Origin of the sequence: Pseudomonas sp. SWRI77 (genome assembly GCF_014269105.1) — a bacterium.
Lineage (GTDB): Bacteria > Pseudomonadota > Gammaproteobacteria > Pseudomonadales > Pseudomonadaceae > Aquipseudomonas > Aquipseudomonas capeferrum.
Genome location: NZ_JABWRV010000002.1, coordinates 170383 through 283764, shown reverse-complemented (window position 1 = coordinate 283764; position 113382 = coordinate 170383). Strand labels below are relative to the sequence as shown.

The 113382-nt window shown below is 62.8% G+C and carries 107 protein-coding genes and 1 riboswitch (2 of these 108 cut by a window edge); of the genes, 53 read left to right on the top strand and 54 right to left on the bottom strand.

All coding sequences use genetic code 11. The features are described 5' to 3' along the window. On the top strand, positions 1 to 649 hold the 3' end of the coding sequence (locus tag HU766_RS03740; RefSeq protein ID WP_186653598.1) for a TerC family protein. It extends 923 nt beyond the left edge of the window; the window shows 649 of its 1572 coding nt (coding positions 924-1572); its start codon lies beyond the left edge, outside the window; the stop codon is at positions 647 to 649. Here the strand turns inward: HU766_RS03740 and rarD are convergent. Next, positions 612 to 1499 carry an EamA family transporter RarD gene (rarD, locus tag HU766_RS03735; protein ID WP_033698026.1) on the bottom strand — a complete coding sequence of 296 codons (888 nt, stop codon included), beginning with the start codon at positions 1497 to 1499 and terminating at the stop codon, positions 612 to 614. The genes HU766_RS03740 and rarD overlap by 38 nt on opposite strands. A gap of 33 nt (positions 1500 to 1532) precedes the next feature. Next, positions 1533 to 3119, bottom strand: coding sequence for a cyclic diguanylate phosphodiesterase (locus tag HU766_RS03730; RefSeq protein WP_186653594.1), 1587 nt, complete (start codon positions 3117 to 3119; stop codon positions 1533 to 1535). Between the two features lie 301 nt (positions 3120 to 3420). Between HU766_RS03730 and hppD the strand changes: the two genes are divergently transcribed. Further along, positions 3421 to 4497 carry a 4-hydroxyphenylpyruvate dioxygenase gene (gene hppD / locus HU766_RS03725; protein ID WP_033698024.1) on the top strand — a complete coding sequence of 359 codons (1077 nt, stop codon included), beginning with the start codon at positions 3421 to 3423 and terminating at the stop codon, positions 4495 to 4497. A gap of 18 nt (positions 4498 to 4515) precedes the next feature. Here hppD and HU766_RS03720 read toward each other — a convergent pair whose 3' ends face one another. Continuing rightward, positions 4516 to 5322, bottom strand: coding sequence for a CSS-motif domain-containing protein (locus tag HU766_RS03720; RefSeq protein ID WP_186653590.1), 807 nt, complete (start codon positions 5320 to 5322; stop codon positions 4516 to 4518). 132 nt (positions 5323 to 5454) lie between these two features. Continuing rightward, positions 5455 to 6141, bottom strand: coding sequence for a type 1 glutamine amidotransferase domain-containing protein (locus HU766_RS03715; protein WP_186653588.1), 687 nt, complete (start codon positions 6139 to 6141; stop codon positions 5455 to 5457). 159 nt (positions 6142 to 6300) lie between these two features. Between HU766_RS03715 and HU766_RS03710 the strand changes: the two genes are divergently transcribed. Beyond that, a complete protein-coding gene (locus HU766_RS03710; RefSeq protein WP_238338554.1) occupies positions 6301 to 8367 on the top strand; it encodes an ATP-binding protein in 2067 nt (688 codons plus the stop codon). 6 nt (positions 8368 to 8373) lie between these two features. Here the strand turns inward: HU766_RS03710 and HU766_RS03705 are convergent, their stop codons facing one another. From HU766_RS03705 to mexE, 5 genes are all read right to left on the bottom strand, one after another. Next, on the bottom strand, positions 8374 to 9978 hold the full coding sequence (locus tag HU766_RS03705) for a response regulator (protein ID WP_186653586.1): 1605 nt from the start codon (positions 9976 to 9978) through the stop codon (positions 8374 to 8376). Positions 9979 to 10090: 112 nt separating this feature from the next. Then, positions 10091 to 11146, bottom strand: a complete 1056-nt coding sequence (locus tag HU766_RS03700; RefSeq protein WP_186653584.1) for a tetratricopeptide repeat protein — start codon at positions 11144 to 11146, stop codon at positions 10091 to 10093. A 189-nt stretch (positions 11147 to 11335) separates the two neighbouring features. Beyond that, the gene (locus HU766_RS03695; protein WP_186653582.1) at positions 11336 to 12751 is read right to left on the bottom strand and encodes a TolC family protein; all 1416 of its coding nucleotides are present in this window, start codon (positions 12749 to 12751) and stop codon (positions 11336 to 11338) included. Then, a complete protein-coding gene (locus HU766_RS03690) occupies positions 12748 to 15927 on the bottom strand; it encodes an efflux RND transporter permease subunit (protein WP_186653579.1) in 3180 nt (1059 codons plus the stop codon). Before HU766_RS03690 ends, HU766_RS03695 begins: the two co-directional genes overlap by 4 nt. Positions 15928 to 15939: 12 nt before the next feature. Then, positions 15940 to 17181, bottom strand: a complete 1242-nt coding sequence (mexE, locus tag HU766_RS03685; protein ID WP_033698016.1) for a multidrug efflux RND transporter periplasmic adaptor subunit MexE — start codon at positions 17179 to 17181, stop codon at positions 15940 to 15942. A 239-nt stretch (positions 17182 to 17420) separates the two neighbouring features. On the opposite strand from mexE, the gene HU766_RS03680 reads away from it, so the two are divergent. Beyond that, a complete protein-coding gene (locus HU766_RS03680) occupies positions 17421 to 18104 on the top strand; it encodes a tetratricopeptide repeat protein (protein ID WP_186653577.1) in 684 nt (227 codons plus the stop codon). A 19-nt stretch (positions 18105 to 18123) separates the two neighbouring features. On the opposite strand, the gene HU766_RS03675 is transcribed toward HU766_RS03680, so the two are convergent. Together HU766_RS03675 and gspG are read right to left on the bottom strand one after the other, a co-directional pair. After that, the gene (locus tag HU766_RS03675; RefSeq protein ID WP_186653575.1) at positions 18124 to 19314 is read right to left on the bottom strand and encodes a type II secretion system F family protein; all 1191 of its coding nucleotides are present in this window, start codon (positions 19312 to 19314) and stop codon (positions 18124 to 18126) included. An 11-nt stretch (positions 19315 to 19325) separates the two neighbouring features. Next, on the bottom strand, positions 19326 to 19751 hold the full coding sequence (gene gspG / locus HU766_RS03670; protein ID WP_033700061.1) for a type II secretion system major pseudopilin GspG: 426 nt from the start codon (positions 19749 to 19751) through the stop codon (positions 19326 to 19328). Positions 19752 to 19936: 185 nt separating this feature from the next. On the opposite strand from gspG, the gene HU766_RS03665 reads away from it, so the two are divergent. From HU766_RS03665 to HU766_RS03650, 4 genes are all read left to right on the top strand, one after another. Next, entirely contained in the window at positions 19937 to 20530 is a 594-nt protein-coding gene (locus HU766_RS03665) for a transglycosylase SLT domain-containing protein (RefSeq protein ID WP_186653573.1), read from the top strand. A gap of 96 nt (positions 20531 to 20626) precedes the next feature. Continuing rightward, entirely contained in the window at positions 20627 to 22096 is a 1470-nt protein-coding gene (locus HU766_RS03660; protein WP_186653571.1) for a HAMP domain-containing sensor histidine kinase, read from the top strand. 284 nt (positions 22097 to 22380) lie between these two features. Next, positions 22381 to 23874, top strand: a complete 1494-nt coding sequence (locus tag HU766_RS03655) for a HAMP domain-containing sensor histidine kinase (RefSeq protein ID WP_186653568.1) — start codon at positions 22381 to 22383, stop codon at positions 23872 to 23874. Then, a complete protein-coding gene (locus tag HU766_RS03650) occupies positions 23843 to 25270 on the top strand; it encodes a sigma-54 dependent transcriptional regulator (protein ID WP_033698009.1) in 1428 nt (475 codons plus the stop codon). The genes HU766_RS03655 and HU766_RS03650 overlap by 32 nt, the downstream gene beginning before the upstream one ends. Positions 25271 to 25290: 20 nt before the next feature. On the opposite strand, the gene HU766_RS03645 is transcribed toward HU766_RS03650, so the two are convergent. From HU766_RS03645 to HU766_RS03635, 3 genes are all read right to left on the bottom strand, one after another. After that, positions 25291 to 25575: a hypothetical protein gene (locus HU766_RS03645; protein WP_186653565.1), complete on the bottom strand. Its 285-nt coding sequence runs from the start codon at positions 25573 to 25575 to the stop codon at positions 25291 to 25293. Positions 25576 to 25662: 87 nt separating this feature from the next. Beyond that, on the bottom strand, positions 25663 to 27015 hold the full coding sequence (locus HU766_RS03640; RefSeq protein ID WP_186653562.1) for a GntP family permease: 1353 nt from the start codon (positions 27013 to 27015) through the stop codon (positions 25663 to 25665). A 111-nt stretch (positions 27016 to 27126) separates the two neighbouring features. Further along, entirely contained in the window at positions 27127 to 27666 is a 540-nt protein-coding gene (locus tag HU766_RS03635) for a gluconokinase (protein ID WP_033698006.1), read from the bottom strand. A gap of 207 nt (positions 27667 to 27873) precedes the next feature. Between HU766_RS03635 and HU766_RS03630 the strand changes: the two genes are divergently transcribed. Next, positions 27874 to 28893, top strand: a complete 1020-nt coding sequence (locus tag HU766_RS03630) for a LacI family DNA-binding transcriptional regulator (RefSeq protein ID WP_186653559.1) — start codon at positions 27874 to 27876, stop codon at positions 28891 to 28893. A 136-nt stretch (positions 28894 to 29029) separates the two neighbouring features. Continuing rightward, the gene (locus tag HU766_RS26405; RefSeq protein WP_186653554.1) at positions 29030 to 30349 is read left to right on the top strand and encodes a PAS domain-containing methyl-accepting chemotaxis protein; all 1320 of its coding nucleotides are present in this window, start codon (positions 29030 to 29032) and stop codon (positions 30347 to 30349) included. On the opposite strand, the gene HU766_RS03620 is transcribed toward HU766_RS26405, so the two are convergent. The 8 genes from HU766_RS03620 to HU766_RS03585 form a co-directional block, all read right to left on the bottom strand. Continuing rightward, positions 30324 to 33596: a transporter substrate-binding domain-containing protein gene (locus HU766_RS03620; protein ID WP_186653551.1), complete on the bottom strand. Its 3273-nt coding sequence runs from the start codon at positions 33594 to 33596 to the stop codon at positions 30324 to 30326. The two genes, HU766_RS26405 and HU766_RS03620, sit on opposite strands and share 26 nt — an antisense overlap. A gap of 11 nt (positions 33597 to 33607) precedes the next feature. Next, positions 33608 to 34222: a response regulator transcription factor gene (locus tag HU766_RS03615; RefSeq protein WP_033698002.1), complete on the bottom strand. Its 615-nt coding sequence runs from the start codon at positions 34220 to 34222 to the stop codon at positions 33608 to 33610. 223 nt (positions 34223 to 34445) lie between these two features. Further along, the gene (locus HU766_RS03610) at positions 34446 to 34688 is read right to left on the bottom strand and encodes a DUF1272 domain-containing protein (protein WP_186653548.1); all 243 of its coding nucleotides are present in this window, start codon (positions 34686 to 34688) and stop codon (positions 34446 to 34448) included. A gap of 66 nt (positions 34689 to 34754) precedes the next feature. Beyond that, entirely contained in the window at positions 34755 to 35507 is a 753-nt protein-coding gene (gene cobM, locus HU766_RS03605; protein ID WP_186653545.1) for a precorrin-4 C(11)-methyltransferase, read from the bottom strand. 31 nt (positions 35508 to 35538) lie between these two features. Then, positions 35539 to 35931, bottom strand: a complete 393-nt coding sequence (locus tag HU766_RS03600) for a cobalamin biosynthesis protein (RefSeq protein WP_186653685.1) — start codon at positions 35929 to 35931, stop codon at positions 35539 to 35541. A gap of 17 nt (positions 35932 to 35948) precedes the next feature. After that, positions 35949 to 36641 (bottom strand): CbtA family protein, encoded by a 693-nt coding sequence (locus tag HU766_RS03595; RefSeq protein WP_033697999.1) that lies wholly within the window; start codon positions 36639 to 36641, stop codon positions 35949 to 35951. Positions 36642 to 36650: 9 nt separating this feature from the next. Further along, positions 36651 to 36836 carry a CbtB-domain containing protein gene (locus tag HU766_RS03590; RefSeq protein ID WP_027593390.1) on the bottom strand — a complete coding sequence of 62 codons (186 nt, stop codon included), beginning with the start codon at positions 36834 to 36836 and terminating at the stop codon, positions 36651 to 36653. Positions 36837 to 36931: 95 nt separating this feature from the next. Continuing rightward, positions 36932 to 37154: riboswitch (cobalamin riboswitch) on the bottom strand. Positions 37155 to 37515: 361 nt separating this feature from the next. Next, positions 37516 to 37995, bottom strand: a complete 480-nt coding sequence (locus tag HU766_RS03585; protein ID WP_033697993.1) for a GNAT family N-acetyltransferase — start codon at positions 37993 to 37995, stop codon at positions 37516 to 37518. A 125-nt stretch (positions 37996 to 38120) separates the two neighbouring features. Here HU766_RS03585 and HU766_RS03580 point away from each other — a divergent pair, with 125 nt between their 5' ends. The 4 genes from HU766_RS03580 to HU766_RS03565 all read left to right on the top strand — a co-directional run bounded on the left by HU766_RS03580 (position 38121) and on the right by HU766_RS03565 (position 41069). After that, entirely contained in the window at positions 38121 to 38750 is a 630-nt protein-coding gene (locus tag HU766_RS03580; RefSeq protein WP_077068416.1) for a LysE family translocator, read from the top strand. Between the two features lie 21 nt (positions 38751 to 38771). Continuing rightward, positions 38772 to 39641 carry an alpha/beta hydrolase gene (locus tag HU766_RS03575; protein ID WP_186653538.1) on the top strand — a complete coding sequence of 290 codons (870 nt, stop codon included), beginning with the start codon at positions 38772 to 38774 and terminating at the stop codon, positions 39639 to 39641. A gap of 99 nt (positions 39642 to 39740) precedes the next feature. Next, positions 39741 to 40622, top strand: coding sequence for a pirin family protein (locus HU766_RS03570; protein ID WP_033697991.1), 882 nt, complete (start codon positions 39741 to 39743; stop codon positions 40620 to 40622). 186 nt (positions 40623 to 40808) lie between these two features. Then, positions 40809 to 41069 (top strand): DUF1652 domain-containing protein, encoded by a 261-nt coding sequence (locus HU766_RS03565; RefSeq protein ID WP_033697990.1) that lies wholly within the window; start codon positions 40809 to 40811, stop codon positions 41067 to 41069. A gap of 19 nt (positions 41070 to 41088) precedes the next feature. On the opposite strand, the gene HU766_RS03560 is transcribed toward HU766_RS03565, so the two are convergent. From HU766_RS03560 to tssI, 13 genes are all read right to left on the bottom strand, one after another. Then, entirely contained in the window at positions 41089 to 41703 is a 615-nt protein-coding gene (locus HU766_RS03560; protein WP_186653531.1) for a Yip1 family protein, read from the bottom strand. 86 nt (positions 41704 to 41789) lie between these two features. Next, positions 41790 to 42077 carry a hypothetical protein gene (locus HU766_RS03555; RefSeq protein WP_033697988.1) on the bottom strand — a complete coding sequence of 96 codons (288 nt, stop codon included), beginning with the start codon at positions 42075 to 42077 and terminating at the stop codon, positions 41790 to 41792. Between the two features lie 111 nt (positions 42078 to 42188). After that, positions 42189 to 42833: a DNA oxidative demethylase AlkB gene (gene alkB, locus HU766_RS03550; protein WP_156310147.1), complete on the bottom strand. Its 645-nt coding sequence runs from the start codon at positions 42831 to 42833 to the stop codon at positions 42189 to 42191. A gap of 134 nt (positions 42834 to 42967) precedes the next feature. Further along, entirely contained in the window at positions 42968 to 44413 is a 1446-nt protein-coding gene (locus HU766_RS03545; RefSeq protein ID WP_033697987.1) for a curlin, read from the bottom strand. A 16-nt stretch (positions 44414 to 44429) separates the two neighbouring features. Further along, a complete protein-coding gene (locus tag HU766_RS03540) occupies positions 44430 to 44903 on the bottom strand; it encodes a curlin (protein ID WP_186653528.1) in 474 nt (157 codons plus the stop codon). Positions 44904 to 44919: 16 nt separating this feature from the next. Then, positions 44920 to 47151 carry an Ig-like domain-containing protein gene (locus HU766_RS03535; protein ID WP_186653524.1) on the bottom strand — a complete coding sequence of 744 codons (2232 nt, stop codon included), beginning with the start codon at positions 47149 to 47151 and terminating at the stop codon, positions 44920 to 44922. A 32-nt stretch (positions 47152 to 47183) separates the two neighbouring features. Then, positions 47184 to 48512, bottom strand: a complete 1329-nt coding sequence (locus HU766_RS03530) for a hypothetical protein (RefSeq protein WP_186653522.1) — start codon at positions 48510 to 48512, stop codon at positions 47184 to 47186. 235 nt (positions 48513 to 48747) lie between these two features. Next, the gene (locus tag HU766_RS03525) at positions 48748 to 49884 is read right to left on the bottom strand and encodes a hypothetical protein (protein ID WP_186653520.1); all 1137 of its coding nucleotides are present in this window, start codon (positions 49882 to 49884) and stop codon (positions 48748 to 48750) included. After that, positions 49884 to 50576, bottom strand: coding sequence for a hypothetical protein (locus HU766_RS03520; protein WP_238338553.1), 693 nt, complete (start codon positions 50574 to 50576; stop codon positions 49884 to 49886). Before HU766_RS03520 ends, HU766_RS03525 begins: the two co-directional genes overlap by 1 nt. Positions 50577 to 50782: 206 nt before the next feature. Beyond that, positions 50783 to 51919 (bottom strand): DUF6708 domain-containing protein, encoded by a 1137-nt coding sequence (locus HU766_RS03515; RefSeq protein ID WP_186653518.1) that lies wholly within the window; start codon positions 51917 to 51919, stop codon positions 50783 to 50785. Then, positions 51919 to 54585: a T6SS effector BTH_I2691 family protein gene (locus HU766_RS03510; protein WP_186653516.1), complete on the bottom strand. Its 2667-nt coding sequence runs from the start codon at positions 54583 to 54585 to the stop codon at positions 51919 to 51921. The genes HU766_RS03515 and HU766_RS03510 overlap by 1 nt, the downstream gene beginning before the upstream one ends. Before the next feature lie 11 nt (positions 54586 to 54596). After that, positions 54597 to 55475, bottom strand: a complete 879-nt coding sequence (locus HU766_RS03505; RefSeq protein ID WP_186653513.1) for a DUF4123 domain-containing protein — start codon at positions 55473 to 55475, stop codon at positions 54597 to 54599. Continuing rightward, on the bottom strand, positions 55475 to 57649 hold the full coding sequence (gene tssI, locus HU766_RS03500; protein WP_186653510.1) for a type VI secretion system tip protein TssI/VgrG: 2175 nt from the start codon (positions 57647 to 57649) through the stop codon (positions 55475 to 55477). The genes HU766_RS03505 and tssI overlap by 1 nt, the downstream gene beginning before the upstream one ends. A 418-nt stretch (positions 57650 to 58067) precedes the next feature. Between tssI and HU766_RS03495 the strand changes: the two genes are divergently transcribed. The 8 genes from HU766_RS03495 (at position 58068) to HU766_RS03460 (ending at position 67183) form a co-directional block, all read left to right on the top strand. Then, on the top strand, positions 58068 to 58808 hold the full coding sequence (locus tag HU766_RS03495; protein ID WP_186653494.1) for a gluconate 2-dehydrogenase subunit 3 family protein: 741 nt from the start codon (positions 58068 to 58070) through the stop codon (positions 58806 to 58808). Between the two features lie 3 nt (positions 58809 to 58811). Continuing rightward, a complete protein-coding gene (locus tag HU766_RS03490; RefSeq protein ID WP_186653491.1) occupies positions 58812 to 60596 on the top strand; it encodes a GMC family oxidoreductase in 1785 nt (594 codons plus the stop codon). Positions 60597 to 60608: 12 nt separating this feature from the next. Continuing rightward, the gene (locus HU766_RS03485; protein ID WP_186653488.1) at positions 60609 to 61901 is read left to right on the top strand and encodes a cytochrome c; all 1293 of its coding nucleotides are present in this window, start codon (positions 60609 to 60611) and stop codon (positions 61899 to 61901) included. A gap of 136 nt (positions 61902 to 62037) precedes the next feature. Further along, on the top strand, positions 62038 to 63060 hold the full coding sequence (locus tag HU766_RS03480; protein WP_186653485.1) for a LacI family DNA-binding transcriptional regulator: 1023 nt from the start codon (positions 62038 to 62040) through the stop codon (positions 63058 to 63060). A 64-nt stretch (positions 63061 to 63124) separates the two neighbouring features. Beyond that, positions 63125 to 63898 (top strand): AP endonuclease, encoded by a 774-nt coding sequence (locus HU766_RS03475; protein ID WP_186653482.1) that lies wholly within the window; start codon positions 63125 to 63127, stop codon positions 63896 to 63898. Further along, complete coding sequence (locus tag HU766_RS03470; protein WP_186653480.1) at positions 63891 to 64841, top strand: sugar kinase; 951 nt, start codon at positions 63891 to 63893, stop codon at positions 64839 to 64841. Before HU766_RS03475 ends, HU766_RS03470 begins: the two co-directional genes overlap by 8 nt. A gap of 63 nt (positions 64842 to 64904) precedes the next feature. After that, entirely contained in the window at positions 64905 to 66212 is a 1308-nt protein-coding gene (locus tag HU766_RS03465) for an MFS transporter (RefSeq protein WP_033697970.1), read from the top strand. Continuing rightward, a complete protein-coding gene (locus HU766_RS03460; protein ID WP_186653478.1) occupies positions 66209 to 67183 on the top strand; it encodes a D-glycerate dehydrogenase in 975 nt (324 codons plus the stop codon). The genes HU766_RS03465 and HU766_RS03460 overlap by 4 nt, the downstream gene beginning before the upstream one ends. An 18-nt stretch (positions 67184 to 67201) precedes the next feature. Here the strand turns inward: HU766_RS03460 and HU766_RS03455 are convergent, their stop codons facing one another. Continuing rightward, a complete protein-coding gene (locus tag HU766_RS03455) occupies positions 67202 to 68167 on the bottom strand; it encodes an endonuclease (RefSeq protein WP_033697968.1) in 966 nt (321 codons plus the stop codon). 320 nt (positions 68168 to 68487) lie between these two features. On the opposite strand from HU766_RS03455, the gene codB reads away from it, so the two are divergent. From codB to HU766_RS03430, 5 genes are all read left to right on the top strand, one after another. Next, positions 68488 to 69753, top strand: a complete 1266-nt coding sequence (gene codB / locus HU766_RS03450; protein WP_186653476.1) for a cytosine permease — start codon at positions 68488 to 68490, stop codon at positions 69751 to 69753. After that, positions 69750 to 70967, top strand: coding sequence for a PucR family transcriptional regulator (locus HU766_RS03445; RefSeq protein WP_186653467.1), 1218 nt, complete (start codon positions 69750 to 69752; stop codon positions 70965 to 70967). Before codB ends, HU766_RS03445 begins: the two co-directional genes overlap by 4 nt. A gap of 4 nt (positions 70968 to 70971) precedes the next feature. Continuing rightward, positions 70972 to 72213, top strand: a complete 1242-nt coding sequence (codA, locus tag HU766_RS03440) for a cytosine deaminase (RefSeq protein ID WP_186653465.1) — start codon at positions 70972 to 70974, stop codon at positions 72211 to 72213. 246 nt (positions 72214 to 72459) lie between these two features. After that, complete coding sequence (locus HU766_RS03435; RefSeq protein WP_186653452.1) at positions 72460 to 73452, top strand: DNA-binding protein; 993 nt, start codon at positions 72460 to 72462, stop codon at positions 73450 to 73452. 68 nt (positions 73453 to 73520) lie between these two features. Continuing rightward, positions 73521 to 73691: a DUF6021 family protein gene (locus HU766_RS03430; RefSeq protein ID WP_167334456.1), complete on the top strand. Its 171-nt coding sequence runs from the start codon at positions 73521 to 73523 to the stop codon at positions 73689 to 73691. A 37-nt stretch (positions 73692 to 73728) separates the two neighbouring features. Here the strand turns inward: HU766_RS03430 and HU766_RS03425 are convergent, their stop codons facing one another. Together HU766_RS03425 and HU766_RS03420 are read right to left on the bottom strand one after the other, a co-directional pair. Continuing rightward, entirely contained in the window at positions 73729 to 73980 is a 252-nt protein-coding gene (locus HU766_RS03425; RefSeq protein WP_186653441.1) for a hypothetical protein, read from the bottom strand. An 8-nt stretch (positions 73981 to 73988) separates the two neighbouring features. Further along, positions 73989 to 74489, bottom strand: coding sequence for a DUF4142 domain-containing protein (locus HU766_RS03420; protein WP_033697962.1), 501 nt, complete (start codon positions 74487 to 74489; stop codon positions 73989 to 73991). A gap of 169 nt (positions 74490 to 74658) precedes the next feature. Here HU766_RS03420 and HU766_RS03415 point away from each other — a divergent pair, with 169 nt between their 5' ends. Genes HU766_RS03415 through HU766_RS03405 form a run of 3 tightly spaced genes read left to right on the top strand, consistent with a single transcriptional unit; the run spans position 74659 to position 77304 of the window. Next, positions 74659 to 74901 carry a hypothetical protein gene (locus tag HU766_RS03415; RefSeq protein WP_033697960.1) on the top strand — a complete coding sequence of 81 codons (243 nt, stop codon included), beginning with the start codon at positions 74659 to 74661 and terminating at the stop codon, positions 74899 to 74901. After that, a complete protein-coding gene (gene xth, locus HU766_RS03410) occupies positions 74898 to 75692 on the top strand; it encodes an exodeoxyribonuclease III (protein ID WP_186653439.1) in 795 nt (264 codons plus the stop codon). Before HU766_RS03415 ends, xth begins: the two co-directional genes overlap by 4 nt. Positions 75693 to 75735: 43 nt before the next feature. Then, on the top strand, positions 75736 to 77304 hold the full coding sequence (locus tag HU766_RS03405) for a sensor domain-containing diguanylate cyclase (RefSeq protein ID WP_186653436.1): 1569 nt from the start codon (positions 75736 to 75738) through the stop codon (positions 77302 to 77304). 27 nt (positions 77305 to 77331) lie between these two features. On the opposite strand, the gene HU766_RS03400 is transcribed toward HU766_RS03405, so the two are convergent. Then, positions 77332 to 77838 carry a GNAT family N-acetyltransferase gene (locus HU766_RS03400; protein WP_186653433.1) on the bottom strand — a complete coding sequence of 169 codons (507 nt, stop codon included), beginning with the start codon at positions 77836 to 77838 and terminating at the stop codon, positions 77332 to 77334. Between the two features lie 34 nt (positions 77839 to 77872). Further along, positions 77873 to 78586, bottom strand: coding sequence for an MgtC/SapB family protein (locus tag HU766_RS03395; protein WP_186653431.1), 714 nt, complete (start codon positions 78584 to 78586; stop codon positions 77873 to 77875). A 414-nt stretch (positions 78587 to 79000) separates the two neighbouring features. Here HU766_RS03395 and HU766_RS03390 point away from each other — a divergent pair, with 414 nt between their 5' ends. After that, positions 79001 to 79468 (top strand): sterol desaturase family protein, encoded by a 468-nt coding sequence (locus HU766_RS03390; RefSeq protein ID WP_186653428.1) that lies wholly within the window; start codon positions 79001 to 79003, stop codon positions 79466 to 79468. 2 nt (positions 79469 to 79470) lie between these two features. Here the strand turns inward: HU766_RS03390 and HU766_RS03385 are convergent, their stop codons facing one another. Further along, positions 79471 to 80370, bottom strand: coding sequence for a bile acid:sodium symporter family protein (locus HU766_RS03385; protein ID WP_186653413.1), 900 nt, complete (start codon positions 80368 to 80370; stop codon positions 79471 to 79473). Positions 80371 to 80566: 196 nt separating this feature from the next. On the opposite strand from HU766_RS03385, the gene HU766_RS03380 reads away from it, so the two are divergent. The 10 genes from HU766_RS03380 to HU766_RS03335 all read left to right on the top strand — a co-directional run bounded on the left by HU766_RS03380 (position 80567) and on the right by HU766_RS03335 (position 89393). After that, entirely contained in the window at positions 80567 to 81448 is an 882-nt protein-coding gene (locus HU766_RS03380; RefSeq protein WP_186653410.1) for a Dyp-type peroxidase, read from the top strand. 89 nt (positions 81449 to 81537) lie between these two features. Continuing rightward, the gene (locus HU766_RS03375; protein ID WP_186653407.1) at positions 81538 to 82446 is read left to right on the top strand and encodes an aldo/keto reductase; all 909 of its coding nucleotides are present in this window, start codon (positions 81538 to 81540) and stop codon (positions 82444 to 82446) included. 4 nt (positions 82447 to 82450) lie between these two features. After that, on the top strand, positions 82451 to 83734 hold the full coding sequence (locus HU766_RS03370; protein ID WP_186653680.1) for an MFS transporter: 1284 nt from the start codon (positions 82451 to 82453) through the stop codon (positions 83732 to 83734). Between the two features lie 159 nt (positions 83735 to 83893). After that, complete coding sequence (locus HU766_RS03365) at positions 83894 to 84076, top strand: KGG domain-containing protein (protein ID WP_033697949.1); 183 nt, start codon at positions 83894 to 83896, stop codon at positions 84074 to 84076. A gap of 62 nt (positions 84077 to 84138) precedes the next feature. Then, entirely contained in the window at positions 84139 to 84336 is a 198-nt protein-coding gene (locus tag HU766_RS03360; protein WP_033697948.1) for a hypothetical protein, read from the top strand. A 17-nt stretch (positions 84337 to 84353) separates the two neighbouring features. Further along, positions 84354 to 85688 carry an iron-containing redox enzyme family protein gene (locus HU766_RS03355; RefSeq protein ID WP_186653403.1) on the top strand — a complete coding sequence of 445 codons (1335 nt, stop codon included), beginning with the start codon at positions 84354 to 84356 and terminating at the stop codon, positions 85686 to 85688. Further along, the gene (locus HU766_RS03350) at positions 85688 to 86641 is read left to right on the top strand and encodes a class I SAM-dependent methyltransferase (protein WP_186653400.1); all 954 of its coding nucleotides are present in this window, start codon (positions 85688 to 85690) and stop codon (positions 86639 to 86641) included. Before HU766_RS03355 ends, HU766_RS03350 begins: the two co-directional genes overlap by 1 nt. A gap of 3 nt (positions 86642 to 86644) precedes the next feature. After that, on the top strand, positions 86645 to 87766 hold the full coding sequence (locus HU766_RS03345) for a carboxylate-amine ligase (protein ID WP_186653397.1): 1122 nt from the start codon (positions 86645 to 86647) through the stop codon (positions 87764 to 87766). A gap of 72 nt (positions 87767 to 87838) precedes the next feature. Further along, entirely contained in the window at positions 87839 to 88420 is a 582-nt protein-coding gene (locus HU766_RS03340) for a nucleosidase (RefSeq protein WP_033697944.1), read from the top strand. 112 nt (positions 88421 to 88532) lie between these two features. Next, on the top strand, positions 88533 to 89393 hold the full coding sequence (locus HU766_RS03335; RefSeq protein WP_186653394.1) for a Ku protein: 861 nt from the start codon (positions 88533 to 88535) through the stop codon (positions 89391 to 89393). A gap of 98 nt (positions 89394 to 89491) precedes the next feature. Here HU766_RS03335 and HU766_RS03330 read toward each other — a convergent pair whose 3' ends face one another. From HU766_RS03330 to ligD, 5 genes are read right to left on the bottom strand one after another with little or no spacing between them, the layout of a single operon-like run. Then, the gene (locus HU766_RS03330) at positions 89492 to 90154 is read right to left on the bottom strand and encodes a glycosyltransferase (RefSeq protein WP_186653381.1); all 663 of its coding nucleotides are present in this window, start codon (positions 90152 to 90154) and stop codon (positions 89492 to 89494) included. Further along, positions 90151 to 90750, bottom strand: coding sequence for an SAM-dependent methyltransferase (locus tag HU766_RS03325; RefSeq protein ID WP_033697940.1), 600 nt, complete (start codon positions 90748 to 90750; stop codon positions 90151 to 90153). Before HU766_RS03325 ends, HU766_RS03330 begins: the two co-directional genes overlap by 4 nt. A gap of 10 nt (positions 90751 to 90760) precedes the next feature. After that, positions 90761 to 91510 (bottom strand): PIG-L family deacetylase, encoded by a 750-nt coding sequence (locus HU766_RS03320; RefSeq protein ID WP_047583198.1) that lies wholly within the window; start codon positions 91508 to 91510, stop codon positions 90761 to 90763. Beyond that, positions 91507 to 92550: an acyl-CoA dehydrogenase family protein gene (locus HU766_RS03315; RefSeq protein WP_186653376.1), complete on the bottom strand. Its 1044-nt coding sequence runs from the start codon at positions 92548 to 92550 to the stop codon at positions 91507 to 91509. The genes HU766_RS03320 and HU766_RS03315 overlap by 4 nt, the downstream gene beginning before the upstream one ends. Further along, positions 92550 to 95045, bottom strand: coding sequence for a DNA ligase D (gene ligD / locus HU766_RS03310; protein WP_186653373.1), 2496 nt, complete (start codon positions 95043 to 95045; stop codon positions 92550 to 92552). The genes HU766_RS03315 and ligD overlap by 1 nt, the downstream gene beginning before the upstream one ends. Positions 95046 to 95279: 234 nt before the next feature. Between ligD and HU766_RS03305 the strand changes: the two genes are divergently transcribed. Then, positions 95280 to 95438 (top strand): hypothetical protein, encoded by a 159-nt coding sequence (locus tag HU766_RS03305; RefSeq protein ID WP_238338552.1) that lies wholly within the window; start codon positions 95280 to 95282, stop codon positions 95436 to 95438. Between the two features lie 20 nt (positions 95439 to 95458). Here the strand turns inward: HU766_RS03305 and HU766_RS03300 are convergent, their stop codons facing one another. Beyond that, on the bottom strand, positions 95459 to 96289 hold the full coding sequence (locus HU766_RS03300; protein ID WP_186653370.1) for an NAD(P)-dependent oxidoreductase: 831 nt from the start codon (positions 96287 to 96289) through the stop codon (positions 95459 to 95461). A gap of 78 nt (positions 96290 to 96367) precedes the next feature. Continuing rightward, complete coding sequence (locus HU766_RS03295) at positions 96368 to 97093, bottom strand: oligogalacturonate-specific porin KdgM family protein (RefSeq protein WP_186653364.1); 726 nt, start codon at positions 97091 to 97093, stop codon at positions 96368 to 96370. 360 nt (positions 97094 to 97453) lie between these two features. Here HU766_RS03295 and HU766_RS03290 point away from each other — a divergent pair, with 360 nt between their 5' ends. The 8 genes from HU766_RS03290 (at position 97454) to HU766_RS03255 (ending at position 107513) form a co-directional block, all read left to right on the top strand. Then, positions 97454 to 98608 (top strand): mandelate racemase family protein, encoded by a 1155-nt coding sequence (locus HU766_RS03290; protein WP_186653358.1) that lies wholly within the window; start codon positions 97454 to 97456, stop codon positions 98606 to 98608. Between the two features lie 120 nt (positions 98609 to 98728). Then, positions 98729 to 100288, top strand: coding sequence for an ABC transporter substrate-binding protein (locus HU766_RS03285; RefSeq protein WP_227697305.1), 1560 nt, complete (start codon positions 98729 to 98731; stop codon positions 100286 to 100288). 66 nt (positions 100289 to 100354) lie between these two features. Beyond that, complete coding sequence (locus HU766_RS03280; protein WP_033697928.1) at positions 100355 to 101392, top strand: ABC transporter permease; 1038 nt, start codon at positions 100355 to 100357, stop codon at positions 101390 to 101392. 54 nt (positions 101393 to 101446) lie between these two features. Continuing rightward, the gene (locus HU766_RS03275) at positions 101447 to 103057 is read left to right on the top strand and encodes an ABC transporter substrate-binding protein (RefSeq protein ID WP_186653351.1); all 1611 of its coding nucleotides are present in this window, start codon (positions 101447 to 101449) and stop codon (positions 103055 to 103057) included. A 62-nt stretch (positions 103058 to 103119) separates the two neighbouring features. Beyond that, entirely contained in the window at positions 103120 to 104037 is a 918-nt protein-coding gene (locus HU766_RS03270) for an ABC transporter permease (protein ID WP_033700042.1), read from the top strand. 11 nt (positions 104038 to 104048) lie between these two features. Further along, on the top strand, positions 104049 to 104888 hold the full coding sequence (locus HU766_RS03265; protein ID WP_033697926.1) for an ABC transporter ATP-binding protein: 840 nt from the start codon (positions 104049 to 104051) through the stop codon (positions 104886 to 104888). Between the two features lie 10 nt (positions 104889 to 104898). Next, complete coding sequence (locus HU766_RS03260; protein ID WP_033697925.1) at positions 104899 to 105675, top strand: ABC transporter ATP-binding protein; 777 nt, start codon at positions 104899 to 104901, stop codon at positions 105673 to 105675. 41 nt (positions 105676 to 105716) lie between these two features. Next, entirely contained in the window at positions 105717 to 107513 is a 1797-nt protein-coding gene (locus HU766_RS03255) for a glycoside hydrolase family 28 protein (RefSeq protein ID WP_238338551.1), read from the top strand. On the opposite strand, the gene HU766_RS03250 is transcribed toward HU766_RS03255, so the two are convergent. Further along, positions 107501 to 108244, bottom strand: coding sequence for a FadR/GntR family transcriptional regulator (locus HU766_RS03250; protein ID WP_047583192.1), 744 nt, complete (start codon positions 108242 to 108244; stop codon positions 107501 to 107503). The genes HU766_RS03255 and HU766_RS03250 overlap by 13 nt on opposite strands. Before the next feature lie 95 nt (positions 108245 to 108339). Here HU766_RS03250 and HU766_RS03245 point away from each other — a divergent pair, with 95 nt between their 5' ends. The 3 genes from HU766_RS03245 to HU766_RS03235 all read left to right on the top strand — a co-directional run bounded on the left by HU766_RS03245 (position 108340) and on the right by HU766_RS03235 (position 109785). After that, positions 108340 to 109041, top strand: coding sequence for a GntR family transcriptional regulator (locus HU766_RS03245; RefSeq protein ID WP_186653346.1), 702 nt, complete (start codon positions 108340 to 108342; stop codon positions 109039 to 109041). 92 nt (positions 109042 to 109133) lie between these two features. Beyond that, positions 109134 to 109601 carry a phosphotransferase system, HPr-related protein gene (locus HU766_RS03240; protein WP_186653344.1) on the top strand — a complete coding sequence of 156 codons (468 nt, stop codon included), beginning with the start codon at positions 109134 to 109136 and terminating at the stop codon, positions 109599 to 109601. Continuing rightward, positions 109594 to 109785, top strand: coding sequence for a metallothionein (locus tag HU766_RS03235; RefSeq protein ID WP_077068409.1), 192 nt, complete (start codon positions 109594 to 109596; stop codon positions 109783 to 109785). Before HU766_RS03240 ends, HU766_RS03235 begins: the two co-directional genes overlap by 8 nt. 51 nt (positions 109786 to 109836) lie before the next feature. On the opposite strand, the gene HU766_RS03230 is transcribed toward HU766_RS03235, so the two are convergent. The 5 genes in view from HU766_RS03230 to HU766_RS03210 are tightly spaced (at most 34 nt apart) and all read right to left on the bottom strand, a layout consistent with a single transcriptional unit that may run on beyond the window. Next, positions 109837 to 110262, bottom strand: a complete 426-nt coding sequence (locus HU766_RS03230; RefSeq protein WP_033697920.1) for a hypothetical protein — start codon at positions 110260 to 110262, stop codon at positions 109837 to 109839. A 34-nt stretch (positions 110263 to 110296) separates the two neighbouring features. After that, a complete protein-coding gene (locus tag HU766_RS03225; protein WP_186653342.1) occupies positions 110297 to 111244 on the bottom strand; it encodes a lysylphosphatidylglycerol synthase domain-containing protein in 948 nt (315 codons plus the stop codon). Further along, entirely contained in the window at positions 111244 to 112446 is a 1203-nt protein-coding gene (clsB, locus tag HU766_RS03220) for a cardiolipin synthase ClsB (protein WP_186653340.1), read from the bottom strand. Before clsB ends, HU766_RS03225 begins: the two co-directional genes overlap by 1 nt. Then, entirely contained in the window at positions 112443 to 113228 is a 786-nt protein-coding gene (locus HU766_RS03215) for an endonuclease/exonuclease/phosphatase family protein (RefSeq protein ID WP_186653338.1), read from the bottom strand. The genes clsB and HU766_RS03215 overlap by 4 nt, the downstream gene beginning before the upstream one ends. Next, positions 113225 to 113382, bottom strand: the 3' portion of a protein-coding gene (locus HU766_RS03210; protein WP_186653327.1) for a DUF72 domain-containing protein. It continues 760 nt past the right edge of the window; the window shows 158 of its 918 coding nt (coding positions 761-918); its start codon lies off the right edge, out of view; the stop codon is at positions 113225 to 113227. Before HU766_RS03210 ends, HU766_RS03215 begins: the two co-directional genes overlap by 4 nt.

The following is a 113382-nucleotide window of genomic DNA, read 5'->3' as shown; positions in this document are numbered from 1 at the left end:
CGCACGCACCGAAGTCGATGTGATCGACCTTGCGCAGCCGGCCGCGGCCATAGCCGAAGCCCTGGCGAATTCGCCGTACTCACGCCTCCCGTTGATCCGCGATGGTCGCATCGATGAGCCGCTGGGCTTCGTGCACAAGAAGGAGTTGTTCAAGGAGCTGCTGTCGGGAAGCCAGCCAGACCTGGAGCGCATGGCGCGGGCCCCTTTGAACCTGCTGGAAAGCTTCAGCATCCTCAACGCCCTTGAACAGATGCGTGGCCAATCTACCCATATCGCCTTCGTGGTCAACGAATTCGGTGATTTCACCGGCCTGCTGACCATGACCGATATCCTTGAGTCGATTGCCGGTGAGTTGCCAGATGCCAGCGAAGTGGAAGGCCCGGGTATCGTTGAGGAGGGTGAAGGCTTTGTCGTCAGCGGCGCCCTGAACCTCAGCCAGGTCCAGGCACGTACCGGCTTCAGTGCCCGTGCCACCGAGGATTACCAGACCCTCGCGGGCCTGGTGATGAGCTTGCTGGACCGCCTGCCGGTGGTGGGTGATCGCTTGGCCTGGAATGGCTGGATCATGACTGTGGAGGCTGTTGAAGAGCGGCGCGTGCGCCAGGTACGGCTTATACCGAACGGCGACGCTGACGCAGCAGGTGCTTGAAACCTTCCACAACCAGTACCAGCACTGCGGCCCAGATCGGCAGGTAAGTCAGCCACTGATCCGGGCCGATGCTTTCACCCAGCAGCAGGGCCACGCCCACCAGCAATACCGGCTCGACGTAGCTGAGCAGGCCAAACAGGCTGAACGGCAACAGACGGCTGGCCAGCACATAGGCGATCAGGGCCGAGGCGCTGATCGCTCCCAATACCGGGATCAAGGCGTAAAGGCCAGGGTGGGCAAGCAGGTCCGCCGCTGACAACGGCCCCTGGATCACGAAGTACAGCGCCCATGGCAACAGCAGGCACATGTCGCACCACAGGCCGCCCAGGTGGTCGGTGCGGCAGCGTCGGCGCAGCACGAAGTAGATCGGGTAGCCGATCATCACCACCAGGGTTTCCCAGGCGAAGCTGCCATGCTGGTACAGCTCGTGCCCGACCCCCAGCGCAGCGCAGCACACCGCCACCTTCTGCAGGTGCGACAGGCGTTCGCCGTAGACCAGGCGGCCGGTCAAGACCATGGTCAGCGGCAGCAGGAAGTAGCCCATCGACACTTCCAGGCTGCGCCCATGCAGCGGTGCCCACAGGAACAGCCACAGTTGCACCCCCATAAGCCAGGACGTACCGACCATCCCCAGCAGCAGCACCGGTGTGCGCCGCACCCGCGCCAGCAGCTCGCCGACCCGTTTCCAGTCCTTCGAGGCCAGCATGAACAGGGTGAGGCAGGGCAGCGTCAACAGCGTGCGCCAGCCAAAGATCTCTTCGCCATCGAGCGGCGTGAGCAGGGAGGTATAGAAGTACATCACAGCGAACAAGCAAGACGCCATGACCGATGAAAGGATGCCTTTTGACACGAATGCCTCGAATAGGGGAGTTGAGCGTGTGGATCAGCCGCGCATGATCTCAGGGGGCGCGTCCTGCGGCAACCGCGAGACACCGGAGCGTGCGGCCAGCGCTTCGAGGAACGCCTCTGCCGGCATGGGCCGGGCGAACAAGTAGCCTTGCTGGAAATCCACCGCGTGTTGGGCCAGGTAGTCGCGCTGGGCCTCGGTTTCCACGCCTTCGGCGACGATGCCCAGGCCCAATTTGCCCGACAGCTCGATGATGGTGTCGAGGATGTGCAGGGACAGCGCGTCGACACCGATCATGGCGACGAAGCTCTGGTCGATCTTCAGGTAGTCGACCTTGAACTGGCGCAGGTAGTTGAGGCTCGACTGGCCCGTGCCGAAGTCATCGAGGGCAATCATCACGCCCATATCATGCAGTTTCTCGAACAACTCCAAGGCCACTGGGGTGGCTTCGATCAGCTTGCGTTCGGTCAGCTCCAGGGTCAGTGCCACCCGGCCGGGTGGAAAGTGCTGAAGGAAAGTCCGGCAGTCGTCGAGCAGGCTCAGGTCGCGGCAATGGTCGGCGGTGATGTTGATGCCGATGTGAAAGCCATCTTCCAGCAGCGCGGCATACGGTGCCAGGCTCTGCGCGGTGTGCAGCATCAGCGCGCGGGTCATGGCGACGATCTGGCCGCTGTGTTCGGCGTAGGGGATGAACAGGTCGGGGCGCACCAGGCCTTCCCGTGGGTGGTTCCAGCGCATCAGCACTTCGGCGCCCGCCCAGCGGTAATCGCCCTTGCGCACCACGGGTTGGAAGTACGGCAGAAATTCGTCAGCCTCAAGGGCGCGCTGCAACTCGGCACGTGGCGAGGTGGCACGGCGAATTTGCCAGTGGCACGCGGCCCCAGCCAGCACGCCGAGCACCATCAGCAAGCTGAGCAGGGCGGGGTAGTGGCTGCGCAGCAGCTGGCCTTGCTTTTCGGCGCCATAGCCGCCGTACACGCTGAACGGGTAGCGGGTCGAGCTCAGCGTCACGGCGGCAGTCGCAGCCGTGGGGGGCACGCCTTTGTGGACGATACCGTCCTTGCCCATCCAGTCGTTGCCGACGCGAATCTGCAACGTATCGTCCGGGCCGATAAGGCGCAGGGCCGTGAGCAGGTGGTCGCCATCCACGGTGCTGATCGCCCCGTGGTCGCCCTCGCTGGCCCGGTACACCAGCAGCGGGTGGCCCGGCGTCACCGAGTTGCCATCCATCAGCCAGAGCGTGCCGTTGGTGTACTCGCCCGCGTCGACGACCTCATCGAACTCCCCGAACAGCGATGAACAATACAGCGTGTTGTGCTGAAAAAGGTTGGTCGAGCGGACGAAGGCATTACGGGTGACCTGGCCACGCAGGGCCAGTTTGACCTGTGTGCAGGGGCTACCTGCCAAGGGCAGCAGCGCGTGGGCGGTGCTGGACAAGCTGTCGAGAATGCGCTCGACATGCTCGACCACTTGGGTGGCGGTGGCATGGCTGCTGGCGCGCAGGTCGCGATCGATCTGCCAGTTCATCACTGCCAGGCCACACGCCACCGGGACTACGCCGATCGCCCAGGGCAGCAGGGTGCGCCAGCTCCAGCCGGCGCGGCGTCTAGTGGTAAGGGGCATGCTGGCCTAATGTGATGGAAGGTAACGTGCAGAGGATAGCCGCTTGTCAGGGAGCGTGGCTAACTAAAGCGCGACAAAGCAATTTACGCACTGTAGAATCCGGTTACGAATACAACAATAAGGTTCTCCACCTCCGGAGAATCAAGCCCGCCGAGAATGGGTCCATATGACAAACCATGGGTTCAAACTGATCATTGGTGACTTCCTCGCTCGCAGCGTGCGCGGCATCCCGTGCTCACCGCCTGTTCTGTTCTACATCCCCGGAAATCACTAATTTTTCGCTGTAGATGAGGACAAGAACATGGCAGATATTTTCGAAAATCCAATGGGCCTGATGGGCTTCGAGTTCATCGAGCTGGCATCGCCGACACCTGGCGTGCTCGAGCCGGTTCTGCAGATACTCGGTTTCACCAAGGTTGCCACCCACCGTTCCAAAGAGGTGCACCTGTACCGTCAGGGCGGTATCAACCTGATCCTGAACAACGAACCCAAGAGCATCGCCTCGTACTTTGCCGCCGAACATGGCCCATCGGTCTGTGGCATGGCGTTCCGCGTGCGCAATGCCCATGAAGCCTATGCCCGCGCTTTGGAGCTGGGCGCCCAGCCGGTGGAGATCGAAACCGGCCCGATGGAGCTGCGCCTGCCGGCGATCAAGGGCATTGGTGGTGCGCCGCTGTACCTGATCGACCGCTTTGAAGAAGGCAGCTCGATCTACGACATCGATTTCAACTTCATCGAAGGTGTGGATCGCAACCCTGTGGGTGCGGGCCTGAAGATCATCGATCACCTGACCCATAACGTCTACCGTGGGCGCATGGCCTATTGGGCCGGTTTCTACGAGAAGCTGTTCAACTTCCGCGAGATCCGCTACTTCGATATCAAGGGCGAGTACACCGGCCTGACCTCGCGTGCCATGACCGCACCCGACGGTATGATCCGCATCCCGCTCAACGAAGAGTCGTCCAAGGGCGCCGGGCAGATCGAAGAGTTCCTGATGCAGTTCAACGGTGAAGGCATCCAGCACGTGGCCTTCCTCACCGATGACCTGCTCAAGACCTGGGATGCGCTGAAGGGCATTGGCATGCGCTTCATGACCCCACCGCCGCAAACCTACTACGAAATGCTCGAAGAGCGCCTGCCAGGCCACGGTGAACCGGTGGATCAACTGCAAGCGCGCGGCATCCTCCTTGATGGCGCCGCAGAGTCGGGTGACAAGCGCCTGCTGCTGCAGATCTTCTCGGAAACGTTGCTTGGGCCGGTGTTCTTCGAGTTCATCCAGCGCAAGGGCGATGATGGCTTTGGCGAAGGTAACTTCAAGGCGCTGTTCGAATCCATCGAACGGGACCAGGTTCGTCGGGGCGTATTGAGCACCGACTGATCCAACCGGGTACCGCCGTCAGGGTTTTACGGCGGCGGTACCACGCCTGTTGCCCCGCGCCCGGAACAGGCCCCAATAGATGATCGAGCCGGTCACTATGCCTACCAGCACCAAAGAAGGAAGAATCTGCAGCATCGACTGGCGGAGTTCCTGGGCGCTGTACCCATGGGCGTACCCCCCCGTGACGGCATATCCATACTTGGCAGAAACTGCCCGTACCGTGTACTCGGACTGTGAAGGCCGATTCGGGTCGCGGCTGTCTCCATGGCTCCAGATGTACTGGTCGCCGAACTCCAGAAGCAGCGTCAGGCCATCCTGGAATGCACGCAATTCGTTGCGCAGTTCCGAGGCATTGCCTGTGACGATCACACTGGGGTTTTGCCCCGGCACTTGAAAGTGAGTCACCAGCGTGGTGGGCAACACGGGTGAGTCGATCGCCAGCTCAACCCCCTGCCCGGATTGGGCGAAAGCTGACAGATGCTCCAGCGACTCGGTGTGGGTGCTGCAGTATGCTTGCTGGTCTTGCGTCAGCGTCAATGAGCGTAGCAAGGGATCGCGGGCCACCTGGTCCTGCAATGTACTGATGACATCCGCGCATGCCTTGCCAGCCAGAGGCTGGGCAAGCAACGCGGTGCTATGCATGCGCTCCAGCACCTTGTCGATGGTGAACACCGCTTCCTGAACCGAGATCTGTGCGTTTTCCTCAAGCTTCTTTTCCAGTTGAAACACCATCACCAGCAACCCGGAAACCACCGGTACCAGGCCGATCGCCATGATTAGCAGCAACTCCAGCAAACTGCGCCCGGCATGCATGATTTTCGACATAGGCCATTGCTCTCCAGTCTGATGCTGCCCGTGTTGGACAGATGAGCTGAAAGCCTATGTATTCAACGGTATGTCGGATGTAGTCCGGGTGCGGCATGAACGCCGGGAAATCGGGTAATCAGGCGTAAGTTGTCACTTTGCCTTGAGTCTCGCGAGCACCTTTTCAGCCAGGTCAGCCGTGGATGCGGGGTTTTGCCCGGTAATAAGGCGATCATCGCCGACCACGAAGGGTTTCCATGGGTCATCGTGCTTGCTGTAAATACCGCCACGGGCAACCAGTTCGTTTTCGGTGAGAAAGGGCACTACCTTGTCCAGTTCAACCAGTTGCTCTTCGATGTTGGAAAAGCCCGTGACCTGTCGGTCTTTCACCAGCAGGCTGTTGTCACTGAGCTTGATGTTCAACAGACCGACGACGCCGTGGCAAACAGCCGCGATGATGCCTTTGTTCTCATAGATCTTGCGTGCGAGGTCTTGAACCGGTTTGCTCTCGACAAAGTCGTACATCACGCCATGCCCGCCGGTGTAATAGATGGCGCTGTAGTCGTCAGCCTTGACCAGACCTGGGCTCAGGGTGGCGCCCAGGCGGCTCATGAACCGCTTGTCGTCATACCACTGCCAGTCCAGGTCGGGGGCCATCTGCAGGCTGTGCGGGTCGACCGGTACGTAGCCACCCTGAGGGCTGACATAGTCAACTTCGTAACCGGCCTTCTCGACTTTCTCGACAAAATGCACGGCCTCGCCCAACCACAGCCCGGTTGCCCGCTTGAGGTTCGGGTACTTGGCCGTATTGGTCAGCACTACCAGCACTTTCTTGCTCATGACCACACTCCCGTCGGCAGCCTGTAAGGGACCGTTATTCCATGGCTCAGTGGAAAACCTAATGAGCATAGCTGCCACATGCCGGTACGCCATTAAAGCAGCGCGCGCTGTGCTACCTTGAACAGCATTCGCCACCCAGAACACCATGGAGTCACACATTTGGTCGCTAACGGCACGCCCCGCGAAGCTGCGTCACAGGCCATCCTGCTGGCGCCCAACACGGCAACGGTCGATCCCATGGGCGAGCGCATCGCCCAATTCGATTGGGGGCGCACCGCGCTTGGGCCATTGCCACGCTGGCAGGCCTCGCTGCGTATTGCCGTCGACATGATGCTGTTGTCGCCATTTGCCTGCGCGGTGGTGTGGGGGCCTGACCTCAGCGTGATCCATAACGACGCCTATCGAGCGCTGCGCCTCGGCGGCCAGGATGTACTGGGCAAAGCGTTCGACGCGGTCTGGAGCGATGCCTGGCAGACCATGGGGCCTTGGGTGTTCAAGGCACTCGAAGGGCGCTCGAGTTTTGTCGAGGACCCGCCCATGCGTATCGCTTGCGGCCAGAACGGCGACCCCGTGTGGTGTGCCTTCGGCTACTCTCCGATTCGTGACGAGCAGGGCAGCGTTGCGGGTTTTCTTCACACACTCATCGAAACCACGGCAAATGTCGAGGCGTATCACCATTGGCGTGAGCAGGCCGAGGCCTTTGAAAAACAGCTCGGAAGCTACATGGCCGATCGTGAACAGATCTGGCAACTGTCGCGTGATGCCATGATGATCGTCACCCGTGAACTGACGCTACACGCTACCAACCCAGCCTGGCACCGTATCCTGGGTTGGGGTAAGGACGCGGCGCAGGGCATGCCGATACTGGAGCTGATCCACCCGGCGGATCGCGCAGAAGTGCAGGTGGCGGTATCCGGCTTCGTGCAGGACAAGGCGCTCGAGCAGATCGATATCCGCCTGCGTCACCAGGATGGCCACTATCGCTGGTTTCGCTGGGCCGCCAAATTCGATGGCAGCTTGCTGACCGCCGTGGGCCGTGACATCACCGCCGACCGCGAAGAGGCCACCCGCCAGTCCGAGGCCCTGTTGCGCAACAGTGAACATCTGGAAGTCATTGGCCAATTGGCAGGCGGGATGGCACATGAAATGAACAACCTGCTGTCGGGTATCGGGGGCAGCCTGGAACTGTTGCAACGACGCATGCTGCAGGGGCGCCTGGAACGCATGGAGACCTATGTGGAGCTGGCGCGCGACTCGGTGCAGCGCGCCATGAACCTGACTCACCGGCTGCTGGCGTTTTCCAGCCATCAGCCCCTTGATCCCAAGCCACTGAATGTCAATCGGCAGCTGTCCTTGATCGAACCAATGCTGCTAAAGGCCCTGGGCGCGGAAATGAGCCTGCATTGGCAACTGGATGTGAGACCATGGACGGTCTGCGTTGACCTTACCCAGTTTGAAAATGCCTTGATCAACCTCTGCGTGAATGCCCGTGAAGCCTGCCTTGAGCGTGGCAGCGTCACTATCCGTACTGTCAATGAACGGTTGACTGCGCATTTCCCGGATGAGCAGGGGCTGCCGCCAGGCGACTACGTGGCATTGCATGTCGAAGACAACGGCCACGGCATGTCGGCGGCCGATGTCGCCAGAGCTTTCGAGCCCTTTTTCACCACCAAGCCCATGGGGCGTGGGTCGGGGCTCGGCCTGCCGATGGTCTACGGCTTTGTCGGGCAGTCGGGTGGTTATGTCTGGATCGAGTCGAACCTGAACGAAGGGACGAAAGTCTCCTTATTGTTTCCGCGCAGCCGTGCGTCGATTCCGGCAGAGGCACCGGCATGCCTGCCGGTCATCGAGCGTGTCCAGGGCGGGCGGCTGCTGCTGATCGATGACGAGGTCAACCTGCGCGCACTGATGCGTGAGTTTCTCTGCGAGCGTGGTTTTGCCGTCATTGAAGTTTCCGACGCCAATTCTGCACTGGACCGCTTTCGTCATGACGGGGCTTTCGACCTGGTCATCACTGACATCGGCTTGCCGGGTGGTTTCAGCGGCCGGCAAGTGGCCAAGGCCATGCGCATGCTCAAACCGACGCAGAAAATCCTCTTCATCACCGGGTATACAGATCAGCCGATCGAAGCCCAACTGCTCGAGCAGCCTGGCACCGCGCTGATGCTCAAGCCGTTCCCGCTGGAGCAATTGGCCAACCAGGCCCAGCACATGCTTGCCGATTGAGCCGGTTCAGGGCTCACCGAGTATCTGCGTCACCTGCGCCTGCAGCTGTTCGAGTCCGAATGGCTTGCAGATCAGGTGCATGCCCGCGCCAAGAAACCCCTCCCTGGCCATGGCCGTTTCTGCGTAACCGGTGATGAACAGCACCGGCAGGTCTGGGCGCAGGGTGCGGGCGATTTCCGCCAGTTGCCGCCCATTCATGCCGGGCAGGCCGACATCGCTGACCAGCAGGTCGATCCTTTGCGATGAACGCAGTATGTGCAGCGCTTCATTGGCGTTGGCGGCGGTATGACAAGGGAAGCCGTCTTCGCACAGTGCATGACAGAGCAACTGACGCACATGAGGGTCGTCTTCGACCACCAGCACGTCATGGCCCTTGCTGCCGGGCACAGGCCTTGGGGACGGGCGCTCGGGCTTTGCCTCGCCAACGTGCCGCGGCAAGTACAGGTCGACTTGGGTGCCATGGCCGATCTTGCTCTGCAGAGTCACATGCCCATGGGACTGCTTGCTGAAGCCGTAGACCATGGACAGGCCCAGGCCGATGCCCTGGCCAACGGGTTTGGTGCTGAAAAACGGTTCGAAGGCGTGTTCCAGTGTGCTCTGCGACATACCCTGGCCGTCATCGATGATGCTCAGGCGCAGGTATTCACCACTGTTCAGGGCGCCCCCCGCGAACTGCTCGTGCTCGACCCGCTGGTTGCTCGCCTCAATGCGTAGCAGCCCGCCGGTGGGCATGGCTTCACACGCATTGAGCAGCAGATTGTCCACGGCCTCTTGCAGTTGCCCGTCGTCGGCCTCAACTGGCCAGAGGTCGGCGGGCACATGCAGTTGCAGGGTCACTGAATGGCTGAGCCCAGCATTCAGGCGCTTAGGTTCAAGCAGCGTGTGCAGCTCGACGCGCTGAGTGTGCAGGGATTGTCTGCAGGAAAACGCCAGCAGACGGTGGGTCAACTGACCTGCGCGCGACACGGCCTCCTGGCCCATGCGCAAGATGCCCTCCAGGCTGTCGCTGCGGCCCTGCTTGAAACGACGCTCGATCAGTTCGAGACTGCCACCGATACTGGTCAACAGGTTGTTGAAATCATGAGCGATGCCACCGGCCAGTTGGCCGATGGCTTCCATTTTGCGGATCTGCGTGCGGGCGAGCTCTGTGCTGTGCTGTTCCTGGAAGCGTGCGTCCAGCCGCTGTTGCTCGGCTGAGAGCTGATCACGTGCGTGGTACTGATGGCGGCGGTTACGCTGCGCGATGCGGATCAGTTGCAACACTTGCCCCTCCTCGAGTGGGAAGAGCAACTGCATCAAGTTGCCTGTAGGCGGGTGGCTGGAGGCTGTGGCGGATGAGCTGACATCCATGATCAGCAGAATGGGCAGGTCTGACCAGCTGGGCTGCTGGTCGATAAAACCTTGCAACGGCGGGCTGGGCCCGTTGCTGAACGTCTGCTCCGTGATAATCGCCAGGGCTGCGCCTTCGATCAGGCAGTCGTGCAGGTTGGCGACGTCATGGGCACACAGGCTCTCGATGCCGGCGGTCGCAAGAAGGCGAGCGGTTTCCGCAGCAAGCTCTGGGGGTGCCAGGATCAAGGCACGTTCGTCCAACGCCAACGAACTGGCCAAAGTGACGCTCCTGTAGCAATAGGCAGGGCCGAGGCTTGGCCATGCCGCCAGTAGTCCGATACTCACTGGACCTCAGGCTGTCGCTTGGGGTTCAACGAATCTTGTGGGGGGGCTAAAGCCCCTGTTGCAGCACCGGATCGTCGGGATTTTGCCGTTCGAGTTCGGCGAGCAGCACCTGAACGTTCTGCAGTTGGCCGGTCTCTTTCCAGTACTGGATAAGCAACAGCCGCGCCCGGCGATTGGCTGGCTCGCGACTGAGCACGGTTTCCAACTGCTTCTGGGCAGCATCGACCTGCTCGAGTTCATGCAGGGTCACCGCCAGGGTAGTGCGGTACTCGGCGTTGTCCGGCTCCAGCTCCACCGCACGGGACAGGGCAAGCAGGGCATATTCGCGCTGTTCGTGCCGATTGAGCCAGAGCCCCAGCTCATACTGCAAAAAGGCAGAGTCGGGGCTCAGGAGCAAGGCTTTGGCCAGCACCTGGCGAGAAGCGTCGTGATGGCCTTGGCGCTCCAGCAGGCGAACCTGGGTTGCCAACGCGTCGACGTTGCCTGGGGCCACCGTCAGGGCCTGTTGCAAGGCAGCAGCGGCCTGGGTGTAGTCGTTTTCGTGCAGGTACAGGCGCGCCAGATGCACCTGAGCATCGGCGTCGTCGGGTTGTTCCTCCAGTGCCTGCTGGTACTGCTCCAGGGCTGACTGCAAGGGGCCGAAGTACAGGCCGATAGCGTCCGGGTCCAGGCCCAGCAGAGCGTCTACGGCCGCGAAGCGTACACTTTGCTCGGCGTCATCGAGCAAGGGGCCGAGTACCAGGCTGCGTTGTGCGGCCGGCAGCAAGCGGCGAATGCCGGCAATGGCTGCTTGGCGTACCAGCGGGTCCGCGTGTTCCAGGTCCAGGCGTGCGAGTTTCAGGGCCTGGGGGGAGGGGTAGTTGGGCAGCTCGGCGTACAGAGCCGCGCGGCGAATGGGGGCCAGGTCGTTACGTTGCAATTGCTGGTACAGCACCCGCGCAGCGCCTGGCAAGCCTTCATGGGCCTGGCGCAGCGCCTTGGCGTAACTGTGCGCGGGCAGCGTGGGCGGTGCCGGCTGGTCGTCTCGCTGCAGGTAGCCGATCATGGTGACCAGCAGAATCAGCAGCAGCAAGGCGATCAGGTAGCGGTTGCGTCTGGGCATCGGACGGTCCGTGGCGGCAGGAAGGGCAGAGCTTGGGCCAGCAACGGGTCAAATGCAACCGCTGAAGGCATGGCCGCGCCAAGGCCGTCATAGGCCCCGCAAGGCGCAAAAAAAGCCCCGCAGGCCAAGGCCCGCAGGGCAAACGGTTGGGGGAGTAACCAACCAAAGGAGTCGTTGAAAGGGGTTGAATCAGCGCGCGCTGGCCACCGTATCCGGTTGCCAGCCGCCACCCAGGGCCTTGTAGATCGAGACGATGCCGCGGTACAGCTCGACCTCTCCCTGGGCCTGGGCATCTTCTGCGCTGAGGCGCTCACGCTCGGCGTCGAGCAGCACCAGGTAGTCCACCGTGCCTTCGCGATAGCGGATCGAGGCCAGCGCTGCCGCCTTGCGGCTAGCGTCGCTCTGACGCATCAGCGACAACAGGCGCTGCTGGGTCTTGTCGTAATCGCTGAAGGCGTTGGCCGACTCTTCAAGGGCCAGCAACACTTGCTGCTCATAGTTGGCCAGGGCGCCTTCGGCGTCTGCCTTGGCACCGCGCAGACGGGCGCGCACGCTGCCCAGGTCGAAGGCCGCCCAGGTGATGCTCGGGCCCAGGCCCCAGGCGTTGGCTGCCGAGGAGCCGATCTGCGAGCCGCGCGCAGCCGTAAAGCCGAGGAAGCCGCTGAGGCTGACCCGTGGGAACAGGTCGGCAGTGGCCACACCGACGTTGGCCGTGGCGGCGGCCAGTTGGCGTTCGGCACTGCGAATATCCGGGCGACGACGCAGCAGCTCGCCGGGGTCGCCCACCGGCAGTGCTTTGGCGATGGCTGGCAGGGCCTTGGGCGACAGGTCTACGCTCAGCGCGTCCGGGCGCTGGCCAAGCAGGGTGGCGATGCGGTGACGGGCACGCGCCTGTTCGGCCTGCAGTTGCGGCACAGTGGCTTCGACACCTGCCAGGCGCGCATCGGCACGCACCACATCAAGGTCGTTGCCCACGCCAGCATCGCGCAGGGTTTCGGTGATGGTGCGCGATTCCTGCTGGGTCTTGAGGTTGGCCAGGGCGATGTTCTCGCGCAACTGGGCACCGCGCAGTTGGCCATAGGCGTCGACCAGTTCGGCGATCAAGCTGACTTGCAACTGCTGCAGGTCGGCCGCGGCGGCGGCCTCCTGGGCTTCGCTGGCTTCGATCTGGCGCTGGATACGGCCGAACAGGTCGAGTTCCCAGGCCATGTCCAGGCCCAGGTCATAGCGTTCGCTGTTGACCCGCTGCTCGGTCTGGCCGGGGACCTGGCCCTTGCCGATTTCGCTGCTGGCACGGCTGGTGACTACCGGCAGTTGGTCGTTGGCGGCGTCCTCACGGATAGCACGGGCCGACTTCAAGCGGGCAAAGGCTACCCGCAGGTCACGGTTACCGTCGAGCGAGGCCTGCACCAGCTGGTTCAGCACCGGGTCGTCGAACTGCTTCCACCAGATGCTTTCGAAGCGGCTACGGTCGTAGGCCTTGGCCTGCATCTGCGCGTCAAAACGGGCAGGCTCGGTGTTCGGCGTCTTGTAGTCCGGGCCCACCGCGCAGGCCGCCAGGGCCAACGCCAGCAGGCTCGGGGTCAGGGGTTTGAGCAGGTTCATGCGGGGTTCTCCAGCGATTGCACGCGTTCGGCCTTGCGGGCTTGGCGGCGTTCGACGAAACGGCGGATCAGGAAGAAGAACACTGGGGTCAGGAACAGCCCGAACACCGTCACGCCGATCATCCCCGAGAACACCGCGACACCCATGGCGTGGCGCATTTCCGAACCGGCACCGGAGGAGAACACCAGCGGTACCACGCCCATGATGAAGGCGATCGAGGTCATCAGGATCGGCCGCAGACGCAAGCGGCAGGCTTCCAGCACTGCGGCCAGCGGGTCGAGGCCCTTGGCCTGTTCATCCTTGGCGAATTCGACGATCAGGATCGCGTTCTTGCACGCAAGGCCCACCAGTACGATCAAGCCGATCTGGGTGAATATGTTGTTGTCACCGCCCGAGACAATCACCCCGGTAATGGCCGACAGCAGGGTCATCGGCACGATCAGGATCACCGCCAGCGGCAGGCTCCAGCTTTCGTATTGGGCCGCCAGCACCAGGAACGCCAGCAGTACGCAGAGCGGGAACACCAGCAGCGCGGTATTGCCAGAGAGAATCTGCTGATAGGTCAGGTCGGTCCACTCGAAGGTCATGCCGTTGGGCAGTTCCTCTTTGAGCAGTTTCTCGATGGCAGCCTCGGCTTGGCCAGAGCTGTAGCCCGGGGCAGCAGCACCGTTGATTTCTGCGGTGATGAAGCCGTTGTAGTGCATCACGCGATCAGGCCCGGAGGTGTCGCTGACCTTGAGGAAGGTCGCCAGCGGGATCATCTCGCCCAAGTTGTTGCGCACCTTCAACTGGCCGATCTGCTCGGCATCGAGGCGGAACTGCTGTTCGGCCTGGACGTTGACCTGGTAGGTACGGCCAAAGCGGTTGAAGTCGTTGGTGTACAGCGAGCCCAGGTAAACCTGCAGGGTGTCGAAGATGTCGTTGATCGCCACGCCATGGGTCTTGGCCTTTTCCCGGTCGATGGCGGCATCGACCTGCGGCACGTTGACCTGGTAGCTGGTGAACAGGCCCGCCAGTTCCGGCACGTTGTGGCTCTTGGCGATGATGTTCTGGGTTTCCTTGTACAGCGCTTCGTAACCCAGGTTACCGCGGTCCTCGATCTGCAGGCGGAAGCCGCCAATGGTGCCCAGGCCCTGTACCGGCGGCGGTGGGAAGATCGCGATGTAGGCGTCCTGGATGTCGGCGAACTGGGCGTTCAGGGCGGCGGCGATGGCCGCTGCCGACTGGCTCGGGTCTTTGCGCTCGTCGAACGGCTTGAGCGGGGTGAACACGATGCCGCTGTTCGGGCTGTTGGTGAAACCGTTGATCGACAGGCCCGGGAAGGCTACCGAATCGGCAACCCCAGGTTGCTTCAGGGCGATCTCGCTCATGCGCTTGATCACCGCCTCGGTGCGGTCGAGGCTGGCAGCATCTGGCAATTGGGCAAAAGCCACCAGGTATTGCTTGTCCTGGGCCGGCACGAAACCGGTCGGGGTGGACGAGAAACCGAGGTAGGTCAGGCCCATCAGGCCGGCATACACGAACAGGGCGATGCCGCTGGAGCGGATGACCCGGCGCACGCCGCCGACGTAATTGTGGCTGGCACGGTCGAAGAAGCGGTTGAACGGCGAGAACAGCCAGCTGCCCAGCAGTTTGTCGAGGAAGCGCGAGAAGCGGTCCTTGGGTGCGTGGTGGTCCTTGAGCAGCACGGCGGCCAGGGCCGGCGACAGGGTCAGCGAGTTGAACGCCGAGATGACCGTGGAGATGGCGATGGTCAGGGCGAACTGCTTGTAGAACTGCCCGGTAAGGCCGGAAATGAACGCGGCAGGCACGAACACGGCGCACAGCACCAGGGCAGTGGCAATGATCGGCCCGGTCACTTCGCTCATGGCCTTTTGCGTGGCTTCAAGCGGTTTCAGGCCCAGCCCGATATTACGTTCGACGTTCTCCACCACAACGATGGCGTCGTCCACCACGATGCCGATGGCCAACACCAGCCCGAACAGCGACAAGGCATTGAGCGAGAAGCCGAACAGGTGCATCACCGCGAAGGTACCGATCAGCGACACCGGCACCGCCAGCAACGGGATGATCGAGGCGCGCCAGGTCTGCAGGAACAGGATCACTACCAGCACCACCAGTATCAGCGCTTCGAACAGGGTGTGTACCACTGCCTCGATGGAGCCGCGTACGAAGATGGTCGGGTCGTAGACGATGCTGTAGTCCATGCCCTCGGGGAAGTCTTTCTTCAGCTCGGCCATCTTGGCCCGTACTTCATCGGAGATCTCGATGGCGTTGGAGCCTGGGCGCTGGAAGATCGGGATGGCCACTGCCGGCTGGTTGTTCAGCAGCGAGCGCAGGGCATATTGGCTGGAGCCGAGTTCGACCCGGGCGATGTCTTTCAGGCGAGTGATTTCGCCATCGGCACCGGCACGGATGATGATGTTCTCGAACTCTTCCTCATTGACCAGGCGGCCTTGGGTGTTGATCGACAGCTGGAAACTGGTGGAACCAGGGGCGGGCGGGGCGCCCAGCTGGCCGGCAGCGACCTGGCGGTTCTGCTCGCGGATGGCCGCGACAACGTCACTGGCTGTCAGGTTGCGCGAGGCGGTCTTGTTCGGGTCGAGCCACACGCGCAACGAGTAGTCGCCCATGCCGAACAGTTGCACGTCACCCACGCCGCCCAGGCGTGCCAGCTCATCCTTGATGTTGAGGATGGCGTAGTTGGACAAGTAGAGCATGTCGTAGCGGTTGTCCGGCGAGGTCAGGTGCACGACCATGGTCAGGTCGGGCGAGGCCTTGTCGACGGTGATACCGATGCGCGTCACTTCTTCCGGCAGCTTGGGCTGGGTGCGGGTGACGCGGTTCTGTACCTGCACCTGCGCGTTGTCCAGGTCGGTGCCCAGGGCGAAGGTGATGGTCAGGGTCAGCTTGCCATCGGCGGTGGATTGCGAGGACATGTACAGCATGTTCTCGACACCTGTGATGGCCTGCTCCAGCGGCGCGGCGACGGTTTCGCCGATCACTTTGGGGTTGGCACCGGGGAAGTTGGCGCGCACCACCACGGTGGGCGGCACCACTTCCGGGTATTCGCTGATCGGCAGCTGGAACAGCGAGATCGAACCCGCAATCAGCAGCACCAGCGACAGCACCGCGGCGAAGATCGGCCGGGTAATGAAGAATTTTGAAAAGTTCATCGGTGTGATCCCTTAACCGCGTGGCGCCTGGACGCTGGCGACTTTCTCAGTGGTGCCCGCTACCTTCGGCGTGGTGTTGCTGGCCTCGAGGGCCTGGCGCTGCTGGGCGAGGGCGGCGAGGGTCTGTTCGCTGGCCATTGGCGTTTCTTCTGGGGTAACCGCCGAACCTGGGCGTACCCGCTGCAGGCCTCTGACTACGATGCGGTCATCCTTGGCCAGGCCGCTGCGCACGATGCGCAGGCCTTCGAGCTTGGGCCCCAGCTCTACAGCGCGGTAGGTAGCTTTGTTGTCCTTGTCCATGACCAGCACGAACTTCTTGCCAAGGTCGGTGCCCACGGCTTCGTCGTTGATCAGCATGGCGTCGTACTGGGCGCTGCCGACCAGCTTCAGGCGTGCATACAGGCCAGGGGTGAACTGGCCGTCACGGTTGTCGAACACGGCGCGGCCACGGATGGTGCCGGTGCGCGGGTTGACCTGGTTGTCGACGAAGTTCATCTGGCCCAGGTGCGGGTTGCCGGTTTCGTTGGTCAGGCCCAGGTACACCGGGGTGGTCTGGCCGCGCTGGCCTTCACGTGCCAGCTGGGTGTACTTGAGGTACACGCGCTCGTCGGCGTCGAAGTAGGCGTAGACCTTGTCGGTGGACACCACGCTGGTCAGCGGGGTGACATCGGCGGTGACGATGTTGCCGGCCGTGAACTGGGCACGGCTGACACGGCCGCTGATGGGCGCGGTGACACGGGTGAAGCTCAAGTTCAGGCGGGCCAGGTCGAGCTGGGCCTGGATTGCATCGACCCCGGCGCGGGCTTCGGCGGCGGCACTGCTGCGCGATTCGGCAAGCTCGGCGGAGATGGCGTTGCTGTCACGCAGGCGCTCGCCACGGCGGGCTTCGTTGGCGCTGCGGATAGCGGTGGCCTTGGCCTGTTGCAATTGCGCTTCGAGGCGGCGGACTTCAGCCTGGAACGGGCGCGGGTCGATCTGGAACAGCAGGTCGCCTTTCTTGACCTGGGCGCCTTCGGTGAAACCGACGAGGTCGATCTGGCCCGAGACCCGTGGCCGCACTTCGACGGTTTCCGGGGCTTCGAGACGGCCGGTGAACTCGTCCCATTCATTGATCGGCTGTTCGATCACCTTGGCAACGGTGACTTTGGGCGCGGCGGGCGCCTGCACGGCGTCGGGGGTTCGACCGCAAGCGCTGAGCACTACGACTGCCAGGGCAGCGAGTGGAAAGCGCAAGGGTTTGAGTGAGTGGTCCATGGAGAACTCCGCCAGAGTATTAGTAGTGGGCGGAGTGTGAGTGCCTTGCGCGCGGCGCACGAATCGAACGGGGCGAAGGTTATTATCACGCTGAATGATATGTCGGGATCTTTCATCGATAAGCGGCATCGCGGGCAGATGAGCATCTGAGCGATCAATCGGGAACTTCAATGCCATGCTCAGGTCGATAGGCTCTTCTTTCGAGCCAGGCCCACCTGGACCAGTCGAGTGCTTTCCTCATGCCAAGCAAGCGTATGCTGTCGACCCTTACCCTGTTGTTCAGCGTCGCTGCGAGCCATTTCACCGTCGCCGGCGAGCGCACGGCGACTGCACACAGTAATACGGCCTCGACCCTGTTGATCGACACCGCTTCTAGGCAATATGCAGACGGCAAACTTGATCAGGCCGCGGCCACACTGGAGCGGGCGCTGCAAATTCAGCCGAACAATCCCGCTACACTGCACTATCTGGGTGTGCTGCGCTTGCAGCAGGGGCAATACGATCAGGCGGGAGTGTTGGCGGCGCGCTCCAACCTGCGCGTCGGGCACAACGTGGCATTGCGCAATCGTAATCTGCAATTGATTCAGGCAGCGAACAAAGCCCGGACTTCAGGTACTGCTCCTGGTGCTGTAAACGCGTCGGCTGTTCAAGCAACACAAGCACAGACGAGCTCGGCGCACGCACGATCAGTCACGCTTGCTGCTGCCGAACAGATGCAGGGCATTGCCGGTCAGCAGCGAATCGGTCTTGCTGAACACCGCATGGCCGATGCTGCTTTTGAGGTGCCGCCAGGCCACAGGCCGCCACCGGGCAAATGCCGAATCTGGTTCCCCGATCGCTCACCCGGGCATCAACCCCCGCCCGGCAAGTGCAAAAAGCTAAAAAAACACATTCCTGCCGGCGCCTACCTTGTGCGTCATTAATGGCCTGGGCCTAGCCGTTTCAGTGGATGCTTGAGGCCAGTTCGAAGATCGGCATGTACATCAAGATCACGATGAAGCCGATCAGCAAGCCGATGAAGGTCATCAGCAGCGGCTCGAACAGCTTGACGAACCATTCCACCCAGCGGCCGATCTCCTGGTCGTGAAAGTCGGCGCAACGCTCCAGCATCTCGCCGAGGTTGCCCGACTGTTCACCCGCCCGCAGCAGCCGCAAAGACACCGGCGTCACCAGTTGCCCGGCCTCCAGCGCATCGGACAACGGCAGCCCTTCGGCCACGCGTTGGCTGGCTTGTTCAAGGCCTTGGGCTGCGGCACTGCCCAGCAGCCCGCGGGCCATGCCCATTGCCGTGAGGATGGAAATGCCACCTTGCAAAAGGATGCCCAGCGAGCGGTAGAAGCGCGCCAGCTCGTACATCATCAACCGCTGGTGCAGTGCGGGCATGCGCCTTAGCTGGCGGGATGCCCAGCGCCGCACGCGCGGATGACGGCGCAGCAGCACCAGGGCGGTTATCCCCGCCACACTGCCCAGTGCCAACGGCAGTTGCTGGGCATGCAGGAACAAGCCGATCTGCATCAGCATGCGTGACAGCCAGGGCAGCTCGGTACCCATGCCCTCGAACACTTGGCTGAAGCGCGGCACCACGTAGCCGAGCAGAAACAGCACCACGCCACCGCCCACCAGCAACAGCAGCAGCGGGTAGACCGACGCCCCCACCAGCTTCTGCCGGACCAGGTCCAGGCGTTGGCGGTAGGCGATATAGCGGCCCAGGGCGTCGCCCAGGGCGCCGGTGCGTTCGCTGGACTGCACCAAGGCCACGTACAGCGCTGGGAATATGCGCGGCTGACGGGCCAGCGCCTGGGACAGCGAATGCCCTTCGTACAGTTGGCGCACCAGGTCACCCAGCGTTTTGCGCGTGGCCGGGGTCGGGGCTTTTTCCGCCAGGCTTTCCAAGGCGTCGATCAACGGCAGCCCGGCATTCAGCAGGGTCGACAGCTCCTGGCTGAACAGCACCAGGTCAAAGTGTGCTTCGCGGCGCCAGGCCATGCCACGCAATGCGCCGCCCTGGCCCTTCACGCTGACCACCCGCAAACCTTGCGCCTCGACCTGGCGACGCGCCTGGTCGGCATCTTCGGCGTCGATCTGCAACTGCACCACGCCCTGTCTGCCCAGGGCCTTGAGGCTGTAGCGCATGGCCGAACTCCTCATTGCCAGCTGGTGATTTCGGCGTTTTCCCCGTCACCACCGGGCTGGCCGTCCTTGCCCATCGACAGCAGGTCGTATTCGCCGCCGTTCTCGCCGGGTTGCCGGTAGATGTAGGCATGCCCCCACGGGTCTTGCGGTACCGCCTTCTGCAGGTAGGGGCCCGTCCAGCGGGCTTCGCCACTGGGAGCGGTGACCAGCGCCTGCAGGCCCTGTTCACTGTTGGGGTAATGGCCGACTTCCAGGCGATAGAGGTCAAGGGCCTTGCTCAAACCCTCGATCTGTGCCCGTGCCACCTTGACCTCCGAGCGCCCTAGCTGGCTGAAGTACTTGGGCGCGACGATGCCGGCCAGCAGGCCGAGCACCACCAGCACGACGAGGAGTTCGAGCAGGGTGAAACCACGTTGGGGGTTGGATCTGCGCTGCATGGTGAAGGCCTCCGCTGCATGGAAACAGGCTGTGTCAGGCACCATGCAACAGCCGTGCACGTCTGCCTCGGGGCCTTGCACCATGCGGTACAGGAAGCGGCACAGTGCTTGCGTCGTCGACATCGACCTCGGGTTTTCCGGGGCATTTCCCCCACATCGGGGGCCACGACGAAGAGGCAGCCGACATGCGTGGACTCATCCTGGGTTTGATCTGGCTGGCGGCGGGTGCCGCTCAGGCCGATGTGTACATCTCCATCGATGCCAAGGGCGGCTACGTACTGACCAACGTCCATCGACCCGGGCGTCATTACCAGCGGGTGATCAGCGAACCGCTGGCCCAGGCGGGCCCGGCCGGTGCGCAGTTGATCACCGGGCGCCCCTATGCCGAGCTGGTGGCGGCCGCGGCGCTCGCCCACAACGTACCGCAGGCGTTGCTGCATGCGCTGATCAAGGCCGAGTCCGGCTATAACCCCAAGGCCCGCTCGCCAGCGGGCGCGGTGGGGCTGATGCAACTGATGCCCGATACCGCCCGTGAAATGGGCGTGGAGAACGTCTTGGACCCTGAAGACAACGTGCAGGGCGGCGCACGCTACCTCAAACGCATGCTGACCCTGTTCGACAACGACATCACCCTGGCCGTGGCCGCCTACAACGCTGGCCCCGATGCAGTGCTGCGCCGGGGTGCGGTGCCGCCGTTCGCCGAAACCCGCCGCTACGTGCCCAACGTGCTGCGCGAGTACCGCAAGCTGCAAGGGTTGGCGGACGATTCGCCGTTATAGGCGCAGCCACCCTTCGGCGGATGCCATCAATTTACAACCATGGTTCCCCCAACTCTGGGCTATAACCTTCAAAGGTGCCCAGCCGTGGAGTCCGCCATGGACATCGCCCCTCGTTCCGACGCCCTCGAAGTGCCTGCCGGCAGTGAGGCGGCAACCCCACGCAAGCCGTTCAACCTGTTGCGCTGGTACGCCTGGGTCAGCCTGGCCATCATCTTTTCGGTGGCTGTCGGCCTGGGGCTGATTTCCAGCCGCTTTATCATCGACGAAAGCGTCGAGCGCGATGCGCTGCTTTCTGCCCAGTTCATTACCTCGATTGCCGACGCCGAAGTGCGCCACGTGTCGATCCCCAATGTGCGCACCATGGGCGAGCTGCTTGACCCGCGCACCGATCGCACGGCGCTGCCGGATGTCGACCCCGAAGCCCGGCGCAAGGCCCGTGGCGAGTTCCTCGACCATATCGCGCACCTGCCTGACATGCTGTTGGCCAATATCTACGCGCCGGACCGCACCGTGATCTGGTCCAGCAACCCCGCATTGATCGGCAAGCTGATCGAGGGCGATGACGACCTTGATCGCGCCTTCGAATACAAGATGCAGGTCTCCGCCAGCTACCATGATTTTGAACAGGCACGCGAAGAGCAGAAGTTCGTGACTCCGCCCGTACAGCTGTTCATCGAGAACTACATCCCGCTGTTCGACGCCGATGGCGAGCATGTCACGGCCATGGTGGAAATCTACAAGGAACCCCATGACCTGATTGTGCGCATCGAGCACGGCCTGATCCTTATCTGGGCGGCGATCACCGTTGGCGCGGCACTGGTCTATATCGGCCTGTACGGCATCATGCGCCGCGCCGCCAAGCTGCTGGCGGTGCAGCAGAAGCGGCTGATCAACAACGAAACCTACGTGGCGCTGGGCGAGGTGTCTTCGGCGGTGGCGCACAGCTTGCGCAACCCGCTGGCGAGTATCCGCTCGAGTGCCGAGCTTGCACAAGCGTTCGATGACGGCCCGGCACATCGGAATATCAACGACATCATCAACCAGGTCGATCGCATGTCGCAGTGGATTCGCCAACTGTTGCAGTCACTGCGCCCGCTCAATGACGAAGCGGTGGCGGTGGACCTGGCGCAGGCACTGCAGGAAAGCCTGCAGACCTTTGCCGTACCGCTGACGCGCTGTGCAGTGAGGCTTGACCTACAGCCGTTACCGGCGGTTCAGGTCCTGGGGCACCCGGCATTGCTCAGGCAGATCTTCAGCAGCCTGATCGCCAACGCGCTGGAGTCGATGGAGTCGATGGAGCAGGGCGGCACCTTGCGTGTCGAAGTGGTGCGCAAGGACCGGCGCAGTCTCACCCTGCGCCTGTCCGATACCGGCAAGGGGATGACCGAGCAGCAGGTGCGCATGGCATTCAGGCCGTTTTTCACCACCAAGCAGGGCGGGCTGGGTGTTGGCCTGGTGCTGGTCAAACGCATCATGGAGCGCTTTGGGGGGGCGGTGAGGTTGAGCAGCAGCGAAGGGCACGGCACTCGGGTTTCGCTGAACTTCAGGTTGGTCAGTTCTGCATAATTGGCTTTAAAAATATTGAATAACTATATGATTTATATTTATTTATTTGTTTTTGGGTGATTTTCACCCAATTGTGGGGGTTAGATCTTGAAAAAAGCTTAAAAAGCTAAATCAAGTAATTGAAAAATATAGTTTTATTAATTTCAAGATTTGCTGGCTGAGTTTTTGCAAAGACCGATAGCAACAGATGGCAGCTTCGGCGGCCCAGGTGGAGTGCTATTGAATTGCTACCAACCGTAGTAAGGCTGCGCTTCAGAACGGACTCCCTGCGCGGGAACCACTCTATGCAGATGCTGGACAACGAAATGCCCGACAAAGCCTCTGCGGCCTCCAGTGGTTTCGCGGCACCGCTGCGCGAGTTCAACCTGCTGCGTTGGTTTTCCCTGATCAGCCTGTTGATCATCGCCTCGGTAGCCGGTGGCCTGGGTTACGTATCGACGCGCTTCGTGGTACGTGACAGCGTCGAGCGCGACGCCATGCTCACCGCGCAGTTCATCCAGGCCATGGCCCAGGCCGAAGTCCGCCATTCGCAGTTGCCGCCGGGCACCACCATGGGTGAACTGCTCGACCCCCGCCTGGACCTACAGCACCTGCAAGTCACCCCGGCGCTGGCCGAGTCGACCCGCGTCGAATTCCTCGACCACGTCGAACACCTGCCCGACACCCTGCTGGCCAACGTCTATGCCCGTGACCGGACCATCGTCTGGTCCACCAACCCTCAGTTGATTGGCAAGCGCATCGAGGAGGATGGCGACCTGGAGCACGCCTTCCGTTCGCGCAAGGCGGTATCTGCCAGCTACCACAAGGCTGAGGAAGACCGTGAAGAACAGAAATTCCTGCGTGAACCCGAGTACCTGTTCATCGAGAACTACATCCCGCTGTTCGACAGCCAGGCTGAACAGGTGCTGTCGATGGTCGAGATCTACAAAGAGCCGCAGGACCTGATCCGGCGTATCCAGCGGGGCTATGTGCTGATCTGGGCCTCGACCCTGGTGGGCGGGGCGCTGATCTATTTCGGCCTGTTCTGGATCGTGCGGCGGGCGGCGCTCATGCTCGACCAGCAGCAAGACCGGCTGGTGGCCAGCGAAACCTACGGGGCACTGGGCGAAATGTCCTCGGCGGTGGCCCACAGCCTGCGCAATCCGTTGGCCAACATCCGCTCCAGCGCCGAGCTGGCCCAGGAAATCGCCAACCCCACCGCGCAGAAGAATATCAACGACATCATCGGCCAGGTGGACCGCATGTCACGCTGGGTGCGCGACCTCTTAGTGTCGCTGCGCCCGGCCAGTGACGAGCCCGAGGCGGTAGACCTGGTCGCGGCCATCGAGGATACCCACCTGGCCTTCGCCCAACAGATCGCGCGCAACGGTGTGAAGTTCTGCTACGAAGGCCCCGAGCTGCAGTACGTGGCCAGCCAGCCGCTGCAGCTCACGCAGATTCTCAACAGTCTGTTTTCCAATGCCATCGAGGCCATGCCCGCAGGCGGTGTGTTGCGCGCCCAGGTCAGCGTGGCGGACGGCCAGCGTGCGGTCATGCTGCTCAGCGACACCGGCAAGGGCATGAGCCAACAGCAGGAAAGGATGGTGTTCAAACCATTCTTTACCACCAAACAGGGCGGCCTCGGCGTAGGCCTGGCCCTGGTTCAACGCATCATGGAGCGTTTTGGCGGCTCGGTCAGCCTGAGCAGCCGCGAAGAGGAAGGAACCCGCGTCAGCCTTACTTTCAATATCGCAGCGGGAGTGGACCATGGAACAGAGCATCCTGGTAGTCGAGGATGATGAAATCCTTGCTGACAACATTCGCACCTACCTGAGCCTCAAGGGCTATGAGGTGACGGTCTGCCACAGTGCCGAGCTTGCACTGGAGCAGGTCAAGCAGGCCCAGCCCGACGCCGTGCTGACCGACAACTCGTTGCCCGGTATGAGCGGGCACGACCTGTTGCGCGCCCTGGTGGCACAGGTGCCGGCGCTGAAAGTCATCATGATGACCGGCTACGGCAACGTCGAAGACGCCGTGCAGGCGATGAAGGAGGGCGCGTTCCATTACCTGACCAAGCCGGTGGTGCTGGCCGAGCTCAAGCTGACCCTGGACAAGGCCCTGGCGGCAGAGCGGATGGAGCGCACCCTGTCGTTCTACCAGGAGCGCGAGGCACAGAAGTCCGGGTTGCAGGCATTGATCGGCGACTCGCCGGTGATGCTCAGCCTCAAGCACACGTTACACCAGGTGCTGGATGCCGAGCGACGCATGGCCAGCGACGACCTGCCCCCGGTACTGGTCGAAGGCGAGACCGGCACAGGCAAGGAGCTGGTGGCCCGGGCCCTGCATTTCGATGGGTTGCGCAGCAAGGGGCCGTTCATCGAGTTCAATTGCGCGTCGATCCCGGCCAATTTGCTCGAAGCGGAGTTGTTCGGTCATGAGAAAGGTGCTTTCACCGATGCCAAGGAGCGCAGGGTGGGCCTGGTCGAGGCCGCTGATGGGGGCACGCTGTTCCTCGATGAAATCGGCGAGATGGACCTGGTGCTGCAAGCCAAGCTGCTGAAGCTGCTCGAAGACCGCAGCATCCGCCGCATTGGTGCGGTGAAGGAGCGCAAGGTCGACTTGCGGGTAATCAGTGCCACCAACTGCAACCTCGAACAGATGGTGCAGCAGGGCAAGTTCCGCCGCGACCTGTTCTTCCGGCTGCGCATCATCGCGCTCAAGGTGCCGCGCTTGTATGCGCGTGGGCAGGACATTCTGCTATTGGCTCGGCATTTCCTGGCGCACCATGGCCGCCGTTATGGCAAGCCTAACCTGCGTTTTTCCGCCGAGGCCGAGGCCTTGATGCTGGGCTACAGCTGGCCAGGCAACGTGCGGGAGCTGCGCAACATGTTGGAGCAGACAGTGCTGCTGGCGCCCAACGAGGTGATCCAGACCCATCAGCTGAACTTGTGCATGAGCTTGATCGACGAACCGTTGATTCAGCAACAGGCGCCTATGGTGTTCGAGATGCCACGGCATGAGCCCGAACCCGGCACCAGCCTGCCGGACATGGAGCGGGACCTGGTGTGCAAGACCCTGGACCGGACCGACTGGAACGTGACCAAGTCGGCGCGGATGCTGGGGTTGTCGCGGGATATGCTGCGTTACCGGATCGAGAAGCTGGGGTTAACCAGGCCAGACAAGCGGCAGTGGTAACCCCTCAGCGCGCAGCGACGTCAGGGCTTGCTGGCGCCTGCCTTGTTGCTGTCTTGCGAACCGCTACCCTCCATGCCGGGCAAATCATGTTCATCATTCTGCGTGGCAGGCGGGCTGTCGGGGTCATTGCCCTGCAAGCGCGGGTCGGTATCCCGTGGCATCGGTTTTTCAATCGGGTTGAGGGTGCTGTCGACACCCGGCTGGGGCGCTGGGTTGTGCGGGTCGTCTGGGTAGGTCGGCCCGGTGCCGACCGCGAGGGCCAGCGGCGAAACAAACACGGCTGCGAGCAGGAAGGTGCGAATCATGGTGCAAGCTCCTTTGCATCGGGATGAGGGCTTCTACCTCGATTGGGCCCCCGAGCTGACGCCGGGTGCCCCCATCCCGATCAACGGTCACACCACCATCGACAACAACATGATGAAGATGATGCCCACCACCGAAAGGATGGTCTCCATCATGCTCCAGGTCTTGAAGGTCTCGGCCACGGTCATGTTGAAGTACTGTTTCACCAGCCAGAACCCGGCATCGTTGACGTGCGACAGGATCAGCGAGCCCGCGCCAGTGGCCAGTACCAGCAGCTCACGGTTGACCCCCGGTACCATGTCGATCACGGGTGCGACGATCCCTGCGCCGGTGATGGTGGCGACCGTCGCCGAGCCGGTGGCGATGCGGATCACCGCCGCCACCAGCCAGGCCAGCATGATCGGCGAGATTTCCGCCTGCACCGCCATCTGCCCGATCACGTTGCCGACCCCGGTATCCACCAGCATCTGCTTGAAGCCGCCGCCAGCCCCTACGATCAGCACGATGGCAGCGGTCGGTGCCAGGCTCTGGTCGAGCATCTTCATGATCTGCTGGCGGTTGAAACCCCGCGCCGCGCCGAAGGTATAGAAGGCCAGCAGCAAGGCGGCGAGCAGGGCGGAGATGGGGTGGCCGATCAGGTCCATCCACTGTCGCACGATATGCTCGGCGGGCAGCACCACGTCGGCGAAGGTCTTGAGCAGCATGAGCGCCACCGGCAGCAGCACCGTGAGCAGGGTGACGGCGAAGCTCGGCAGGTTGCCCTGGTCGGACTCCTTGGCGATTTGGTCCATCAGCTCCTGGGACGGGTTACCGGGGATGTAACGCGAGATGAAGTTGCCGAACAGCGGGCCAGCGATGATCGCGGTAGGCAGCGCCACGATCAGGCCATAGAAGATGGTCTTGCCGATGTCGGCATTGAAGATGCCGATCGCCAACAGCGGCCCCGGGTGTGGCGGCACCAGGCCGTGAACCACGGACAGGCCGGCCAGCAGCGGGATGCCGATTTTCACCAACGAGACCCCGGAACGCCGGGCGACGATGAATACCAGCGGGATCAGCAGTACGAAGCCGATCTCGAAGAACAGCGGGATGCCGACCAGGAAGGCGGCGAACATCATGGCCCAGTGCACGTTCTTCTTGCCGAAGGCGCGGATCAGCGTCTGCGCGATCTGGTCGGCGCCGCCGGAATCGGCCATCAGCTTGCCAAGCATGGTGCCCAAGGCGAGCACGATGCCGACGAAGCCCAGCACGCCGCCAAAACCGTCCTGGAACGATTTCATCACCTTGGCCACCGGCATGCCGGAGGTAAGGCCGAGGAAGCCGGCCGCGAGGGTGAGGGCGACGAAGGGGTGAACTTTGAAATGGGTGATCAGCAGGATCAGCCCGATGATGGTTACCAGGGCGTCGAGCAGCAGGAAGGTATCAGTAGCCAGTCCGAACATGGTTTTTATGCCTCGGTCTTATCGTTGTTTTGGGCGTTGCTTTATTGAACTTCAGGCGCTTTCATTGGTTGAGACAGCGCTGTCTTTGGTGAGCCGGAAAAACCGCCTGGTTCAGGCAGTTTGCGCCAGGTCCCGCTCACCGCAGGGCTTTAGCCAGCTGTCTACCGTCTCGGCAAGCACATTGATGGGCTGGGTGGCGTCCAATGGCAGGGTCAGCGGCTCGCCATGCGGGGCTTCGAGGGCTGCAAACTGGCTGTCGATGAGGCTTGCCGGCATGAAATGCCCAGGGCGGGCCAGTACGCGCTTTTCTGCCTCGGCAGGGGTGAGTTCGAGGAACACGAACACCAAGCCCGGCATGGAGGCGCGCAAGGTATCGCGGTAGCGGCGCTTGAGGGCAGAACAGGTGAGGATCGGGCGCTCGCCCGCGTTGACCGTGGCTTGCAGCTCCTGGCCCAGGTGCACCAGCCAGCCGGCACGGTCGTTGTCGTCCAGCGGGATGCCAGCACTCATCTTGCGGATGTTTTCGGCAGGGTGAAAAGCGTCGCCTTCGATCAGGCGGCCGCCGCTTCTGGCGGCAATGGCGGCACCGACGCAGCTTTTGCCGCAGCCAGCCACGCCCATCACCACAATGGCGGACAGGGGAGAATTCATCAGTACCTCCTGCGGGGTGAGGTAGCGCTGTCTCGTCGCTGACGAACCGCCACCTCCCCGGTGTTATTGGTCTTGTCCTTACGCAGTATGGACGCTTGGCAGCGAGCACGCGGAACGGCTACCAAAGATTACATTGCCTGCGTCCTGAGACAGCGCTACCTTAGTGGCCGTTCCCCTCCCTTGGCAAGTAGTAAAATTACAACATTCATGTCCCGAACAGGCTCCCGCACCACCGGTCGTCCCACCCTGGCAGAAGTCGCCAGGCTTTCCGGGGTTTCCCCGATCACCGCATCCCGCGCCTTGCGCGGTGTCAGCACGGTTGCCCCGGCGCTGGCCGAAAAGGTTGCCGCTGCTGCGGCGAGCCTGGGCTATGTCGCCAACCCGGCCGCCCGCGCACTCGCCTCGGCCCGCAGCCAGTCGGTGGTGGTGCTGATCCCGTCATTGTCTAACCAGTTGTTCATCGACACCCTCGAAGCCATTCACGAGGTGATGCGCCCGCGCGGGCTTGAGGTTTTGATCGGCAACTATCACTACGATATTGCCGAAGAAGAGAACCTGATCCGCAACTACCTGGCCTACCAGCCTTGCGGCATGCTGCTGACCGGTTTCGAGCGCAGTGACGCATCGCGACAGATGCTGGCGGCCAGTGGCGTGCCCTGCGTGCACATGATGGAGTTGGGTGGCGAGGCGGGTGCATTGTCGGTGGGCTTTTCGCAGCAACAGGCCGGGCGTGCGGCTGCCAAGCACCTGATCGAACGCGGACGGCGGCGCTTGGCGTTCATTGCCGCGCAGCTCGACCCGCGGGTAATGCAGCGCGCCGAGGGGTTTCGCCAGGCCCTGACCGAAGCGGGGCTGCAAGCGACTGAGCTGGAAATCCTGGCGCCCGAGCCTTCTTCCATCGCCTTGGGCAGTGCGTTGTTCAGCCAGCTGATGCAGCAGGCGCCGGATGTCGACGGCATCTTTTTCTGCAACGACGACCTGGCCCAGGGCGCTGTGCTGCAGGCGCTGCGCCAAGGGGTTGAGGTACCGCGGCAGGTGGCGATGGTGGGGTTCAACGATTTGCCCGCCTCGGCGCACATGGTGCCGCGGTTGACCTCGATTCGCACACCTAGGGCAGCCGTAGGGCGGGGGGCCGCACTGGCGCTGCTGACGTTGCTTGACGGCAAACGGGTGGCCAACGAGCAGCAGGACCTTGGGTTCGAACTGATGGTGCGCGAGAGTTCTTGAGACTTAGAGTTCTTCAGGCTCAGCGCCTTGTGCTTGAAGGCCTCGGGGACTAATTACAAAGTGATATCAATGTGCTTGCACGGCGCTGTTGCCCATCTATGCTCAGGAAACCCCGCGCATAAAGGAGCCCGGCGTCATGTTCGATTTCCATCGCAAGTCCGACCTCGTCGAGATCCAGCGTAGTCACCAGGCACTGGCCAGTGCGCAAGCAAAGCTCGCGGCAATCAGCCGTTCGATGGCGATGATCGAGTTCGCGCCCGATGGGACCATTCTCGACGCCAACGAGCGCTTCTGCCAGGCCATGGGTTACAGCGTCGAAGAATTACGCGGCAAGCATCATCGGCTGTTCTGCGACTCGGCCTACGTCAAGACAGCCGAATACCAGCAGCTCTGGCGCGAACTGGGGCAGGGCAAGGCTATCAGCGGCACCTTCGAGCGGGTCGACAAGGCAGGGCGTGAGGTCTGGCTTGAAGCCAGCTATATGCCGGTGCTGGATGAGCAGCGGCAAGTCACCAGCGTGATCAAGGTGGCGTCGGACATCAGCCAGCGGGTCATGCAGGAGCACGAGAGTGAAAGCCTGCTCAAGGCCATCGGCCGCTCCATGGCAGTGATCGAGTTCAGCCCTGACGGCCGGGTCATCAAGGCCAACCCGAATTTCCTCACCACCATGGGCTATCGCCTGGAAGAGGTGGCGGGGCGCCACCACGGGCTGTTCTGCCTGCCGCAGGAGCGGGAGTCGTCGGCGTACCGGGAGTTCTGGGCATCGCTCAACCGCGGGGAATACCACTCGCACCGCTTCGAGCGGATCAACAAGCAAGGCCAGACGGTCTTTCTTGAAGCCTCTTACAACCCGATCTTCGACAGCAAGGGCCGGCTGTACAAGGTGGTCAAGTTCGCCAGCGACATCACCAGCCAGGTCTGCACCCAGCAGAGCGCCGCCGATGCCGCCCACGCCAGCTCCATGCAGACCGATGCCTGCGCGCGCAAGGGTACCGAGGTGGTGCAACAGGCGGTGCAGGTGATCGAGCAGATTTCCCAAGAGCTCAATGACGCGGCGCGCAGCATCGACGCGGTGAGCAAACAGTCGGATGTGATCGGCCAGATTGTCCTGACCATTCGCGGTATTGCCGACCAGACCAATTTGCTGGCACTGAACGCCGCCATCGAAGCGGCACGTGCCGGCGAGCATGGGCGCGGGTTTGCCGTGGTCGCTGATGAAGTGCGCAACCTGGCGGCGCGTACCAGCAAGGCAACCTTGGAGATCGTCGATGTGGTGCGCCAGAACCACGACCTGTCGCTGTTGGCGGTGGCCAGCATGCAGTCGAGCCTGACCCGCACCGGCCATGGCGTCGCCCTGGCCAACGAAGCCGGCACGGTGATCATGGAAATCCAGCAGGGCTCACGCCACGTGGTCGATGCGATCAGCCAGATCAGTTCGACGCTGCAATTGCACTGAGGGCGTCGGCCAGTTCGTGCAGCAAGCTCTGCATGCTGGCCTGCAGTTGCTGCCTTAGTTCAGCCGTAGGCAGCCCTTGGGCTTGCGCATGCTCGATGGCTTCGCAGTCCTTGACCAGTGTGCGTACCTTGAGCATTTTTGCCCCGCCCTTGATGCGATGGGCCAAGGCACGCACCGCATCGCCACTTGCGTCGGGGCCGAGCGCGCGCAGCGCGGCCAGGTCTTCGCTGGCGCTCTGCGACAATTGTTCCAGCAGGTGCCGCGTCAGTTGTTCATCGTCCTGAGTCAGGTGGCGCAATTCGTTCAGGTTGAAACCACTGCCTTGGGCTGGCACAGGCTGCGCATGCGCGCTGGCGTGCGGCAGGTGGGTTTTGAGGGTTTGCAGGCCAATGGGCTTGAACAGGCATTCATCCATGCCACTGGCCAGGCAGCGTGCACGCTCTTCAGCCTGTGCGTTGGCGGTGACGCCGAGAATCCGGCAAGGCGCCAGCGCGCCTTCGCTTTCGAGGCTGCGGATGCGCCGAGTCAGTTCGTGGCCGTCCATGATCGGCATGCTGCAGTCGGTGATCACCAGGTCGAACCGGGCCGCCTGCCAGCGCGTCAGCGCCGCTTCGCCGTTCTCAGCCAGGGTCACGCGATGCCCCAGCGTGTTCAGTTGCCGCTCCAGCAACAGCAAATTGGCAGGGTAGTCGTCGACCACCAGAATGTTCAGCGGGCCGCTGCTGCTTTCAAGGACAGGGGCAAGCGCTTCGGCAGGCGCGGGCGCCTGGCTGGCCGGCAGTTGCAGGCTGACCTGCACCTTGGTGCCCACGCCTTCGACGCTGTGCAGGCTGAGCGTACCGCCCATCAGTTCGGCCAGGGTGCGGCTGATGACCAGCCCCAGGCCGGCGCCCTGGCGTGCCCGTGGGCCGTCGGCCTGGGCGAAGGCATTGAACAGACGTGCCTGGTCTTCAGGGCTGATACCAATGCCGGTGTCACGCACGCACAGCTCAACTTGCATCTCGCCGCTGCTGGCTTGGGTCGACAGGGTCAGGCTGGCATGCACTTCACCGCGCTCGGTGAACTTGATGGCGTTGCTGATCAGGTTGGAGAGCACCTGCTTGAGCCGCAGCGGGTCTGCCATGACCCAACCCGCTGAAGGTGGCAGCGCACTGTGCAGGTGCAGGCCTTTGATTCGCGCATTGCCTTCGAATACCCGCAGCGTGTTGCGTACCAGTTCGACCAGGTTGCAGGGGACCGGTTGCAAGGTCATGTGCCCAGACTCGATACGCGAAATGTCGAGGATGTCGCCGATCAGCTCCAGCAGACCGATGGCCGAATCGTGGGCAGTCTGCAAGGTCTGGGTATCGCAGCGGCCGGCGCGACTGTCTTCCAGCGCCAGTTCGAGCAGGCCGATCACCGCGTTCATGGGTGTGCGGATTTCATGGCTCATGGTGGCCAGGAAGGTGCTCTTGGTCTGGCTGGCCTGTTCGGCGTCGTCCTTGGCCTGGCGCAGCTGTTCGAGCAGGCCGCGGCTCAATGCCAGCTGGGCCTGCAGGGCATGCTGGGCGTCGGTGCGCTGGTGGATCAGTTTGCGCAGGTAGCTGTTCCAGAACACCACCCCGGCCAGCAATAGCGCCGACAGCACCAGCACTTGCAGCGCCAGCGTGCGGTAATCGCGCCATGGGCTGTCACTGACCAGTGTGCTGGTGCGCCAGCGGTTGATCAGTTGGTCCAGCTCTTCTGGCGGGATGCTCAGCAGTGCCTTGTCGAGAATGGCCTGCAGTTGCGGTTGGTCCGAGGCCACCGCAAATGCCGCGATGGCCGGGCTGTCGTCCAGCACACTGGCGATGCGCAGCTGGTTCTTGAACACGTGGTTGATGTAGTAGGTGGCGTTGATGTGGTTGCTCAAGGCCACGTCGGCGGCGCCGTTGGCCACTGCTTCCATCAGCCCGAGGGGGTTGTCCACTTCGACCACCTTGGCGCGTGGGTAGCGACGCTTGAGTTCTGCCCGTTGCGGCGAACCGCGTACCAAGGCTATGCGCTGGCCATCGAGGGCCTTGGCCTGGGCAGGCGATGACGCGTCGTTGCGGGTGACCAATACCCGTGGACTGACCAGGTAGGGGCGGGTAAAACGCAATTGCCTGGCGCGCTCCGTGCCGTAACCCAGGGCGCCGATCATGTGCGCCTCGCCGCGCCCCAGGCGCTCGAGCATCGCCTGCGCCGACTGGCTTTCCAGCGGCTTGAACTGCAGCCCGGTGCGCAGGGATATCTGCTTGAGCAGTTCCAGGGTGATGCCGCTGGCGCGGTGCTGTGCGTCGTTGAAGGTCAGCGGCGCGAGCGACGTGTTGACCAGCACCTTGACGGTGGGGTTGCGGGCGATCCAGTCGGTTTCTTCAGCGGTCAGGGCCGCCAGGTGGCGCTCCAGCAGCAGGCTGGTGTTGCCGCTGGTCCAGCGGCGCAGGATGGTCAGGCGCTCGCTTTCGGTGATTCTGCCCAAGGCCTTGTCGATCAGGCTGCGCAGGCGTTGGTTGTCGTTGGCCAGGGCAAACGCGAAGGTGCCGGGCGGCACCTTGCAGAAGTGGTCGATCTTTACCGTGCCCTGGTAACTCTTGCCGATGAGAAAATCCGTGCTGATGGCATCACCCAGGTAGGCATCGGCCTCGCCCAATTCCACTGCGGCAAGGCCCGCCAGGGTTGAGCGGTACAGGCTCAATTGCGCTTTGGGGTAGAGCGCGCGCACGGTATTGGCGGGTAGGTAGTGGTCGACCATCGCAAGGCGCAGGCCATTGAGGTCTGGGGTGTTTTTCAAGGTGCGGCCTTCGCGCGTAACGATCACCGGCAGGTCGTCGGCGTAAGGCTCGCTAAGGCCGAGCTGGGCATCCGCCGCCTCGAATGCGTTGGAGCTACCCAGCAGGTCGATGCGGCCGTCGCGCAGCGCGGCAATCGCTTGGTGGCGGTTGTCGAAACGCCGGACTTCGATCGGGACGCCCAGTTGCTCGGCGATGATGCCTGCATAATCGGCGCTCAGGCCCTCGTAATCATGCTGGCTGATGTTGATTTCGAACGGCGGGTAATCAGGCCGCGAACTGCCCAGCACCAGGCGGCCGCGCTGCTGCAGCCATTGGCGGTCTTGGTCGCCCAGTTGCAAGGGCGCTGCGGCGCTGATCGAGCGCGCCAACAATTGCCTCGGTTCGCTGTCGGCAAACAGGCCGGTGGAGCCGGCCAGGCCGATGACCAGTAGAACGCTCGCCAGCAGGCGCTTCATGGCAGCTGGGCTCAGTTAACGCTGTTGCGCTTGGCCAGGTCGACCATTTCCACCAGCGATTCGGTCTTGAGCTTGTCCATGATGCGGCCGCGATAGGTGCTGATGGTCTTGGCACTGAGGTTCATGCAGGTGCCGATATTCTTGTTGTTTTCGCCGCGCGCAAGGCGCCGCAACACTTCCATTTCGCGGTTGGACAGGCTGCCCAGGCGTATCGACTCGCTCTCCAGCGAATTGCTGTTGACCGACATCTGCGGGAAGGTCGAATAGCCTTTGACCAGGGCCTTGAGTGCAAACAGCAAGGCTTCGTGGTCTTCGTCCTTGGTGACGAAGGCGCCGATGCCGGCATCCAGGCAGCGCCGTACATAAAGGTCGGTGGCCTGGCCGGTCAGCACCATGATCTTGGGCACCGGCTCGAGGCACTGAAGCCGCTTGATCACCTCCATGCCGTCCAGGCCGGGCAGGCCGATGTCCAGAAGCACCACGTCCGGCCGCAGTTCACGCGCCACCTGGGCGACTTCGCTGCCATTGGCGACTTCGCCGACGACGTTAAAGCGCTCCCGTTCGAGCAATAGGCGCAGGGACAGCCGGACGATAGGGTGGTCGTCGACGATCAGGACGGTTGTCATCAAGAAAACTCCTGTAGGGATGTGGTCCGCTTCCTGGAACACTCAGGAATACGTCTGCAAGTGGGGTTATCAGAAGCGCTGCAAGATACGACCATTCCCGAAGTTTGGTAATGCCGAGTATAGGACTGTTGATTAACCCAGTAGGAATTGTTGAAAAGTCCTACAAAAAAACGGGGATAAGCACCGCCAGCGTGGCGTGACGATGCCTATTTGCGCAGGGCTGTCAGGCGCAAGCGGGGTGGGGTTTGACTACGCGCAGGGGCGAGGCAGGGTTGTTGGCCAGCGCTTGGCCGACCCGTGTCGGGCGTGCCAGCAACTGGCCGGCGCAGTTGGGGCAGCGGCCGTGCAGGCGAGTGTCGGCACAGGTACGGCAGAACGTGCATTCGAACGAGCAGATCAACGCGTCCGGGCTATCCCCCGGCAGGTCGGCGTTGCAACACTCGCAGTTGGGTCGAAGTTCCAGCATTGGCATGGCTCCTGTTTGCAGGCGGGAGCCTTGAGTCTGCTACGCCAGTGCCAAGGCTGGCAATGCTCAGTCGCCGGGGCGATAGAGGTGTGCGTGCCCGGCCCGGTACAGGGCCGATTCGGCGAACGGCGTATCGCCCAGCACATGGCCGACGAGGATCAGCGCGGTACGGCGAAAATCCTTGAGTGCAACGCGTTCGACGATGTCTTCCAGGGTGCCACGCACCCAGTCCTGGTCCGGCCAGGTGGCGCGATGGACCACGGCAACCGGGCACTGTTGGCCATAGTGGGGTAACAGCTCGCTGACGATACGCGGCAGGTGTTTCACGCCCAGGTGGATCGCCAGGGTGCTGCCATGGCGCGCCAGATCGGCCAGTTGCTCGCCTGGCGGCATCGGCGAGCTGTCGCCGAAGCGGGTCAGAATCACCGTTTGCGACACCTGCGGCAAGGTCAGCTCGCAGCCCAGCAACGCCGCGCTGGCGGCGGTGGCGGTGACGCCCGGAATGATCTGGTAGTCGATGCCCAGCTCACGCAGGTGGCGGATCTGCTCGCCGATCGCGCCATACAGGCTCGGGTCGCCGCTGTGCACCCGGGCCACGTCCTGGCCTTGTGCGTGTGCCGTGCGCATGGCGCTGATGATCTGCTCCAGGTGCAGCTCGGCGCTGTTGATCACGGTCTCGGCCTGGTGGCCATCGAGTACGGCAGCGGGCACCAGCGAGCCGGCATAGATGATCACCGGGCACTGGCGGATCAGGCGCTGGCCCTTGACCGTGATCAGTTCCGGGTCGCCGGGGCCGGCGCCGATGAAGTAGACCGTCATGGAAAATCCTTGCAATGAATGGTTGGCGCAATTATCGCCCGCAGGCCAGGGCGAGGGTAGCTGGCCCGTACACCTGGCGGGTAACCAGCAGCCTGGCAGCGCCGAGGTGCTGGCTGGCCATGGCCAGCGCCGCGCTCTCTGCCACACCCCAGCAACCGCTGTGTGCGTGGGCAATGACCGAGCGATGGCTGAGCAGCGGTTCGTAGGGGGCAAGTTGCCTGGCATCGTACAGCAGCAACGGCACGCCGAGGCGCGTGGCGAGTTGCTGCAAGCCGGGTTCGTCGGCCTTCAAGGCGATGCTGGCGATACCGCGTAGCGCTGGCAGTGCCAGGCCGTGGTGGTCCAGAGCCTGGCGCAGCAGGGTTTCGAGGGTGTCCGCCGGGCAGCCCCGGCGGCAGCCGAAGCCGGCGTACAGTGTCGGCACCGAGGTGTCGACCGCCATCAGGCCTGGCTGGAGCGGCGGAACAGCCACGCGCTGAGCAGCCCCAAGGCCACCCAGAAGGCCGCGTTGGTCAGCCAGGAGGCGATCTTGAACTGCGCTTCCAGGGCCTCGGGTGCGAGGCTCTGATGAACTTCAGGTTGCGGTGCGCCGATGACATGCGGCAGCACCAGCAACACGGCGCCCAGCGCCTTCACCAGCCAGTGGCGGGCGAACACCAGCAGGGCCAGGCCCAACGCGGTGGCACTTGCGGTGCCGATCCACCAGGCCTGACGTTGCCCCAGGTCAGCGGCGGCGGTGCCCGGCAGCTCCGGTGGCAGGCCCAGGGTAGGTGCCAGGCAGAACACGGCGAAGCCTGCCAGGCCCCACAGCGCCCCTGTTGCCGCGCGCTTGGGCTCACGCAGGCTGTACAAGGCGGCGAGTATCAAGGCGAAGCCGACCGCGACCACCAGGTTGCCGCCGGTGGTGGACAGGATGCGCTGCCAGCCATCTTCGGGCGACCAGGCTTCGTCGCTGTGTTCATGCGCCGCAGCCCCTTCGGCGCCGTGTGCGTGATGCTCGGCAGCAGGGGCTGCAGACTCGTAGGTTTCCGCCTCAAGAATCAAAGGAGCAACCCAGAAGCTTTGCAGCAGGGTCAGCAGCAAGGCTGCAAGCAGCCCGCTGAAGCCCGCGGTTCGGGCGATGCGCGTGATCATGGGGCGTACTCAGTGGCAGGGGAAGGCAGCGCTGTGACGGGTGTCGTGGGCCGCGTTGTGGACGGCCTCGATGTGCGAGAAACCGGCAAAGTAGACCAGGCACAGGCCGAGCAGGCTGGCGCCGACGGCGATGACGACACGCTGACTGAGGGTAACGGGGGTGGCAATGCTGTGTTTGGCGCTGGTGACGGGCATGACGCGTTCCTCTGCTTTTGTGGGCAACGGGCAAGCGCGGCAGCCCCGAACGTGATCCGCCCAGGGGAATGCGACAGCGCCCGCCCACCGCGGGGTGTTGTTCATGAACGCCAGGCCGGTCTCCGGGCTAACGAGGAGGAGCAGCGCTCCTGAAAAGCGCCCCTTCCCATGCCAGATGATGCGGCACAGTGGTCTAGACGCTTCGCTCGCTTACCGTTGCGGGGGCAGCACCGGGTTTGTCCGGCCTTGGTCGAGGGCCTGTGACGCACCGGTTTCCCGTTTCACCCCTGAGGGGGCACCTGAACGCGAGGCATTAGGAGACCACGAGGCAAGTTTTGCGTCAATTGCACAGCGGTTCGCGCGCGAAAAGTATTTCAGAAGTTGTAGGTGACCCGGCCGAAGTAGTAGCCAGCTCGCCGAACAGTTCCACCGGCTCTTGCAGGTTGCCCAGCTAACGCAGATGGAACAGCCATAAATCCGCCCAGGGGCTGCGGCACGCCCAGGCGCAAGGTGCCCGACGGGGCACCGTCATTGGCGGTAGCCGAGTCGTGTCACCCTCTGTGGTGGTGGCTCAATGGGTAAGAAATTGCACTAAAAAGACAATATGAAACAAGGAAATACGAATATTTCTTTAGAAGTGACATAAGGAAACTGAAAAGGGTGAGTCGGGGCTCGAAGGTCAACCCCGCGCAAACGCCAGCAGCTTCTCGCCATCGAGCCGATACCGAAGCCACTCACTCTGCGCCTCGGCGCCCAACGACTGGTAAAACCCGATTGCCGGCGCGTTCCAGTCCAGCACGCTCCATTCCAGGCGCCCGCAATTGTTCTGCACGGCCTCGCTGGCAATATGGCGCAGCAGTTTGCGCCCAGCGCCATCGCCGCGCTGCTCGGGCGTCACGTACAGGTCTTCGAGGTAGATGCCATTGCGCCCGAGCCAGGTCGAGTAGCTGTAGAAGTACACGGCAAAACCAATCGCCAGGCCATCACGCTCGCAAATCAGGCTGTGTACGGTACTGCCTTCGTCAAACAGGCTGCGCTGGATGTCGTCGACAGACGCAACGACCTCGTGCCGGGCACGTTCGTAGTCGGCAAGCTCGGTGATGAATGCCAGAATCTGCGCGGCATCGGTACGCACGGCGGGGCGAATGGTGAGGCTCATGGGGCAGGCTTCCTTGAACTGAACGAGATAGGTACAGTATTTGTATCTATTTAATTTAGCGAAATTGTACCGGTCGCAAGGCAGGGCGACTCCGTTAGTGTGACAGCACCAATAATGATTGTGGAATGCCTGCCATGCTTGCCTCTGCCGACCTGCTGACAGCCTTTGTGCTGTTTGCCTTCGTATCCTCCATCACCCCGGGGCCGAACAACACCATGCTGCTGGCCTCCGGCGTGAACTTCGGCGTGCGCCGTTCGATCCCGCATGCCATCGGCATCAGTGTCGGCTTCATGGTCATGGTGCTGGCAGTCGGTTTAGGGCTGGGCGAGGTGTTCAAGGCATGGCCGGCGCTGTACACCATCCTGCGCTACACAGGCGCCGCCTACCTGCTGTACCTGGCCTGGAAGATCGCCACCTCGGGGCCGATCGGTACAGCCTCGGGCAGCGCCCGCAAACCGTTGGGCTTCTGGGGCGCTGCGGCATTTCAGTGGGTCAACCCCAAGGCCTGGGTAATGGCAGTGGGGGCAATCACCACCTACACACCGGCCCAGGGATACGTGATGAACGTGGTCGTCATCGCCGCGCTGTTCGCCCTGGTCAACCTGCCCAGCGTCGGGGTCTGGGTCATGTTCGGCAGCGCCTTGCGCAACCTGTTGCAGAATCCGCGTTGGCTGATGCTGTTCAATGTCCTGATGGCCGTGCTACTGGTGATTTCGCTATACCCGCTGCTGTTTGTAGAATCGGCGTTTTCATAGACCGATGAGTACAGCAAGCCCATGCAGTTGATCCCGTGGTCCCACCATTGCTCCGAAGGCTTTACCCTGCGCGGCTGGCGTACGCCGGCCAGTGGCAAGCCTTTGCTGCATTTTCTGCATGGCAACGGCTTCTGCTGCCTGGCCTACCAGCCGTTGCTGATGCGCCTGGGCGAGCACTTCGACCTGTGGCTATGCGATGTGCAAGGCCACGGCGACAGCGACCATGGCGGTGCGTTTCGCGGCTGGAACCGCACAGCTGAACTGGCAGTAGAGGCGTTCGAGCGCGGGCGTGGCGAATATGGCGAGGTGCCGCGTGTTGCCCTCGGGCACAGTTTTGGTGGCGTGCTCTCGGGGCTGATCCTGGCCAGCGAGCCGCAGTTGTTCGAGCGCGCCGTGCTGCTCGACCCGGTGTTGTTCAGCCGCAGCATGATCGGCGTGATGGGCGCCGCCGCGCTGGTTGGCCTGCACCAGCGCCACGCTTTGGCGCGCAAGGCTGCCAGCCGCCGCAGCCATTGGCCCGATCGCGAAACGGCGCTGGCCTCGCTGCAGAGCCGCGGTATCTTCAAAGGCTGGAGCGATGCGGCGCTGCAAGCCTATGTCGAGCATGCCATTGGCGATTGCGGCGAGGCGGTGGTACTCAAGTGTCGGCCCAGCCGCGAGGTGGAGATTTTCAGTTCGTTCCCCAAACGCATGTGGGCGAACCTGGCAGCGATCCAGACACCGACGCGGGTGCTGTATGGCGAACAGACCTACCCCTTCGTGCCACATTCGGTGAAGCGCCTGGTGGCGCTGAACCCGAACGTGACTGCCCAGCAGGTCGCGGGTGGGCACTGTTTCATGCAGGAGGACCCAGCGATGACAGCAGCGTCCGTGCTCAGCTTTCTAAACTGAAGTTTGTCCTATTGATGGAACGATGCATGCCATTTCAGCTGTCTACCGCCTGATTGGTATCATTGGTAAGGTGATCCCAGCCAAGAGAGGAGACTTCTCATGAAAAAGATTCTGGGTATTCACCGCAGCCCTCACCCCCACTGGGTAGGCGATGGCTTCCCGGTGCGCAGCCTGTTCACCTATGACAACCTGGCCAGCCAGATCAGCCCGTTCCTGTTGCTGGACTATGCCGGCCCGCACACCTTTACCCCGACCAGCGCCCGGCGCGGCGTCGGGCAACATCCGCACCGTGGTTTCGAGACCGTGACCATCGTCTACCAGGGCGAACTGGAGCACCGTGACTCGACGGGGGCGGGTGGCCTGATCGGCCCAGGCGACGTGCAATGGATGACAGCTGCCAATGGCATCCTCCATGAAGAGTTCCACGCCCCGGCGTTTGCCCGCAGTGGCGGTACGCTGGAGATGGTGCAGCTGTGGGTCAACCTGCCTGCGCGTGACAAGCGCGCTGCGGCGGGGTACCAGACGCTGCTGGCCACGGACATCCCTGTGGTGGCGCTGGACGGCAACGGTGGCAGCCTGCGGGTGATCGCGGGTGAGTACCAAGGGCAGCCAGGCCCTGCGCGAACCTTTACCGCCATGGATGTCTGGGACATGCGTTTGAACGCCCAGTCGAGCGTGCAACTGCCCGTCGCGACGGGGCGTAATGCAGCCCTGGTGGTGTTGCGCGGCAGCGTGCGGGTCAACGGTGAACGCGAAGCCGGGCCGGCCAGCCTGGTGCTGTTCGAGCGTAGCGGTGAGGGCATTGCCATCGAGGCGCTGGAAGACGCCAGCGTGCTGTTGCTCAGCGGTGAACCGATCGATGAGCCGATCGTTGGCTACGGGCCGTTCGTGATGAACAGCGAGGCAGAAATCGCAGAATCGTTCGATGATTTCCATGCCGGACGGTTCGGGCAGATGCCGGCCGAGACCGCTCGTCGTTAACTGCCAGCAGCCGATCGAACAGTACAGGCCCACCAGCGATCTTCCACTAAGGTGCTAGATGATTCCCCGCACGATCATTGCTCCGGCGCATGGACGGCCGCCGGAGGATGCGCAATATCAATTGGCACCTTGCCTGGCAAAGGCGTACCTAACCAATAGGCCATCCAGTACAGAGAGGGTCGTACAATGTCGTTGATAGGCGTTTCAATGCTGGAAATGCGGCAGATGATTGAGCAAGCCTGCCTGCCTGATCGCTGCGAAGTCAGTTGCGCGGATGGCGCTCACCTGACCATTCGCCTGGGCCAGGGGAAAAGCCTGGAAGAGGGGGTGACCCTGAGCGGGGTGGACCTGCAGGGCCTCAACAGTTGCCGCGACGTGGTGAACCTGCTTACGCAATTGCACGCGCTGCGTGATAAACCCACCACGCCGCTCAGGGCGATTGCCTGAGCCTGCCCGTAGAGCCCGGTCAGCCCAGGCTGGCCGGGCGCACATACTCCGGCATCAGGCCGTTGAACCAGAACAGGATCATCGACACCAGGATGGTCACCAGCACCAATAGGCCCACCCCCCACACACAGGCGGCGAACAGCATGGCCTGTTCTTTGCGCAAGCGTAAAAACGTCTGCAAACCGCCGAACAGCAGCACGCTGGCATACGCCGAGGCGGCCAACAGCGCCACCAGGGCCAGCCAGCGAATCGGCAGCAACCCGACCACTCCGGCAAAAAACCACGGCGTCGCGCAGTAGGCGGCAAAGCCGATGCATTGCTGCAGGCTGGGTTGTGCATCAAAGCCGCGTGACATCCAGCGGATCATCACCCCCATGATCATCACCCCGACCACCGTGACGGCATACAGCAGACACGCCAGCTGCGCCGCGCTGGCGAGGCTCAGGCGCACGCGTTCTTCGCCGGCAAGGCTCCAGCCAAAGGTGGTAGTACCGACGAATAGGCACACGGCAGGGATCAACGCCAACGCCAGCAGGCGCGGCAGGTATTGCTGCGGGTGGTCTTCTTCCGCCCGGCGGATCTCTATCCAGGCATCGGATGGGTGGGTGAAGAGCTTGAGCAACGGACTGTTCATGGCGATCTCCAGAAGGCATGGGCTCTTGTGCTATGGAGACGTGGTGTTGCCGGCAGGTTCAGCCCACTTGGCCGCCGTTGATCGGCTTATTGCAACTCCAGCAACAGGTTGAGCCCCCCGTCGCCGCACTTGCCTTGGTCGCGCACCACGCCGCGGTAACTGCGGCCGTCCCAGACGAACGCCACGCTGTGAGCACGGTCGACTTTGTCGGGCAGTGGCGGGCAGATGTGCAAACGCAGCGCAGGGCGGCCCTGCAGGTTGATGGCGGCGAGCTGGCATTGGCATTCAACGCTCTGCGCTACAGGGCCGAATAACGTATCGCGTACGTAATCGAGCTGCAGCGAGGCGTTGGGAGAGCGGCCGGGCATTTTCATCGGTGCGCAGCTCCATGGCAGGGCGTGTAGGTCATGTCGGGCTCCTCGAAAAGACTGACGCTGCTCATCTTTAGAAGCCTTACCGGCGAAGATGTTCAAGTTTTTACGCCATTACCCCGCCTTGCGCAGGGTCAGGTTGATGCGCCGTTCACCCATGCGCGGATGCACGCCGGGTTTGATTGGCAACACCCCATGAAAGCGCAAGCGGTCCTCACCGCCCCAGACCAGCACATCGCCATGGTTCAGCGGTACACGCTGGGTCTTATCCGCGCGTTGTAACCCGCCCAACAGGAACACCGCAGGCAAGCCCAGTGAAATCGACACGATCGGCTGGTCGTAGTCCTGTTCGTTGCGGTCTTGGTGCAAGCTCAGGCGGGTACCAGGCAGGTAGTGGTTGACCAGGCAGGCGTCGGCGACAAAATCGTCAAAGCCTGCGATGGCGGCTGCGCGACCTGCCAGGCTGAGCAGAACGGGCGGTAGCGCAGGCCAGGGCATGCCGCTTTGCGGGTCGGTGGAGGTGTAGCGGTAGCCGTGCGCATCACTGACCCAACCCAGCGCACCGCAATTGGTCAGCGCTACGGCCATGTGCAGGCCGCCTGGCGTCTGCATGTGCCGGAACGGCGCGGCGCGCAGCACTGGGCGCAGGGCGTCGAGCAGGGCCTCGAGCTCGGCCAGGGCGAAACCGGGCAGCAGCACGGTGTGGCTGGCCAGGCGTTGCGGCTGGGGGCCGAACAGGTCGAGGTCGGACTGGATCATGACGGGCGCACCGAATGGGGTGCTGACCATTGTAATGCTGTTGGCGTGCATGGCCTATTCGCGCCAAGCCCGCTGCAACAAAAAGGAACCGCGGCACTCGGGAGAGTGAGCACCGCGGTCCAAGGGGGAAGGGCTTACTTTTGAGTCACAGTGGCCGTGTTCGCGCTGCCCAGCTGGCTGATGGTGGCGGTTTGCGCGATACCGCTCTGGTCGACGAATGCCTTGTTGCCCTGGCCGCCCTGGGTCACGTAGGCGGCGTTGACGCTGTCGGTCTGTTTGATGGTGACCTCGTTGCCGCTACCGTAGAGCTGATTGGTGTGGCTCTGGTTGCTGTAGCCGGACTGGTCCAAGGTGATGGAGTTGCCGGTACCTTCGCTGCTGCCGAAGGCATAGTTGTCAGTGCCACGCTGGTCGGCGATGAGGATGTTGTCGCTGCCGTTCTGCTCGAAGAACAGCTCGTTGTTGCTGTCGGCCTGCTTGGTCTGCATCGCGTTGTTGTTGCCGGTCTGGTTCAGCGTGGCCAGCTGGTTGTCACCATTCTGCGTCAGGTTGACGCCGTTGCCGTTGCCGTACTGGTTGATAACGGCGGTCTGGTTGGTACCAAACTGGCCGCCCATCTTGTCGCCTTTCCAGTTGCTGGCGGTGATTTTGTTGCCGTTGCCTTGGGTGGTCACGGTCAGGTTGAGGTTTTCACCGTTCTGGTAGGTGTAGTGCAGGTTGTTGCTACCCTTCTGCGAAATGGTAGTGGTCGAGTTGTTGCTCTCGAACTGATCCGACCAGCTGGCGTTGGCCTTGCCATTTTGCGTCAGGCTGGCCTTGTTGGCTTCGCCGAAACTTTGGTCGATGTAGCCTTCGTTGAGCTGGCCGGTCTGAGTGACGTTGGCCTGGCTGCCCACCTGGGTGTCCTGCCATACCTCTACCGAGTTGCCAGTGCCGGTCTGGTTGAGGCCGATGGTGCCGCCTTGGCCGTCGCGCTGGTCACCGTAGGCCCAGTTCTCCTTGCCGTCCTGGTAGATCTGGATGTTGCCGTCGTTGTGGGTCAGGTGCTCGGCAGCGGCATAGTTGTCGGCGCCGGCCTGCATGATCAGGCTCTGGTTGTTGCTGCCGCCGAACATCTGCTCGGCGAAGGCTTCGTTGCGCTGGCCCGATTGCAGGGTGGTGACTTGGCTGCCTAGCTGGGTGTCCTGCCACACGGTCGAGTGGTTCTCGCTGCCTTGCTGGGTCTGCAGGACCTGGTTGTTTTCGCCCAGCGACTGGCTGGCGAAGGCATCGTTGTAGCTGCCCCCGGACTGCTGGGTGATCTGGCTGCCGTTTTCGAACAGTTGCTCGGCGTACCCTGCGTTGTACGAGCCGGTAGCGCTCTGCTGGATATCACTGGTGCTGTCGGCCTGCACTGCCAGGTGGTTGTGGCCCTTGCCGGTCTGGGTCTGGGTGGCCGAGGCGAACGGTGCGAGGGTCTGGGTCACTTCGGCAATGTTTTCCTTGCCGTCCTGAGTCTGCGTCGACGTGCTGTCGGCAGCCATGACCTGACCTGCAAGGGCCAGGACGATAGCGGCACTTAGGGGAGCGAGCTTGAACATGGTGGTGCCTCCAGGTCTATCGGTATTGGGTGATCTGAACATGCTGGCCATTGCCGGCTTGGGTCACGGAGCTGTTGAGGCCCGTGCCGGACTGCACGATGCTGGCGCTGTTGTCGTTGCCGATCTGGTCGATGGCAGCGCTGTTGCTGCTGCCGCTCTGGCGGATCGACGCGCTGTTGCCATTACCCTGCTGGCTGATGCTGGCCATCAGGTCACTGCCTTCTTGCAGGATGTACGCCTCCTGTGCGCCCCCGGCCTGGACGATGCGGCCCAGCAGGGCCTGGCCGTTCTGGTCGAGGGCGGCGCGGTTGCCGTTGCCTTGCTGTTCGATCACCGCGGCCTGGCCGGCGCCGACCGGTAACAGGCGGATGATCACGGGGTCGCCGAGGTCACTGCCGGGCGCAAGGTCGGCGTTGTCCATCAGGTCTTCGGCCCCCCTGGCCTGGCCCGTCAGGGCCAGGCAGAGCAGCAGTGGATACAGGCATTTCATGGCGTTCTCCGGCCTTTCACTGCACGACTACGTTGACGGTGCGGGTGGTGCCTGGGCTGGTGGTGATGGTCGCCGTCGGCGCGGCGGTCGGGATCACCGTGGTGCTGTTGCTGACGGCCAGGCGCCAGCGGCCGGTGACCGGTACCGTGGTGGTGCCCAATGTCTGCACGCCAGTGGTGGTGGTGACCCGCACGGTAACGACGTTGCCGGTGGTCACCGATGAGGTGCCGCTGATGTCCCAGTTGTAACGGTTGTTGGAGCGTGCCGTGACCGTGGCTGTGGTGACCGCGAAGGTCTCGGCGGCGGGGCGTGGCGACACGTTGACGGTGACGGTGGCGCTGTTGGACAGCGCCCCCAGCGCGTCACGCACCTGGTAGGTGAAGGTGGTGGTGAAGGCCGTCGTGACGGTCGCCGGTGGTGTGTAGGTGACAGTGGTGCCGTCAGTGCTGACGGTCCCTCTGCCTGCCGCCGGCTGGGTCACACTGGCAACCACCAGGGGCAGATTGCCTTCTGGATCGGTAGCGCCGGCCAGCGCGTTGATGGTGAGCGCTACACCGAGCGTGGCGACGGTTTGAGCGGCTGCGGTCGGCGCCTGGTTGGGTGCGACATTGACCGTAACCGTTGCCGGTTCCGACTTCAGGCCTTTGGCATCCACGGCCCGATAGCTGAAGGTGGCCACCAGCGGTTGCGTGGCCCCGACTGGTGGGGTGTAGGTCACCGACGTGCTGCCGTTGAGTACCACGCCGCCCAGGCCGGTACCCGGTTGGGTCAGGTCGCTGATGGTCAGCGGTACGTTGCCATCCGGGTCGCTGTCGTTCATCAGCAGGTTCAGGCTCAGCGGCACCCCGACACTGGTGCTGCCAATATCGGCCTGGGCCAGCGGTGGCTGGTTGGCGGCTTCGACAGGTGCATTGCCGACCACCACTACAGGCTCGACATCGCTGCCGCCATGGCCAGATTTGACCGTGACGGTCGCAGGCGGCTGGGCAATATCGTTGACCGTCAGGCTTTGCAGCGTGCCGGACTTGGACAGCCGTCCGTAGCCTTGGGCCACCAGGTCAGGGATCGCCACTTCGTCGCTGGAGCGGGCTTCGATGAACAGGCGTTTGTTGGCCCAGTCGTAGCGTGCGGTGCTTACCTTGACCACATCGCTGAGCTTGCTCGACAACGCCGTTGGCTGTGTGGTGCCGGTGGCGCTGCTGCCGGTAACCACCACCACCGGTGGCGGCGCGGCCTGGCTCAGTTGCTGGCTGAAGAACAGCCCGTTGTTGTCCGGCAGTAGGCTGAACTGGCAAGGCGAAGGCGGTGAGCCAATCAATGCCAAGCCATTGCGCATGCACACGCTGGCATTGTTGGGCGCTTTGGCAAAGACCTCGACACGGGTCCCGGCGCCGTTACGCGAGTAGGTGGCACGTTCCAGGGTGACGGGCGTTTGCGCGCGTTGATCGAGCACTTTGCCGGACACCGTGAAGGCGTTGGTCTGGATGGCGCCAGGTGGGCCTTCGATGCGCACGAAGTTGGTGTTGAAGGGGCTGCCGACCACCGCTTCGGTGATGTTCGGGTCGCCGATAAAGGTTTCGGTCGAGCCGGTGTCCGGGTTGACCGCGGTATAGGGGCCGCCGACGCCGCGTAGCCAAGGCCCGAGGTTACCGTTGAGTGGCCCGCGGAAGTTGCCTGGCGCGCCGATACCGATGTCGCGGGTGATGTTGATCGCCCGCCGGCCGGCCGTGGTGACGTTGACCGTCTCTACCCCATAAGGGTGGGTGATGGTGTAGACGCCTGTGCGCGGCACTGAGGCGCGGATTCGGATGCGGGCAAAGCTCTGCTGGTCGCCGTCCACCGGGTTCTCGGCGGCAAACGCCGCTTCCAGGCCGGCGACGTATACTTCCAGCTCGTAGCCACTGTTGCCTACCTGTGGTATCTCGGTCTCGGCCAGGAACCAGAACATCTCTGGCGGCCAGTTGTCGGGGAATACCAGCGGCAGGGTATCGTCATAGATGCCAGGTTCGGGCAGCAGGGTGCACATGTAGGCAGGGGCGCCGGGGCCACCAGGTGCTCGGGTGCTGGTGGCCCGCGACTGGCACAACTCCAGCGACAGGTCGTTGGCGTCCTTGTACCACATGGGATAACCACCAGTGGCAAAGGTGTACGGGCCTGGGTCGACATCGGACAACGCGGCAAAGGCGGCGCTGGTGACGGTGAGGGAAAAACCGGCGGCGAACAGCGCACGGCGTGGCCAAGTGTTCATGCTGCCTCCTTGAAGGCTGAGCCTTTGTCTGTTCATGGCACCAGCACCACGTCTTCGCTGTCGCTACCACCATTGGCGCTGGTGACTTGCACCTTGGCCGGGGGGATGGGCGAGAGGGTTGTGCTCAATGTTTTCACGGCGCCGTTGCCACTGAGGTTGCCGATCAACGTGCCGTTGGCGGTGTGGGCGGTCAGCACAGGCGGGCTGGTTTCATCGCTGGTGCTGGCGACCAGCGTCAGCTGGCCGGTGGACAGGCGGTATTCGGCCTGGGTGATGGTCACCAGGTCGGTCAGTGGCAGGTTGGCCGTGGTCAGGCTGCTGGTCGGGATGGCCACACTGTTGTCGGCGGTCAGCACCAGCGTTGTTGGCAGCGCTGGGTTGAGAACCGACTGGGCATACCAGGCACCGGTGCCGTTGGCTTCGGTCAGGCTCAGGTTTGGGGTCTGGCTGGTCAGGGTGACGGTCGCAGGCGGCGGCGGGGCCATGACGAACACATCTTGCTGGGCGCGCAGGTCGCCATTTTCGGTACGCCGCGAGTAGGTGGTGCGTAGCGGCATCAACGGGGTAGGCAGGGCGACGTTGGAGAGCTTGCCTGAGATCGAGAACAGCTCGGTACGCAGGTCGATGCCGCCGGGGCCTTCGATGCGCACGAAGTTGGTGTTGAACGGGCTGCCGGTCACAGGCTCTTCCAGGTTCGGGTCGCCAATGAAGCGTTCGCTGCCCTCGGTGTAAGGGCCGTTTACGCTGCGCAGGAACGGGCCGACATCGCCTTTGAGCGCACCGGTAAAGTCGCCTGCACCGGCGATGCCGATGTCGCGGGTCATGTTGATTGCCCGACGCCCGCCGGCCGGTACATCGAACACATCGACACCATAGGGGTGGGTGACCACGTAGGTGCCTGCCGTCGGTACATCCACCCGGATCCGCACCCGGGCGAAGCTGACTTGATCGCCTTCGACCGGTTCTTCGGCGGCGAACGCCGCCTCGATGGCCGTGCCGTAGCTCAGGTCGATGCCGCGTGCCGCGTCGACGATGGCGGCGTCAGCGGTAAACCAGAAGGCCTCGTCGGGGAAGTTGGTGGGGAAGGCGATGGGTTGGGTGTCATCGAACACCCCGGGGGTTGGCAGCAGTGTGCACATGTACGCCGGTGCGCCGGGCGCGCCGGCGGCCCTGGAACTCACCGCTTTGGTCAGGCACAGGTCGAGGGTACGACCGTGGCTATCCTGGTACCAACCGGCAAAGTTGCCGTTGCCAAGGTTATAGGGACCGGGGTCGACAGCGTTCAACGCAGCCTGCGCCGGGAGCTGGAGCATGCCGGCGAAAATCGCCACTGCCAGCGGGTGGGGTATCGGTCGGTGCATGAGTCAATTCCTCCTGCAAACGGGCCCATGGACTTGGGGCGTCTGGCAGGAGATCGGCAATAGGCGTGCCAAAACGATCTCATTGGGTTGCAAGCCTTGCGGCACAAGGGCTGCAGACCCTTCGTCAGGTTTTCCTGGAACTTGCCTATGGGCCCCGTACCCCCAGCATTGGGGGTTGGGGCCGGTGGTTGCGACCCACTCCCGAGAGCCGCTGGGGCTTGAGCGCAGCCTGCTTCTATATCGGCGATTTTGGCGCTTTGGGTGTACGCGGTTTACGTGGCTTTTTCGCTGGGCGCTTGCCAGGTTTGAGTTGCCAGCGGTCAGCATTGGCGAGCAGGCGCTCTTGGACTTCGAGCGGGTAGTCACTCAAAGTAGTGGGTGAAGGCACGGGTTTACCGGGCAAACCGGCCTCACGGATCACCTTCGGCCAGCGGGGTCGCCAGCACAGCAGCAGGCTGACCCAGTGCGCGGTGCCGATGATGACGAAAGCGGGCCAGACCATGAGCATTGCAAGTTTGAACAGCCAACTGCTATTGCGGAAGAAACGGCCAAGGCCTTCGAACTGGGCGCTGAATGCCTGAATGGGCGAAGGTAGCTGGGTACTCAGGCGGGGGCGGGGGACGGCGTGCGGGCCTTCTTCCATGTAGCGGCGGATGAATTCCCATTCATCACGGAGTTCACTGCCGCCTTGGCCTTGTTTACCGAGTAGGGCCATTTCCATGTGGGGAAGGCCGGTATGGATGGGGTGCCAGATCAGGCCAAGTCTCATTCCCACGCTGAGCGAGTCGTCTTCTGGATCAAGACCTGTGCTTCCGGTTGTTCTCCAAGGAAATGTTACGATGCCACCACACGAAGGTGGTCGATGAAGATGAACTTGCTGAGTTTTCCGATTGAAACGAATAAGTAAGTGGCGGCTGGTCAACATTTCCAGGCGTGTAAATTGCAAGCCGTACTTTATGTAGAAGTAAATGATTGCGCCATCCATCAGGCTCATAAGTAAGGCGAGTATAATGTCTAGGGCTGAGGTGTCGTAAGGTGAGAATATATTTAGATGAATTGAGCTAAGCGTCATCGTGACCCCGGTATACAATATCGGAATCAAGCTCCCTAAAGTCATCAATGTAAGTAGTCCGCGTTTTTCTTCTGAGCCCCCGCAACGCATTTCCATATAGGTATCGTTGAGCGTAAAGACTGGTCCCCGCACTTTTGGCGCTTCACTGACAGAGCGAAAGTGTGTTTCTTTCTCGAAGTCGCCCTCATAAAAATCCCTATCTGCACGTTTATCTGACGCACTTCTTTCGGCATCAAATTTCTTGCGTGCGGCGTACGACTCTATGGCCATTTGCCACAAGCCCCATTCAATTATATACATTACAGGGCCTCGCTGAATGCTGAGTACAACGCTGCTAGCTCTTCCTGCTCATCATATGATTTGGAGTTTTTCTCTAAGCGGTAGCTGCTCCGCTTGCACCACTTTTCCAATGCGTCGTCTTCAAATATGTAGATTAATACAGTCAGGATCAAGCCCAGCCAGAAAGTGGCTAAAACTAATCGAGCCAGGAGTAAACGTGCAGCCTGCGTGCCTAGTCGTGAAGCAACACTCTCTAAAGAGCGCCCAATAACCCGTAGCGTCTTGTTCTGGTTATTCAGGGACAAATAGTCGAAGAAGGGTTTCGCTAATGCTATAGCTGTTCCAGCTTCTGCCAACGCCAGTACTATGGTTGCGGCTCCTCGGGTACGGTATGCGTAACCCAGTCTTTGGGAATGAACGTTTGACGCTTTACCCTGCGCTTCACGGAAATGCTCAGATGCATCCGCAAAATCCCACCAAGCCAGCACGAAGCCTCCCATCCCAACCAGACCAGCCCCCCAAAGCTTCAATCTCCCCAACGTCGCCGCAGCGCCTCTCCCGGTCACGCTATTCGCGCCATACCTCACCACCACCTGATCCACATAACTGGCGCCAACTTCAAACCCGGCCGCAGCCGTGGTCATGGCCGCTGCCAAAAGCTCGGTCTTCACCCGCGCATCACTGTCGGGCAGCTCTCGTGCCTTGAATGCCATCAGCATTCCTTCCAGTAGGCAAACCAGCCCGGAGACACGCACTTAGCGACAGGGCTGTTACGTCGTGCTGGGCGGTAGCCGGCTGTAACACGTCTGCCCAGTTCGAGCGTTTGGGTGAGCGAGTCCATGGGGGTGTGCCTCAGGCCTTGGTGCGCAGGTATTGCTGCACGTTGTCGATAAGCGCGGTCCGCTGCTTGCGTGAGCTTTTATGTCGGTATTTTTCGCGCTTTGGGTGTACGCGGTTTACGTGGCTTTTTCGCTGGGCGCTTGCCAGGTTTGAGTTGCCAGCGGTCAGCATTGGCGAGCAGGCGCTCTTGGATTTCGGGCGGGTAGTCACTCAAAGTAGTGGGTGAAGGCACGGGTTTACCGGGCAAACCGGCCTCACGGATCACCTTCGGCCAGCGGGGTCGCCAGCACAGCAGCAGGCTGGCCCAGTGCGCGGTGCCGATGATGACGAAAGCGGGCCAGACCATGAGCATTGCAAGTTTGAACAGCCAACTGCTTTTGCGGAAGAAACGGCCAAGGCCTTCGAACTGGGCGCTGAATGCCTGGATGGGCGAGGGTAGCTGGGTACTCAGGCGGGGGCGAGGGACGGCGTGCGGGCCTTCTTCCATGTAGCGGCGGATGAATTCCCATTCATCACGGAGTTCGCTGCCACCTTGGCCTTGTTTGCCGAGTAGGGCCATTTCCATGTGGGGAAGGCCGGTATGGATGGGGTGCCAGATCAGGCCAAGTCTCATTCCCACGCTGAGCGAGTCATCCTCTGGGTAGAGTCCTGTGCTTCCGGTGGTTTTCCAGGGAAATGTTACGACGCCGCCGCAATAGCTTGGTCTATGCAGGTGCACCTGCTGTGTTATTCGGTTGAAGCGAATGAGCAGATGGCGGCTGGTCAGTATTTCCAGTCGGGTTAATTTTATGCCATGTTTTGCGTATAGGTATATTACGGTGGCTGCAATTAGAGTCATGATCAGGGTCAGCGTAACGGTTATAAATGAGCGTGTAGCATGATCCGTTATGTCAATCCATAGGAAGCTTACTGCGGAGATTGTCGTGACGCTTATAACAGGTATAATTCCGCCGAGCACTGCAAGTGTTAAGAGGCCACGTTTCTCTTCTGAGCCGCCGCAGCGCATCTCCATGAAGTTTTCATTGAAGGCGTATACCGGTCCGCGTGTCTGAGGTTTTTCGCTGGCAGGCTGAAAATTAAATTCTTCTTCCAGATCCCCTGCGTAGAATTCGTTAGTCATGCGTATCTCTGACGACGTCATCTCTGCTTTGGACGCTTTTCGCTTGGGTTCTGACTCGGTGATCATCTGCCAGAATTCCCATTCAATCAAGTACATTATAAGACCTCACCAAATGCGGAATGTAGAGCCCTCAGCTCTTCTTGCTCTTCATAAGTGTTGGAGCTATTTCCACTGCGAAAACAACTGCGCTTGCACCACTTCTCCAGTGCGTCATCTTCAAAAATATAAATTACGAGTGTTAGGGCGAGGCCTATCCAAAAAGCTCCCAGTACTAATCGAGCGAGTAGCAGACGAGCAGCTTGTGTGCCCAGAGTGTTTGCGAGCCCTGTCATGGACCGACCTAGAAGCTTTACTATTTTATTAGAGTGCGAGTTAGCCAAGTGCTCGAATAAAGGTTTCGCAATCGCGACGGCTGTTCCAAACTCTGCCAATGATATTGTTATGGTAGCCGCTCCCCGAAGAGCATATGCAGTGGCGAGGATCCTAGATTCCTTTCTTCCCTGCTTCGTAGTCGGTTCGCTTTCAAGATGTTTATGCCAGTCTGCAAAATCCCACCATGCCAGCATGCCGCCTCCCATCCCAGCCAGACCAGCCCCCCAAAGTTTCAATCTCCCCAACGTCGCCGCAGCGCCTCTCCCGGTCACGCTATTCGCGCCATACCTCACCACCACTTGATCCACATAACTGGCGCCAACTTCAAACCCGGCCGCAGCCGTGGTCATGGCCGCTGCCAAAAGCTCGGTCTTCACCCGCACATCACTGTCGGGCAGCTCTCGCGCCTTGAATGCCATCAGCATCCCTTCCAGTAGGCAAACCAACCCGGAGACACGCACTTTGTAGAAATCACTGCTGTTGGCCTGCATCAGTCCTTCAGCCCAGGCCTGATCCAGATAGCGTGCAACCTGAGCACCGCTGCGCTGTGCATTCAGTGGTTGCCCACTGCGAGCAGCGTCGCCCAGGCGAATGTCGACAGCCGTTTCATGCACCGATGCAAACAATGTCAGGCGCAGGCCATGGTGCAGGGCGCGGTCCATGCTGTTTGGTGACCCGGTACGCAGCACCTGCCGTCCCAGCGCGACGTACCAGGCATGCAAACCGATGCTGGCAGTGCTGTTCCTGCTCTGTAGCTCCTCATACAGCGTATTGATACGCCCGAAGGCATTCGCCGCAATGTGCGCTTGGCGGGCGAGCGCTTCACGCAACACGAACGATGTCTCTGCCGGCGGTTCGGCCTTGGCCGCTTCCTGCAACGCTGCTAGCGCTTCCCGGATGTCGTCCTGGTTATAGGTGATGCCGCGCATCGCCAGGTTGCAGCGGTCCGCCACATCGCTGCGCCACCAGTGGTCAAGGATGGCCGTGCCCAGTTCGCTGAGCTCCATGCCGATCACGCACTGGCCGGTCTGTTCGGCAAAGGCCAAGCCATTGATCAGGTCGGCGTTGTCGTAGCGGTCCAGCGTTTGTAGCAAACGCTCGCTTGTCACCCAGTGGGCATGGTCCTTGGCGCGGTCCTGTGCAGCCTGCTGGGCCTGCTGCATCGCCTGCTCGAAGCCTTCGAGCTGATCGTGCATGGCCTGGCGGTCGACCAGATGGCCGTATTTCTCGTCGAACTTCTTGCTGAATTCGCCAGCATCCTGACGGGCCTGGACCTTGGCGCGGACTTCGCGCTCGAACTGCGCGAGATGAGGTTTCATCTGTTCGTCATGCGCGTCGGCCTGCTGCCTTGCGCGTTCGGAAAACGCATAGAACTCCACGGGCGTGGCTGGCTGGTTGCGGATGGTCTCAGCCATGACCTGACGCTTGACGATCTGCTCAGCCACCATCTGCGGGTAGAGCTTTTCTATTTCCAGGAACGATTGCGCGACCAGCAATTTGCGCTCGTTGTCCACGCCAGGTTCCACGGTGCGCTGCAGCCATGTCGTCTTCACCTCCTCGACGGCTGCGTTGCGCCAGGCATTGAGCTCCTGAGTGATGCCGATGGCGTCTTCGATCACGATGGCGGCGCCACGGGGTTTGGTTTGATGCATAAGCGGCGCCAGGGCTTGCCGTGAGGCATGCGGCGATACGATCTGGTCGTTGTTGAATGGCTGCAGGTCCAGCAGCGCCTGCAGCTGTGCATCGTCTTGCGCCTTGAAGTCAGCCACCCAGCCCAGTTGATCGTGCTTGAGTACGTTTGGCTGAGGCGGTGCATCCGAAGGCTGGATGAAGCGGGCGATATCGATGGAGGGCAGGCTGTTGCGATACTCGTCTTCCAGCAGGCGGTAGTTGTCGAGCATGCGCGGTGTGAGCGGGGAGGGGCTGAACAACGGGCGCAGTTCCTGGATGTCGTCCAGGTCGTAGAGGGTGATGGTCCAGCCGAAGGCGCTCAGGATGTCGTCCAGGTTGCCTGTGCTGGGGGCAGGCTCCCAAGGGGCGTCGGCGTTGATGTACAGCAGTGAGCCATTGGGCGCTACACGGTACTGGCTGTGCCATTCGTAGGCCGGCGCGCTGTAGCGTTTGATCAGCAGGTAGAGAAAGCCTTCGCGCAGCGGGCGGATGGCATAGCTGGAGTGGGTCAGTTCACCCACATCCTGAAAGGGGCTGAGGTAGCCTGGCAACTTGGGCAAGCGGGCACGCTGTGCCGAGTTGCCGCCGACAGCGGCATAGCGCAGGGGCAGCAGTTCGAAGCGGCGTGTGCAATCGGCGACGGGGCTGTTACGTAGTGCTGGGCGGTAGCCGGCTGTAACACGTCGGCACAGTTCGAGCGTTTGGGTGAGCGAGTCCATGGGGGTGTGCCTCAGGCCTTGGTGCGCAGGTATTGCTGCACGTTGTCGATAAGCGCGGTCCGCTGCTCGCGTGTCGCAGCGATTGCGTCCTGCCAGGCCGGTGATGTGCTCAGCTGTTCACCGTCGCGCGCCGTCATCAGTACATAGGTGATGAGGTCCTCTTCACGGTCCAGGCCTTGCTCACGTGCCTGATCGAGGTAGTGCTGGATCAGGCCAACCCGTGTGCCGTGGCAAGCAGCGGCCAAGGTGGGGCAGGACTGCTCGCCCTTCAGTACCTCGGCAAGTTGGTAGCTCAGTGGGTCTCCCGCCAATGCAGCCCAGCAGTTATCGTCCAGCGTGATGGGCGTGATGTGTGCAGGTGGCGCTTGGTTGCCGCCGGCTATCTTCAACCACAGTGTTTTGTGCGGGTCCGCCACGGGTGCCCACCAGTGATAGATAGGCGCCAACCACTCGCTGACCCCAGGCAACTGGCGGTGTGCAGCCAGCACGCCAAGGGCTGCAGCGGTGTGGTAGCGCATAAGGTACGCCTGGCCATCTGCACCGGTGACGATGTTGGCCTGGCTCAAGTGTCGGGCGAGCAGGCCAGGTGGCAACGCGCTGACTATCCAGCCGCATACCGCACCCACTGCGCCTTGTTCGAGCTGCCATTGAAAGTCGTATTGGGCTGAGACATCAGAACCAGGGCGCGAACCGAATAGCCAGGGCCCTACTGCTCGCAAGTTGCTGAATTGAGCTTGCTGCAACAGTGGCCAGCAGCGCCCCGAGTAATACTCGGTCAGCTCTTCACGAATTTGAGGTGAAAGATCGGCCATTTCGACAATGGCGCTCAGGCGATACCGATCGGAGGTTCTCAGTACCTCGACCAGTGCTCTGACGAAAGGGCTCGGCATCAGTGGGTGCCCCCCATGCGGATCATGTTGTGGCCATCCGCGATCGCTTTCAGCATGCAGCTGAGGCAAATGGGCTCGCCGGGCTCCGGTATACCGGCGGTCGACGTTGTACGTTGGCTGCCCACTGCCTGCTGGCTGACCGGCCCTCTGAACGCGAGTGCCACGCCATCCAACGTCACACCGGCCCCATCGATCCGCAGCAGCCCGCCCGGGCTTCTGATTGTGAGGCTCTCGCTGACCTGTATGTCGTACACCTTGGTGGTGTGCCTGATGGCTTCCCCGGTTTGCAATAGGTTATGACCTGCCACCACTTGTTCGAGGTGGCCACCGATCTCTACCGTGTGGTTGGCTTTGGTGAAGTCCTGGCGGTGATTGCCAACTTTTTCGATCCGGTCCTGCCCTGTGACGATGGTATGGGTTCGGCCGATTGAAAGGCTGTCGTCATTGCCAATTTCGTGTACGCGGTTTTGGCCAATGCTGAGTGACTCGTCTTGGGCGACATCTTCCCGGCGGTCCCGGCCAATCGAAATCGTTTCGTCTTGCTCCACGCGTTCGGCGCGATCGTTGCCGACCCGCGTGGTTTCGTTGTGCTTTACAACGTTGTTCTGGTCCCGTTCTGCGTGGATGAACACTTCTTGTCGGCCCAGTTCGTCTTCGAAGCGCAGCTCGTTGTAACCACCGCCCTTGTGGGTCTGGCTCTTGATGGTCATGCGCGTCTTGTGTTCGGGCAGGTCGTAGGGCGGAAGCTGATTGCCGCAGTAGGTACGGCCGGTGATCATCGGCTGGTCCGGGTCGGCGTTGACATACTGGATGATCACGTCCTGGCCGATACGCGGGATGGCCATCGAGCCCCAGCTACCACCGGCCCAGCCTTGCGAAACCCGCACCCAGCAGGAGCTGAATTCATTGTTCTCGCTCTCCCGGTCCCAGGGGAAGCTGACCTTGACCCGGCCCCACGAATCGCAATAGATCTCCTCGCCAGGCGGGCCGACGACGGTTGCCATATGTGGGCCGTCGATGCGCGGCTTGGCCAGCGGCGCCGGGCGCCACTCGGCTCTGCCCGGCACCAGCACTGCGGCCTGCGAGTAACGAGTACCTTGCTGGGCGCCCGCAGCTTCCTCCTGCAGGCTGGTAAACTGGGTACCTTCATGCTGCACGTTGATCACACGCCAGTGCACGTTCAAGTCGTCCCGAGGGTGTTCGATCAGGGTGAAACTCAGCCCCGGTTGCAGGCGCACATCATCGCCTTCCACTTCGGCAATGCGGGCATCATGGCGCAGAGCGGTTATCCGGGTGGCTGTGAAGGGCACGCCGACAGCGTCACGCTTGTAGCGGCCGGGGTAGTCGAAATACTCGTACGCTGTAGATTGATGTTTCAGGTCACTGGCTTCTGCGCGATGCTCCTGCCGGTAGGCCGGGTTGGTGAAGGTGTAATCCCGTTGCACCTGGCGCGCAGTACGCACCTGCTCGCTGTAGCGCAACCGGTGCAGGCAAGGCATGGCCTGGTCCCCACCCCGGTTGGAACGGTACAGCACCTGGTTGGGGTCGATGTCGTCGTCATCGAAGCCTTCATCGTCGTCGCGCTGGATGACACCACGGCTGATCTGCCCCAGCCACAGCAAGCGGTCGGTGAAGAGCAGCATGTGTTGCTTCGGCGTGTGCTCGAAGCGGTAGACGAACCCTTCTTCGGCAGCCAGGCGGGCGATGAAAGCGAGATCGGTTTCACCGGCTTGCACGCAGAACTCGCGTACTTGATGCTCGCCGCTGCTGTTCAGCTGAAAATGAAGGATGCCTTGGCGCTTAAGCATGATTTCAAGTATTTGCGGCACAGTCTTCTGCTGGAAGATGCGCCAGTTGGAGCGCAGCCCGGCGCGCGCCAGCATGGGTTCGACCAAGGCGCGATAACGTGTGCGGCAAAAACCTGTGTCGCCTTGGCTGAAGGTGCTGACCAGGCCGTGCACGTAGCGCAGCGCGCGCTCCCCACGCCAAATGGTAAACAGCACAGGTTTGTCGAGCAGTTGGCCGAAGTCGACTTCATCGTCGAAGCTGATCAGCTCCAGGTTCAGCTGGTAGGGTGTACTTATCGCTTCGTTGAGTTCGAACGAAACCACTTCGAATTCACTCTGACCAGCCAGCGGCTGGAAGGTGAAGTAAAAGTCGGACTGGCTGGGCATGCGGATTCCCTCGAAAATCAGGCAGCGTCTGCAAAGGGCATGCGCCACCCGCGCGATCAGACGTAGGCATTTAGCTGGAGCCTGAACACTAACGAGGAATCAGTTCACTGGAGAGTATTGAGCGTCCTAAACAGTTGTAGGAAGTTTCGTTTTCTACTTTGCTAGGAAACTATTGGTTGCGGCTAGAGAAGGCGGGGGGTGCTTTAAAGTGCCGGGTGTGAAAAACCTTGGCGAGCCACGGATTCCCGCAGCTGGGCTTTAGCTGTGGCCAGAAAGTCAAGCATGAAACCGGTTTCAAAACATTTCTGAACGCGTTAGATTATTCGGCTGTCTTCTTGATGGCCTATCAAGATCTCCCCCCACATTGAACATCAGACGGTTCGTTTCAAGGCCGCCCCCAAGCCGATGAGGATTCGTAATGCCTGAGCATGCCCCCGATAACCCACGCAGGGACTTCCTGCGCAAGACCTTGACCCTGATACCCGTCGTGACCGTGGCCAGCACGGGGTTGGGCGTGGGTGCCAGCCAGTTGCTTGCGGCCCCGCAGCACGCACCCAAAGTGCCTGCCACGCCGCCGGCGGGGCACTACCAGCCGACCTTTTTCACCGTCGAGGAGTGGGCGTTTCTGCAAGCCGCTGTTGCCCGTATCATCCCCGCCGATGAGCTTGGCCCTGGCGCGCTTGAGGCCGGCGCCGCCGAATTCATCGACCGCCAGATGAATACCCCGTATGCAACCGGCGCGCAGTGGTACATGCAGGGGCCGTTCAATGCCGACGCCGCCCCAGAATTGGGTTATCAGTTGCAACTCAGCCCGCAACAGATCTATCGCCTGGGCATCGCCGCCGTGGATGACTGGTGCAAAGCCAACTCCGGACACGTTTTTGCTGAGCAAGATAGCGCTACCCGGGACCGTGTTCTCGCCAAGGTGGAAGCCGGTGAGCTGGTTTTCGACGCGCTTCCGGCCAAGCTGTTTTTCAGCTTGCTGGTGCAGAACACCCGCGAAGGGTTCTTCTGCGACCCGGTTCACGGTGGCAACAAAGGCATGGTGGGCTGGACCCAGATCGGTTTCCCCGGTGCTCGGGCCGACTTCATGGACTGGGTCGAGCGCAATGAGCCGTACCCGTTTCCGGCGGTGTCCATCCGCGGCGAGAGGGCCTGAACCATGGCGAATGTGTTGAAGAAAGTTGATGCTGTGATCGTCGGTTTCGGCTGGGCCGGCGCGATCATGGCCAAGGAGCTTACCGAAGCAGGGCTGCAGGTCGTTGCTCTGGAACGTGGCCCGATGCAGGATACCTACCCCGAGGGCAGCTACCCGCAGGTGATCGATGAACTCACCTACAGCGTGCGCAAGAAGCTGTTCGTCGATGTGTCGAAAGAGACCGTCACCATCCGCCACAGCGTCAACGATGTCGCGTTGCCCAACCGCCAGCTGGGCGCGTTCTTGCCAGGCAAGGGCGTAGGTGGCGCGGGCCTGCACTGGTCTGGTGTGCATTTTCGGGTAGACCCGATCGAGCTGCGCATGCGCAGCCACTACGAAGAGCGCTACGGCAAGGCGTTCATCCCCGAAGACATGACCATTCAGGACTTCGGCGTCACGTATCAGGAGCTTGAGCCGTACTTCGACTTTGCCGAGAAGGTCTTCGGCACCTCGGGCCAGGCCTGGACCGTCAACGGTACGGTGGTCGGCGCGGGGAAGGGCGGCAACCCCTATGCCGCTGATCGCTCCAGCCCGTTCCCGCTGCCCGCACAGAAGAACGTGGTGTCGGCAAAACTGTTTGAAAGGGCCGCGACCAGCCTGGGCTACAAACCGTACAACCTGCCTTCGGCCAATACCTCCGGGCCCTACACCAACCCCTACGGGGCGCAGATGGGGCCGTGCAATTTCTGCGGTTTCTGCAGTGGCTACGTCTGCTACATGTACTCCAAGGCCTCGCCCAACGTGAACATTCTGCCGGCGCTGCGCCAGGTACCGAATTTCGAGCTGCGCGCCAACGCCCATGTGTTGCGGGTGAACCTGGACGACAGCAAACGCAACGCCACCGGCGTGACCTACATCGACGCGCAAGGGCGGGAAGTGGAGCAGCCGGCGGACCTGGTCATCCTCGCGGCCTTCCAGTTCAACAACGTGCGCCTGATGCTGCTATCGGGCATCGGCAAACCGTACGACCCGGTCAAGAACGAAGGCGTGGTCGGGCGCAACTTCGCCTACCAGAACATGGGCACGGTCAAGGCGTTCTTCGACAAGGACACCTACACCAACAACTTTATCGGCGCCGGTGGCAACGGCATTGCGATCGATGACTTCAACGCAGATAACTTCGACCACGGGCCATATGGTTTCGTCGGCGGCTCGCCCATGTGGGTGAACCAGGCCGGCAGCCGCCCGATCGCCGGCATCGCCAACCCGCCCGGCACGCCCGCCTGGGGCAGCGCCTGGAAAAAGGCCACCGCCGACTACTACACCCACCAGGTGTCGATGGACGCACATGGCGCGCACCAGTCGTACCGGGGCAACTACCTGGACCTGGACCCAACCTACCGCGATGCCTTCGGCCAACCGTTGCTGCGCATGACCTTCGACTGGCAGGAAAACGACATCAAGATGAACCAGTTCATGGTCGACAAACTCAGCAAGGTCGCCCAGGCGATGAACCCCAAGTCCATTGCCGTGCTGGGCAAAAAGGTCAAGGAACACTTCAACACCGCCAGCTACCAGACCACTCACCTCAACGGCGGCGCGATCATGGGCACCGACCCCAAGACCAGCGCACTGAACCGTTACCTGCAGAGCTGGGACGTGCCCAACGTCTTCGTCCCGGGGGCGTCTGCGTTCCCGCAGGGGTTGGGTTACAACCCGACCGGGCTGGTGGCGGCCCTGACGTATTGGTCTGCCCGCGCGATCCGCGAGCAGTACCTGAAAAACCCTGGCCCACTGGTTCAGGCTTGAGGAGCGATGAGCATGAAGACAATGTTGATCGCAACGGCCCTGTGCGCTGCAAGCCTGACGGCTCAGGCCGACAATACGCTGATCAAGCAGGGCGAATACCTGGCGCGCGCAGGTGACTGCGTGGCCTGCCACACGGCCAAAGGCGGCAAGCCGTTCGCAGGCGGGCTGCCCATGGAAACCCCCATCGGTACAGTGTACTCGACCAATATCACGCCTGACGCCAGCGGTATCGGCAATTACAGTTTTGAAGACTTTGACCAGGCCGTGCGCCATGGCGTTGGCAAGGACGGCAGCACCTTGTACCCCGCCATGCCGTACCCCTCGTATGCGCGCGTCAGCGATGACGACATGCGTGCGCTGTATGCCTACTTCATGCAGGGCGTTGAGCCGGTTGCCCAGCCCAATAAGGCGACGGATATTCCATGGCCGTTGAGCATGCGTTGGCCGTTGGCGATCTGGCGCGGGTTGTTCGCCCCAGAAGTGAAAGCCTGGCAGGCCTCGGCGGCTGCCGACCCGGTGGTCAATCGCGGCGCCTACCTGGTCGAGGGGCTTGGCCACTGCGGCGCCTGCCATACCCCGCGCGCCTTGACCATGCAGGAAAAGGCGCTGAGCCCGCAGGATGGCGAGCAGTTTCTGGCAGGTAGCGCCCCGCTTGAGGGCTGGATCGCCAAGAGCCTTCGCGGCGACCACAAGGATGGCCTGGGCAACTGGAGCGAAGCGCAACTGGTGCAGTTCCTCAAGACTGGCCGAAGCGAGCGCAGCGCCGTGTTCGGCGGCATGAGCGATGTGGTCGAGCACAGCATGCAGTACATGAGCGACGCAGACCTCACCGCCATTGCCCGTTACCTCAAGACGTTGCCCGCGAGCAATCCTGACGACAAGCCGCATGTGTATGACAAGCAGGTCGCACAAGCGCTTTGGAACGGCGATGACAGCAAGCCCGGCGCGTCGGTGTACATCGACAACTGCGCGGCCTGCCACCGTACCGATGGGCACGGCTATACCCGGGTATTCCCGGCGTTGGCCGGCAACCCGGTGCTGCAGACGGCCGATGCGACCTCGCTGATCCATGTGGTACTGGCCGGCGGCACGGTGCCTGCCACACACACGGCCCCGTCGAACTTGACCATGCCGGCGTTCGGTTGGCGGTTGAGTGACCAGGAAGTGGCGGATGTGGTCAGTTTCATACGCACCAGCTGGGGGAACCAAGGTGGGGCGGTGAAGGCGGGCGAGGTCGCCAAGTTGCGGACCGATGACATGAAGCATACGTCGGGGGATGACCTTGGGCAGGTGACAACCCATTAACCCTCAGGGGGCGCTCTGCGCCCCTTGCGCTTTGGTCAAGGTAAATCCCGACGAACGGTAGGTGACTAAATGCGCCGGTTTTGATGTATTGAAACCGGTTTCATACCGTCACCGACAATAACCACAAGGGACACCGATGACCGACATGCTTGCCAATACCCGTGAGCGGGTGACCATCAGCGAAGTAGCCCGTGTCGCCGGCGTATCCAAAGCCACCGTCTCGCGCTACATCGGGGGTGATCGCCAGTTGCTGGCCGAGGCCACCGCCAAGCGCCTGGCAGAGGTCATCGAGCGCCTTGGCTATCGCCCCAACCAGATGGCCAGGGGCCTCAAGCGCGGGCAGACCCGGCTGATCGGCATGTTGGTGGCGGACATCCTCAACCCTTATTCGGTGGCGGTGATGCATGCCGTCGAAACCGCCTGCCGCCAGCACGGCTACAGCCTGGTGGTGTGCAACACCAACCGCGACGACGAGCAGGAGCGCCATCACCTGGTGGCCCTGCAGTCTTACAACGTCGAGGGGTTGATCGTGAACACCCTCGGCCATCATCCCGGCGAACTGCTCAACCTGCAGCGCGAAATCCCCATGGTCCTTGTCGACCGTCAATTACCTGAACTCAAGGTCGACCTGGTCGGGCTGGACAATGCCGATGCCGTCGAACAAGCCCTGGACCACCTGCAGGCGCAGGGCTACCGCGACATTCTGGCAGTCACCGAACCCCTCGACGGCACCAGTTCGCGTGTTGAGCGGGTGCAGGCGTTCGGTGCGTCCATCAGCCGGCGTTCAGGGATGCGCCACCAGGTGCTGGAAGTCACCCCAGGCCTGGCAGCCGGCCTGGCTTCGTTTCTTGCGGCCAGCGGCCATGGCCCGCAGGCCATCTTCACCTGCAACGGCGTGGCCACGCTGGCCGTTACCCGCGCCCTGCACGACTCGGGTTGCAGCTTGTTCGAGGACGTCGGCCTGATCGCCCTCGACGAACTGGACTGGTACCCCTTGGTCGGTAGCGGCATCACCGCATTGGCCCAGCCCACCGAGCGAATCGGCGTGGCCGCCTTCAACTGCCTGCTCGCCCGCCTGCGCGGTGAAAGCGCGGCACCCCGACGTATCGACTTCAAAGCCGACCTGATCATCCGAGGCTCAACACATTCACGCGAATGAACCACAGGCACGTGGCGGTTAGGCCGTGCCGAAAAATGAAACCGGTTTCATAAGGACAATAACAATGCGCTCGAACCCCGTTTCCATCAGTCTTTCCAGCTACGGCGCCACCTTGGTACGCCAGCGCGGCCAGGCGCACTTTCTGGGCTTGCTGGCCGCCGCAGGCGTTGCCCGTGTCGAATTGCGCGAAGAGCTGTTCGACAGTGCGCCGGACACCGCCGCGCTGGCCAACGCCATCGCCGCGTCAAAGCTCGAATGCCTTTACTCGACACCCCTTGAACTGTGGACCGAGCAAGGCCTGCCCGATGCCCGGCTGACACAGAAACTGGCGTTGGCGCGCGCACTAGGCGCGGTCGCGTTGAAGGTGTCCCTGGGGCACTACAACGACCGCTGCGATGTGGGGGCGTTGGCAACGTTGTTACCTCACGACGGCCCTGTGTTGTTGGTCGAAAACGACCAGACCGAGCAGGGCGGGCGCATCGAGCCGATGCGCCGGTTCTTCCAGCGCGCCGACGACCTTGGCCTGGCGCTGGGCATGACCTTCGACATCGGTAACTGGCAATGGCAAGCGCAATCGGCGCAGCAAGCGGCCCGCACGCTTGGGCGCTGGGTGCGTTATGTGCACTGCAAGGCGGTCGAACGCAAGCCTGACGGCCGGCTGGCCGCAGTGCCCCCGCAAGTTGAAGACCTGCTGGCCTGGGAGGCCTTGCTGGGCGAGTTCACGCCCGGTGTGGTGCGTGCGGTGGAATACCCCTTGGTCAGCGACGATTTGCTGACATTGACCCGTGCTCAGGTCGCCGCCCTGTCCAAACTGGGCGAGGAGGTGAGCCATGCATGAGCATGACGTGCTGTGCTTTGGCGAGACCATGGCCATGTTCGTGGCAGAGCAGACCGGCGACCTGGCGCAGGTCGGGCAGTTCGGCAAGCGTATCGCTGGTGCCGACAGCAACGTGGCGATCGGCCTGTCGCGCCTCGGCTTCAAGGTCCGCTGGCTGAGCCGCGTTGGCGACGACTCGCTAGGCCGCTTCGTTCTCGACAGCCTGCGCCGCGAAGGGCTGGACTGCACTGATGTCGAAGTCGACTGCAAACACCCCACCGGCTTTCAGCTCAAGGCCCGCTGCGAGGATGGCAGCGACCCCGCCGTGGAGTACTTCCGCGGCCACTCCGCTGCCAGCCTGCTATCGCCGACCCAGGTCCGCCCGCATTGGCTGCAGGCCCGGCATCTGCACGCCACCGGCATCCCCTTGGCGCTTTCGACCGGATGCAGGGCGTTGTCCCACACGCTGGTGGACGCCATGCGCGCGGCCGGGCGCAGCATTTCGTTCGACCCCAACCTGCGCCCCTCGCTGTGGCCAGACCGCACGTGCATGGTCCGCGAGATCAACGCCCTGGCTGTCAAGGCCGACTGGGTGCTGCCCGGCCTGGAGGAGGGGCGCCTGCTGACTGGCCAGCACACCCCGGCGGACATCGCCGCGTTCTACCTCGACAAAGGGGTGGAGCTGGTGGTGATCAAACTGGGTGATGAGGGCGCCTATTTTCGCACCGGCAGATGCGAGGGCCAGGTGGCTGCGGTGCCGGTGGCCAAGGTGGTGGACACCGTCGGCGCCGGTGACGCCTTTGCCGTCGGTGTACTCAGTGCCTTGCTCGAAGGCCGCGAACTGCCGCAGGCGGTGGCACGCGGCAACTGGTGTGGCAGCCGCGCCGTGCAGTCGCGCGGCGATATGGAAGGCTTGCCGCTGCGCCACGAACTGGAGGAGCACGACCTGCGCAGGCGCGCCTGACGGCCTGATCCCGAACCCTTGGTACCTGTTGCAACAAAAACAAAAAGCTCAGGAGCACACATCATGCAAACGACAAGTCTCGCGCGCCGCCGCTGGTGGTACATCATCCCGATCGTGTTCGTCACCTACAGCCTGGCGTACCTCGACCGCGCAAACTATGGGTTCGCCGCCGCTTCCGGCATGGCCGACGACCTGAAGATCACCCCGGTGCTGTCGTCGCTGCTGGGGGCGCTGTTCTTCCTCGGTTACTTCTTCTTCCAGGTACCCGGCGCCATCTACGCCGAAAAACGCAGCGTGAAGAAGCTGATCTTCGTCAGCCTGATCCTCTGGGGTGGCCTGGCTACCCTGACGGGCATGATCAGCAATGTGTACATGCTGATCGGCATCCGCTTCCTGCTCGGAGTGGTGGAAGCCGCAGTAATGCCGGCGATGCTGGTGTACCTCTGCCACTGGTTCACCCGCGCCGAACGCTCGCGGGCCAACACCTTCCTGATGCTCGGCAACCCGGTGACCATCCTGTGGATGTCGGTGGTGTCGGGCTACCTCATCAAACACTACGACTGGCGTTGGATGTTCATCATCGAAGGCCTGCCGGCCGTGATCTGGGCGTTCTTCTGGTGGCGCCTGGTGGATGACCGCCCAGCCCAGGTCAACTGGTTGAGCGCGCAGGAAAAGGCCAGCCTGGAGCAAGCCCTGGCAGCGGAACAGCAGGGCATAAAGCCTGTGAAAAACTACCGCGAGGCGTTCCGTTCGCCGCAGGTGATCATCCTGTCGATGCAGTACTTCTGCTGGAGCATCGGGGTTTATGGCTTCGTGCTCTGGCTGCCCTCGATTCTGAAGCAGGCGGCGAACGTCGACATCGTGCAGGCGGGCTGGCTGTCGTCGGTGCCGTATCTGGCAGCGGTGCTGGCCATGGTCGGGGTGTCCTGGGCTTCGGACCGCTTGCAGAAGCGCAAGCGTTTCGTCTGGCCACCCTTGCTGATCGCGGCGCTGGCCTTCTATGGCTCGTATGCCTTGGGCAGCGAGCATTTCTGGTGGTCCTACGCACTGCTGGTGATCGCCGGGGCCTGCATGTACGCGCCCTATGGCCCGTTCTTCGCGATTGTCCCGGAAATCCTCCCCAGCAACGTTGCCGGTGGCGCCATGGCGCTGATCAACAGCATGGGCGCGCTGGGTTCCTTCGGCGGCTCTTGGCTGGTGGGATACCTCAATGGCGCCACCGGCGGGCCGGGCGCCTCTTATCTGTTTATGTGCGGTGCGTTGCTGACCGCCGTCGCGCTCACGGCAGCGCTGAAAACAACCCAAACGCCTGGCCGTGCCAAACGGGGCGGCTCCCACCTGGCGATGAGCCAACAGGAAACCCTGGTATGAAAAAGCGAATCGTGCTGTACAAACGCCTGTCCGACGACCTCATGGCGCGCCTGCAACAACAGGTTGAAGTGACCTGGGTGGACACCACGCGGCCGGACGGCCTGGCCCGCCTGCGTGATGCCTTGCCCGGCGCTCAGGGGCTGCTGGGCGCGAGCCTGCGCCTGGACGGCAGCCTGCTCGACCTGGCCCCGCAATTGAAGGTGATCGCCAGTGTGTCGGTGGGGGTCGACAACTACGACATTGCCGACCTGACCCGACGTGGCATCATGCTGACCAACACCCCAGACGTACTCACCGAAACCACGGCCGACACTGGCTTTGCCCTGATCCTGGCCAGTGCGCGTCGGGTGGTGGAGCTGGCGGGCTGGGTGCGTGACGGCCAGTGGCAGGCCAGCCTCGGGCCGGCGCATTTTGGCAGCGACGTGCATGGCAAGACCTTAGGCATCGTCGGCATGGGGCGCATAGGCCAAGCGCTGGCGCGGCGCGGTGCGGCCGGCTTCGGGATGCGCGTGCTCTACCACAGCCCACGCCCCAAGCCAGAGGTGGAGGCGCTTTACGACGCGCGCCATTGCAGCCTGGACGATCTGTTGCAACACGCGGATTTCGTGTGCCTGACCGTACCGCTGAGTACCAGCACCGAGGGCCTGATCGGCACCCGCGAGTTGGCACTGATGAAGCCGCATGCGTTTCTGGTGAACATTGCACGGGGGCGGGTGGTGGACGAAGCCGCGCTGATCGCGGCCTTGCGTGAAAAGCGCATCCGTGGCGCGGGCCTGGACGTGTTCGTTCAGGAACCCTTGCCGAACGATTCGCCCCTGTTGCAACTGGACAACGTGGTGGCGACCCCGCATATCGGCTCGGCGACGCACGATACCCGCGAGGCCATGGCGCGCTGCGCCGTAGATAGCCTGCTCAGCGCGCTGGCCGGTGAACGCCCGGCGAACCTGGTGAACGAAACGCCCAGGCGCTGACCCGACGGGGCGCGGCCGTTACCGGCAGTTGCCAGCCTTGCGGTAGCCCGCAGCCTGCGCCTCGCCTTCGGAGCCGAACATCACCTGGTTCTTCGAGGCCACCTGGGCGTAACCCGGGCAACCATTGGCCAGGTGATAGACATGGCTGTTGCGGTTGCCGAGCACTGCGCCGGTCGCTGCGCTGCTGGCCAGGCTGGGCTTGGCCGCGTCCTTGGCGGGCTTGGCCGGCAGGGCTTGCACAACGCCGCTGCCAACGGGCTTGTAGTCGGCTGTCCATTTGCGCTCGCCGGTCACGAACGGGTTGGCATGCCCCATGATGGCGGCGATGCGCCGGTTGCGCTCCTGCTCCCAGGCCGAGACGGGGTGCTGCTTGTCCCAGGCCATCAGCAGTTGTTGCTGCTGGCGCGACATGCTCAGCTTGTAGCGGTCGAACATGTAGAACGTAGTGCGGGCAACCAGGCCTTTGACTTCGTCACGGGGTTCGGCAGCACGCTGCACGAAATCGACCTTGGTCGGGCACTGGCCATATTGGCCGGCGTTGCCGGCAACCATGCCGTAGTTGAAGTTGCTGCGGTCACCGTTGACCTCGCCCACGGCCGGGTACAGGTTGAACAGGTCGGCTTCCATGGCGCGGAAGACCGGGTCGTCATCGACACAATGCTCGCGACCGCCGTTCTTCCAGCACTGGCGCTGATTACCGAAGGTATAGGCGGGCACGATGTGTTCCCACTCGGTACGCTCGGCGCGGTTTTGCTGCTTGCGGGTCTCGTATCCGCAGGAGGCGGCGTCGATGCGCCCACCCGACTTGCCCACCCAGGTCCATTTGCAACCGCAATACAGGTCGCCCATGGCGCTGCTTGCCTGGTCCAGGTAGATCTTCTGTTTGGCGACGACCTTGGCTTCGGTGAAGGTCGAAGGCGGGTTGGCGAAGGCGGGGAGGTTGACGGCGAGAAGCAGGGATACGGCGTAGAGCAGTTTTTTCATGGGGGAAAGCAGATTTCAGAGACGGGCACGCATTGTAATCAAAAAAAGCCTAAGTAACTGATTTTACTGGGCTGTATGAGGCCGCCTGGGCAACGCCGCCGGGCTGGGTAAAAACTACCCAGTATTGTTCACCTTTGGTGCGTAGCTGCATCAAATCAAGGCATCAAGCACACACCCTGTTCGGATGCACCCTGCTTTAATAGGCACAGTGCACATCTTATGCTGTGCCGTTCGCCACCCATTTCGAGGGTTGCCACCTGCTGTGAAAGCGGCCCGCATATTGCTGTACCTGCTCCAACTACCACCCGGAGCCCCGTGCAATGAGCTCACCTACCGAATTCCCGCTTTGCGAAGCCCCGCGCGCTTCCCGCAAGGGCCTGTTGCCCATTGCCATGGTGCTGTTCAGCTTCACATTCTTCACCGGTACGATGTTCGCCGGTGGCAAGCTGGGCATGGCCTTCAACTTTGCCGACATGCTGTGGGTGGCCACGGTCGGCAACACGTTATTGGCTTTGTATGCCGCCACCTTGGCGTTCATCGCGTCACGCAGCGGGCTCAACACCGTGCTGATGGGCCGCTTTTGCTTTGGTGAGGCGGGCAGCCGGCTTTCGGATTTTCTGTTGGGTTTCGCTGAGCTCGGCTGGTATGCCTGGGGCACGGCCACCGTGGCAATCGTGCTGGTCAAGCTGTTGGGACTGGCAGGGGACTTTGCCGTGCCCTTGATGGTGCTGTTCGGCTTGGGCTTCAGTATCACGGCCATCATCGGTTTCAAAGGCCTGGACTTGCTGTCACGGGTTTCGGTGCCATTGATGTTCGCGCTGCTGCTGGTGTCGATGTACATCGCCACCCGCGATGCCGGTGGGTTTGCCGGCCTGGCCGCGGTGGTGCCGCACGAAACCATGACTTTCTCGGCGGCCGTGACCATGGTATTCGGCACCTTCGCCAGTGGCGCCACCCAAGCCACCAACTGGACGCGCCTGGCGCGCAGCGGGCGGGTGGCGGTGGTGGCCAGCATCGTTGCGTTTCTGCTGGGCAATGGCCTGATGGTGGTGGCCGGGGCCTGGTGCGCGATGGTGTATCAGCAGGCCGACATCGTCGAGGTGATGATGCTGCAAGGCCTGTCATTCGCGGCGGTGGTGATGTTGTGCCTGAACCTGTGGACGATTCAGGGCCCGACCCTCTACAACGTATCGGCAGCGGCCTGCCACCTGCTGCGCAGCGAGCGCCGGCGCACCGCGACACTGGTCGCGGCCGGGGTGGGGATCATGCTGGCCATCGGCGGCATGTACGAAATGCTGATCCCGTTCCTGGTGCTGCTGGGGTCGGTGATTCCGCCGGTGGGCGGTGTAATCATGGCCGACTTCTGGTACCGCCACCGCGGCCGGTACCCGGCACTGGGCGCCACGGGCCTGCCGCGTTACAACCGGGTGGGGCTTTTTGCTTATGCCGTAGGTGCGGTATTGGCGTATGCCTCGCCCTGGGTCGCGCCGCTGGTGGGCATCGCTGCTTCGGCGCTGTGTTACATCCTCATGCATGAACTGAGCGGGCGGCGCCGGGTGGTAGGCGAGGCGGGTGTCGAGCCGTGAGTCTGGCACTGGATGAAATTCTGCACCTGCCCGGCTTGGAGGAGATGACCGTGCGTGCTGGCGCGCGCAACCTGCAGCGGCGGGTGCGCTGGCCTTATGTAGCCGAGAACGAAGGCATCGCCGAGTGGGTGATGGGCGGCGAGTTGGTGTTCGTTACGGGCATCAACCACCCCCGTGGCGAGGCCAACCTGCTGAGCCTGGTGGAGGACGGCGAGGCCGTGGGCATCGCGGGCCTGGTTATCCTTACCGGTGGTACGTACATCCAGGGTATCCCGGCCAACGTGCTCACGCGCGCCGAACAACTGGGCTTGCCGTTGATCGAGCAGCCCTATGCGCTGAAGATGGTGGTGGTCACCCACCTGATCGGGACGGCGCTGGTACAGATGGCCCAGGTGCGGCGTTCGCGCAACGATATCCTGGGCCAGCTGTTGACCGGTGACTATCCAAGCCTGGCGATCGCCCGGCAGCGTGCAGCCCACCTGGCACTGGCGCTTGACGAGCCGCGGCGCCTGCTGGCGCTGCGCTTGTCGGGCGTCGATGGCTTGTTCGAGCGCCATGGGCTGGCCCAGGGCGAGCGGGTGTGGCAAGGCGTTCGCCAGGCCCTGGAAGACCAGTTGGAAGCGTGGTGCCGTGGCAGGCCGGGCACCGTGACCGCGCACTTGCCGGGTGACCTGTTCGTGCTGTTGCTGCCGGACGCTGCCGGCCTGCCAGCCACGCTGGCCGCGCTGCACCGGCAATTGGTCGCTGTGGCCGGGGAGTTGGGCCTGTACATGGGCCTGTCGAGCCGTGCCGAGGAGTGTGCCCACTACCGCCATGCACTCAACGAGGCGCGTCAGGCCTTGGAGGTGGCGCAAAACCTGCGCCCGGCCAACGGCTTTTGCGACTTCAGCGAACTGGGTGTACTGCGCCTGCTGCAAGGTATCGTCGATCGCTCGTTGATCGACGATTTCGTCGCCCAGACACTTGGGCCGTTGATCGCGCCGGGCCGCAAGCATCCCAATACCCTGGTGCATACCCTCGACGCCCTGCTCAAGGAAAATGGCAATGGGCTGAAGGCCGCCCAGCGCTTGGGGCTGCACCGTAATACCATCAACCAACGCATTCAACGCATCGAACAACTGAGTGGCCAGTCCCTGGACGATCCGCTTTTTCGTATGAACGCTTCGGTGGCCATGCTGGTTTGGCGCATGACTGAAGCCCAAGGCAAGGAGTAACGCCATGAACATCATCAACGCACGCCTGCGGGGCAAGGCTGGCTTGTTTCGCATCGAACTGAACGGCGACCGCATCGCCAGCATCCAGCCCCAGAGCGGTACGGTGGCACCAGGGGCCAGCGATGACTTGGATGCCGGGCAGAACCTGGTGGTACCCCCCTTCGTCGAGCCGCACATCCACCTCGACGCCACCCTCACTGCCGGCCAGCCGAAGTGGAACATGAGTGGCACCTTGTTCGAAGGCATCGAGCGCTGGGCCGAACGCAAGGAAATCACCACCCACGAAGACATCAAGACCCGCGCCACCAAGACCATCGGCATGCTGGTCGACCACGGCATTCAGCACGTACGCACCCATGTCGATGTCACCGACCCCAAGCTCACTGCGCTCAAGGCCATGGTCGAAGTGCGTGAAGAGGTGCGCCACCTGGTCGACCTGCAAATCGTCGCCTTCCCCCAGGAGGGCATCGAGTCGTACGCCAACGGCCGGGCACTGATGACCGAAGCAGTCGCCATCGGCGCCGATGTGGTCGGCGGTATTCCGCATTTCGAGAACACCCGCGACCAGGGCGTGTCGTCGGTCAAATTCCTGATGGACCTGGCCGAGCGCACCGGCTGCCTGGTGGATGTGCACTGCGACGAAACCGACGACCCGCAGTCGCGCTTCCTCGAAGTGCTGGCCGAGGAGGCCCGCGTGCGGGGCATGGGCGCCCGGGTCACGGCCAGCCACACCGTGGCGATGGGCTCTTACGACAACGCCTACTGCTACAAGCTGTTCCGTTTGCTCAAGATGTCGGGCATCAACTTTGTGTCGTGCCCGACCGAGAGCATTCACCTGCAAGGGCGCTTCGACAGCTACCCCAAGCGCCGCGGGGTAACGCGCGTGGCGGAAATCGACCGGGCGGGCATGAACGTGTGTTTTGGCCAGGACTCCATCGTTGACCCGTGGTACCCGCTGGGCAATGGCAACATCCTGCGCATCCTCGAGGCCGGGCTGCACATCTGCCACATGCTCGGCTATGAAGACCTGCAGCGCTGCCTGGACCTGATCACCGACAACAGTGCACGTACGCTCAACCTGGGGGATCGCTATGGCATCGAGGTCGGGCGGCCAGCGAACTTGCTGTTGCTGTCGGCGCCGGATGATTACGAGATGGTCCGCAGCCAAGGGTACGCGCTGGTGTCGGTGCGCAATGGCAAGGTGCTGATGCGGCGTACGCCTTCGCAGGTCGAACGCTTGGCCTGACCCCGCTACAGGCTTCAATCGAACGCCCCGCAGGCTTTGGCCTGGCGGGGCGTTTTGCATTCTGCGTGACGCTACTCGACGACTGCCGTACGCGTTTCCCTCTCGAAATTGTCATTTCCAGCGCCTCACATGCGATAAGCCGTGATTATTCCATGTGATTTAGCACTTGAAATACCCTCGACGCGCAGTCAAAATTGGCATGTAATTACATGTTACGTACCATGGTACAAAATCGTAGGAGCAAGCATGGCCCGGGGCGGTATCAACAAGGTGGTAGTACAGCAGGCGCGTCAGGCTCTGATCGCCCGTGGCGAGAACCCCAGCATCGATGCAGTACGCATCGAGCTGGGGAATACGGGCTCGAAAAGCACCATTCACCGCTACCTGAAAGAGCTCAACGAGCAGCAGGCCGTGGCTAAGGCAGGGCCCGCAGGGTTGAGCGAGACGCTTGGGCGCTTTGTCGGGCAGTTGGCCAGCCAACTGCAGGAAGAAGCGGACGCGCGCATCGAAGAGGCCGAAGCTGTTTTCACCCAGCAGCGCGAGCAGCTTGAAGGGCAGTTGCAGCTGGCCCAGCAGGCCCTGGCTGCGGGCCACCAGCAACAGCAGATACAGGCTGCCGCACTGGCTGCCGAGTCGGAAAAACTGCTTTCGACCCAGAGCACTTTGCAGGCCGAACAACTGCGCAGCGCCAGCCTCAACCAGGCATTGGGCGAGTTGCAGGTGCGCCTGGGCGACAAGGAAGAGCAGGTGCGCTCACTGGAAGACAAGCATCGCCACGCCCGCGATGCGCTGGAGCATTACCGCAGCGCTAGCCGTGAGCAGCGCGAGCAGGAGCAACGCCGCCACGAGGCGCAGCTGCAGCAACTGCAAGTAGAAATACGCCAACTGCAGCAGGGCATGATCATCAAGCAGGATGAACTGACCAGACTGCACCGCGATAACGAGCGCTTGTTGGGCGAACACCGGCAGGCCAGCAGCGACCGCAAGGCGCGTGACGAACTGCTGGAGCAGCGTGACGCGCAGATCCAGGGCTTGCGCACGATCCTGGCCCAGGCCCAAGGCGCCAGTGAGGAGATGCGCCGGCAACTGGACGTGCAAACGCAGTTGCTTGACGCCAAGCGCGAGCTGCACGCCGAACAGGTGCGCCAGGTGCAGCATCTGGAGGCTGAGCTACTGGAGCGCGATGAGGCGCTGAAGGCCTGCCACACGCAATTGAGCGAACACACCCAAGCCAAATAAGCCCTTAGATAAATCAAACTTCCTCGGGCGGGTGCTTTCTTCCGTAGACCTTCACAGGAGACAGTGCCATGCATACGCCAGGACCAAAGCAAACCCCGGAGAAGGGGCCTCACTCGTCCGATCACGCGGATAAAAAGGAAGACTTGGGTTTTGACCCCGACTCGCCAGACCTGGAAGACCCCCAGGTAGACCCGCAAGGCCCGGCCATCGCGCCCCGAGACGTCGAGAAAGACCAGTGAGCTACGGGGCCGCCGAGCGGCCCCGCATTCACCGTGGTTAGCCTTGCGATTGCTTGGCGGCTTCCACGCCCGAAGCGGACAGCTTGATCGGGTAGTGCAGGCTGACCTGGTGGTTGCCATCGACAGCGACGCTGCCGTCGTGAATCAATCCGTCGTCCTGAAGCGTCTTGAGCATGCCGGCTACCACTTTTTCACCCCGGTAGTTGTCCAGCACTTCCTTGCCCAGCCCCTCAGGGTGGGCGTGCAGCAGACGGGTCAACACTTCAGCGCGCAATGCATCATTAGTCATGTCTGGCCTCACTTGCCGTGTTTGGCCTGAAGCGCCTTGGCATGCTCCAGGTGCTGTTCGAGTTTAGGCAGTGTGTCGCTGGCGAATGCCTTCAGCTCAGCCTTGTCGGACGATGCGGCTTCTTTCTTGAACAGTTCGACGGCCTTTTCATGGGCGTCGACCTGGTTGTTGATGTAGGACTTGTCGAAGGATTCTTCACGCCATTCCAGGATCATCTTCTTGACCTTGTCGGTCAGTGCCGCCTCATCGGGCACCGAAATGTCCAGCTTGCGGGCAATGTCGCCGAGTTTCTGGTTGGCCTGGGTATGGTCGGTGACCATCTGCTGGGCGAACGCTTTGATGTCGGCATTCTGGCTTTTCTCCTTGGCCAGGTTGCCCGTTACCACTTCGGCGATGCCCGCTTCGGTCGCCGCGTCGACGAAATCATCGGAACTCGCTGCCATTGCATGCACCGACGCCAGGCCCAGCGCCATGGATAGCCCCACGCGCTTGATGAACAGACTGCTCATGCTTCACTCCTTAACCGTTGGCGCGACTTCAGTGTCGCGTACGGTTGAGCATGCGCAGGCGCTAAAGGTTTAAAGTTTTTCCCGACTGGCGCTCACCTCGCCAGCAAGGTTGAACGTTGAGCGAGGGCAGGGCTCACACATTCAAAGCAGGCAGCGAGGAGCCACGCACATGAGCATTGACCGCAGCATCCCCGAGCTTGAGGCCTGGTACGCCCAGTATGACGATGTCAGTTACCGGCGCGAGTCGCCGGACGCCTACCATCATGAGCTGGTGCGCACGGCCGAAGCCCTGCGCGACGATGGCGCCATCGACTGGGATGACTGGCTGCAACTCAAGGCGATGGCCGACCAGGCGCACATCAACGCGCTCGCAGATGCGGTGCGGGCGCATGTGGAAGACCCGGACGCATGAAAGCGCTGAAGATCGCCACCTTCAATATCAACGGTATTCGCAGTCGGCTACCGGCTTTGATTGCCTGGCTGGAGCGAGAAAAGCCTGACATCGCCTGCCTGCAGGAGCTGAAAGCGCCCGATCAGCAGTTCCCCCGCGACGCGCTCGAAGCCGTGGGGTACGGCTGTTTGTATCAGGGGCAACCTTCGTGGAACGGCGTTGCCATTCTCGCCCGTGGCAGCGAGCCGCTGGAGGTGCGGCGCGGCCTCCCAGGCATGGAGGCGGATGAGCAGAGCCGCTACCTGGAGGCCGCCGTGCAAGGGCTGGTCATCGGCTGCCTGTACCTGCCCAACGGCAACCCGCAACCCGGGCCAAAGTTCGACTACAAGCTGCGCTGGTTCGAATGCCTGATCGAACATGCAGCCCGCTTGCGCGCGAGTGAGCACCCGGTGTTGCTGGCGGGAGATTTCAACGTCGTGCCCACCGATTTCGACATCTATAACCCGCGCTCCTGGCTCAAGGACGCGCTGCTGCAGCCTGAGTCCCGAGCCTGCTACCAGCGCTTGCTAAGCCAGGGCTGGACCGATGCGCTACGCCATTTGCACCCGGACGAGCGGGTCTATACCTTCTGGGACTACTTCCGTAACCACTGGCAGCGTAATGCCGGGTTGCGTATCGACCATCTGCTGCTCAACCCGGAACTTGCGCCTTACCTCAAGGCCGCCGGGGTAGATGCCTGGGTGCGCAACGAACCCAAGGCCAGCGACCATGCCCCGGTGTGGATCGAACTGGCTTCACGCAAGCGGCGCTGAACTATAGTCATAAGCGGCGAACGCGGGATCGCAAGGGAATAGAATGTGCGCAGCCAGGCAACAGGATGATGAAGGGCACCTCGCGGTAACCAGCGAGGGCCGCGCCGTGGGGCTGTTCCGCCTGGTCCTGACGTTCATGGTGGTGGTGATGTTGGCTTTCGTGGTGGTGGAGGGCTGGCGCATCTGGCGCGACTACCGCCATGCCTTCAGCAACGCCGAGAACATGGTGACCAACCTGGCCCGCGCCACGGCCCAACATGCCGAAGACGCCATACGCCAGGTGGATGTGGTGACCGCATCCTTGGCCGAACGCCTGGAAGGTGACGGCTTCGAGCATATGGACCGCCCGCGGCTGCATGCCTTGCTGGCCCAGCAGAAGGCGCTGATGCCGCAGTTGCATGGGTTGTTCGTGTATGGCCCCGATGGCAACTGGCTGGTCACCGACCAGGCGGCCATACCGCCCAATGCCAACAATGCCGACCGCGACTATTTCGTTTATCACCGCACCCATGCCGGCCACCAGGTACGCATCGGCTCGGTGGTGCGCAGCCGCTCGACGGGCGACCTGATCATCCCCATCTCCCGGCGCCTGGAGTATGGCGATGGGCGTTTTGCCGGGGTATTGCTGGGCACCATCAAAGTGGACTGGTTCGTGCGCTACTACGGCGATTTCAAGATCGACGAGCGTGGCGCGCTGGTACTGGCCAAGCGCGACGGCACCATTCTGGTTCGGCGGCCGTTCGTGTCCAGAATGGTGGGGCGGACACTGGCCAACAGCGACATCTTTCGCAACCACTTGCCCTATGCCAACGAAGGGGTGGCCGAGGCGGTGGCGGTAGTGGATGGCACGCCACGGCTGTATGCCTACCGTGCCTTGTCGAGTTACCCGCTGGTAGTCGAAGCCGGGCTTTCCCGGGAGTCCATCGTGGCACCGTGGCGGCACGATGCGATCAAGTCGGTGGCTGCCTTGCTGCTGTTGTTGGTGGGGTTGGCGGCGTTTGGCGGGGTGGTCTTGCGCCAGCTGCGCGAGCGCATTGTCATCGAGCGCGCGCTGCACCAGGCGCACCAGACTTTGCGCTCACTGGCGCTGACCGACAGCCTGACCGGGCTTGGCAATCGTCGGCGGCTGGATGCGGTGCTCGCACCGGAGCTACGGCGGGCCCGCCGGCAGGGGCACTCGGTGGCGCTGGTGATGCTCGACCTGGACTACTTCAAGGCTTACAACGACCGTTATGGGCACCTTGCCGGGGATGAGTGTCTGCAGCGTTTCGCCGAGCTGTTGCAACAGGCATTGAGGCGTCCGGCGGACTTGGCGGTGCGCTACGGCGGCGAGGAGTTCACGCTGCTGATGCCCGACACTGATGGGCCGGGCGCCGAATTGGTCGTTCAGGCGCTGCAACAGCTGCTGCGCCGGCATGTGATCGAGCATGGCGGCAGCCCACTGGGGCGTGTGTCGTTCAGCGCTGGGATTGCGATCGGCGACCTGGCCCGCGACACGATCACCGCTGAACGCCTGATGGCGGCGGCGGACGGGGCGTTGTATCAGGCCAAGCGGCAGGGCCGGGACCGTTATTGCCTGGCGGATAGCGTGGCGGCAGGTGTAGACCCCTGAACTGCCATGACAGCAAGGGTGCGCAGCTCAGTCGATACGCAGGCGCATCGCGCAGCGGCCCTTGAGCCCGTGGGCAGCTTCGCTGGCCAGAATCTGCCGCAGCCGCGCGCACAGCGGGCCTTCGTCAAGGGTTTCGAAGCCATAGCGTCTGTAGAACGGCGCATTCCAGGGCACGTCGGCAAAGGTGGTCAAGGTCAGTTCCCGGGCGCCTGATGCGCGGGCCACCGTGACCAACTGATCGAGCAGCTTGCGCCCGATACCTTGCCCTTGCGCGTCACGGCGCACGGAGATCTCATGAATGTGCAATGCCTGTTGCTCATACCCTGCGCACGCAAAACCCAGAATCTGCCCGGTGTCAGCCTCGGCCAGCCAGCTTGCACCGGCGTCGACGCAGGCCTGATGGGTGGTGATGTCCAGCACATCACCTGCAGCCAGCCAGGCCAGCGCCGGCAGGCTGGCGAAAGCCTGAGCGGCTGACCGCTCGACCTCGGCAAGCCTGGGGATGTCACGGGTAAGGGTAGGGCGTATAAGCACAAGTCGGTCCTGCAAGCCGTCGGGTGGGTGGGCGTCAGTCTGCCGCCGCCACCTGCGGCTGCAGTTGCCAGCGCACCGAGCTTACACCCTTTTCCAGGCTTACCCGGCTGACCAGCCGCTCCAGTTGCGCCGGCGCCTGCGGGTTGCCAAGCAGCTCGGCGCGTACTTCAAGACGCGCCGGGTTGGGCAGGTCCTCACTGTGCAGCGACTGCAGGCGCAGCTCAGGGTCGCCCAGGCTGTGCAGCATCAGGCTGCGCACCTGGATTTCGTCCTCGGCGCGGCACACCACGCGCACTTCGAAGCGTTGATCCACTTCAGTGGCCGGCACGATGTCCTGGCGGTCCAGGCGCTGGGCGATATCACGCAGCAGGATGTTGGCGCACAACACCGCCAGGCTGCCCAGGGTGGCCTCCAGCAGCAGGCCAAGGCTGCACAGTACGCCAACGGCGGCCGTGCACCAGAGGGTGGCGGCGGTGTTCAGGCCGCGCACGTTGAAGCCGTCGCGCATGATCACGCCGCCGCCCAGAAAGCCGATGCCCGACACCACATAGGCAGCAACGCGCGAGGCATCGTTGGCGGCCATGCCCGGCACTGCCTGGGTCATCAGCACGAACAGACAGGCACCGGTACTGACCAGTGCATTGGTGCGCAGGCCGGTCAGGCGTTGACGCAGTTGACGCTCGGCGCCGATGAGTGCGCCCAGCAGCAGGGCGACGCTGACGCGCAGCAGAAAGACTTTCCAATCCATAGCAAACCTCTTCCACGGGCACAGGCCCGCATGAACGCCATCACGTGTTGGCGTGGTTGAATAACCAGAAAATGCGCAGGGCCACAAAGGGTAGGGAAAGAGGAAGGCTTCAGCCAGGAAGGCTGGAGAAAACCACCATCACACCATGACGGCGAGACAGTGGCAGGACACTGCCGGACTAGCTCGCCAAGTGGGCCTGTCGCAAGCGACTGGGGCTACTGTCCAATGCAGGACTCCTGTTCAGGGATGCGAAATTGCGTCGCGGACCTTACGCCGCGAGGTAGACGAGGTCAAGGGCAAAAACATGACAACGGCTTCATCCAGAAAGTGCCTACAGCCCGTCACGGCTTCATGGCAAAAAAAGCCGGCAGTCGTTACCCTTGCGCCTTCCCTTGATACTGCCCGGGCCCTTACATGCTGTTCAATCTCGCCGTGCTGTTCGGCACACTGGTGGCCATGGAGGGCGTTGGCACGCTGGCTCACAAGTACATCATGCATGGCTGGGGCTGGTGGCTGCATCGCTCGCACCACGAGCCGCACCTGGGCATGCTCGAGACCAACGACCTCTACCTGGTGGCGCTCGGGCTGATCGCCGCCGGGCTGGTGGCGCTGGGCAAAGGCGGGTATGCACCGCTGCAATGGGTGGGCGGGGGAGTGGCAGGGTACGGCGTGCTGTATGTGCTGGCCCACGATGGCGTGTTCCATCGCCACTGGCCGCAGAAACCGCGGCCGGTCAATCGCTACCTCAAGCGGCTGCATCGCGCCCATCGTCTGCACCATGCGATCAAGGGCCGCAAGGGCACTGTGTCGTTCGGCTTCTTCTACGCACCCCCGCTCAAGGTGCTGAAGCGCCAATTGCACAGCCGTCGCGACCGGCCCTGAGCTCAGTTGACCGGCTCGCCTTTGGCCTCTGCCGTGGCTGCGCCGTGCCCACGGCTTACCCACCAGCCAAAGCCGGCTGCGGTAAAGAACATGATCAGGCTGTAAAGCGCCGCCGGCACCGCCATGGTCGGGTTGTTCAGCAGCGAAGGGCTCAACGCCAAGGCGATCGCCAGGGTGCCGTTGTGGATGCCGATTTCCATGCCGATGGCGATGGCCTGGCGCTTGGGAATGTTCAGCAGCCGGGGCACCCAGTAGCCCACCGACAGGCTCAGCAGGTTGAACAACAGGGCAGCCAGGCCGACTACTGGGGCATACGCCAGCACGGTCTGCCAATCCTTGGCCAAGGCCAGCACGATGGTGAAGGCCAGAAACAGCGCCGCCACCAGCTTCATGGGCTTTTCCATGCGTGCAGCGAAGCCCGGTGCAAAACGGCGGATCAACATGCCCAACGCCACCGGCAGCAGCACAATCGCGAACACCTGCATAACCTTGGCGAACTGCAAGGGGATGGCCTGGTCCGACGCCATGAACCAGCCCAGTGACAGGTTCACCAGCAGCGGCATGGTAAGGATCGCGATCAACGAGTTGACCGCCGTCAGGGTGATGTTCAACGCCACATCACCGTGGGCCAGATGGCTGAACAGGTTGGCCGTGGTGCCGCCCGGCGAGGCGGCCAGCAGCATCAGCCCCACCGCCAGGGCAGACTCCAGGCCAAAGCCGTTGGCGATCAGGAAGCACACCAGTGGCAACAACAGAATCTGGCAGGCCAGGCCAACTACGACCGGCTTGGGGTATTTCACCACCCTGGCAAAATCGGCCAGGGTCAGTGACAGCCCAAGGCCGAGCATGATGATGCCCAATGCCAAGGGCAGGAAGGCGGTAAGCAGGGGCGAGGCAGTCATGGAGGGCTCTCGGATCAAGGCGTCGTACGAAGGATTCCGAGAAGTGTAGGCCGCGCTGTATTGATAGCTAATTGCAAAGCGCCATCTCTTGGTAACCTTTTGTTACCGAACTGGTCGCCTGCAGCGTCTGCATGCCGCGTTGCGAAGGGCGTGCCGGCGCAGTAGCATGCGCGCTTTTATCAAGGATTAGCCTGTCATGCCGTTTCAGCAAGGTCTGCTTGCCACGCCGGTGCCGGCCCATGCCCGCCACCTGTTCTTCACGCTGCACTCCCCCGAAGCGTTGCCCGCTGCACTCGACGCCTTGCTGCCGCAGGTCGATGGCGAACAGCTGATCCTTGGCGTCGGCGCACCCTTGGCCAAGGCCTTGGGCCGTGAAGTCCCGGGCTTGCGTGCCTTCCCGCTGCTGGATGCTGCGGTCGAGAACCCAAGTACCCAGCACGCCCTGTGGCTGTGGCTGCGGGGTAACGAGCGGGGTGACTTGTTGCTGCGCGCCCAGGCCCTGGAGCAAGCGCTGGCACCGGCACTGCACCTGGCTGACAGCATCGACGGCTTCCTTCACCGGGGCGGGCACGACCTGACCGGCTATGAAGACGGCACCGAAAACCCGGTGGACGAAGAGGCTGTGCAAGCGGCCATCGTCGACGCTGGCCAGCCAGGCCTCAGGGGTTCCAGCTTTGCCGCGTTCCAGCTGTGGAAGCATGACCTGACGTACTTCAAGTCGCTGCCCCAGGCAGACCAGGACAACATCATCGGCCGCCGCCTGGCCGACAACGAAGAACTCGACGACGCCCCGGCATCCGCACACGTCAAGCGTACCGCCCAGGAAAGCTTCGAACCTGAAGCGTTCATGGTCCGTCGTTCGGTCGCCTGGGCCGACGCGCGAGGCGCAGGCCTTGCCTTCGTTGCCCTGGGCCACAGTTTCGATGCCTTCGAAGTGCAACTGCGGCGCATGAGCGGCCTGGAAGACGGCATCATCGATGGCCTCTACCGTTTCAGCCGGCCACTGACCGGCGGCTACTACTGGTGCCCACCCCTGGGTGATACCGGCCTGGACCTGCGCCTGCTGTTGCAGGCCTGATCGCTAAACATCCAGATACAGAATCACTCGCCGGCGCAGGGTAGAGCGGCTAGCCTTGAAAGTTTCCGATTCATGACGGGAGCTTTTCCATGTACGCACGTCGTGATGTCCTGCGCGCCAGCGCAGCTTTGGGGCTGCTGGCCGCAAGCCCCTGGTTGCACGCTGCCGCACCCAGCGGGCTACTGACCCGCAAGATCCCGTCCACCGGTGAAGCCCTGCCGGTGATCGGTGCCGGTACCTCTGGCAGTTTCGAGGTCGAAGCCGGCACTGCCGAATACCAACAGCTGGCCACGGTGCTCAAGGCCTTCTTCCAGGGTGGCGGCAGGGTCATCGACACCTCGCCCAACTATGGCGGCGCCGACAGTATCCTTGGCCAATTACTGGAAGAAGGCGGTTGGCGCCGGCAGTGCTTCCTTGCCACCAAGATCGCCGCTGACAGCCTCGCCGATGCGCAAGCGCAGTGGGCCGGCAGCCTTCGCAACCTGCGCACCGACAAGGTCGAACTGCTGCAGATCCACAACCTGCGCGATTGGCAGACCCAGCTGCCCTATGCCCGTGAACTCAAGCAGCAGGGCAAGACCCGCTACGTCGGCATCACCCACTACCTGAACAGCGGCCAGGATGAAGTCGCCAGGATCGTGCGCAGCGAGCCCTTGGATTTCATCCAGATCAACTATTCGGTCAATGCGCCACATGCCGCGCGCGAACTGCTGCCGCTGTGCCAGGACAAGGGCGTTGCGGTGCTGATCAACCGGGCGTTCGACGATGGCCGGTTGTTCGCCAAGGTCAAGGGCCAGCCCTTGCCTGGCTGGGCTACAGAGGCAGGCATCGGCAGTTGGGCGCAGCTGTTTCTCAAGTTCGCCATCAGCCACCCGGCAGTAACTACGGTCATACCCGCCACCAGCCGCCCGGATCGCCAGCTCGATCAGCTCAAGGCCGGCCACACACCGCTGCTCAGCCAGGCGCAGCAACAGGCGCTGATAGAGCAGTTTGCCTGACGCCATGCAAAGCTGGCGGCGGCGCCTGGGCAACGGCTTGAACATTCAACCGGGTGAAGGGCCCGCAGTGCTTGCCGGGCTGTCGTTATTCTACCTGCTGTTCACCGGTTACTTCATGCTGCGCCCGGTGCGCGAGACCATGGGTGTGGCCGGTGGCGTGGACAACCTGCAATGGCTGTTTACCGGCACCTTCGTTGCCACCCTGGCGTGCCTGCCGCTGTTTGGCTGGCTGGCGTCGAAAGTGCGTCGGCGGCATATCCTGCCGTGGACCTATGGCTTTTTCACCAGCAACCTGCTGCTCTTCGCTGTGCTCTTTGCCCGTGATCCAGACGGTCTGTGGACGGCACGGGCGTTCTACATCTGGCTGTCGGTGTTCAACCTGCTGACCATCTCGCTGGGCTGGAGCGTGCTTGCCGACCTGTTTTCCACCGAGCAAGGCAAACGCCTGTTCGGCCTGCTGGCGGCCGGTGCCAGCCTGGGCGGGCTCAGTGGGCCGATCCTGGGCACCGTGCTGGTGGGCCCGCTGGGGCATGCCGGCCTGTTGGTACTGGCGGGGGTGTTCTTGCTGGGCAGCACAGGCGCAACGCTGTACTTGCAGCGCTGGCGGGCCCGTCATCCACTGCCGGCGCACCAGCAGCGCTCGTCGTCGAAACCCTTGGGTGGCAACCCGTTCGCCGGCGCCACGGCGGTACTGCGCTCTCCCTATCTGCTGGGTATCGCGCTGTTCGTGGTACTGCTGGCCAGCGTCAGCACGTTCCTGTACTTCGAACAGGCGCGCATTGTCAGCGAGACCTTCACCGACCGCACACGGCAAACCCAGGTGTTCGGCCTGATCGACACTGTGGTCCAGGCCTTGGCGATCCTCACCCAGGTGTTCCTGACCGGACGCCTGGCCCGACGGATGGGCGTGGGGGTGCTGCTCGTGGCGGTGCCGTTGGTAATGGCTGCAGGTTTTGTCTGGCTGGCACTGGCGCCGGTGTTCGCCGCCTTCGTCGTGGTCATGGTGGTGCGCCGGGCCGGCGAGTATGCGCTGGTGCGGCCAGGGCGCGAGATGCTCTTTACGGTCCTGCCGGCAGAAGACAAGTACAAGGCCAAGAACTTCATCGACACGGTGGTCTACCGCGGCGGTGACGCCCTGAGCGGTTGGGTCAAGCGGGCACTGGACGTGATGGCCGAGCACCCGCAACTGGCGATGCTGATGGGGGCCGCGATAGCCCTGGGGTGGGCGGCGACCGGCGGCTGGCTGGGGCGGCGGCAGGCGCGGCTCGATACAACGGATACCGAGTGAGCCAGACGTCACTTGGTGCACCAAATATGCAGCTGCCGCTTATTTAATGCCACCGGTCCGAACCTGTCGCATTAAAACGAATCCCTCCATATCGCCGAACTCCGAACCTATGTACGGCACAGTGCCGTGCTTCCTGAAGTCATATGAGGTTTCACGACCATGGCTAACAAAGAGAACAGCCGCACCGGCACCCAGGGCAAGGAAGGCAGCCAAGGCGGCAGCAAGAACCCGGGCAACTTCGCCAACGACCGCGAGAAGGCCTCTGAAGCGGGGCGTAAAGGTGGCCAGTCTTCGGGGGGCAACATGCCTCACGACACCAGCCGTAAAGGCGGCCGTTCGTAATTGAGGAATTCGCAGTGCCGGGGCGACCTGGCACTGCAATTGAACACAACGGAGGACTTCCCATGCGATTGACTCATTGGGTCGCCCTGGTGGGCGCCATGACGCTGATGGGTGGTTGTTTCGACCGAGACAACAATCACCCCGGCAAAGACGCCGACCCCAGCAAGCCATCGTTGCAAATGCAAAAACCGGATGATCTGCCAGCGCCGCAGCCTGCGCCTGACCCCGAGCCTATGCCGGGGCAAAAACCGGCCCAATAAGTTCGGAGGAGCTCGGCATGACGGTCATTACCCGCAAGGCCGCTGCTGATGCAGGGGCTCGCGCAGCACACCTGAGCCTGCAACACCGCTACCAGAACCTCCTGGAAGGCCCGGACGCCACAAGCGCCGCCTGGCTGGGTGAACAAATCGCGCGCGTTGAACACTGGCCGGACGATTTGCCTGACACGCCCGCACAGCTCCCTGCCTGGAGCGATCATCATGCCGGCGAAGTCGCCAAGGCCTATGCCGACTACCTGCAGCAACGTCGCCAAGGTGCGCCACGCCACTTCTTCAGCAACCGCGCCCATGCCCTGTGGTTTCTGCAGCAGGTTGCACCCACCAAGGCGGTGGACGGTGCCTGGCTGCACGGCACGTTGCAGCACTGGCGCGACCCCCGTTACCACGGGCTGATCCGCACCTACCTGGAAGAGCTGGGTAATGGCGACCCGCGTTGCAACCATGTGCTGATCTACCAGCGGCTGCTGAGCCGCCTGGGCTGCCTGGAACTGCCGCAACTGGATGACCAGCGCTACTTGCAAGGTGCCGTGCAACTGGCCCTTGGGCAGCACGGTGACGCATTCCTGCCGGAAGTGCTGGGGTACAACCTGGGTTACGAGCAACCGCCGCTGCATTTGCTGATAACCACCTATGAACTGGCGGAGCTGGGCATCGACGGCCATTACTTTCAGCTGCATGTCACCATCGACAACGCCGCCAGCGGCCATGCCCAGCTGTCCCTCCAGGCGTTACGACAACTGTGCCCGGCACAGGACGCACAGCACTTCTACCAACGGGTGCGGCGCGGCTACCGGTTGAACGACCTGGGCACTTCAGCGACCGCATTGGTCGCCGAGTTCGACCTGCAGGCACAGCTGTTCGCAGCGCTGGAGCGCAAGCGCCAATACGGCCAGTTCATGCACGCCGATCACTGCCGTTTGCAAAAGCGCACCATCAATCAGTGGCTGGCCGAGCCCGGCGCCATGCCGGCCTTCGTCGACGCGCTGCAGGCCCAGGGGTGGATCCGGCGCGGGGAGAACCCGGTAAACAGCCGCTGGTGGCAACTGATCGACGGGCCTGCTGCGGCCATGTTCGGTGTATTCACGGCCTACGAGAAGCAGTTGTGGCACGACTGGATCGCTGACGACTGGCAGGCGCCTATCCGGCGCGTCATGCCGGGTAGCTGGGACATCAACGTGTCGGCCGATGACAGGCCCATGGTCAGCCAGCGCCCAGAGACTGTGGAAGCCCTGGTGCAGCGCATGGCCGGCAACCGTCACGCGTCGCCGGAGGGGTTGTTGGCCACTCAGGCCTTCATCAACGCCACGGGCCTGGTTCAAGAAGGATGTCAGTGATGATGTTAGACCCAGAGCAAGCCCAGGCAGACCTGGCACTGCTGCAGCTAGGCAAGCGCTTGCGTGCGGACGGTTACCGCTTCACCTGTGTAACCCCCGCCACCCATGCACGCAACAACGCCCGTGAGAGCGCCCGGCAGGCCAGCAACTTGCGCGACGTGTTCGGCTGGAGCCGGCCGTTTGCGCCTTCGTTGCTTTCGGCCGACGAATTGCAAGCGCTGCAGCATGCGCAGGTGCTGGAGCAGCGCGGTGAACTGCTGGCCAGCAAGGTGCGTTGGTCGAGCCTGGACGACCTGCTGCTGGTGCATTCGGCGTACCCCACACACGCCAGTGACGCGGTGTTCTTCGGCCCCGACAGCTACCGCTTTGCCCAGGTCATTCATGACCATCTGCAACGCTGCCCGGATCGCGTGGAACACGCGGTCGATATTGGCTGCGGCAGTGGCGTGGGGGCATTGCTCATCGCCCGCGCCGCCCCCCATGCACAGGTCAGCGCGCTGGACATCAACCCGCTGGCGTTGCGCTATACCGCCATCAACGCGGCCTTGGCGGGCATCAGTAATGTGTCCGTGGAGCCGAGTGATTTGCTTCACGGCGTTACCGGCACCTTCGACCTGATCGTGGCCAATCCGCCCTACATGCTCGACCACAATGCGCGCACCTACCGCCACGGGGGCGGGGCGCTGGGCGCCGAGCTGTCACTGCGCATCGTCGAACAGGCCCGGGAACGCCTGAGCATGAGGGGCACGTTGTTGCTCTACACCGGGGTGGCGATTGTCGAAGGCCGGGACGCGCTGCTCGAGGCTGTTCGCCTGCGCCTGGCGGGCCCGCAATGGTCCTGGGTATACCAGGAAATCGACCCCGACGTGTTTGGCGAACAGCTTGACGAACCCGGCTATGAACACGTCGAGCGCATTGCCGCCGTTGCGCTTACCGTCACCCGTAACGGTTGAAGCATGGCCCGGCCTTGTACGTTTGGCATCGAGGAGGAATACCTGCTGGTGGACCTGGCTACCGGCAAGGTGCCGGCGATGCCTGCCTCGAGCCTGGTCAGGCAGTGTCGTGAAGTACTGGGGCAGCATTTTGCCCAGGAGATGTTCCGCAGCCAGATAGAAGTCGCCTCACCCGTGTTCGCCAACCTGTTCGAGGCGCGCGAGTTCTTCTTGCAGGCCCGGCAGCGATTGAGCGAGGTGCTGGCGGCACAAGGCATGGGCCTGTATGGCGCGGGCAGCCACCCGAATGCAGCCTGGCTGCGGCACAAGCCTGCGCCGTGTGCGCACTACCACCAGTTGTTCGATGACTACCAGCACGTGGCGCGGCGCAGCCTGCTCAATGGCTTGCATGTGCACGTGGGGGTGCCGGCGGACTGCGACCGCATGCAATTGATCAATCGGCTGGTGCACTGGTTGCCGCTGCTGCTGATTCTCAGTACATCCTCGCCCTTGTGGCTGGGCCAGGGTACCGGCTACATGAGCTATCGGCGGGTCATTTGTGGCGAGTGGCCGCACATGGGGTTGCCCGAGCCGCTGGCCGACTGGTCTGCCTATGAACGCTACCGGGCCTTGCTTCAGCGCACCGGCTCGTTGGCTGCTGATGGTGACTTCTGGTGGGCCATCCGACCGTCGCGACGTTTCCCCACCGTCGAGCTGCGTATCTGTGATGGCTGCCCCTGCCTTGAGGACGCTTTGAGCATCGCCGGGGTGTTTCGCCACTTGGTGGAGCACAGCGTGCAGCCAAGGCAAGCGCGCGCCCCCCTCAACCGGGCGTTGCGCTGGGTCGCGCAGGAGAATTACTGGCGCGCCCTGCGCTACGGCCGCCAAGGCCAGTTCATTGGTACCCAGGAGCAACAGCCGGTCACGGCCGAAGGCTGGCTGGCGCAGTTGCAGGGGCAGTTCCCCGTCGACACCGTGGACGCCGAACGCGCCTTCGAGCATGCCCGGCGTATCCTGCGTGAGGGCACCAGTGCCGACCGACAGCTTGAATGTCTGGGGCAGGCGTGCGCCGCCGGGAAGAACGCTACCGAAGCGCTACAGGCCGTGGTCGAGCAGGTGATCAGGCAAGGGCTTACGCAACGGTAGCCGGGGCTTGCAATTCGCCAGGGTTGTCCGAAAATGGCCGCGCCCTTTGCAGCCACCCGGAACCCCTGCGCCATGATGCTGATCAAGCAATTCCCCGACATTTCCCTGGATGACACGCTGTTTGTCTTCGCCCTCGAGGCCGAGGCTGGCACTGTGTTTGCCGAGGTGAACACCGTGTTCACTGGCATCGGCAAGGTCAATGCTGCCATCGCGCTGACCAAGGCCATCGCCCAGCGCAAGCCCAAGCTGATCGTCAACCTGGGTTCGGCCGGCAGCCAGGGCCATGGCAAGGGTGAAGTGGTGTGCTGCACCCGTTTCGTCCAGCGCGACATGGATGTCACGCCGCTGGGCTTCGCCCGCTACGAGACGCCACTGTCGGACATCCCCGTTCTGCTCGAACACGGCGAGCCAATCCCAGGGCTTGCCCTTGAAACCTGCGGCACAGGTGACAATTTCGAGACCAGCCACGGCAAGGCACCTTACGATGTGGTCGACATGGAGGCTTACGTACTGGCGCTGATCGCCCGCAGCGAAGGCATTCCATTCGTCTGCCTCAAGTACATTTCCGACGATGCCGGCAGCGAAGCCGCAGACGATTGGTCGGTGCAAGTGCACCTGGCCGCCGAGGCCTTCAAGCGCGTGCTGTTCAGCTAAGCACCGAGTCGCTGCCCGCCGCAGGGCAGCCTGACTAAACCTTCCCAGCGCGCCGCAGTCACTTCAAGTAGAGGCTCCGATAGGCGCAGGGCTGGAGGGAGGTGACTTAACCATGGCAAGGGCAATCTGGAAGGGCGCGATCAGTTTCGGGCTGGTGCACATCCCCGTCTCGCTGAATACTGCGGTGCGCACCGAGCGGGTCGATTTCGACTGGCTGGACAAACGCAGCATGGAGCCGGTCGGTTACAAGCGGATCAACAAAGTCACCGGCAAAGAGATCGACAAGGACAACATCGTCAAAGGTGTGGAGTACGAGAAAGGCCGTTATGTGGTGATCAGCGAGGAAGAGATCCGCACGGCCCGGCCTGAAGCGACTCAGACCATCGATATCTTCTCGTTCGTCGATGCCGGCGAAATTCCCCTGCAGCATTTCGATACCCCGTATTACCTGAGCCCCGACCGCCGCGGCGGCAAGGTCTATGCGTTGCTGCGCGAAACGCTGGCCAGCACCGGCAAGGTGGCGTTGGCCACGGTGGTGTTGCATACCCGTCAGCACTTGACGCTGCTGCGCCCGCTGGATGATGCCCTGGTGATGATCACCCTGCGCTGGCCCGAGGAAGTGCGCGGGTTAGAGACGCTGGAGCTGGACAAGAGCGTGACCGATACCAAAGTGGACAAACGTGAACTGGACATGGCCAAGCGGCTGGTCGAGGACATGAGCGGCGCATGGCAGCCGGATGAGTATCAGGATGCCTTTCGCCAGACCATCATGGACCTGGTGGAAGAGAAAGCCAGCAAGGGCAAGATCAGCGTGGTGGAGAAGGGCGAGGGCGGTACTGCAGAGAAAGGTGCCGATATTATCGACCTTACCGAACTGCTCAAACGCAGCTTGGGCGGCAAGGGTGCGGCGGCGGGGAAGAAAAAGCCCGAGCCCGAGAAGAAACCTGCCAAGCGTACGCGCAAGGCTTCTTGAGCCATGGCTGAGATTTTGGGGGCAGTGCAAAAGAACGCGATCGGTGTAGGAGCGGCCGTGCGTCGCGAAAGGGCTGCAAAGCAGCCCCAGGACCCCAATTACGACACCGTCACCTCAAGGCTCGCCAAATAATCCCCAAATCCCTCCCGCGCCCGGCTGTCCCGCCGGCTGCTGGTGGCCACGCTATGCCGTGCCGTCCACGAAATCTGCGCCCCTTGCGCTTCCAGGTCGCGCACCAACTGTACATCCTCATGCGCTGGCAACGGCTGGAAGCCCCCAATCTGCAGATAAGCCTGCGCGCTGACTCCAAGGTTGGCACCGTGAATATGCCGATGCCCTTCACGCGCCTCGTAGCGGCTCAGGTACAGCCGACGCAAGGCAGCCTTCTGCCAAGGCTGCCAGCATTCCACATGCACCGTTCCACAGACCACATCTGCCCCAAACGCCAGTTGCGACAGCAGCCAGTGCGGCGGCACCTGGCTGTCGGCATCGGTACAGGCCAGCCAGCTGGCGCCTTGTTCGATCACCTTGGCGGCCCCAGCCCTGCGTGCCATGCCAACGTTGCCGGCGTGAACGTCCAGCGTCTGCACGCCATGACGCCTGGCCACCGCCGCACTACCGTCACTGCAGCGGTCCAACACCACCAGGATGCTGACCTGGTAGCCCACTTGTTCGGCCTGCGCGGCAGCGACCTTGACCGCCTTCAGGCACCGGCCCAGGCGTCGCGCCTCGTTGTGCGCGGGGATCACCACGGCAATCATGGGCAGGTCTCGTCAAGGTCCACCACGCTGGGCTGGCATGACCAGTATTCGAGTAGAAAGTCCGCTTCCTCGTGGCGATACACCGGATACAGCGGTAGATGCTTGCCCAGCATCCGGTGCACCTCGCGGCCATCCTGCGGGCAGCCCGCGATCGGGTGTTTCCAGTGACAGGCCAGCAAGCCGCCGTCGTAGCTCAGGCTGGCGACCGACTGCTCGATAACCTGCAGCCAGTCTGTCGGGTCGAGGTAGTAACCCAGTTCACTCAACACAATGAGATCGAAGCGCCCCCCGGGCCAGTCACCCGGTAGCTTGCCTAGTTCAACCGAGGCGTGGCTCACGTTCGCGAGGCGTTCACGGGCCAGGCCCACCGCGGTCGGGTCCAGGTCCTGGCACAGCAGGTCGGCACAACGCTCGGCCAGCAAGGCGCTGAGTTCGCCGTTGGCACAGGCCGGTTCAAATACACGCTGGTAGCATTGGCGAGGCAGGCTGGCCATGACCAGCTCACGTTTGCGCTTTTCATACCAGCGGGTGCGGAAGGCCCAGGGGTCTTCACTGCTGGCGTAGAGGTCGGCGAAGTATTGCGCGTCGAGGCTCATGTCGATTCCCTTACAAGAACACCAGTTCGAATGGCTGTAGCAGGCAGTCCTGCAAAGCGGCGGGCAGCACGGGCGGTTGGCCGTCATCCGGCTCCAGCTGGCTGGCGTGCGCAGCCAGGGCCTTGCGCTTGCGGGCCAGGCGGGCTTCATCGAGCTGCACGCGATGAGCCCGCGGCCAGGGCAGGCGAGGGTCGTCCGGTTGCGCCCAGTGCCAGGCCCATACCGGCACCTCCACCAGTTGCACCTTGCGCGCCAGTGCCGATTGCGCGGCGGCCCTGCCAACCGCTTCGTGATCACAATGGCCATCGTTGCGCCAGGTGGCCATGAGCAGGTCGTCGGGCTTGAGCAGCTGGCTCAGGTGGTTGACCAGAAAGGCCTCGTCGCGCGGCAGCGCGCCATCCTTCAGGTGCAGCCTGCGCCAGTCCAGGCGGTTGAGGTCCAGGTCGAGCTGTTGCAGGGCGTGGCGGCTCTCCAGCGGCCGTTGCCTGCGCAAGCGGTGCTCGGTCCAGTGCCTGGAGCCTGGGTGGCTGCCCTCGCCATCGGTGGCCGAAATCAGCACCAAGTCTTCTTCGCGCCCGTGGAAGCCCGCCAGCAAGCCGCCCGCCATGAGAATCTCGTCATCTGGGTGGGGGGCGATCAGTACCAGGCGACGCCCCGGCGGGCACAGTTGCCCGGGGTCGATCCAGGTGGCCCTGGCCAGGTGCGCGGCATGCTGCCAGTCAGCCCAGGGGGTGCCGTTACTGGACGCGATCAAATTCATAACTGCCAAGCTCCTGCTGGCAGGTTCGCCAGCTGCTGTCCGAGGGCCGCCAGGTCACGCTCGGCGTGGCTCTGGCGCATAAAGACCGGCAAATCGGCGCTCAACCGGGCAAAGTGGCTGCTGCGGCAGAACGGCGAGGCACCCAGTGCCCGCCCCACGTGATGGATCACCTGCTCGACGGCCTGTTCGACCTGCGCGCGGGTGCGCCGCACCTCGAAGCTGGCATCCGCGCTTGGCTCGCGGTCGATCAAGGCTGCACACTCGCGCAGCGCTGCCCTGGCGCCAAGCAAGGCCGCGTCGACCGCGCCCAGGTGGGCGTCGGCATGCGGGTCGGGGCGCGGGTTGCGACAGTGTTCGCGCAGGTAATCGGCCAATGCCTCCGCCGCACCGTACCAGCAGGCCGCGATGCCAGCCCCGCCGTGCCAGAAGCCCGGGCGCGACAGATACTGCCCCGGCTTGCCGATGGCGATGCCGGGTGTATGGTTGAACTCGACCTCGACGCTTGCCGTGGTGGCCATGCCCACCGCTTGCCAGTGCTCGATGTTCAAGCCTTGGCTGGGGTGCGACAGCTCTATCGCTACCAGCTGCGGTTGTTCGTCATGACCCCAGGCAGTAATGAGCGCGCGGTCGATCTGCAAGGCACCTGAACACCAAGCCTTGCGGCCAGCCAGGCGCACCTGCTCGCCCTGGCGTTCGACGATACGTGCGCGGGCATTCGGCGGTTCGGCAGCCCACACGCCCCAGATACCCTCCTGGGCGTGGTGCGCGGCGCCGCATTCGGCAAGGATCGCCAAGGCATCGGTATGGCCCTCGTAGAGTTTGGCCAGGGCCATGTCACAGCCAGCGATGCGTGCCAGGCTCTGCCACCGCCGCAAGGTGTTGCCTTGGCCCGGCAAGGGCAGCAGGTCAAGGTGGTCAGCCTGCAACGCCTGGATCAGCGTTGGCAGCTGGGTATCGAGGTTGAGCGCCTGCGGCCGTTCGGTAAAGGCGCGCAACAGGCGGTCAAGGTTGTTCAGATCAAAGTCCTGAATGATGCTCATCAGCCCAGCCCTAGCTGTTTGCGCATGCGCGCGGTGATCGATTGACGGGTCTTGCCCATGTCGGCCCATGGGTCGTCCACTTCGGCAAGGCGTTCGTGCAGGTTGCCGATGTGCCATTGGTTGGCGCCCTTGAGTTGCGCCAACTCTTCGCGCCAGATGGGCACGGACACCGGCAGGCCTTCACGCGCCCGCAATGAGTAGGCGCAGGCGGTAGTAGCGCCTTGGCCATTGCGCAGATAGTCGATGAAGATGCGCCCGACCCTGTTCTTCGGCCCCGACACGGCGCTGAGCCGATCGGGAAACAGATTGGCCAAGTAATCGACGATGGCATGGCTGAAATCCTTCACCTCGTCCCAGCCCGCTTTGCGGGTCAGTGGCACGACGAGGTGGATACCCTTGCCGCCGCTGGTCTTGAGGAACACCTTCAGGCCAAGCTCGTCGAGCAGGGTCAGGGTCAGTTGCGTGGCCTCCAGCATCGCCTTCCACGGCAGCGCAGGGTCCGGGTCCAGGTCGAGGATGAAGCGGTCCGGCTTGTCGAAATCCTTGTCGGTGGCGTTCCAGGTATGCAGTTCGAGCATGTTCATTTGCACCGCGCCCAGCAGGGTGTCGGCGCGGTTGATGACCATGGCGGCCTGGCCGGCCGCTTTCTTGTCGTAGCTGACCACATTGGGGATGTGCAACTGGTCGGCGTTTTTCTGAAAGAACAGCTCACCCGCCAGGCCATCGGGGGCGCGTACCAGCGCCACGGGGCGGTTTTTCAGTTGCGGCAGAATCCACTCGCTGACCTGCGCGTAGTACTCGGCCACCTGGCGCTTGGTGGTTGCGCGGGTGGCGTCGATGATGCGCTCAGGGTGGGTCAGGCGCAGTTCGCCCAGCGCCTCGGGTTTGCGCTGAGCCTTGGGCTTGGCGACGGACTTGCCAGGCATGGCGTGCTCCAGATCGATGGCGGTGGCAGGTTTGTCATCCCGCAGCCCATGGAACACCGCGTGGCGCACCACACCGTCGCGGGTCATCTGGGCGTAGGCTACTTCGGCCAGCAGGGTCGGCTTGAGCCAATGCACACCCCGCGCTTCGGCACCGGTCGGTGGTTGGCTCAAGGGTGGTTTGGCCGTTTGCAAAGGCTTGAGCCGCGCATGAATGCTGCCCAGGGTGGCCACGCTGAAGCCGGTGCCCACCTTGCCGGCATAGCGCAACGCGCCGCCTTCGTCGTGCACAGCCAGTAGCAACGCGCCAAAGGCGCTGCGGCTACCCTTGGGGTCGGTGTAGCCGACTATCACGAATTCCTGGCGTTGCTGGCACTTGAGTTTGATCCAGTCGGCACTGCGCCGGCCGGTGTAGGGGCTGTCGGCGCGCTTGCCAATCAGGCCTTCGAGCTTCATGCGGCAGGCGCTGTCGAGCAGTGAGTCGACCGGCTGATCGAAGCCTTCGGAAAACCGCAGCCATTGCGAATCGTCCTGGTCCAGCAACTGCTGCAGGGTGTTGCGCCGCTCTTGCAGCGGTAATTGGCGCAGGTCCTGGCCGCCCAGAAAGGGCAGGTCGAACAGGTAATAGAGGATGTGCTGATCGTCTTCGCTATCGAAGGCGTTCTGCAGGGCCTGGAAGTCCGCCACGCCATGGGCGTCGTTGACCACCATTTCGCCGTCCAGCCAGGCGGAATCGAGGCCAAGGCTGCGCAGCGCGGCTCGCTGATGCGGCAGCTTGGCAGTCCAGTCATGGCCGTTGCGGGTGTACAGGCGTACGTCATCACCGTCGATGCGCGCGAGAATCCGGTAGCCGTCGAACTTCACCTCGTACAACCAATCGCCGGCCGGTGGCGAGTCGACCAGCGTGGCCAGTTGCGGTTGCAGCGTATCGGGTAGCGCGGCCTGCTGGGCGCTGGCCTTGCGTTTGCGTGACTTACGGGGCGCCGCCTTGCCGGCCGTTTTTCGCACCCTGGGGACCAGGGTCCGCTCGCTGAGCACGCTGTCGGGCTGAGCCTCGACGATGCTGTACTCGGCCTCGCTGCGGGCTTCGCCATCGTGCGACTTGACCAGCATCCACTGTTCTTTCTTGCCCCCAAGGTGGGTGCGAAACAGGTTCCATACGCCATTGAGTTTCTCGCCCTGCAAGCGAAAACGCAGCTTGCCCTTGGTATAGGCCTGCTGCGCGTCACCCTCGGGCTCCCAGATGCCCCGGTCCCAGACAATCACGTCGCCTGCGCCGTAGTGGCCTTCCGGGATATTGCCCTCGAAGTCGGCGTAGTCCAGCGGGTGGTCTTCGACGTGTACGGCCAGCCGGCGCACCTTCGGGTCCAGCGAAGGGCCCTTGGGGATCGCCCAGCTTTTCAGGGTGCCGTCGAGCTCCAGACGAAAATCGTAGTGCAGGTGGCTGGCGTCGTGCTTCTGGATGCAGAACTGCAGGGCATGGGGCTGCTTGCCTCGGCCACGGTTACCGCTGGGCTCGGGCGTGGCATTGAAGTCGCGTTTGCGCTGGTACTCCTGCAGGGGCTTGGCCATGGCGGGGTCCTGAAGAATCGCGGGGGCTCTTCAGGTGGGAGAGGGCGGTGCGAAGGGAGTTCAAAATTTCCGTATAGGCAGCCGCCCCCTCAGGGCACCCCAGTGTTCGTCGGGGCGGCTGCACGGCGGCCCTCAGCAGGCTGAACGGCTAGCCTCGCGCATCGAGTTCGTCGGCAATGGCATCCAGAACCACTGCGCGTCGTTCGACAGGCAGGCTGCGATACGCCGGGAAGGATGCCGTGGGATGTCACCAAGGTCGCGGTGGATCACGGCATGCTGGCGCGCCTGCCGTTGCAGTTGAAGTCACGCAGTGAGCCGTACGAAGTGGTTACGCGCAAGGACGTGGAGCTGAGCACACCAACGCAGATGCTGGTGAGCATCCTGATGGCCTGAGCCCGCTGGCGTTGGCGCCTTCAGTCACCGAAAGGGCCGGCGGCGGTGAACGCGCCACCTTGCAGGTGCGCACTGGCATCGTCAGCAGCAGGCTTGGGCTGTTGCGCAAGCTTCTCGCGAAAGTGCTCCGAGCTGTCCTGCGGGTTGAAGCCCAGGTGCGCGGCGAAGCGGTTGTCCCACCACAGCTCACGGTTTGCCGAAACCCCATACACCACGGTGTGGCCAACGTTTTCGGCGAGCAACGCACGTTCTACCAGGTGCGCAAGGTCCGCATAACTCAGCCACGTCGAGAGCATGCGCAGGTTGCGTGGCTCGGGGAATGACGAGCCGATGCGCAGGCTCACGGTTTCGATGCCGTAGCGGTGAAAGTAGAAGGTGGCCAGGTCTTCGCCATACGACTTGGACAAGCCGTAGTAGCAGTCCGGGCGGCGCACAGACTGCGCATCCACCGTCTCGTCCTGCGGGTAGAAGCCAGTCACATGGTTGGAGCTGGCGAACACTACCCGCTTGATGCCGTGCTTGCGTGCGGCCTCATAGACATGAAAGGTGCCGCGAATATTGGCGTCGAGAATGTCTTCGAACGCACGCTCCGTGGAAATGCCCCCCAGGTGAACGATGGCGTCCACGCCTTGGGCAAGCGCCAGTACCCCGTCCTTGTCCGCCAGGTTGCAACTGATCACCTCTTCATGGTCGCCAGCCGCTGGCGCCATCGCACTGATATCTGAAGCGCGCACGACAGTGGCGTGGGCCTGCAAGGCTTCGCGCAGGATCTGCCCGAGCCCGCCGGCAGCGCCGGTCAGCAGCAAGCGGTTGAAGGGTTTGCCCGAAGTGGGCGAGGCGAGTGTGGTCATGGTCAGCACCTTGGCTTTAAAGGTCGTTGGGGGTAGCGATGACGCCGGGCTACCTGGCAGGCCCCCGGCAGCGCGGCATTACATGAAGTTGTACTGGACGCCCAGACGCCAGCGGGCCTGGCGGTCATCGGTATAGGCGTTGACTTTGATGTCACCCACCTCCATGAACGGCGCCCACTGCTTGTTGAGCTTGTACTTGATGCTCAGGTTCTGCTCGTAGTCGCTCTTCTTGTTGTCGTAGCGGATGTAGTCGGTATCGAAGTGAATGTACTGGTACTCGAAGGCCCACGGGCCTTTCGGGGTGTAGCCCAGCCAACCTTCGAGGCGCGTGGTGTTCTGGTTGTCCTTGGCTCGGTCCGCCTTGGAATGATCGATCTGGTCGCGGTCGAGGTTGCGCGCGTCATGCCGCACACGGGTGGCGACGTACCAGGTGTCGCTGATCTTGTAGCTGTACTTCAAGCCGAACTTGTAGGCGGTGGCGTCCTTGGAGCTGTCCATCTGGAACGCCGGGGTAAGGGTCGACTTGGGGCTCAGCTTGTAGTTGTAGTCCACGGTGAACTCATGGCCGTTGTTGACCATGTTGTCGTAGGCCACGTCCTCACGGTCGCCGGCGGTCTTGTACTTGATCTCGGCGGCGAACCCCAGGCCGGTTTCCATCCGGTAATTCAGCTTGATGCGGTCGGAATGGATGCTGTCGTCTTCGGTGTAGCCGTGGCGGTAGTTGAGGCTGGCCGAGTCTGCGCAGGCATAGAAAGACAGGCCGAGTGTGCTGACAGCAATGAGATTGCGGAGTGTGGTGTTCATTCGATCTTCTTTTCTTGTTTTTGTTGAGGTCGTTTTGAAGCGGGTGGTCACCATCGGATGCGGTGGGGGGGTAGGTGCCGCGATCAGATGCGGCAAAGTTATCGTACAACATTTGGGTTGTCTACGATTTCTTGGGTGGTTGTCGGATGACTTCTTTTAAAGCGCCTGAAATGCGCTTTCTAGAGGGTTCTATACGAACATTAAAATGCGATGCACGTCCCAAAAGACGAAAATAGGGGCTCGCAAAGGCCGGATCTGAAAGTTCTAAAGGGGTGCTTTTCAAAAGTTGTATGATGACGTAGGATTGCCTCCAGAGCGTGACTCACCCGCCACAAATCCAATAAGAAGGCTCAGACGTCCATGATCATCACTGCTGTAAACGTCCAGGTTTTTTCCTACCCCACGCGCCGCGCTGTCGACAGTGCCGGCCATGCCCACCCCGGTGACGTGACCCAGGCCAAGATGGCGTTGCTGCGCATCACCACCGAATGCGGCAACGAAGGCTATGCACTGGGTGCCCCTGAACTGATCCGCCCTTACGTACTCGATGGTTTCGTGCGCAAAGTGCTGGTAGGCGCCAATGCCTTTGATCGCGAGAAGATCTGGCACGACCTTGCGCACTGGCAACGCGGCAGCGCCAGCCAGTTGACCGATCGCGCCCTGGCACTGGTCGAGCAGGCCTTGTGGGATTGGGCCGGGCGCAAGCTGAACGTGCCGGTGCACAAGCTGATTGGCGGTTACCGCGACAAGGTGCCTGCGTATGGCTCGACCATGTGTGGCGACGAGCTCGAAGGCGGCTTGTCCAGCCCTGAGGAATACGGGCGTTTTGCCGAAACCCTGGTCAAGCGTGGCTACAAGGCAATCAAGCTGCACACCTGGATGCCGCCGGTATCCTTCGCGCCCAGCGTGAGCATGGACATCAAGGCCTGCGCCGCCGTGCGCGAAGCGGTCGGCCCCGACATCGCACTGATGATCGACGGCTACCACTGGTACAGCCGTACCGACGCCCTGACCATCGGCCGCGCCCTGGAAAAGCTCAACTTCGCCTGGTTCGAAGAACCGATGATGGAAGACTCTGCCGAATCCTATGCCTGGCTCGCCGGCCAGCTGGACATCCCGGTGCTGGGCCCGGAAAGCCTGGGTGGCAAGCACCTGAGCCGGGCCAGTTGGGTCAAGCATGACGTGTGTGACATCCTGCGCGCCGGGGTTGCCGGGGTCGGCGGTATTGCACCGTGCCTGAAAGTGGCGCACATGGCCGAAGCGTTCGGCATGGATTGCGAAATCCACGGCAACGGCGCAGCCAACCTGGCCGTGGTCGGGGCCATCAAGAACTGCACCTGGTACGAGCGCGGCCTGTTGCACCCGTTCCTCGACTATGACGAGGTGCCGGCCTACCTCAAACGCCTGGTCGACCCGATGGACAAGGACGGTTTCGTCCACCTGTCGGACCTGCCTGGCCTGGGTGAAGAGATCGACTTCGACTACGTCGAGACCCATACATTGCAGCGCTTCTGACCCGTGCATGGCGGCGCGCGACAGTGCGCGCCGCCCGAGAGTCCAATAACTATAAAAAGGCAATCTCACATGAGCGTACTTCCCACATTCTGGGCAGGGGTCCTTGCCGCATCGCTGGCAATGACCTCGGCACCCACTGCTTTGGCCAAGACACCCGCCGACCAGTTGATCGTCGGCATGAGCATGATCAACCTGTTGTCCCTGGACCCAGCCGGTGCCACCGGGCTGGACGTCTCCGAGGTCAACGCCAACCTGTACGACATGCTGCTGGTGCAGGATGCGCAGCAACCGGACCAACTGGTGCCGGCGCTGGCGCAAAGCTGGCAGGTCAGCGATGACCGCAAGACCCTCACGTTCAAGCTGCGCGAGGGCGTCACGTTCCAGTCCGGCAATGCCTTCAGTGCCGAGGACGTCGTCTGGTCGCTGCAACGCATCCTCAAGCTCAACCTGGCCTTGGCCTCGACCTGGAAGGCTTACGGTTTCACGGCAGGCAATGTCGCCCAGTACATGCGTGCCAGTGATGCGCACACCTTCGTCCTCGAGCTGCCGCGGCCGACCGACCCGCTGCTGGTGCTCAACACCCTGGCGACATCGCCTAGTGCCTTCATTCTCGACCGCAAGGTGGTCCAGCAGCACCAGAAGGGCGATGACCTCGGCGCCGCCTGGCTGACCACGCATGCTGCCGGCAGCGGGCCGTTCATCCTCAATGACTGGCGCGCCAATGATGTGATCCTGATGAGCCGTTTCGACGGTTACTGGGGCGGCCCGGCCAAGCTCAAGCGCATCGTCATGCGCAACATGACCGAATCGCAGTCGCTGCGGCTGATGGTAGAGCGCGGTGACCTGGACCTGGCCAAAGGCATGTCCGCCCCAGACATCGAAGCGCTGGAGAAGTCCGACAAGGTGCGCACCGAGACCGTGCAGCGCGGCACCCTCTACTACGTGGCGCTGAGCGTGAAGCAAAAGCCCTACGACGACGCCCGCGTGCGCAAGGCGGTACGCTCGCTGATTGACTACCAGGGCATCAACCAGACAGTCATGCCGCATTACGGCCAGCTCAATCAACGGCCACTGCCGCTGGGCCTGCCGGCACGCCTGGACGACCCAGGCTACCGCCTGAACGTGGCCGAGGCGAAACAACTGCTGGCCGAAGCCGGTTACCCCAACGGCTTCAAGACCACCATCCGCGTGCTCACCGAGCCGCCCTTCATCAACATTGCCTCCAGCCTGCAGGCCACCCTGGCCCAGGCGGGTATACAGGCCACCATCGTCACCGGTACCGGCAACCAGATCTACGGCGCCATGCGCGAACGCAGCTTCGACATCCTGGTCGGCCGTGGCGGCGGCGGTGCCGAGCGCCACCCGCATTCGAGCTTGCGCACCCTGGTGTACAACCCGGACAACCGTGACGAAGCCAAGCTGAGCAACTTCCAGGGCTGGCGCACCTCGTTCTATAGCCCCGAGCTGAACAGCCTGATCGAGCAGGCCGAAGTCGAACCCGACAAGGCCCGGCAGCTGGCCCAGTACCAGCAGATCCAGAACACGCTCGACACCCAGGTTGGCGCGATCCTGCCGGTTTCACAGATGACCGACACCGTGGTGCTGTACCACGACGTGCAGAACTATCAGGCCCACAGCGCGGCCACCACCCGTTACAAAGACGTCTACAAGTCGCGATGAGCGGGACGGGGGCGTGCGCGCCCCTGACGCCTCGGTGTTTGCTGAACGCTTTTTCAGGAGCCTGTTATGTTGCTTTCGACTGCCTCTGTGCTGGGCACCCGCGTGTCTGCCACTGCCCGACGGGCCAGCACGGTGCTGGTGACCTTGCTTGGCCTGTTGGCGCTGACGTTCTTCATTGGTCGGGTGATGCCGCTGGACCCGGTGCTGGCCGTGGTCGGTCCGGATGCCGACAGCTCCACCTATGAGCAGGTCTACCAGGCCATGGGCCTGGACAAACCGATCTGGACCCAGTTCGGGCTGTACCTCAACGATTTGCTGCACGGCGATTTCGGCAATGCGCTGCTCACCGGCCACCCGGTGCTGGACGACATCAAGCGGGTGTTCCCGGCGACCATCGAGCTGGCCACGCTGGCGATCCTGTTCGGCATCCTCATCGGCCTGCCACTGGGCGTGGTCGCCGCCAGCAACCAGGGCCGGCTGGGCGACCATGTGGCGCGGGTCATCACCCTGTTCGGCTACTCCACGCCGATTTTCTGGGTCGGCATGATGGGCCTGCTGGTGTTCTACGCCTGGCTTGGCTGGGCCGGCGGGGCAGGGCGCATCGACCTTGCCTACGACGGCATGGTCCCCGACGTGACCGGCCTGCTGCTGATCGACACGGCCTTGGCGCGTGACTGGGAAGCCTTCAGCAGTGCGCTGCGCCACATCATCTTGCCGGGGCTTATCCTCGGGCTGAACTCGGTGGCCTATATCAGCCGCATGACGCGCAGCTTCATGCTCGAGCAGCTCTCCCAGGAATACATCATCACAGCGCGGGTCAAGGGCCTGTCGCGGCGCCAAGTGGTCTGGGGCCATGCGTTTCGCAACATCCTCGTGCAGTTGCTGACCGTCGTCGCGCTGGCCTACGGCTCGCTGCTCGAAGGCGCGGTACTGATCGAGACCGTGTTCGCCTGGCCCGGTTTCGGCCAATACCTCACCAGCAGCCTGATGCTCGGTGACATGAACGCGGTGATGGGCTGCGTGCTGGTGATCGGCCTGATCTTCGTCGCCCTCAACCTGATCAGCGATGCCCTGTACAAGGTGTTCGACCCAAGGACCCGCTGAGCCCCAGCGGGCCGCGTGAACACATTGCATAACTATAAAAAGAAGGACGCCCACATGAAGACTGTACTCCCCCCGCTGCACATGAGCCTGCTGGGTGCGATCCTGGCGCTTGGGCCAATGGCTGCCGTGCAGGCCAAGACCCCCGCCGACCAGTTGATCGTCGGCATGAGCATGGTCAACCTGTTTTCCATCGACCCGGCCAACGCGCCGGGCCTGGATGCCTCCGGAGTCAATGCCAACCTGTACGACACGCTGGTCAAGCGCGACCAGGGCAACCCGGAAAAACACCTGCCACAGCTGGCCGAACGCTGGGCCATCAGCGAAGACGGCAAGCAGATCACTTTCCACCTGCGCACTGACGTTACGTTCCATTCCGGCAACCCCCTTACCGCCGAGGACGTGGCCTGGTCGCTGTACCGCGTGATGAAGCTCAACTACGGCCTGGCCACTACCTGGAAGGCCTACGGCTACACCGTCGACAACATTCAGGCACTGATTCGCGCCAGCGACGCACACACCTTGGTCATCGGCCTGCCACAGCCGACCGACCCGCTGCTGCTGATCGACTCGCTGGCAACTTCGCCCAGTGCGGTCATCGTCGACCGCCTGCAGGCCTTGAAACATGAAAAGAATGGCGACCTCGGCGCCGCCTGGCTGGTCACCAACGAAGCCGGCAGCGGCCCGTTCACCTTGGCCAAGTGGAGCGCCAACGATGCGCTGGTGATGAACCGTTTCGACGGCTACTGGGCAGGCCCGGCAAAGATGAAGCGGGTGCTGGTGCGACACATGACCGAATCACAGTCGCTGCGCCTGATGCTTGAACGCGGCGACCTGGACCTGGCCTATGGCATGGCCGCGCCCGACATCAAGGCCGTCGAGCGCACCGGCACGCTGCAGGTTCAGCCCTTGCAACGGGGCACCCTGTACTACGTGGCGATGAGCATGAAACAGCCCGAGTTCGCCAACCCGAAAGTGCGTGAGGCCGTGCGCTACCTGATCGACTACAAAGGGATCGACGAGCAGGTCATGCCGCACTATGGCCTGCTCAACCAGCAGCCGATGCAACTGGGCCTGGACGCACGCCTGCCAGACCCTGGCTACCGGCTCGACGTGGCCAAGGCCAAGGCGTTGCTGAGCGAAGCTGGCTACCCGCAAGGCTTCAGCACCACCCTGCGGACGTTGTCCGAACCGCCTTTCATCGACATTGCCGCACGCATGCAAGCGACCCTGGCCGAGGGCGGCATCAAGGCCAGCATCGTCACCGGTACCGGCAACCAGGTGTACGGCGCAATGCGCGCACGCAACTTCGAGATGATCGTCGCCCGCGGCGCCGAGCGCTACCCGCACCCTTACTTCAGCCTGCGCACCTTCGCTTACAACCCCGACAACAGTGACGCGGCCGGCCTGCCCAACTTCCAGGGCTGGCGTGCATCGTTCTTCGATCAACCGCTCAATGCGCTGATCGAGCAGGCCGGGGTCGAGCGAGACCCTGGCAAGCGCCTGAACCTGTACCACCAGGCGCAGAAGCGTTACGACGAACAGGTCGGCCCGATCATGATGATTTCGCAGATGACCGACACCGCAGTCAGCGCGGTGGACGTCAAGGGCTTCACCGGCGATGACGCCGAGGCGACCCGTTACCTGGGCGTCTACAAGCAACGCTGAACACTGCCGAGGGCGCCTGCGGGTGCCCCAGGTGGCCATGAGTTCACATCGAGAGCATGCCGATGATTGCCAACCTGTCTTCTACCGTTTCAAGCGACAAGGCGCAGGCCGACCGCGCACCCGCGTCGAGCGTCGACGCGCTGTACAAGAGCAGCCTGCGGGTGCTGCGCCACCTGCTGCGCAACCCGATGACCCTGGCGGGCCTGCTGGTGGCCTTGCTGCTGGTCGTGGTGGCCGCCTTCGCACCCTGGATCGCCACCCATGACCCGGTGGTGCAAAACCTCGCCAATGCCTTGCAGGCACCCGGTGCAGCGCACTGGTTCGGCACCGACGAATACGGCCGCGATATCTTCAGCCGGCTGGTGTATGGCTCACGCATCACCCTGTACATCATTACCCTGGTAACCGTCATCGTCGGCCCGATCGGGTTGTTCATCGGCACCGTGTCGGGTTACTTCGGCGGCGTCGTCGACACCGTTTTCATGCGCATCACCGATATCTTCATCTCCTTCCCCAGCCTGGTCCTGGCGCTGGCGTTCATCGCGGCCCTGGGCCCCGGCCTGGAACATGCCGTGGTCGCCATCGCGCTGACCTCGTGGCCACCGATCGCACGCCTGGCGCGCGCCGAAACGCTGTCGTTGCGCAAGGCCGACTTTGTCGTCGCGGTCGAGCTGCAGGGCGCCTCGCCGACGCGGATCATCCTGCGCCACATCGTGCCGATGTGCCTGTCGTCGGTGATCATCCGCCTGACCATGAACATGGCCGGCATCATTCTGACCGCCGCTGCGCTGGGCTTTCTTGGCCTGGGTGCGCAGGCGCCGCTGCCGGAGTGGGGCGCAATGATCTCCACCGGCAGGCGCTACATGCTCGAATGCTGGTGGCTGGTAGCCGTGCCGGGGGCCGCGATCATGCTGGTGAGCCTGGCGTTCAACCTGTTGGGCGATGGCCTGCGGGACATTCTCGACCCGCGTAGCGAGTAACTGGAGGCTTTATGTCGACGCTCAAACTCACTGTCGATTCGCTCAACGTGCGCTTCGTCAATGGCAAGAAAGAAACCCATGCGGTGCGCGACGTGTCGTTCACCCTGGGCCGGGAAAAACTGGCCATCGTCGGCGAGTCCGGCTCGGGCAAGTCCACGGTCGGGCGCAGCCTGCTCAAGCTGCACCCCGGTAGCACGCAGATCACCGCCAAGGCCCTGCAGTTCGGTGATGTCGACCTGCTCAGCGCCAGCGAGAAGGCCATGCAGAAGATTCGCGGCCAGCGCATCTCGATGATCATGCAAGACCCCAAGTACTCGCTCAACCCGGTGGTAAAGGTCGGCGAGCAGATCGCCGAGGCGTACCTCGCGCACCACAAGGCCAGCCGCAGCGAAGCGCGCGAGCGGGTCTTGCTGATGCTGGAAAAGGTCCATATCCGTGACCCCGGGCGGGTCTACAACCTGTACCCGCATGAAGTCAGCGGCGGCATGGGCCAGCGCATCATGATTGCCATGATGGTGATCACCAACCCGGAAGTGATCATCGCCGACGAGCCGACCTCGGCACTCGATGTGTCGGTACGCCAGCAAGTGCTCAACGTGCTCGAAGAGCTGGTGGTCGAGCAGCAGATGGGCCTGATCTTCGTCAGCCACGACCTCAACCTGGTCCGCAACTACTGCGACCGGGTGCTGGTGATGTACGCCGGGCGGGTGGTGGAATCGCTGGCCGCCTGCGACCTGCAGTACGCCGAACACCCGTACACCCGTGGCCTGCTGGCAGCCTTGCCGAGCATGGACAACCGCCGGCCGCGCTTGCCGGTCTTGCAACGCGACCCGCTGTGGCTCACCTGCTGAGGTAACTGACATGACCATGATCCAAGCACAATCGCTGAACCTGAGCTTCGGTGTGGGCGCTGCCTGCAACCAGGTGCTGCACGACGTCGACCTGACGGTAGAAGACGGCGAGTCGTTCGGCCTGGTCGGCGAGTCGGGCTCGGGCAAGACCACGGTCTTGCGCTGCCTGGCCGGCCAGTACCGGCATTGGAGCGGGGCGCTGAGCATTGCCGGGGCGCCCCTGCAACACAAGCTCAGCAAGGAACATTTTCGCAAGGTGCAGATGGTCTTCCAGGACCCTTACGGCTCGCTGCACCCGCGGCACACCATCGACACCGCGTTGCGCGAGCCGCTGACCATCCATGGCATGGGCGAACGCGACGACCGCATCAACGACATTTTGCTCAAGGTCGGGCTTAACGACAGCTTCCGCTACCGCTACCCGCACCAGTTGTCGGGCGGGCAACGCCAGCGCGTGGCCATCGCCCGGGCGCTGATCCTCGAACCGCGCGTGCTGTTGCTGGATGAACCGACGTCGGCGCTGGATGTGTCGGTGCAGGCCGAGATTCTCAACCTGCTGGCGGACCTGCGTCAGCGCGAGAAGCTGACCTACCTGATGGTCACCCACGACCTGGGTGTGGTCAGCCACCTGTGCGACAAGGTGGCGGTGATGCAGCAGGGGCGGATTGTCGAGCGCCTGGACAGCCAGGCCTTGAGCCAGGACCTGGCCTGCCACGACTACACCCGCATGCTGGTGCAAGCCAGCCGCGATTTCAGTGCCGAGTCGCCGCGCGTGGCATCCGCCTGATCAGCCACCTCACCGCAATGGCAACTACAAGGAAGATAAAAATGCCGTACGCAAGACCACTTCTGACCACGTTGGCCATCAGCTGCAGCCTGCCGCTGTGGGCGATGGAGCCCCCCACCAAGCTGCAGGTGCCGACGCTGGCCTATGACGACCAGCAGATCATCCTGGTCTGGGAAAAACCGGCCGACCACGCCGCCATCACCGACTACCACGTCTACGCCAACGGCAAGCTGCTCGGGGGCAGCAACGCCAACAACGGCCAGGTATCGCCCGCCAAACCCTACATCGACCACTTCTACCAGCAGGACACGCGCAATTTCCATCACCGCATCGCCATCCACAGTTACACCGCGCAGGGCCTGGCGCCCGACACCGAATACCGCTTCACCGTGCGTTCGGTGGGCCGCGACGGCAAAGAGTCGGCTGATAGCCCCGTCATCACCCAACGCACCACCGCCGTGCCGGCGTTGTTCGATGTCAAACAGTACGGCGCCAAGGGAGACGGCCGCGCCCTCGACACTGTCGCGATCCAGCGTGCCATCGATGCCTGCACAGCAGGCTGCAAAGTGCTGCTGCCCGCCGGCACCTACAAGAGCGGCTCGCTGTACCTCAAAAGCAACATGACCCTGGAAATCGCCGAGGGCGCGACGCTGCTGGGCTCCGAGCGCGCCGAGGACTATCCACGCCAAGGCTACATCCAGTACCCGTACTCCACCACCGTGCGCCCGGCCTCGCTGATCAACGCCTTGCCGCGTGACCCACGCAAGCACCAGGCATTCGAGAACATCCGCATTGTCGGCAAGGGCGTCATCGACGGCAACGGCTGGAAGCGCCACGCCGACGTGCTCGACGAGCGTGGCCAGGCGCTGCCGTTCTACCTGCCCAGCGACAATACCCGTTACCTGCAGGACGGCCTGCTGGCCAAAGCCCAGGTCGAACGTGCAGTAGCCGAGGGCATGAACGTCAAGGACGCCTATGGCCAGATGCGCTCGTCGCTGGTCACTTTGCGCAATGTCACCAACGTCTTCTACGGTGGCTTCACCGTGCTTAACCCGGCCTACCACGGCATCATGAACCTGGAGACCGAAAACGTGGTGCTGGCCAACACCACGCACAAGACCTACGACGCCAACAACGGCGATGGCATCGAGTTCGCCAACAGCCGTGGCGCCATGGTGTTCAACAACTTCTTCGATACCGGTGATGATTGCGTCAACTTCGCTGCCGGCACGGGCGCCGATGCGGTCAGGCAAAAGCCCCAGGAAGACGCCTGGATCTTCAACAACTACTTCCGCAAGGGCCACGGCATGGTCGTCGCAGGCAGCCACACCGGGGCGTGGATCCAGAACATCCTGGCCGAGGACAACGTCTCCGACGGCACCGATACCGGCTTGCGCATGAAGAGCACCAACTTCATGGGGGGTGGGGCGCGTAACGTGGTATTCCGCGATTCGGCGATGCGCAACACGGTCAAGCAGGCGTTTATCTTTACCCTCGATTACAACGACCCCAATGCCAAGCTGGACTACCAGAAGTCGACGATAGCGGGGCAGTTCCGCGATGTGCGGGTCAGCGATGTCACCGTCGAGAACGCCCAACTGGCGGCGATCGAGGTCAAGGGCGACAGCCTGCATGGCGCTTATCACCAAGGCCTGGCCTTCGAGCGCGTGCGCTTCAGCGGGCCCGCCAAGGTGAAGATCGACGGCCTGCAAGGCTCACGGTTCGAGGCGGTTCACTTCAGCGAAGCCGGCACCGGCAACCCCTGGCAGGTCGGTAGCAGCGAAGGGCTGGTGTTCAAGGATGTACGGCCAGCCCCTGAGCCCGCTCACTCGCTGTAGACCGCCTGAAGCTTCTGCGCCTCACGCAGGCGCATGCGGCTGTTGCTCAAGTGCAGGAACATCGCCGCACGGGCGGCATCGACCTGCCTGCTGACGATGGCGTCGAAGATCTGCTGATGTTCGGCGTTGATGCCTGCCAGGTAGGTGCTGCGATTGCTTTGCCCGGTGTAGGCCGAGTTCATCCGGGTGCGGGGGATCAGCTTGGTACCCAGGTGCTTCATGATGTCGATCAGGTAGGGGTTGCCAGCGGCCTTGGCGATTTTCAGGTGGAACTGGAAGTCGGCGTTGGTGGTGCTACCGGACTTTTCCGGACCTTGCAGCAGCGCCTTCAGCGCCTGTTCCAGTTCGTCGATGGCCTGGGGCGTGGCCCGTTCGGCGGCCATGCCGGCGGCTTGCACCTCCAGGCTCAGGCGAAACTCCAGCAGGTCGAGCACGTCGGACAACAGCATGATGGTCGCCGGCCCGACGTTGAAGCCTTCCGGTGCCGGCATATCGAGGACGAAGGTACCGACGCCGTGCTGGGTTTCGACCAGGCCGGCCGCCTGCATCCGCGACAAGGCGTCACGCACCACCGACCGGCTGACGCTTTCGGCGGCCATGATCTGGGTTTCGGTGGGGAGTTTGTCGCCACGCTTGAGGGTGCCCTCGCGCATGCGTTGGGCAAAGCGCTCGACCAGCGATTCGGCGAGGCGGCGCGGTTTGATTTGGGCGGTGGCGTTGAAGTCCGACATCGTCGTGCTCTTGGCTGATCAGCAGGCATTATAGTGCGTTTTGCGGCAAAACTGCGGTTACAATCCTCCATCGTCTGGTTTGAATGGATCCTCCCATGGAGCGTGTTAACCCTGATCGACGGGTCAGCCTGGCCCAGCAACTGGTGCTGGAGTTGTCGCGCAGCATATTGGCCGGCGAACTGCCGGCCGGTACCAAGCTGCCGACCGAGCAAGCCTTCACCGAAGCGCGCAAGGTCAGCCGTACCGTGGTTCGCGAGGCGATGTCGCGGCTGCAGGCCGAGGGCCTGGTAGAAACCCGGCGTGGCATCGGTACGTTCGTGATGGACACCATCCGGCCGGGCGACCTTCAAGCCCATCCACATGAAAAGGGCAGCGCCCTTGATGCGGTGGCACTGCTCGAACTACGCCTGAGCCTTGAAGTGGAGTGCGCTGCGCTGGCTGCGCAACGCGCTACACCCGGCCAGTTGCTGGCCATTCGCGCGGCGCTGGACGATGCCAATGCCGTGGGGCCGCTGCACAAGGACAGCACCCGTATCGTCTTCGAGTTTCACCTGCAGATTGCCCTGTGCACCGGCAACAGCTTTTTCATCGATGCCATGCAGCACCTGGCCGATACCTTGATGAGCGGCGCACAACGCACGCTCAGCGACGGGCAACGCGCCCAGCACGTGCGTGAGCGCGCGCAGCTGTACGTTGCGCTCGAGCATCACGACGCCGATGCCGCTCGGGCCGCCATGCGGCTGCATCTGACCAATGCCCTGCATCGCGCGCGCAGCGCCGTTCAGGCGCCGGCTTGAAAAAATGCCGTTCAGACGCCGGCGTGAAAAACTCTGAATCTTCCCGGGGGTAGCGCAGTCGACCGGTTGTAGCCAACTGACGGAGAACGCACATGTCTCGCCCCGATCAACCCAAGCCTTACACGCCAGCGGAAATCGACGACACCGAAGACCGCCTGGGCAGTGTCCACGAGCTTGACTTCGATGACCATAACGACGAACGCGAAGGGCGGGTGGGTGACGAGCGACCTGCCCGTGAAGTCGACCAGGAATTTGCGCCCAAACGTGTCGCCGAAGCCGGCATGACGGGCGGCGAGGCGCTGAGCGACAGCCTCCATGAAGATAATGTCACCTATGACGACATGAGCCCGGACACCTTGCTGGACGAGACCGGTGCCCGTGACCCGTATGAAGCCGGTGACGGCGAAGGCCCGGCTGACCAGTCCTTGCGGCGGGTCGGTGCGGGCGAAATTGGCGGCGGGTTCGGCCTGGACGAGGCTGAGCTGGCGCGTTCGGCGCCGCTGGACGGTGAACCCTGGACCGATGACGTAGTAGACGAGGAGGACAAACCCCATGAATGAGCAACGCTGTGCCTGTGCCCACTGTTCTTGCACGGTGGATGTCAATGCCTTGCAACAAGAGGGCAAGGCGTATTGCTGTGAAGCCTGTGCGTCGGGGCATCGCAATGGCGAGCCGTGTCGCATGAGCGGTTGTGATTGCGCTGAGGCGTCGCGGCCAGTCGAGGACGACGACAGCGCGGTGTGAATTGGACCGCCTTTTGGGGTTGCGAGCAGCCCCAAAAGGCGCCACTACGGGTCAATGCGTTTGCCAGATCCCGTCGCTGCGCTCGCAATCTGCCCGCGCCTGGCCAAGGCTGGGCGTGTCGTAATAGTAGGTAATCACCCGCGCATCCTTGGACAACGCCGGCCGTGTCGAAGGTTGCCCACCCCCGGCTTTGGGGTTGGCCAAGGCTTCCTGGGTCAAGGGCGCGATGCAACTGCCTACGCTGCCATCCGCGCACCGCGCGACTTTCTGCTTCTGCGTACTGAGCATGTCCTTGCTCTCGTTGCTGCACGACCAGTTGATCGCTTCGGCAGGCAGGTTGCTGTAGCTGTAACAGGTGTGCTGCTCAACCGGCTTGACGGCTTCGCTGGAGGAACGGGTCAGCACATTGCAGGCCTCTGCCAGCACATGGGTGCTGGCAAAGCTTGTGAGCATCATCATCAACAGAGCGACTCGCATACGCTACCTCCCGGGCCAAGGCCCTTGAACCGCGCTAGGCTGGGTTATCGCGCTGGCGCATGGCCTTGGCGCGCTTTTCCAGAATCAGATACGTAACGACTGCCAGCACCAGGGGGATCAGGTAGTACAGCGTTCGATACCCCAATAGCGCGGCTACCAGCGTGCCTTGAGGGATCTGGCCGTGCAGCAAGGCCAGGAACACCGTTTCAAGCACGCCAAGGCCTGCCGGGATGTGCGCGACCACACCTGCCACGCAACTGATGAGCAGGATCCCGAGAATCGACGGGTAAAAGGCCTTTTCAGGGAGCAGCCAGAAGATCAGCAGCGCCATCAACGCCCAGTTGCTGGCGCCAAGGGCTACCTGGCACAGCGCCAGGCGCAAGGCCGGCAGGGTGACTTCATGTTCGCGCCACTGCCAGGTACGTTTTTTTGCAAAGCCGCAGGCCAGCAGGTAGGCAAGGGCGATGGCCAGCAAGCCGAACCCGATCAGTTGCAAGCCTGTAGCGCCCACCGCCCAGCTTTCGGGCAGTTTCACCAAGCGCAGGGCGAATACCGTACCGGCCAGCAGCATGTAGCCCATCCAGTTGGTCAACAGGCCTAAGGTCAGGATGCGGGTGATCGTCGCGGTGTCCAGGCCAAGCCGGCCATACAGCCGATAACGCAAGGCGACGCCGCCCACCCATGTGGTGAAGTTGAGGTTGAAGGCGTAGCACACGAACGCCACCGGCAACACCTGCCTGGCGGGCAGCGTATGCCCTGTGTAGGCACGTGCGAGCAGGTCGTAACTGGCAAACGTCAGGTAGCTGCACAAGGCGATGACCAAGCCGATGGCCAGGGTCCCTGGTTTGTAGGCCAGCAGTGACTGACGCACCTCGTTCCAGTCAAGGTTGCGCGCCAGCATGTACAGCAAGGCGGGTATCAGCAACAGGAACAGCAAGGTGAACAGGCGCTTGGCCGAGGTTTGCCACCGTGTGCGCGCCATCAGGTCTGCCCCTCGTGAAAATCGCCGTGTGCTTCGACTTCCGGTTGCACCGAGCGCAAGCGCTGACGGTGCGCCGGGAACCAGCCGGCTATCCGCGGGAAGTGGCGTATGGCGTGGAAGCACAGGAAGATCAGCGGTGCCCGCCACCAGTAGCCGCGGATCATCCGTTCCAGGGTGACCGATTTGCATTGTTCGCTGGCCAGCGCCTGCAGATGCTGGTGCAACTGCTGGTTGAACCCACGATCGCGGATGAACAGGTTGGCCTCCAGGTTGAACGACAGGCTCAACGGGTCCAGGTTGCTTGAACCCACAGTGGCCCACTGGTCGTCGACCAAGGCGACCTTGCCGTGCAACGGCCGGCTGCAGTACTCGTGAATACGCACCCCGTCGCGCAATAGGTAGTTGTACAGCAGCCGCGACAAGGCCCGCACCCAGCGCATGTCGGGCTGGCCCTGCAGAATCAAGGTCACGGCCACCCCGCGCCGCGCTGCATTACGCAGTTCGCGCAGCAACCGGTAGCCCGGAAAGAAATAGGCATTGGCCACCACGATACGCTGCCGGGCCGCACGAAAGGCTTGCAGGTACTGCGCTTCGATGGCGGTGCTGCGCTGGCCATTGTCGCGCTCGACCAGCACGGCCGTGATCGCCCCGGTAGGCTCGGTGACCGGGCGCACCTCGCTGGGGGGCTGCAGCACCGGCGACATCAGGCGCCGACTGGTGGCGTGCACCTGGGCCACCACCGGGCCGGTGACCTCGACGGCGTAGTCCTGCTTGGCCATGGGCCCGTAGTCGCCCAGGTGGTCGGCACTGTAGTTGATGCCGCCGATGAACGCGCGCTGCCCATCGATCACCACGATCTTGCGGTGCAGGCGGCGAAACAGGTTGGTGCGCATGCCCACCAGCCTGGGCTGGGGGTCGAAGGCATGAAAGTTGACGCCGGCGTCGGTCATCGCCGAGATGAAGGCGTCGGGCAGGTCGGCAGTGCCGTAGCCATCGACCGCCACCTCGACGCGCACACCACGGCCAGCGGCCGCTATCAGCACCTGCTGCAGCTGCTGGCCGACCTTGTCATCGAAAATGATGAACGTCTCCAGCAGAATTTCTTCCCGCGCCTGGGCCATCGCCTCGAATACGCGTGGGTAGTATTGTTCGCCGTTGATCAGCAACTGCACGCTGTTGCCCTCTAGCCAAGGTCGGTTCACAGGCTTATCTCCGCAGCAAGGGGGACATGGTCAGAAAGGTGCGACCACGGGTACTTCGCCAGCACCTGCGCCTTGCCCGGCATGGCATTGCGCAGGTAGATACGGTCGAGCCGCAGCAGCGGCAACCGCGCCGGAAAGCTGCGCGCCGGGGTCCCGAAATGCTCGCCAAAGGCTTCGACCAGGTGTTCGGACAACACCGCATCGGCCTTCAGGCGCCAGTCATTGAAGTCGCCGGCAATGATCACCGGCGCCTTGGGCGGCAAGCTGTCGAGCAGTTCCAGCAACAAGCGCACCTGGCGCTGGCGGTGGGCCTCGCGCAGGCCCAGGTGCACGCACACCGCGTGTACCTGCTGATGGCCTGGCACGTCCAGGCAACAGTGCAGCAGGCCCCGCTGTTCATTGCCCTGAATAGAGACATCGAGGTTGGTGAACTGGCGGATCGGGAACTTCGACAGCAGGGCATTGCCGTGGTCGCCATGGGGGTACACGGCGTTGCGCCCATAGGCGAACTGCGGCCACATGCTGTCGGCCAAAAACTCGTACTGCGGGATTTCCGGCCACGCCGCATGGCGTATGGCATGTTGCTGATGGCTGCCGTGCACCTCCTGAAGAAACACCAGGTCGGCACCGGTGGCGCGTACGGCCTCACGCAGCTCCGGCAGGATGAAACGCCGGTTGAATACAGTGAAGCCCTTGTGCACGTTGATAGTCAGCACGTTCAGCCGATGCACCGTGGTGACGTTGTCGATGATGCAGCGGGGAGCTGTCAGGGTTCGGTTCAAAGCTCGACCTCCGGTGCGACGCCAGGCTCGGTGACCAGGTCGTAATCGAGTTTCAGCTTTTCCAGCAGGCGTCGCGCGTCGTAGGGCGCATGCACCTTCTGGTCGTTGTCGAAGTAGCAATAAATGTCGCGGGAGGCACGCTGGGGTGGCGCGC

What these genes read in the sequence shown, in the direction of transcription:
- HU766_RS03730 (WP_186653594.1), bottom strand. Translation starts at nt 3,119, where the DNA reads ATGCCCCTTACCACTAGACGCCGCGCCGGCTGGAGCTGGCGCACCCTG.
- hppD (WP_033698024.1), top strand. Translation starts at nt 3,421, where the DNA reads ATGGCAGATATTTTCGAAAATCCAATGGGCCTGATGGGCTTCGAGTTC.
- HU766_RS03720 (WP_186653590.1), bottom strand. Translation starts at nt 5,322, where the DNA reads ATGTCGAAAATCATGCATGCCGGGCGCAGTTTGCTGGAGTTGCTGCTA.
- HU766_RS03715 (WP_186653588.1), bottom strand. Translation starts at nt 6,141, where the DNA reads ATGAGCAAGAAAGTGCTGGTAGTGCTGACCAATACGGCCAAGTACCCG.
- HU766_RS03700 (WP_186653584.1), bottom strand. Translation starts at nt 11,146, where the DNA reads ATGCCCAGACGCAACCGCTACCTGATCGCCTTGCTGCTGCTGATTCTG.
- HU766_RS03695 (WP_186653582.1), bottom strand. Translation starts at nt 12,751, where the DNA reads ATGAACCTGCTCAAACCCCTGACCCCGAGCCTGCTGGCGTTGGCCCTG.
- HU766_RS03690 (WP_186653579.1), bottom strand. Translation starts at nt 15,927, where the DNA reads ATGAACTTTTCAAAATTCTTCATTACCCGGCCGATCTTCGCCGCGGTG.
- mexE (WP_033698016.1), bottom strand. Translation starts at nt 17,181, where the DNA reads ATGGACCACTCACTCAAACCCTTGCGCTTTCCACTCGCTGCCCTGGCA.
- HU766_RS03680 (WP_186653577.1), top strand. Translation starts at nt 17,421, where the DNA reads ATGCCAAGCAAGCGTATGCTGTCGACCCTTACCCTGTTGTTCAGCGTC.
- HU766_RS03675 (WP_186653575.1), bottom strand. Translation starts at nt 19,314, where the DNA reads ATGCGCTACAGCCTCAAGGCCCTGGGCAGACAGGGCGTGGTGCAGTTG.
- gspG (WP_033700061.1), bottom strand. Translation starts at nt 19,751, where the DNA reads ATGCAGCGCAGATCCAACCCCCAACGTGGTTTCACCCTGCTCGAACTC.
- HU766_RS03665 (WP_186653573.1), top strand. Translation starts at nt 19,937, where the DNA reads ATGCGTGGACTCATCCTGGGTTTGATCTGGCTGGCGGCGGGTGCCGCT.
- HU766_RS03660 (WP_186653571.1), top strand. Translation starts at nt 20,627, where the DNA reads ATGGACATCGCCCCTCGTTCCGACGCCCTCGAAGTGCCTGCCGGCAGT.
- HU766_RS03655 (WP_186653568.1), top strand. Translation starts at nt 22,381, where the DNA reads ATGCAGATGCTGGACAACGAAATGCCCGACAAAGCCTCTGCGGCCTCC.
- HU766_RS03650 (WP_033698009.1), top strand. Translation starts at nt 23,843, where the DNA reads ATGGAACAGAGCATCCTGGTAGTCGAGGATGATGAAATCCTTGCTGAC.
- HU766_RS03645 (WP_186653565.1), bottom strand. Translation starts at nt 25,575, where the DNA reads ATGATTCGCACCTTCCTGCTCGCAGCCGTGTTTGTTTCGCCGCTGGCC.
- HU766_RS03640 (WP_186653562.1), bottom strand. Translation starts at nt 27,015, where the DNA reads ATGTTCGGACTGGCTACTGATACCTTCCTGCTGCTCGACGCCCTGGTA.
- HU766_RS03635 (WP_033698006.1), bottom strand. Translation starts at nt 27,666, where the DNA reads ATGAATTCTCCCCTGTCCGCCATTGTGGTGATGGGCGTGGCTGGCTGC.
- HU766_RS03630 (WP_186653559.1), top strand. Translation starts at nt 27,874, where the DNA reads ATGTCCCGAACAGGCTCCCGCACCACCGGTCGTCCCACCCTGGCAGAA.
- HU766_RS26405 (WP_186653554.1), top strand. Translation starts at nt 29,030, where the DNA reads ATGTTCGATTTCCATCGCAAGTCCGACCTCGTCGAGATCCAGCGTAGT.
- HU766_RS03620 (WP_186653551.1), bottom strand. Translation starts at nt 33,596, where the DNA reads ATGAAGCGCCTGCTGGCGAGCGTTCTACTGGTCATCGGCCTGGCCGGC.
- HU766_RS03615 (WP_033698002.1), bottom strand. Translation starts at nt 34,222, where the DNA reads ATGACAACCGTCCTGATCGTCGACGACCACCCTATCGTCCGGCTGTCC.
- HU766_RS03610 (WP_186653548.1), bottom strand. Translation starts at nt 34,688, where the DNA reads ATGCTGGAACTTCGACCCAACTGCGAGTGTTGCAACGCCGACCTGCCG.
- cobM (WP_186653545.1), bottom strand. Translation starts at nt 35,507, where the DNA reads ATGACGGTCTACTTCATCGGCGCCGGCCCCGGCGACCCGGAACTGATC.
- HU766_RS03595 (WP_033697999.1), bottom strand. Translation starts at nt 36,641, where the DNA reads ATGATCACGCGCATCGCCCGAACCGCGGGCTTCAGCGGGCTGCTTGCA.
- HU766_RS03590 (WP_027593390.1), bottom strand. Translation starts at nt 36,836, where the DNA reads ATGCCCGTCACCAGCGCCAAACACAGCATTGCCACCCCCGTTACCCTC.
- HU766_RS03585 (WP_033697993.1), bottom strand. Translation starts at nt 37,995, where the DNA reads ATGAGCCTCACCATTCGCCCCGCCGTGCGTACCGATGCCGCGCAGATT.
- HU766_RS03580 (WP_077068416.1), top strand. Translation starts at nt 38,121, where the DNA reads ATGCCTGCCATGCTTGCCTCTGCCGACCTGCTGACAGCCTTTGTGCTG.
- HU766_RS03575 (WP_186653538.1), top strand. Translation starts at nt 38,772, where the DNA reads ATGCAGTTGATCCCGTGGTCCCACCATTGCTCCGAAGGCTTTACCCTG.
- HU766_RS03570 (WP_033697991.1), top strand. Translation starts at nt 39,741, where the DNA reads ATGAAAAAGATTCTGGGTATTCACCGCAGCCCTCACCCCCACTGGGTA.
- HU766_RS03565 (WP_033697990.1), top strand. Translation starts at nt 40,809, where the DNA reads ATGTCGTTGATAGGCGTTTCAATGCTGGAAATGCGGCAGATGATTGAG.
- HU766_RS03560 (WP_186653531.1), bottom strand. Translation starts at nt 41,703, where the DNA reads ATGAACAGTCCGTTGCTCAAGCTCTTCACCCACCCATCCGATGCCTGG.
- HU766_RS03555 (WP_033697988.1), bottom strand. Translation starts at nt 42,077, where the DNA reads ATGAAAATGCCCGGCCGCTCTCCCAACGCCTCGCTGCAGCTCGATTAC.
- alkB (WP_156310147.1), bottom strand. Translation starts at nt 42,833, where the DNA reads ATGATCCAGTCCGACCTCGACCTGTTCGGCCCCCAGCCGCAACGCCTG.
- HU766_RS03545 (WP_033697987.1), bottom strand. Translation starts at nt 44,413, where the DNA reads ATGTTCAAGCTCGCTCCCCTAAGTGCCGCTATCGTCCTGGCCCTTGCA.
- HU766_RS03540 (WP_186653528.1), bottom strand. Translation starts at nt 44,903, where the DNA reads ATGAAATGCCTGTATCCACTGCTGCTCTGCCTGGCCCTGACGGGCCAG.
- HU766_RS03535 (WP_186653524.1), bottom strand. Translation starts at nt 47,151, where the DNA reads ATGAACACTTGGCCACGCCGTGCGCTGTTCGCCGCCGGTTTTTCCCTC.
- HU766_RS03530 (WP_186653522.1), bottom strand. Translation starts at nt 48,512, where the DNA reads ATGCACCGACCGATACCCCACCCGCTGGCAGTGGCGATTTTCGCCGGC.
- HU766_RS03525 (WP_186653520.1), bottom strand. Translation starts at nt 49,884, where the DNA reads ATGTATATAATTGAATGGGGCTTGTGGCAAATGGCCATAGAGTCGTAC.
- HU766_RS03520 (WP_238338553.1), bottom strand. Translation starts at nt 50,576, where the DNA reads ATGGCATTCAAGGCACGAGAGCTGCCCGACAGTGATGCGCGGGTGAAG.
- HU766_RS03515 (WP_186653518.1), bottom strand. Translation starts at nt 51,919, where the DNA reads ATGTACTTGATTGAATGGGAATTCTGGCAGATGATCACCGAGTCAGAA.
- HU766_RS03510 (WP_186653516.1), bottom strand. Translation starts at nt 54,585, where the DNA reads ATGGACTCGCTCACCCAAACGCTCGAACTGTGCCGACGTGTTACAGCC.
- HU766_RS03505 (WP_186653513.1), bottom strand. Translation starts at nt 55,475, where the DNA reads ATGCCGAGCCCTTTCGTCAGAGCACTGGTCGAGGTACTGAGAACCTCC.
- tssI (WP_186653510.1), bottom strand. Translation starts at nt 57,649, where the DNA reads ATGCCCAGCCAGTCCGACTTTTACTTCACCTTCCAGCCGCTGGCTGGT.
- HU766_RS03495 (WP_186653494.1), top strand. Translation starts at nt 58,068, where the DNA reads ATGCCTGAGCATGCCCCCGATAACCCACGCAGGGACTTCCTGCGCAAG.
- HU766_RS03490 (WP_186653491.1), top strand. Translation starts at nt 58,812, where the DNA reads ATGGCGAATGTGTTGAAGAAAGTTGATGCTGTGATCGTCGGTTTCGGC.
- HU766_RS03485 (WP_186653488.1), top strand. Translation starts at nt 60,609, where the DNA reads ATGAAGACAATGTTGATCGCAACGGCCCTGTGCGCTGCAAGCCTGACG.
- HU766_RS03480 (WP_186653485.1), top strand. Translation starts at nt 62,038, where the DNA reads ATGACCGACATGCTTGCCAATACCCGTGAGCGGGTGACCATCAGCGAA.
- HU766_RS03475 (WP_186653482.1), top strand. Translation starts at nt 63,125, where the DNA reads ATGCGCTCGAACCCCGTTTCCATCAGTCTTTCCAGCTACGGCGCCACC.
- HU766_RS03470 (WP_186653480.1), top strand. Translation starts at nt 63,891, where the DNA reads ATGCATGAGCATGACGTGCTGTGCTTTGGCGAGACCATGGCCATGTTC.
- HU766_RS03465 (WP_033697970.1), top strand. Translation starts at nt 64,905, where the DNA reads ATGCAAACGACAAGTCTCGCGCGCCGCCGCTGGTGGTACATCATCCCG.
- HU766_RS03460 (WP_186653478.1), top strand. Translation starts at nt 66,209, where the DNA reads ATGAAAAAGCGAATCGTGCTGTACAAACGCCTGTCCGACGACCTCATG.
- HU766_RS03455 (WP_033697968.1), bottom strand. Translation starts at nt 68,167, where the DNA reads ATGAAAAAACTGCTCTACGCCGTATCCCTGCTTCTCGCCGTCAACCTC.
- codB (WP_186653476.1), top strand. Translation starts at nt 68,488, where the DNA reads ATGAGCTCACCTACCGAATTCCCGCTTTGCGAAGCCCCGCGCGCTTCC.
- codA (WP_186653465.1), top strand. Translation starts at nt 70,972, where the DNA reads ATGAACATCATCAACGCACGCCTGCGGGGCAAGGCTGGCTTGTTTCGC.
- HU766_RS03435 (WP_186653452.1), top strand. Translation starts at nt 72,460, where the DNA reads ATGGCCCGGGGCGGTATCAACAAGGTGGTAGTACAGCAGGCGCGTCAG.
- HU766_RS03430 (WP_167334456.1), top strand. Translation starts at nt 73,521, where the DNA reads ATGCATACGCCAGGACCAAAGCAAACCCCGGAGAAGGGGCCTCACTCG.
- HU766_RS03425 (WP_186653441.1), bottom strand. Translation starts at nt 73,980, where the DNA reads ATGACTAATGATGCATTGCGCGCTGAAGTGTTGACCCGTCTGCTGCAC.
- HU766_RS03420 (WP_033697962.1), bottom strand. Translation starts at nt 74,489, where the DNA reads ATGAGCAGTCTGTTCATCAAGCGCGTGGGGCTATCCATGGCGCTGGGC.
- HU766_RS03415 (WP_033697960.1), top strand. Translation starts at nt 74,659, where the DNA reads ATGAGCATTGACCGCAGCATCCCCGAGCTTGAGGCCTGGTACGCCCAG.
- xth (WP_186653439.1), top strand. Translation starts at nt 74,898, where the DNA reads ATGAAAGCGCTGAAGATCGCCACCTTCAATATCAACGGTATTCGCAGT.
- HU766_RS03405 (WP_186653436.1), top strand. Translation starts at nt 75,736, where the DNA reads ATGTGCGCAGCCAGGCAACAGGATGATGAAGGGCACCTCGCGGTAACC.
- HU766_RS03395 (WP_186653431.1), bottom strand. Translation starts at nt 78,586, where the DNA reads ATGGATTGGAAAGTCTTTCTGCTGCGCGTCAGCGTCGCCCTGCTGCTG.
- HU766_RS03390 (WP_186653428.1), top strand. Translation starts at nt 79,001, where the DNA reads ATGCTGTTCAATCTCGCCGTGCTGTTCGGCACACTGGTGGCCATGGAG.
- HU766_RS03385 (WP_186653413.1), bottom strand. Translation starts at nt 80,370, where the DNA reads ATGACTGCCTCGCCCCTGCTTACCGCCTTCCTGCCCTTGGCATTGGGC.
- HU766_RS03380 (WP_186653410.1), top strand. Translation starts at nt 80,567, where the DNA reads ATGCCGTTTCAGCAAGGTCTGCTTGCCACGCCGGTGCCGGCCCATGCC.
- HU766_RS03375 (WP_186653407.1), top strand. Translation starts at nt 81,538, where the DNA reads ATGTACGCACGTCGTGATGTCCTGCGCGCCAGCGCAGCTTTGGGGCTG.
- HU766_RS03370 (WP_186653680.1), top strand. Translation starts at nt 82,451, where the DNA reads ATGCAAAGCTGGCGGCGGCGCCTGGGCAACGGCTTGAACATTCAACCG.
- HU766_RS03365 (WP_033697949.1), top strand. Translation starts at nt 83,894, where the DNA reads ATGGCTAACAAAGAGAACAGCCGCACCGGCACCCAGGGCAAGGAAGGC.
- HU766_RS03360 (WP_033697948.1), top strand. Translation starts at nt 84,139, where the DNA reads ATGCGATTGACTCATTGGGTCGCCCTGGTGGGCGCCATGACGCTGATG.
- HU766_RS03355 (WP_186653403.1), top strand. Translation starts at nt 84,354, where the DNA reads ATGACGGTCATTACCCGCAAGGCCGCTGCTGATGCAGGGGCTCGCGCA.
- HU766_RS03350 (WP_186653400.1), top strand. Translation starts at nt 85,688, where the DNA reads ATGATGTTAGACCCAGAGCAAGCCCAGGCAGACCTGGCACTGCTGCAG.
- HU766_RS03345 (WP_186653397.1), top strand. Translation starts at nt 86,645, where the DNA reads ATGGCCCGGCCTTGTACGTTTGGCATCGAGGAGGAATACCTGCTGGTG.
- HU766_RS03340 (WP_033697944.1), top strand. Translation starts at nt 87,839, where the DNA reads ATGATGCTGATCAAGCAATTCCCCGACATTTCCCTGGATGACACGCTG.
- HU766_RS03335 (WP_186653394.1), top strand. Translation starts at nt 88,533, where the DNA reads ATGGCAAGGGCAATCTGGAAGGGCGCGATCAGTTTCGGGCTGGTGCAC.
- HU766_RS03330 (WP_186653381.1), bottom strand. Translation starts at nt 90,154, where the DNA reads ATGATTGCCGTGGTGATCCCCGCGCACAACGAGGCGCGACGCCTGGGC.
- HU766_RS03325 (WP_033697940.1), bottom strand. Translation starts at nt 90,750, where the DNA reads ATGAGCCTCGACGCGCAATACTTCGCCGACCTCTACGCCAGCAGTGAA.
- HU766_RS03320 (WP_047583198.1), bottom strand. Translation starts at nt 91,510, where the DNA reads ATGAATTTGATCGCGTCCAGTAACGGCACCCCCTGGGCTGACTGGCAG.
- HU766_RS03315 (WP_186653376.1), bottom strand. Translation starts at nt 92,550, where the DNA reads ATGAGCATCATTCAGGACTTTGATCTGAACAACCTTGACCGCCTGTTG.
- ligD (WP_186653373.1), bottom strand. Translation starts at nt 95,045, where the DNA reads ATGGCCAAGCCCCTGCAGGAGTACCAGCGCAAACGCGACTTCAATGCC.
- HU766_RS03305 (WP_238338552.1), top strand. Translation starts at nt 95,280, where the DNA reads ATGCCGTGGGATGTCACCAAGGTCGCGGTGGATCACGGCATGCTGGCG.
- HU766_RS03300 (WP_186653370.1), bottom strand. Translation starts at nt 96,289, where the DNA reads ATGACCACACTCGCCTCGCCCACTTCGGGCAAACCCTTCAACCGCTTG.
- HU766_RS03295 (WP_186653364.1), bottom strand. Translation starts at nt 97,093, where the DNA reads ATGAACACCACACTCCGCAATCTCATTGCTGTCAGCACACTCGGCCTG.
- HU766_RS03290 (WP_186653358.1), top strand. Translation starts at nt 97,454, where the DNA reads ATGATCATCACTGCTGTAAACGTCCAGGTTTTTTCCTACCCCACGCGC.
- HU766_RS03285 (WP_227697305.1), top strand. Translation starts at nt 98,729, where the DNA reads ATGACCTCGGCACCCACTGCTTTGGCCAAGACACCCGCCGACCAGTTG.
- HU766_RS03280 (WP_033697928.1), top strand. Translation starts at nt 100,355, where the DNA reads ATGTTGCTTTCGACTGCCTCTGTGCTGGGCACCCGCGTGTCTGCCACT.
- HU766_RS03275 (WP_186653351.1), top strand. Translation starts at nt 101,447, where the DNA reads ATGAAGACTGTACTCCCCCCGCTGCACATGAGCCTGCTGGGTGCGATC.
- HU766_RS03270 (WP_033700042.1), top strand. Translation starts at nt 103,120, where the DNA reads ATGATTGCCAACCTGTCTTCTACCGTTTCAAGCGACAAGGCGCAGGCC.
- HU766_RS03265 (WP_033697926.1), top strand. Translation starts at nt 104,049, where the DNA reads ATGTCGACGCTCAAACTCACTGTCGATTCGCTCAACGTGCGCTTCGTC.
- HU766_RS03260 (WP_033697925.1), top strand. Translation starts at nt 104,899, where the DNA reads ATGACCATGATCCAAGCACAATCGCTGAACCTGAGCTTCGGTGTGGGC.
- HU766_RS03255 (WP_238338551.1), top strand. Translation starts at nt 105,717, where the DNA reads ATGCCGTACGCAAGACCACTTCTGACCACGTTGGCCATCAGCTGCAGC.
- HU766_RS03250 (WP_047583192.1), bottom strand. Translation starts at nt 108,244, where the DNA reads ATGTCGGACTTCAACGCCACCGCCCAAATCAAACCGCGCCGCCTCGCC.
- HU766_RS03245 (WP_186653346.1), top strand. Translation starts at nt 108,340, where the DNA reads ATGGAGCGTGTTAACCCTGATCGACGGGTCAGCCTGGCCCAGCAACTG.
- HU766_RS03240 (WP_186653344.1), top strand. Translation starts at nt 109,134, where the DNA reads ATGTCTCGCCCCGATCAACCCAAGCCTTACACGCCAGCGGAAATCGAC.
- HU766_RS03235 (WP_077068409.1), top strand. Translation starts at nt 109,594, where the DNA reads ATGAATGAGCAACGCTGTGCCTGTGCCCACTGTTCTTGCACGGTGGAT.
- HU766_RS03230 (WP_033697920.1), bottom strand. Translation starts at nt 110,262, where the DNA reads ATGCGAGTCGCTCTGTTGATGATGATGCTCACAAGCTTTGCCAGCACC.
- HU766_RS03225 (WP_186653342.1), bottom strand. Translation starts at nt 111,244, where the DNA reads ATGGCGCGCACACGGTGGCAAACCTCGGCCAAGCGCCTGTTCACCTTG.